109 protein-coding genes and 5 pseudogenes (1 of these 114 cut by a window edge) are annotated in these 114,238 nt (G+C 60.8%); 40 read left to right on the forward strand and 74 right to left on the reverse strand.

Annotation, left to right across the window (positions count from 1 at the left end):
* Positions 1 to 1,864: Ti-type conjugative transfer relaxase TraA (gene traA, locus HL671_RS22260; RefSeq protein ID WP_172238572.1), on the reverse strand; the 1,864-nt coding region annotated here is incomplete at its 3' end.
* A gap of 171 nt (positions 1,865 to 2,035) precedes the next feature.
* Between traA and HL671_RS22265 the strand changes: the two genes are divergently transcribed.
* Complete coding sequence (locus tag HL671_RS22265) at positions 2,036 to 2,362, forward strand: conjugal transfer protein TraD (protein WP_172238575.1); 327 nt, start codon at positions 2,036 to 2,038, stop codon at positions 2,360 to 2,362.
* A gap of 1 nt (position 2,363) precedes the next feature.
* A pseudogene (locus HL671_RS22270) lies at positions 2,364 to 2,631 on the forward strand (conjugal transfer protein TraD).
* 417 nt (positions 2,632 to 3,048) lie between these two features.
* Here HL671_RS22270 and tnpC (HL671_RS22275) read toward each other — a convergent pair.
* Both tnpC (HL671_RS22275) and tnpB (HL671_RS22280) read right to left on the reverse strand, forming a co-directional pair.
* Positions 3,049 to 4,693 (reverse strand): annotated as a pseudogene (gene tnpC / locus HL671_RS22275) (IS66 family transposase).
* A 67-nt stretch (positions 4,694 to 4,760) separates the two neighbouring features.
* Positions 4,761 to 4,976 (reverse strand): IS66 family insertion sequence element accessory protein TnpB, encoded by a 216-nt coding sequence (tnpB, locus tag HL671_RS22280; protein ID WP_374050116.1) that lies wholly within the window; start codon positions 4,974 to 4,976, stop codon positions 4,761 to 4,763.
* Positions 4,977 to 5,045: 69 nt separating this feature from the next.
* Here tnpB (HL671_RS22280) and tnpB (HL671_RS22285) point away from each other — a divergent pair, with 69 nt between their 5' ends.
* Entirely contained in the window at positions 5,046 to 5,369 is a 324-nt protein-coding gene (gene tnpB, locus HL671_RS22285; RefSeq protein WP_172238578.1) for an IS66 family insertion sequence element accessory protein TnpB, read from the forward strand.
* Positions 5,370 to 5,439: 70 nt separating this feature from the next.
* Positions 5,440 to 7,044: an IS66 family transposase gene (gene tnpC / locus HL671_RS22290; RefSeq protein ID WP_172238581.1), complete on the forward strand. Its 1,605-nt coding sequence runs from the start codon at positions 5,440 to 5,442 to the stop codon at positions 7,042 to 7,044.
* Between the two features lie 99 nt (positions 7,045 to 7,143).
* Here tnpC (HL671_RS22290) and HL671_RS39160 read toward each other — a convergent pair.
* From HL671_RS39160 to HL671_RS22315, 5 genes and pseudogenes are all read right to left on the reverse strand, one after another.
* Positions 7,144 to 7,359, reverse strand: a pseudogene (locus HL671_RS39160) (transposase); the annotation flags it as partial.
* A 742-nt stretch (positions 7,360 to 8,101) separates the two neighbouring features.
* On the reverse strand, positions 8,102 to 8,536 hold the full coding sequence (gene tnpA / locus HL671_RS22300) for an IS66-like element accessory protein TnpA (RefSeq protein ID WP_172238584.1): 435 nt from the start codon (positions 8,534 to 8,536) through the stop codon (positions 8,102 to 8,104).
* Between the two features lie 77 nt (positions 8,537 to 8,613).
* Positions 8,614 to 8,904, reverse strand: a complete 291-nt coding sequence (locus HL671_RS22305; RefSeq protein WP_172238587.1) for a Rossmann-fold NAD(P)-binding domain-containing protein — start codon at positions 8,902 to 8,904, stop codon at positions 8,614 to 8,616.
* Between the two features lie 141 nt (positions 8,905 to 9,045).
* Positions 9,046 to 10,233, reverse strand: a complete 1,188-nt coding sequence (locus tag HL671_RS22310; RefSeq protein ID WP_172238590.1) for an MFS transporter — start codon at positions 10,231 to 10,233, stop codon at positions 9,046 to 9,048.
* A gap of 130 nt (positions 10,234 to 10,363) precedes the next feature.
* Positions 10,364 to 11,245 carry a PhzF family phenazine biosynthesis protein gene (locus HL671_RS22315; RefSeq protein ID WP_172238593.1) on the reverse strand — a complete coding sequence of 294 codons (882 nt, stop codon included), beginning with the start codon at positions 11,243 to 11,245 and terminating at the stop codon, positions 10,364 to 10,366.
* Between the two features lie 352 nt (positions 11,246 to 11,597).
* Here HL671_RS22315 and HL671_RS22320 point away from each other — a divergent pair, with 352 nt between their 5' ends.
* From HL671_RS22320 to HL671_RS39170, 5 genes are read left to right on the forward strand one after another with little or no spacing between them, the layout of a single operon-like run.
* On the forward strand, positions 11,598 to 12,761 hold the full coding sequence (locus HL671_RS22320) for a DUF6421 family protein (RefSeq protein WP_172238596.1): 1,164 nt from the start codon (positions 11,598 to 11,600) through the stop codon (positions 12,759 to 12,761).
* Positions 12,762 to 12,776: 15 nt separating this feature from the next.
* A complete protein-coding gene (locus tag HL671_RS22325; protein WP_172238599.1) occupies positions 12,777 to 13,472 on the forward strand; it encodes a hypothetical protein in 696 nt (231 codons plus the stop codon).
* Positions 13,472 to 14,065: a gamma-glutamylcyclotransferase gene (locus tag HL671_RS39165; protein WP_374050115.1), complete on the forward strand. Its 594-nt coding sequence runs from the start codon at positions 13,472 to 13,474 to the stop codon at positions 14,063 to 14,065. The genes HL671_RS22325 and HL671_RS39165 overlap by 1 nt, the downstream gene beginning before the upstream one ends.
* Entirely contained in the window at positions 14,047 to 14,613 is a 567-nt protein-coding gene (locus tag HL671_RS22335; RefSeq protein ID WP_172238605.1) for a DinB family protein, read from the forward strand. The genes HL671_RS39165 and HL671_RS22335 overlap by 19 nt, the downstream gene beginning before the upstream one ends.
* An 18-nt stretch (positions 14,614 to 14,631) precedes the next feature.
* Positions 14,632 to 15,228 carry a GNAT family N-acetyltransferase gene (locus HL671_RS39170; protein WP_410050868.1) on the forward strand — a complete coding sequence of 199 codons (597 nt, stop codon included), beginning with the start codon at positions 14,632 to 14,634 and terminating at the stop codon, positions 15,226 to 15,228.
* 322 nt (positions 15,229 to 15,550) lie between these two features.
* Here HL671_RS39170 and HL671_RS22345 read toward each other — a convergent pair whose 3' ends face one another.
* The 10 genes from HL671_RS22345 to HL671_RS22390 form a co-directional block, all read right to left on the reverse strand.
* Positions 15,551 to 17,077, reverse strand: a complete 1,527-nt coding sequence (locus tag HL671_RS22345; protein WP_172238611.1) for an integrase catalytic domain-containing protein — start codon at positions 17,075 to 17,077, stop codon at positions 15,551 to 15,553.
* 781 nt (positions 17,078 to 17,858) lie between these two features.
* Entirely contained in the window at positions 17,859 to 19,166 is a 1,308-nt protein-coding gene (locus HL671_RS22350; protein WP_172238614.1) for an NAD(P)/FAD-dependent oxidoreductase, read from the reverse strand.
* Between the two features lie 22 nt (positions 19,167 to 19,188).
* Entirely contained in the window at positions 19,189 to 19,980 is a 792-nt protein-coding gene (locus tag HL671_RS22355) for an amino acid ABC transporter ATP-binding protein (protein WP_041751270.1), read from the reverse strand.
* A 36-nt stretch (positions 19,981 to 20,016) separates the two neighbouring features.
* Entirely contained in the window at positions 20,017 to 20,676 is a 660-nt protein-coding gene (locus tag HL671_RS22360) for an amino acid ABC transporter permease (RefSeq protein WP_012041539.1), read from the reverse strand.
* A 5-nt stretch (positions 20,677 to 20,681) separates the two neighbouring features.
* Positions 20,682 to 21,398 carry an aspartate/glutamate racemase family protein gene (locus tag HL671_RS22365; RefSeq protein WP_307769026.1) on the reverse strand — a complete coding sequence of 239 codons (717 nt, stop codon included), beginning with the start codon at positions 21,396 to 21,398 and terminating at the stop codon, positions 20,682 to 20,684.
* 97 nt (positions 21,399 to 21,495) lie between these two features.
* On the reverse strand, positions 21,496 to 22,347 hold the full coding sequence (locus HL671_RS22370; protein WP_041750371.1) for a transporter substrate-binding domain-containing protein: 852 nt from the start codon (positions 22,345 to 22,347) through the stop codon (positions 21,496 to 21,498).
* A gap of 67 nt (positions 22,348 to 22,414) precedes the next feature.
* Positions 22,415 to 23,545 carry a saccharopine dehydrogenase family protein gene (locus tag HL671_RS22375; RefSeq protein ID WP_172238620.1) on the reverse strand — a complete coding sequence of 377 codons (1,131 nt, stop codon included), beginning with the start codon at positions 23,543 to 23,545 and terminating at the stop codon, positions 22,415 to 22,417.
* Positions 23,546 to 23,557: 12 nt separating this feature from the next.
* A complete protein-coding gene (locus HL671_RS22380; protein ID WP_172238623.1) occupies positions 23,558 to 25,339 on the reverse strand; it encodes a thiamine pyrophosphate-binding protein in 1,782 nt (593 codons plus the stop codon).
* 190 nt (positions 25,340 to 25,529) lie between these two features.
* Positions 25,530 to 25,970, reverse strand: coding sequence for an Lrp/AsnC family transcriptional regulator (locus HL671_RS22385; RefSeq protein ID WP_012041534.1), 441 nt, complete (start codon positions 25,968 to 25,970; stop codon positions 25,530 to 25,532).
* 101 nt (positions 25,971 to 26,071) lie between these two features.
* A complete protein-coding gene (locus HL671_RS22390) occupies positions 26,072 to 26,974 on the reverse strand; it encodes a LysR family transcriptional regulator (RefSeq protein WP_172238626.1) in 903 nt (300 codons plus the stop codon).
* A 154-nt stretch (positions 26,975 to 27,128) separates the two neighbouring features.
* On the opposite strand from HL671_RS22390, the gene hglS reads away from it, so the two are divergent.
* From hglS to HL671_RS22410, 4 genes are all read left to right on the forward strand, one after another.
* Positions 27,129 to 28,532: a 2-oxoadipate dioxygenase/decarboxylase HglS gene (gene hglS / locus HL671_RS22395; protein ID WP_172238629.1), complete on the forward strand. Its 1,404-nt coding sequence runs from the start codon at positions 27,129 to 27,131 to the stop codon at positions 28,530 to 28,532.
* Between the two features lie 53 nt (positions 28,533 to 28,585).
* The gene (gene amaB / locus HL671_RS22400) at positions 28,586 to 30,139 is read left to right on the forward strand and encodes an L-piperidine-6-carboxylate dehydrogenase (RefSeq protein WP_172238632.1); all 1,554 of its coding nucleotides are present in this window, start codon (positions 28,586 to 28,588) and stop codon (positions 30,137 to 30,139) included.
* A 12-nt stretch (positions 30,140 to 30,151) separates the two neighbouring features.
* A complete protein-coding gene (locus tag HL671_RS22405) occupies positions 30,152 to 31,381 on the forward strand; it encodes a pyridoxal phosphate-dependent aminotransferase (protein ID WP_172238635.1) in 1,230 nt (409 codons plus the stop codon).
* A gap of 536 nt (positions 31,382 to 31,917) precedes the next feature.
* Positions 31,918 to 33,165 carry a tyrosine-type recombinase/integrase gene (locus tag HL671_RS22410; RefSeq protein WP_172238638.1) on the forward strand — a complete coding sequence of 416 codons (1,248 nt, stop codon included), beginning with the start codon at positions 31,918 to 31,920 and terminating at the stop codon, positions 33,163 to 33,165.
* A gap of 598 nt (positions 33,166 to 33,763) precedes the next feature.
* Here the strand turns inward: HL671_RS22410 and HL671_RS22415 are convergent.
* The gene (locus HL671_RS22415; protein ID WP_172238641.1) at positions 33,764 to 35,053 is read right to left on the reverse strand and encodes a tetratricopeptide repeat protein; all 1,290 of its coding nucleotides are present in this window, start codon (positions 35,051 to 35,053) and stop codon (positions 33,764 to 33,766) included.
* 667 nt (positions 35,054 to 35,720) lie between these two features.
* Between HL671_RS22415 and HL671_RS22420 the strand changes: the two genes are divergently transcribed.
* Positions 35,721 to 37,856: a carbohydrate porin gene (locus tag HL671_RS22420; protein ID WP_172238644.1), complete on the forward strand. Its 2,136-nt coding sequence runs from the start codon at positions 35,721 to 35,723 to the stop codon at positions 37,854 to 37,856.
* Between the two features lie 865 nt (positions 37,857 to 38,721).
* Here the strand turns inward: HL671_RS22420 and HL671_RS22425 are convergent.
* From HL671_RS22425 to HL671_RS22500, 16 genes are all read right to left on the reverse strand, one after another.
* Entirely contained in the window at positions 38,722 to 39,753 is a 1,032-nt protein-coding gene (locus HL671_RS22425; RefSeq protein WP_172238647.1) for a cation diffusion facilitator family transporter, read from the reverse strand.
* Positions 39,746 to 40,645 (reverse strand): cation diffusion facilitator family transporter, encoded by a 900-nt coding sequence (locus HL671_RS22430; RefSeq protein WP_172238650.1) that lies wholly within the window; start codon positions 40,643 to 40,645, stop codon positions 39,746 to 39,748. The genes HL671_RS22425 and HL671_RS22430 overlap by 8 nt, the downstream gene beginning before the upstream one ends.
* A gap of 108 nt (positions 40,646 to 40,753) precedes the next feature.
* Positions 40,754 to 41,227, reverse strand: coding sequence for a hypothetical protein (locus HL671_RS22435; protein ID WP_172238653.1), 474 nt, complete (start codon positions 41,225 to 41,227; stop codon positions 40,754 to 40,756).
* Positions 41,228 to 41,261: 34 nt separating this feature from the next.
* Entirely contained in the window at positions 41,262 to 41,537 is a 276-nt protein-coding gene (locus HL671_RS22440) for a PilZ domain-containing protein (protein WP_210264035.1), read from the reverse strand.
* A 2-nt stretch (positions 41,538 to 41,539) separates the two neighbouring features.
* Positions 41,540 to 41,854: a ferritin family protein gene (locus HL671_RS22445; RefSeq protein ID WP_172238656.1), complete on the reverse strand. Its 315-nt coding sequence runs from the start codon at positions 41,852 to 41,854 to the stop codon at positions 41,540 to 41,542.
* Positions 41,855 to 41,934: 80 nt separating this feature from the next.
* The gene (locus tag HL671_RS22450) at positions 41,935 to 42,516 is read right to left on the reverse strand and encodes an MgtC/SapB family protein (protein WP_246579417.1); all 582 of its coding nucleotides are present in this window, start codon (positions 42,514 to 42,516) and stop codon (positions 41,935 to 41,937) included.
* 5 nt (positions 42,517 to 42,521) lie between these two features.
* Positions 42,522 to 44,723, reverse strand: coding sequence for a heavy metal translocating P-type ATPase (locus HL671_RS22455; protein ID WP_172238659.1), 2,202 nt, complete (start codon positions 44,721 to 44,723; stop codon positions 42,522 to 42,524).
* A gap of 26 nt (positions 44,724 to 44,749) precedes the next feature.
* Complete coding sequence (locus HL671_RS22460; protein ID WP_172238662.1) at positions 44,750 to 45,892, reverse strand: OpgC family protein; 1,143 nt, start codon at positions 45,890 to 45,892, stop codon at positions 44,750 to 44,752.
* 133 nt (positions 45,893 to 46,025) lie between these two features.
* Positions 46,026 to 46,514 (reverse strand): hypothetical protein, encoded by a 489-nt coding sequence (locus HL671_RS22465; RefSeq protein ID WP_374050114.1) that lies wholly within the window; start codon positions 46,512 to 46,514, stop codon positions 46,026 to 46,028.
* Entirely contained in the window at positions 46,514 to 46,885 is a 372-nt protein-coding gene (locus HL671_RS22470) for a hypothetical protein (protein WP_172238665.1), read from the reverse strand. The genes HL671_RS22465 and HL671_RS22470 overlap by 1 nt, the downstream gene beginning before the upstream one ends.
* Positions 46,882 to 50,091 (reverse strand): efflux RND transporter permease subunit, encoded by a 3,210-nt coding sequence (locus HL671_RS22475; RefSeq protein ID WP_172238668.1) that lies wholly within the window; start codon positions 50,089 to 50,091, stop codon positions 46,882 to 46,884. The genes HL671_RS22470 and HL671_RS22475 overlap by 4 nt, the downstream gene beginning before the upstream one ends.
* Positions 50,084 to 50,449: a P-II family nitrogen regulator gene (locus HL671_RS22480; protein WP_172238671.1), complete on the reverse strand. Its 366-nt coding sequence runs from the start codon at positions 50,447 to 50,449 to the stop codon at positions 50,084 to 50,086. Before HL671_RS22480 ends, HL671_RS22475 begins: the two co-directional genes overlap by 8 nt.
* On the reverse strand, positions 50,439 to 51,386 hold the full coding sequence (gene ihpB / locus HL671_RS22485; protein WP_172238674.1) for a divalent metal ion exporter adaptor subunit IhpB: 948 nt from the start codon (positions 51,384 to 51,386) through the stop codon (positions 50,439 to 50,441). Before ihpB ends, HL671_RS22480 begins: the two co-directional genes overlap by 11 nt.
* On the reverse strand, positions 51,386 to 52,660 hold the full coding sequence (ihpA, locus tag HL671_RS22490; RefSeq protein WP_172238677.1) for a divalent metal ion exporter subunit IhpA: 1,275 nt from the start codon (positions 52,658 to 52,660) through the stop codon (positions 51,386 to 51,388). The genes ihpB and ihpA overlap by 1 nt, the downstream gene beginning before the upstream one ends.
* A 55-nt stretch (positions 52,661 to 52,715) precedes the next feature.
* Positions 52,716 to 53,186 (reverse strand): hypothetical protein, encoded by a 471-nt coding sequence (locus HL671_RS22495; RefSeq protein ID WP_246705914.1) that lies wholly within the window; start codon positions 53,184 to 53,186, stop codon positions 52,716 to 52,718.
* Positions 53,187 to 53,290: 104 nt separating this feature from the next.
* Positions 53,291 to 53,977 carry a ZIP family metal transporter gene (locus tag HL671_RS22500; RefSeq protein WP_172238680.1) on the reverse strand — a complete coding sequence of 229 codons (687 nt, stop codon included), beginning with the start codon at positions 53,975 to 53,977 and terminating at the stop codon, positions 53,291 to 53,293.
* Positions 53,978 to 54,099: 122 nt separating this feature from the next.
* Between HL671_RS22500 and HL671_RS22505 the strand changes: the two genes are divergently transcribed.
* The 5 genes and pseudogenes from HL671_RS22505 to HL671_RS22530 all read left to right on the forward strand — a co-directional run bounded on the left by HL671_RS22505 (position 54,100) and on the right by HL671_RS22530 (position 58,200).
* Complete coding sequence (locus tag HL671_RS22505) at positions 54,100 to 54,342, forward strand: DUF2171 domain-containing protein (protein ID WP_172238683.1); 243 nt, start codon at positions 54,100 to 54,102, stop codon at positions 54,340 to 54,342.
* 336 nt (positions 54,343 to 54,678) lie between these two features.
* Positions 54,679 to 55,745 (forward strand): annotated as a pseudogene (locus tag HL671_RS22510) (DMT family transporter).
* A 404-nt stretch (positions 55,746 to 56,149) separates the two neighbouring features.
* Positions 56,150 to 56,476 (forward strand): ArsR/SmtB family transcription factor, encoded by a 327-nt coding sequence (locus tag HL671_RS22520; protein ID WP_172238689.1) that lies wholly within the window; start codon positions 56,150 to 56,152, stop codon positions 56,474 to 56,476.
* A gap of 81 nt (positions 56,477 to 56,557) precedes the next feature.
* A complete protein-coding gene (locus HL671_RS22525) occupies positions 56,558 to 57,754 on the forward strand; it encodes an MFS transporter (RefSeq protein WP_210264036.1) in 1,197 nt (398 codons plus the stop codon).
* Complete coding sequence (locus tag HL671_RS22530; RefSeq protein WP_172238695.1) at positions 57,751 to 58,200, forward strand: DUF2306 domain-containing protein; 450 nt, start codon at positions 57,751 to 57,753, stop codon at positions 58,198 to 58,200. The genes HL671_RS22525 and HL671_RS22530 overlap by 4 nt, the downstream gene beginning before the upstream one ends.
* A gap of 159 nt (positions 58,201 to 58,359) precedes the next feature.
* Here HL671_RS22530 and HL671_RS22535 read toward each other — a convergent pair whose 3' ends face one another.
* The gene (locus tag HL671_RS22535) at positions 58,360 to 58,791 is read right to left on the reverse strand and encodes a MerR family transcriptional regulator (protein ID WP_172238698.1); all 432 of its coding nucleotides are present in this window, start codon (positions 58,789 to 58,791) and stop codon (positions 58,360 to 58,362) included.
* 49 nt (positions 58,792 to 58,840) lie between these two features.
* On the opposite strand from HL671_RS22535, the gene HL671_RS22540 reads away from it, so the two are divergent.
* The 4 genes from HL671_RS22540 to HL671_RS22550 all read left to right on the forward strand — a co-directional run bounded on the left by HL671_RS22540 (position 58,841) and on the right by HL671_RS22550 (position 60,425).
* Entirely contained in the window at positions 58,841 to 59,224 is a 384-nt protein-coding gene (locus HL671_RS22540; protein ID WP_172238701.1) for a mercuric transporter MerT family protein, read from the forward strand.
* A gap of 14 nt (positions 59,225 to 59,238) precedes the next feature.
* On the forward strand, positions 59,239 to 59,523 hold the full coding sequence (merP, locus tag HL671_RS22545) for a mercury resistance system periplasmic binding protein MerP (RefSeq protein WP_172238704.1): 285 nt from the start codon (positions 59,239 to 59,241) through the stop codon (positions 59,521 to 59,523).
* A 4-nt stretch (positions 59,524 to 59,527) separates the two neighbouring features.
* A complete protein-coding gene (locus HL671_RS38430) occupies positions 59,528 to 59,752 on the forward strand; it encodes a GDCCVxC domain-containing (seleno)protein (protein ID WP_126716879.1) in 225 nt (74 codons plus the stop codon).
* Between the two features lie 286 nt (positions 59,753 to 60,038).
* A complete protein-coding gene (locus tag HL671_RS22550) occupies positions 60,039 to 60,425 on the forward strand; it encodes a copper-binding protein (protein WP_172238707.1) in 387 nt (128 codons plus the stop codon).
* Positions 60,426 to 60,723: 298 nt separating this feature from the next.
* On the opposite strand, the gene HL671_RS22555 is transcribed toward HL671_RS22550, so the two are convergent.
* Positions 60,724 to 60,960: a hypothetical protein gene (locus HL671_RS22555; protein ID WP_172238710.1), complete on the reverse strand. Its 237-nt coding sequence runs from the start codon at positions 60,958 to 60,960 to the stop codon at positions 60,724 to 60,726.
* Positions 60,961 to 61,217: 257 nt separating this feature from the next.
* On the opposite strand from HL671_RS22555, the gene HL671_RS22560 reads away from it, so the two are divergent.
* Entirely contained in the window at positions 61,218 to 61,742 is a 525-nt protein-coding gene (locus HL671_RS22560; protein WP_172238713.1) for a hypothetical protein, read from the forward strand.
* A 587-nt stretch (positions 61,743 to 62,329) separates the two neighbouring features.
* Here the strand turns inward: HL671_RS22560 and HL671_RS22565 are convergent.
* The 12 genes from HL671_RS22565 to HL671_RS22620 form a co-directional block, all read right to left on the reverse strand.
* Positions 62,330 to 62,971 carry an NrsF family protein gene (locus tag HL671_RS22565; protein ID WP_172238715.1) on the reverse strand — a complete coding sequence of 214 codons (642 nt, stop codon included), beginning with the start codon at positions 62,969 to 62,971 and terminating at the stop codon, positions 62,330 to 62,332.
* The gene (locus tag HL671_RS22570; protein WP_172238718.1) at positions 62,968 to 63,525 is read right to left on the reverse strand and encodes a sigma-70 family RNA polymerase sigma factor; all 558 of its coding nucleotides are present in this window, start codon (positions 63,523 to 63,525) and stop codon (positions 62,968 to 62,970) included. The genes HL671_RS22565 and HL671_RS22570 overlap by 4 nt, the downstream gene beginning before the upstream one ends.
* 74 nt (positions 63,526 to 63,599) lie before the next feature.
* Positions 63,600 to 64,061 (reverse strand): cupredoxin domain-containing protein, encoded by a 462-nt coding sequence (locus HL671_RS22575; RefSeq protein WP_172238721.1) that lies wholly within the window; start codon positions 64,059 to 64,061, stop codon positions 63,600 to 63,602.
* 78 nt (positions 64,062 to 64,139) lie between these two features.
* Complete coding sequence (locus HL671_RS22580; protein WP_172238724.1) at positions 64,140 to 67,337, reverse strand: efflux RND transporter permease subunit; 3,198 nt, start codon at positions 67,335 to 67,337, stop codon at positions 64,140 to 64,142.
* Entirely contained in the window at positions 67,334 to 68,767 is a 1,434-nt protein-coding gene (locus tag HL671_RS22585; protein ID WP_172238727.1) for an efflux RND transporter periplasmic adaptor subunit, read from the reverse strand. Before HL671_RS22585 ends, HL671_RS22580 begins: the two co-directional genes overlap by 4 nt.
* Positions 68,768 to 68,905: 138 nt before the next feature.
* Positions 68,906 to 70,096, reverse strand: a complete 1,191-nt coding sequence (locus tag HL671_RS22590; RefSeq protein WP_172238730.1) for a TolC family protein — start codon at positions 70,094 to 70,096, stop codon at positions 68,906 to 68,908.
* 50 nt (positions 70,097 to 70,146) lie between these two features.
* Positions 70,147 to 70,551 (reverse strand): FixH family protein, encoded by a 405-nt coding sequence (locus tag HL671_RS22595; protein ID WP_172238733.1) that lies wholly within the window; start codon positions 70,549 to 70,551, stop codon positions 70,147 to 70,149.
* Positions 70,552 to 70,644: 93 nt separating this feature from the next.
* Complete coding sequence (locus tag HL671_RS22600; protein WP_172238736.1) at positions 70,645 to 71,001, reverse strand: hypothetical protein; 357 nt, start codon at positions 70,999 to 71,001, stop codon at positions 70,645 to 70,647.
* A gap of 112 nt (positions 71,002 to 71,113) precedes the next feature.
* Complete coding sequence (locus HL671_RS22605; RefSeq protein ID WP_172238739.1) at positions 71,114 to 71,608, reverse strand: DUF411 domain-containing protein; 495 nt, start codon at positions 71,606 to 71,608, stop codon at positions 71,114 to 71,116.
* Positions 71,609 to 72,580: 972 nt separating this feature from the next.
* Complete coding sequence (locus HL671_RS38435; protein ID WP_246579420.1) at positions 72,581 to 72,835, reverse strand: hypothetical protein; 255 nt, start codon at positions 72,833 to 72,835, stop codon at positions 72,581 to 72,583.
* A gap of 27 nt (positions 72,836 to 72,862) precedes the next feature.
* A complete protein-coding gene (locus HL671_RS22615) occupies positions 72,863 to 73,525 on the reverse strand; it encodes a methyltransferase family protein (RefSeq protein WP_172238742.1) in 663 nt (220 codons plus the stop codon).
* The gene (locus HL671_RS22620; RefSeq protein WP_172238745.1) at positions 73,522 to 73,788 is read right to left on the reverse strand and encodes a DUF2933 domain-containing protein; all 267 of its coding nucleotides are present in this window, start codon (positions 73,786 to 73,788) and stop codon (positions 73,522 to 73,524) included. The genes HL671_RS22615 and HL671_RS22620 overlap by 4 nt, the downstream gene beginning before the upstream one ends.
* 261 nt (positions 73,789 to 74,049) lie before the next feature.
* Here HL671_RS22620 and HL671_RS22625 point away from each other — a divergent pair, with 261 nt between their 5' ends.
* The 5 genes from HL671_RS22625 to flgF all read left to right on the forward strand — a co-directional run bounded on the left by HL671_RS22625 (position 74,050) and on the right by flgF (position 77,885).
* Positions 74,050 to 74,298: a hypothetical protein gene (locus HL671_RS22625; RefSeq protein WP_172238748.1), complete on the forward strand. Its 249-nt coding sequence runs from the start codon at positions 74,050 to 74,052 to the stop codon at positions 74,296 to 74,298.
* 678 nt (positions 74,299 to 74,976) lie between these two features.
* Positions 74,977 to 75,174, forward strand: a complete 198-nt coding sequence (locus HL671_RS22630) for a hypothetical protein (RefSeq protein ID WP_172238751.1) — start codon at positions 74,977 to 74,979, stop codon at positions 75,172 to 75,174.
* A gap of 91 nt (positions 75,175 to 75,265) precedes the next feature.
* Entirely contained in the window at positions 75,266 to 75,625 is a 360-nt protein-coding gene (locus HL671_RS22635; protein WP_172238754.1) for a hypothetical protein, read from the forward strand.
* A gap of 460 nt (positions 75,626 to 76,085) precedes the next feature.
* Positions 76,086 to 76,478 carry a copper-binding protein gene (locus tag HL671_RS22640; protein WP_172238757.1) on the forward strand — a complete coding sequence of 131 codons (393 nt, stop codon included), beginning with the start codon at positions 76,086 to 76,088 and terminating at the stop codon, positions 76,476 to 76,478.
* A 672-nt stretch (positions 76,479 to 77,150) separates the two neighbouring features.
* Positions 77,151 to 77,885 carry a flagellar basal-body rod protein FlgF gene (gene flgF, locus HL671_RS22645; protein WP_172238760.1) on the forward strand — a complete coding sequence of 245 codons (735 nt, stop codon included), beginning with the start codon at positions 77,151 to 77,153 and terminating at the stop codon, positions 77,883 to 77,885.
* Positions 77,886 to 78,064: 179 nt separating this feature from the next.
* Here the strand turns inward: flgF and HL671_RS22650 are convergent, their stop codons facing one another.
* The 17 genes and pseudogenes from HL671_RS22650 to HL671_RS22725 all read right to left on the reverse strand — a co-directional run bounded on the left by HL671_RS22650 (position 78,065) and on the right by HL671_RS22725 (position 91,295).
* A complete protein-coding gene (locus HL671_RS22650; protein ID WP_172238763.1) occupies positions 78,065 to 79,372 on the reverse strand; it encodes a type II restriction endonuclease in 1,308 nt (435 codons plus the stop codon).
* A 193-nt stretch (positions 79,373 to 79,565) separates the two neighbouring features.
* Positions 79,566 to 79,746 (reverse strand): annotated as a pseudogene (locus HL671_RS38440) (PilZ domain-containing protein).
* A 46-nt stretch (positions 79,747 to 79,792) separates the two neighbouring features.
* Positions 79,793 to 80,413 (reverse strand): c-type cytochrome, encoded by a 621-nt coding sequence (locus HL671_RS22655; protein ID WP_172238766.1) that lies wholly within the window; start codon positions 80,411 to 80,413, stop codon positions 79,793 to 79,795.
* Complete coding sequence (locus tag HL671_RS22660) at positions 80,410 to 81,639, reverse strand: OpgC domain-containing protein (RefSeq protein ID WP_172238769.1); 1,230 nt, start codon at positions 81,637 to 81,639, stop codon at positions 80,410 to 80,412. Before HL671_RS22660 ends, HL671_RS22655 begins: the two co-directional genes overlap by 4 nt.
* A complete protein-coding gene (locus HL671_RS22665; protein ID WP_172238772.1) occupies positions 81,636 to 81,902 on the reverse strand; it encodes a hypothetical protein in 267 nt (88 codons plus the stop codon). Before HL671_RS22665 ends, HL671_RS22660 begins: the two co-directional genes overlap by 4 nt.
* Positions 81,903 to 81,975: 73 nt before the next feature.
* Positions 81,976 to 82,308 carry a four-helix bundle copper-binding protein gene (locus HL671_RS22670; protein ID WP_172238775.1) on the reverse strand — a complete coding sequence of 111 codons (333 nt, stop codon included), beginning with the start codon at positions 82,306 to 82,308 and terminating at the stop codon, positions 81,976 to 81,978.
* A gap of 25 nt (positions 82,309 to 82,333) precedes the next feature.
* The gene (locus HL671_RS22675) at positions 82,334 to 84,205 is read right to left on the reverse strand and encodes a multicopper oxidase domain-containing protein (protein ID WP_172238778.1); all 1,872 of its coding nucleotides are present in this window, start codon (positions 84,203 to 84,205) and stop codon (positions 82,334 to 82,336) included.
* Between the two features lie 27 nt (positions 84,206 to 84,232).
* A complete protein-coding gene (locus HL671_RS22680) occupies positions 84,233 to 84,562 on the reverse strand; it encodes a DUF305 domain-containing protein (protein ID WP_172238781.1) in 330 nt (109 codons plus the stop codon).
* Positions 84,563 to 84,880: 318 nt separating this feature from the next.
* Complete coding sequence (locus tag HL671_RS22685) at positions 84,881 to 85,867, reverse strand: FkbM family methyltransferase (RefSeq protein ID WP_172238784.1); 987 nt, start codon at positions 85,865 to 85,867, stop codon at positions 84,881 to 84,883.
* A 73-nt stretch (positions 85,868 to 85,940) separates the two neighbouring features.
* Positions 85,941 to 86,246, reverse strand: coding sequence for a copper-binding protein (locus HL671_RS22690; RefSeq protein ID WP_172238787.1), 306 nt, complete (start codon positions 86,244 to 86,246; stop codon positions 85,941 to 85,943).
* Positions 86,247 to 86,338: 92 nt separating this feature from the next.
* Positions 86,339 to 86,629, reverse strand: a complete 291-nt coding sequence (locus HL671_RS22695; RefSeq protein ID WP_172238790.1) for a copper-binding protein — start codon at positions 86,627 to 86,629, stop codon at positions 86,339 to 86,341.
* Between the two features lie 41 nt (positions 86,630 to 86,670).
* Complete coding sequence (locus HL671_RS22700) at positions 86,671 to 87,156, reverse strand: cupredoxin domain-containing protein (protein ID WP_172238793.1); 486 nt, start codon at positions 87,154 to 87,156, stop codon at positions 86,671 to 86,673.
* Positions 87,157 to 87,204: 48 nt separating this feature from the next.
* Positions 87,205 to 88,578 (reverse strand): multicopper oxidase family protein, encoded by a 1,374-nt coding sequence (locus HL671_RS22705; protein WP_172238796.1) that lies wholly within the window; start codon positions 88,576 to 88,578, stop codon positions 87,205 to 87,207.
* A gap of 11 nt (positions 88,579 to 88,589) precedes the next feature.
* The gene (locus HL671_RS22710) at positions 88,590 to 90,050 is read right to left on the reverse strand and encodes a TolC family protein (RefSeq protein ID WP_374050117.1); all 1,461 of its coding nucleotides are present in this window, start codon (positions 90,048 to 90,050) and stop codon (positions 88,590 to 88,592) included.
* A gap of 18 nt (positions 90,051 to 90,068) precedes the next feature.
* Positions 90,069 to 90,362: a hypothetical protein gene (locus HL671_RS22715; RefSeq protein ID WP_172238802.1), complete on the reverse strand. Its 294-nt coding sequence runs from the start codon at positions 90,360 to 90,362 to the stop codon at positions 90,069 to 90,071.
* Between the two features lie 77 nt (positions 90,363 to 90,439).
* Entirely contained in the window at positions 90,440 to 90,880 is a 441-nt protein-coding gene (locus tag HL671_RS22720) for a hypothetical protein (RefSeq protein WP_246579421.1), read from the reverse strand.
* A gap of 139 nt (positions 90,881 to 91,019) precedes the next feature.
* The gene (locus tag HL671_RS22725; RefSeq protein ID WP_172238808.1) at positions 91,020 to 91,295 is read right to left on the reverse strand and encodes a metal-sensitive transcriptional regulator; all 276 of its coding nucleotides are present in this window, start codon (positions 91,293 to 91,295) and stop codon (positions 91,020 to 91,022) included.
* 53 nt (positions 91,296 to 91,348) lie between these two features.
* On the opposite strand from HL671_RS22725, the gene HL671_RS22730 reads away from it, so the two are divergent.
* The 3 genes from HL671_RS22730 (at position 91,349) to HL671_RS22740 (ending at position 95,635) form a co-directional block, all read left to right on the forward strand.
* Entirely contained in the window at positions 91,349 to 93,814 is a 2,466-nt protein-coding gene (locus tag HL671_RS22730; protein WP_172238811.1) for a heavy metal translocating P-type ATPase, read from the forward strand.
* A 196-nt stretch (positions 93,815 to 94,010) separates the two neighbouring features.
* Positions 94,011 to 95,228: an OpgC domain-containing protein gene (locus HL671_RS22735; RefSeq protein WP_172238814.1), complete on the forward strand. Its 1,218-nt coding sequence runs from the start codon at positions 94,011 to 94,013 to the stop codon at positions 95,226 to 95,228.
* Complete coding sequence (locus HL671_RS22740) at positions 95,222 to 95,635, forward strand: DUF1622 domain-containing protein (RefSeq protein ID WP_172238817.1); 414 nt, start codon at positions 95,222 to 95,224, stop codon at positions 95,633 to 95,635. Before HL671_RS22735 ends, HL671_RS22740 begins: the two co-directional genes overlap by 7 nt.
* Before the next feature lie 49 nt (positions 95,636 to 95,684).
* Here the strand turns inward: HL671_RS22740 and HL671_RS22745 are convergent, their stop codons facing one another.
* The gene (locus HL671_RS22745; RefSeq protein WP_172238820.1) at positions 95,685 to 97,472 is read right to left on the reverse strand and encodes a DUF3141 domain-containing protein; all 1,788 of its coding nucleotides are present in this window, start codon (positions 97,470 to 97,472) and stop codon (positions 95,685 to 95,687) included.
* 258 nt (positions 97,473 to 97,730) lie between these two features.
* On the opposite strand from HL671_RS22745, the gene HL671_RS22750 reads away from it, so the two are divergent.
* The 6 genes from HL671_RS22750 to HL671_RS38445 all read left to right on the forward strand — a co-directional run bounded on the left by HL671_RS22750 (position 97,731) and on the right by HL671_RS38445 (position 103,931).
* Positions 97,731 to 98,390 carry a Spy/CpxP family protein refolding chaperone gene (locus HL671_RS22750; protein ID WP_172238823.1) on the forward strand — a complete coding sequence of 220 codons (660 nt, stop codon included), beginning with the start codon at positions 97,731 to 97,733 and terminating at the stop codon, positions 98,388 to 98,390.
* Between the two features lie 432 nt (positions 98,391 to 98,822).
* Positions 98,823 to 100,538, forward strand: coding sequence for a 2Fe-2S iron-sulfur cluster-binding protein (locus tag HL671_RS22755; protein WP_246579422.1), 1,716 nt, complete (start codon positions 98,823 to 98,825; stop codon positions 100,536 to 100,538).
* 1 nt (position 100,539) lies between these two features.
* A complete protein-coding gene (locus tag HL671_RS22760; RefSeq protein ID WP_172238829.1) occupies positions 100,540 to 101,244 on the forward strand; it encodes an iron reductase in 705 nt (234 codons plus the stop codon).
* The gene (locus tag HL671_RS22765; protein ID WP_172238832.1) at positions 101,241 to 102,017 is read left to right on the forward strand and encodes a cytochrome c3 family protein; all 777 of its coding nucleotides are present in this window, start codon (positions 101,241 to 101,243) and stop codon (positions 102,015 to 102,017) included. The genes HL671_RS22760 and HL671_RS22765 overlap by 4 nt, the downstream gene beginning before the upstream one ends.
* Positions 102,018 to 102,210: 193 nt before the next feature.
* The gene (locus tag HL671_RS22770; protein ID WP_172238835.1) at positions 102,211 to 102,801 is read left to right on the forward strand and encodes a peroxidase-related enzyme; all 591 of its coding nucleotides are present in this window, start codon (positions 102,211 to 102,213) and stop codon (positions 102,799 to 102,801) included.
* A gap of 431 nt (positions 102,802 to 103,232) precedes the next feature.
* Positions 103,233 to 103,931, forward strand: a complete 699-nt coding sequence (locus tag HL671_RS38445; RefSeq protein ID WP_246579423.1) for a Spy/CpxP family protein refolding chaperone — start codon at positions 103,233 to 103,235, stop codon at positions 103,929 to 103,931.
* Between the two features lie 60 nt (positions 103,932 to 103,991).
* On the opposite strand, the gene HL671_RS22780 is transcribed toward HL671_RS38445, so the two are convergent.
* From HL671_RS22780 to HL671_RS22790, 3 genes are read right to left on the reverse strand one after another with little or no spacing between them, the layout of a single operon-like run.
* A complete protein-coding gene (locus tag HL671_RS22780) occupies positions 103,992 to 104,894 on the reverse strand; it encodes a ribose-phosphate pyrophosphokinase (RefSeq protein ID WP_172238838.1) in 903 nt (300 codons plus the stop codon).
* Positions 104,891 to 106,423 (reverse strand): thymidine phosphorylase family protein, encoded by a 1,533-nt coding sequence (locus tag HL671_RS22785; protein WP_172238841.1) that lies wholly within the window; start codon positions 106,421 to 106,423, stop codon positions 104,891 to 104,893. The genes HL671_RS22780 and HL671_RS22785 overlap by 4 nt, the downstream gene beginning before the upstream one ends.
* The gene (locus tag HL671_RS22790; protein WP_172238844.1) at positions 106,420 to 107,784 is read right to left on the reverse strand and encodes an MBL fold metallo-hydrolase; all 1,365 of its coding nucleotides are present in this window, start codon (positions 107,782 to 107,784) and stop codon (positions 106,420 to 106,422) included. The genes HL671_RS22785 and HL671_RS22790 overlap by 4 nt, the downstream gene beginning before the upstream one ends.
* Positions 107,785 to 108,076: 292 nt before the next feature.
* Here HL671_RS22790 and HL671_RS22795 point away from each other — a divergent pair, with 292 nt between their 5' ends.
* The gene (locus tag HL671_RS22795; protein WP_172238847.1) at positions 108,077 to 108,610 is read left to right on the forward strand and encodes a VTT domain-containing protein; all 534 of its coding nucleotides are present in this window, start codon (positions 108,077 to 108,079) and stop codon (positions 108,608 to 108,610) included.
* Between the two features lie 293 nt (positions 108,611 to 108,903).
* Here the strand turns inward: HL671_RS22795 and HL671_RS22800 are convergent, their stop codons facing one another.
* A complete protein-coding gene (locus HL671_RS22800; RefSeq protein ID WP_172238850.1) occupies positions 108,904 to 109,686 on the reverse strand; it encodes a copper resistance protein B in 783 nt (260 codons plus the stop codon).
* A gap of 9 nt (positions 109,687 to 109,695) precedes the next feature.
* Positions 109,696 to 111,753 (reverse strand): multicopper oxidase domain-containing protein, encoded by a 2,058-nt coding sequence (locus tag HL671_RS22805; RefSeq protein ID WP_172238853.1) that lies wholly within the window; start codon positions 111,751 to 111,753, stop codon positions 109,696 to 109,698.
* A gap of 230 nt (positions 111,754 to 111,983) precedes the next feature.
* Here HL671_RS22805 and HL671_RS22810 point away from each other — a divergent pair, with 230 nt between their 5' ends.
* Positions 111,984 to 112,688, forward strand: a complete 705-nt coding sequence (locus HL671_RS22810; protein WP_172238856.1) for a helix-turn-helix domain-containing protein — start codon at positions 111,984 to 111,986, stop codon at positions 112,686 to 112,688.
* A gap of 74 nt (positions 112,689 to 112,762) precedes the next feature.
* Here HL671_RS22810 and HL671_RS38450 read toward each other — a convergent pair whose 3' ends face one another.
* Positions 112,763 to 112,942: a universal stress protein gene (locus HL671_RS38450; protein ID WP_172239034.1), complete on the reverse strand. Its 180-nt coding sequence runs from the start codon at positions 112,940 to 112,942 to the stop codon at positions 112,763 to 112,765.
* Positions 112,926 to 114,238, reverse strand: the 3' portion of a protein-coding gene (locus tag HL671_RS22820; RefSeq protein ID WP_172238859.1) for a PHA/PHB synthase family protein. The gene runs 499 nt beyond the window's last position; only the last 1,313 of its 1,812 coding nucleotides appear in the window; its start codon lies off the right edge, out of view; it ends in the stop codon at positions 112,926 to 112,928. Before HL671_RS22820 ends, HL671_RS38450 begins: the two co-directional genes overlap by 17 nt.

Genomic DNA, 114,238 nt, shown 5'->3' on the forward strand with positions numbered 1-114,238 from the left:
CAAGCCCACGCTCGTTCTGCAGGAACATGATGCGGTCTCCGTCGGCGAAGTTTCTCGCGCCGCGCTCGACCGTGACACCCACCTCATTGCCCAGGGCGCCGGCGGCCCGCATCCGTCCGCGCGCCGCCTCGTTCAGCGCGCGCACCTCGTCATTGGTATGGGTCAGGATGATCCGGCTCCTGTCCGGCGAGACCTGCCGGTCGCGGTCCCAGCGCGCGATCAGATCGCCCCGCGCCTGCTCGCGGGTCATCGCCTCATGCACCATGCCATTGGCCCGATAGGCTTCCAGCGCATGGCCGACTTTGCCGGTCGCCAGATTGCGCGTGGCGTCGCGCTGCCAGTCTTCGCGCTGACGGCGTATTTCTCCGATCTCCGCCCCACCATGACGCTCATGGATCGAGCGGAAAGCTGCGCCCGCCTCGATGGCCTGCAGCTGCTGCGGATCGCCGACCAGCACGACCTTGGCGCCCGTCTCGGCAGCACGGGACATCACGCGCTCGAGCTGGCGTGTGCCGACCATGCCCGCCTCGTCGATGACGAGCACCTCGTTCGATTTGAGCAGATCACGGCCCTGTTCCCAGCCATGCTCCAGGCTGGCAATCGTGCGCGACGCAATGCCCGATCCGCCTTCGAGGTTTTCCGCGGCAATGCCGGACAGTGCCACGCCCCGGACCTCGTAGCCGGCTGCCTCCCACGCCTCCCGCGCCACCGCCAGCATCGCGCTCTTTCCCGTCCCGGCATGGCCGACCACGACGCTGAGACCGCGTCCATCCGTGACGCGCGCCAAGGCGCCAACCTGCTCGGATGACAGCACCAGGCCGCGTGCTTCCGCACGCGCCAAAGCGCCATGGCGAGCCGCGTCGCTGACGTTATGGCGCTCACGGTCCGCTAGTAGCTCAGCAGCGCGATGCAGGCGCTGTTCTGCCTCGACCATTCCGCGGGTTGTGAACCGATCCTCGCCGCGGGCATCCTTGCCCAGCTCGACCAGATCGGGCGCGCCCTGAATCGCGCTCACCACCTGGTTGAACTGGTCGAGCCCGTCACTGTGCCGATGCGCGAACTTTGCAAGGTCACGGCGTGTAAAGGTCGATTGCTGCCGGGTGATCGCGTCCAGTCCAAGGGAGGGATCGGCGATGATCCTCCTGCCGTTGTTGCGCGCGATCTCGCGGTGCATCTCGGCCCGGTCAGCCTCAGCGCCCTTGCCTCCGACGCCCCGCCCCTCAATGCGCTTGGCCGGTGCGCCGATCTGGCTTTGCGGCTCGAGCGCAATGCCCTGGGCTTCCAGGCTGCGGTGATCAATCCGCGCGTCGATGTCGAGCTCGGCCAGCCGCTCGTTGGCGAGCTCGGCCCAACGTTTGCGCCAGCGCTCGACCAGTTCCGTGCGATTCCACTCTCGCACCTTCTGGCCAAATCCCTTCTCGTCGACCGCGCGCATCGTCAGCATGACATGGGCGTGAGGCTTGGGCATCCCGTCCTCACCCTTGTCCCAATGTACGTTGAGGTCGGCGATCATGCCGAGACCCACGAACTCACCCCGAACAAAATCCCGAGCCAGCTCGATGCCCTGCGCCTCAGTCAGTTCTCGCGGAAGGGCGAATTCGACCTCCCGGGCCAGCTGCGCATCCTTACGGATTTCGAACGCCTCGACATCGTTCCAGAGCCGCTCGCGGTCGCTCCATGCCTTCAGCGCAGTCTCCGGTAGCAGTACTTCGGAATGAACGACCCCGCGCTTGGCAGAAAAATCCTGCTCACGGCCGAGCCGCTCGTCGCGCAGGCGGGAGGCCGAGCGGTACGCCGCCGATGCCACCGCGCTGCTCCCGGCCTTGCGGCCAATGACCTTGACATGAAGATGATAGATCGCCATGGCGATCAGATCACTGGCACAGCGAAGCGTACGTCGGAACGACGTATAAGCGCGCCCTCCCTCGAAAAATTCTCGGGAGGGATTACACCGTCTCAAGCCGTCCTGACGACCTTACAGCATTCTGTCGGGTGCCCAGCTATCATTTCTCCATAGACACTCATGGAGATAACGATGCGTAAACCAAGGGACTTTGATGCGGACCTAAAGGTACTGGACGACAAGGCCCGCGAGCTGAAAACTCGCAAGGTGCGCCAGCTCGGCGAACTGGTCGTCGCGACTGTAGCTGACACTCTCACCGCTGAAGAGCTGGCCGGCGCGCTGCTTGTCTTGGCCGAGAAGAGAGAGGCCGGAAAGAGGGAGGCATGGGCCAAGCGCGGGGCCGCGCTCTTTCAAAGCCGGGCGCGGCGAAATGCGCCAGCAACTGACCGCAACCCGGACAGCGCTCCTTCGCAACCGGGCCGCGCGCAACCGTCAACAGGCAGCAAGGGCGCGGCATGACATGCGCACATGGCAGGTCGAGCGTCGCAAGCGCACACGGCATCTAATCGAATTGAGCGCCTTGCCGTCAAAGCCGGGATCGTGGACCTGACCGGCGATGATCGCGCCATCATCCTCGGAGCGCTGCTCTGGATGGCAGACAGGCTCAAAAGCAATCAAGGCGAACGGGCGCGAGCACTCTGGGCCGCAAAGGGAAAGGAGGTTTCGCTGTGGAACGAGCGATAGATGCGCCCACGATCTCGCAGGAGACGCCGCAGGGTCGGGCATGACCGATGTCGGACAGTGCGGAGATTCCAAATGTAGCAGCGGTGCCGCGCTATCGCGCGGCTTGGCGCCTGAGACTCGGCGCGGGGTCCGACGCGGATCGGCACGTTAAGCTATTGATCCATTTTTGAGGCGGAGGGGTCACTCTCGGGCGCCAATTCACGAAACCGGATTTTCTACGCTCCGCTTACTCCCGCGAAGTCCACTCCGATCCGGAGGACGCACACAATCGTCTCAAGAAAATGACATCCGCGCCCGTCTCGGCATTGATGACATACGAGGAGGGCGGCCGCCGGAGAAGGGAGGCACACGAGCGTAGTGTGGCCGAGCTGCTCCGCTGCGATGCGCGGCGACACGACAGTAGGCATCCGGTGAAGACCACGGGCATAGCGGCTTGCCTGATTGATAGCTGATCGTAGCGATCAGGCAGCGGCAGAGATGGCGGCTTGCTTCCAGTTCCAGGGCGGCAGGTCGGCGATGCTGCTGGCCGGATGATCTGGCAGCCGGGCGAGCACGTCGGCAAGCCAAGCCTGCGGATCGATGCCATTGAGCCTGGCAGTCTGGATCAACGTGTAAATGGCGGCGGCGCGGCGGCCGCCTTCGTCGGAGCCGGCAAAGGTCCAGTTCTTGCGGCCGAGTGCAACAGCGCGCAACTCGCGCTCGGCAGCGTTGTCGGTCATGCACAGCCGGCCATCGTCGATGAAGCGCGTGAACACCTCCCAGCGCTTGAGGCTGTAGTCGATCGCCTTCGNCCCAGCGCTTGAGGCTGTAGTCGATCGCCTTCGCGGTCTCGCTCTTGCCGGAGAGCTTGGCGCGTCGCTCGCGCAGGAAGGTGTGAAGCTCATCGACGAGGGGGCGGCTACGCGCATTACGCGCGGCTTTGCGCTCGTGCGGCGGCAGGCCGTTGATGTCGCGCTCGATCGCAAACAGCGCATCGATCTGTTTGACGGCCTCGATCGCGATCGGTGCTTTCTTCAGTCGCGCGATCTCGAACAGCTTGCGCCGTGCATGCGCCCAGCAGCCGACCTAGGTGATCGGACCCGGCTTGCGCGACGGCTCATAGAGCCGGTTGAAGCCGGCATAGGCATCGGCCTGCATCGGTTCGGCACAGGCCGCAAGATGAGCCTCAGGATGCGTGCCGGAGCGGTCGGGCGAGTAGAAGAACATGACAGCCGGCGGCGCGTGGCCGGCTAAGGGACGATCGTCGCGGACATAGGTCCATACACGCCCTGTGCGCGTCTTGCCCTTGGCCAGAACCGGCACGGTGGTGTCGTCGTCGGCATGGATGCGCTCGCCTGCAAGCACGTGCGCTTTGATCGCATCGACCTGCGGCATCAACGTCGCAGCCGCCGCGCCGACCCAGTCGGCCAGAGTGGAGACGTCGAGAGTCACGCCCTCATGCGCGTAGGTCGAGCTCTGCCGGTCGAGCGGCAGATGCGGCCCGTATTTGGCGAACAGGATATGCGCCAGCAGGCGCGGTCCCGCACGTCCACGCGAGATCGGATGGAACGGCGCCGGCGGCTGGCTGATCGCCTCACAGGCGCAGCAGGAGAACTTCTCGCGCACGTGCTGGATCACCTTCCACTGCCGTGGCACGAGCTCCAGCGTCTCCGTTACGTCCTCGCCGATCTTGCGCAGCTTGTCGCCGCCGCAGCACGGGCAGTTGGTCGGTGCTGGATGCACGAGGCGCTCGCGCGGCTGATGCTCGGGCAGCGGCCGACGGGCCGGACGTTTGCGCTCGAACGGGCGCACGTTGATCTTGGCGGCGTTCGCCCGCTCCGCGGCCAGCTGCGCCGCAGCCTCGGCCTCGGCGCTATCCTCCCCGAGGTCGGCGAGTTCGAGCTCGAGCTGCTCGAGCACCGAGGCGCGCTCGGAGGATTGGCCGTGCTGCTCGTGCTTGAGCTTGGCGATCGTGAACTTCATCTGCTCGATCAGCAACGTGCGGGCGCGGACTTCGGCTTCGAGATTGCGCGCCTTGGCTTCCGCTGCAATCTGCGCTGCATGGCCGGCCAGCACCAGCGCCTTCAGCGTCGCGACATCATCGGGGAGCGAATCGGCTGTGATCATCGACAGAATGGAATCACAGCTCTCGCGTGCGCGCATCAGCTATCGCACGCGTGCACGGCCGCGCTGCTCAGCCCACGGCTTCCGGCCGCCACGTTCGCTGTGGATGACGCCAGTCGATGCCTTCGAGCAGATAGCCGAGCTGCGCCGGCGTGATCGCCACCGTTCCGTCCACCGGCGATGGCCAGATGAAGCGGCCGCGCTCCAGCCGCTTGGCGAACAGGCACATGCCCTGGCCGTCGTGCCACAGCACCTTGATCAGACCGCCGCTTTTGCCACGAAACACGAAAAGATTGTCCCATGCGGATCACGCTTCAGCGTCTACTGCACCAGCAGCGCCAAACCATCGAAGCCCTTGCGCTTATGCGGAGCTCCGCATAACCGCAAGGGGGCCGACGGCCTCGCCGCGCTGGTGCGTGAGCAACTCCGGCATGATCCGTTCTCGGGAACGATTTTCGTCTTCCGTTCGAAGCGCGCAGACCGCTTGAAGATCCTGGTCTGGGATGGCACCGGACTGGTGCTGCTGTGGAAACGTCTCGAGCAGAACGCGTTCCGCTGGCCGCCGATCAGCGATGGTGTGATGCGGCTGTCCGCCTCGCAGCTCGCAGCGCTGATGGACGGCCTGGACTGGTCGCGTCTGCATGCCCACGACGTTGCGCAGCCGTCAGCGGCATCATGAGCGCTTCGACCGATTGAATCGTGCGCGCTTCGTATGCCACAACATCGCGCGAATCAGATCGAGTGGTGATGTGGACGACGTCACGGATCAGCTTCCTTCCGATATCGACGCGCTGCAGGCGCTGGTGACGGCGGCGCGCGCGGAGCGCGATGCTGCGATCGCAATGTGCGACGCTGCGATCACGGCGCGCGACCACGCGCTGTCGCAGATGGACCGGCTGCGCCACCTCCTGCGGCAGCTGCAGCGCGCGCAGTTCGGGCGCCGCTCGGAGAAGCTCGATCCGGAACAACTGCAGCTGGCGATCGAGGATATCGAGCAGGCCGTGGCCGCCAACGAGGCGGCCGAGGACAAGAAGGATCCCGCGGGCGCTCGCCAGCGCGCCGAGCAGCGCCGCGCCCATCGGGGTTCGCTTCCGCCCCATCTGCCGCACATCGACGTGACGATTGCACCGGAAGACACCAACTGCCCGTGCTGCCATGCGGCAATGCACGTGATCGGCGAGGAGACGTCGAAGCGGCTCGACGTCGTTCCGGCGCAGTTCCGCATGATCGTCACGCATCGTCCCAAATATGCCTGCCGGGCCTGCACGGGTGGCGTGGTTCAGGCGCCGGCACCGGAGCGGCTGATCAAGGGCGGGCTGCCCACCGAGGCGATGGTCGCCCACGTGCTGGTTGCCAAATATGCCTGGCATCTGCCGCTCCATCGGCAGGCCCAGATGCTGCTGGCGCAGGGCATCGACATCAAGCGCGCCGTGCTGGCGTTCTGGGTGGGCTATGCCGCCGCGGAGCTTCATCCGCTGTGGCGGCGGCTGCGCGAGATCATTCTGACCGCGAGCAAGATCGCAGTCGACGAGACCATGGCGCCGGTGCTTGAGCCCGGCCGCGGCCGCACCAAGAAGGGCTTCTTCTGGGCGATCGCGCGCGACGATCGCCCCTGGGGCGGGGCCGATCCGCCGGCGGTGGCCTACACCTACGCCCCCGGTCGTGGCGCCATCCACGCGCTCGAACTGCTCGACGGCTATCGCGGCATCGTGCAATGCGACGGCTATGCCGCCTACAAGACCCTTGCCAACGGTCCCGCTGGCGAGGCGATCACGCTTGCCTTCTGCTGGTCGCATCTGCGCCGCCGCTTCTACGACGTCGCCGAGAACGGTCCAGCACCGATCGCGAGCGAAGCGCTGGCGCGGATCGCCGCCCTCTATGGCATCGAGAAGACGATCAGCGGCCGCAGCGCCGAGGAGCGGCGCGCGATACGCCAGGAGCGCAGCAAGCCCATCGTGCTGGCGCTCGAGACCTGGTTCGAGCTGCAGCTCACCCGCGTCTCCGGCAAGGCCAAGATCGCCGAGCACATCCGCTACGCCCTGAACCACTGGGACGGGCTCACGCGGTTCCTCGACGACGGCCGCATCGAGCTCGACACCAACATCGTCGAGCGAAGCATCCGCCCCCTCGTTCTGAACCGCAAGAATGCGCTGTTCGCCGGACATGATCAGGGCGCGGAGAACTGGGCCTGCATCGCTTCGCTGATCGAGACCTGCAAGCTGTGCGGCGTCGAACCGCAGGCCTATCTTACCGACGTCCTCACCAGGCTGGTCAATCTCTGGCCGGCCTCGCGCCTCGACGAGCTCATGCCCTGGGCCTGGGCCAAGCAGCACGCCAGCCAGCTCGCCGTCTGACGCCGGGATCGCGACCGTACCGGCGCCGCTCCTTGCCGCCGGCCCGGTGCCCCGGTCGCGCGCGGCCTTGCGCCAGGCCGACAGCTGCGATGGCGACAGACCATGACGACGCGCGACCTCCGAAACGACAGCCCCGGGCGCCTGCGATTCCGCAACGATCCGTGCCTTGCTCTCCGCGCTCCACCGCCGGCGCCTGAGCCCAGCAGGTGACACCTCGACTGATCCAAACCCGGCCGGCACAGACCTGATGCAGCGAGGAAGCGCAAGTAGCCTCGGAGCGCGCTGGTCATGGTCCCGATGTGGCTGGGAGAGCATCGCTGCGCCTCCGCGAGCACCGCCGCGCGAATGGTGGTGGCGCTGTAGGCCTGCGGATCAGTGCCGAGGGCGACCAAGAGGCGCTTGACCATGCGGCCCTGTCTAGAGACCGATCGTTCCGACAGGCCACGATGTACAGATAGCCATCGCTGGTAATCCACGATTTGCGGATGGACGATCTCAGCTGGGCCAGGCGCCACCGTTGCGGCAACACCGCGCTCGGCGAGAAACGCGACGAACCGACCCGCACGCTTCACGTACTTCGCCGAGACTCTGTCCCACTGGCGGCCGCCAACGCACCGGCATTGATGGCGAGCAAAGCGCTCCACCGCTCCCTCGCCTATGCCGTCCAATTGGAGGCCAGCGTCGTGGACCCAGGCAGCAAAGTGCCGAGCGGAATCCGTATACCCCCTGATCGTCAGGTCGCTGTGCGCCAGAGTCCTGAGGCTGCAAGCGAACTCTGAAATCCATGGCGTCAAAAACCCGGCGTCCATCAGAACCGCCCGCGGAGCCGTCCCCTTCGTGCTCACCATATCGTTCCTCCTTGAGATGCGTTGCGCACCACAGGGAGGGCCTAATTATGCTGACTGAAAAGCCTGATCGAGCGGTCACAACCTATTGACATATTGATATTATGCCCGCGGGAAGCGACCTCGACTCCGCATAATCCTGCGCTTCACATAATTGCGCATATCGGTATGGTCGGTGGCAAGCTAGACCCGTGTGCCGGAGGGGACCGGGATCATCGCTTGCCCGCCCGCAGCGCCGCTATCACCGCCGTCACGGTCGCAGCATCCGCAGCCCCGCTGATGCGGATCCGGGTCTCAGCGCCGAGCTCGACCTCGATCAGTCCCTGTGTCCGGCTTGCCGCGACCGGCGGCTCGGCCGCAATCGTCACGGCGGCAAAGCCCGGCGCGGAAGTTGGCTTGCCACACTGCTGCTGACGCCAGCGAAACACCTGGCTGGCATGAACCCCGAACGTCCGCGCCACACCCAGGATCGTCGCTCCCGGCTCCAGCGCCGCCGCCACGACGCGCTCCTTGTCCGCCTGCGACCAATGCCGTCGCCGCCGCAGGTCATTCTCGCTTTCAGCGCCTCCAACGCGCTGAATTACCGATCCTCTCGCGCAGCGCTTCGTCTGGACTCCGAGCGGGCACGATTGCGTGACGCATTTCATGTGCGATGAGTTAGATCGCTTCACCTGTCGAGTTCGCAAACCCCGAGTGGAGTCACGACGGCATCTTCGGACCGAGTTCAATCCACAAGGGAGAGAGTCCGGGTCCAAGGTCGGACAAGCTCGATGCGCTGCCACGCCGCCGGGCTGCTCTCCGAGAACCGCTCGAAAAGGTATCCGCCAGCCAGATGAATCGATGCGTCCAACTTCCCGAAATGCCGGGGGACACTGTCAATGGCCTTCCTGGCTTCATGCAAATCGCTCAAATTGACGCCTCCCAGCGCGATGAAGTCCGTCGCTAGGGAACTGTCGGATTCGCCAAGATCGATGCTGGCGACGGATGCGCCCCGCGAGCGGGCCAGCTCGACCACACTCCTTCCAAGGGCACCAAGGCCGCCCGCGACAGTAAGTACCCTTCCCTTCATGGTCGAAGACCTCACGCATAGGATAACTGAAACGGCCCGGTATCCGGTACCGGATCGGGATTCTGATCGTCAATTGGCGATCCGATCTCACCTCATCGGGTCGTCCGCAACTTCGCCCAGCGCCGACTTCGTCCGATGGATCGCGGAAACTGCCGCCAGGCCCAGCAGGACGAGCGCTCCAGCTGCAATTGTCCCAAGGGTCGGATCGCTTCGATACGCAAATACGGCAACCCCGCTACCGGTCGCCACCGCGGTTTGAAACGTAACACTCAGCAACCCGTTGATCGCTCCACGCTGCGAGGGGCCTACCAGGGTCATCAACGAAGAGACGGTCACGGCGAGGAAAGTGCTACGCGCGGCAAAGAACAACATGAAGAGAGCGGCTTGCAGGATGAGGGCGGCACCGAACCACTTCATCGCTATGATCGAGAATGCCATGACCGCGGCCATCCATGCTCCAAGCACGACGATGCTCGCGTCCTTGGCTGCTCCTCTGTTCAAGGCAGCGGCAGACAGTACGGACCCAAGGCCGCCAAACACGAATACTATTGCGGCCTGCGTCGAAGACGTGCCTTGATCGTGGAGCCAGGAGGGATACATCGCCATGAACAGACTGGTTGCCATTGCGCAGAAACAATACGAGACCAGCGTACGGCCGACGGGTTGGTGAATTGCCGTGTCCCTGAGGTGTCTAAACTGCTTAACCAGGCCGTCACCTCGGCCAGTCGCGGGCTCCCGGATCGCCGTCAGGTACGAACGCGCGGCCAACGCGACCGCAACGGCAAAGACTGCCATGATGAGAACGAACAGGCGCCAATGGCCGATGCCGCCAAACAACGTGCATAGCGGCTGCCACAGGAGTGGCGCCGCGGACGATCCCCCCAAAATGAGTGCCGTGACGCGGGCTCTCTGATCTACCGCAAAGCGATCGCCCACCGAAGGAAAGATCGCCGAAGCGACCATGGCCATACCGATGGCACACACCGCTCGTGCGAGGATGATCCCGATCGCGGAGTCCACCGTAGCCATGGCCACGAATGACAGGGAACAAACGCTTGAACCGACGGTGAGGAACATTCCTCGTTCATATCTGTCGGAAAGGACCCCGGCAACGAGGTTCGCGGGTATCGCCACGAGAGAAAAGCACGCCAGGATCAAGGCAGCGTCCGCGTCGGACATCGTCACGTCCTGACGCACATAGGGCAGCAACATGGGCATGATCGTGACGTTGCCGATGACGAGCATATATCCCGCGACGAGCAGACCTTCGACCATCACAACGTCCCACCCACCGTTCGCCAATGCGCGCCATCCATGTACCAAGAGGCCAACATCATTCTTCCCGCTCTATGCTCGACTGGCAGGCCCATCGCGACGATCTTCATGGCTTGCTCGCGCCCCTCCCTCAAACGCTGACGGTCCTCGTCCCTATCTGCTTCCCTTTGCCGCCGACGCGAATCCCACTTATCGCTCCATCACTCACGTCAAGGACGGCAACGATCTCACTTGGAGTCGAAGGCTCCATGTGTCGTCCCTGTTCAATGCGAATTGACGGATAAGAATGGATCCTCTTGGCATGCAGATAGCAGGCCAGCGAGCCGGCAGCCATCCCAGTGGCGGCTTCCTCGGGAATTCCATAGGCTGGGGCAAACATCCTGGACACGACATTGGTGTCGTCGCGACTTGATAGGGCGAACGGATAGAAGCCGACGATATCAAGCCGCTCGCTGAGCTCTGTCATCGCCTCCACATTCGGCCAACATTCGCTCAACGCGGTCTCGTCAACGCATGGCACGAGCAAGAACCGAAGGCCCGTGCTCGCAATCACAGGAGTCACCTCTCCCGAAGGGCGCACGGAGGCGATCCTTAAGGCTTCTTGGACCTCGTTTAGGGATACTCCATAGGCAGCATCGAGCCGGTCCTCAAAGACCGGAGCTTGCTGCTGCATATAGACGGCGTTGTCCTGCCAGCTGATGCGAAGCGGGGTGCCTGGCGTCTCCAGCACAACCTCGGAAGCCTGAATCTGTGCGGTATTCCAGAGGTGCCAGAAGGCGGCGATCGTCGCGTGCCCACAATACGCAATTTGGCGGACCGGAGTATAGAACCAGCAACGATATCGCGAGGGCGCGACCTCACTTATGAAGGCTGTTTCGCTCAGATTCATAGTCGTGGCTATGCTCTGCATCTGCCGATCAGAGAGCGGCGCAGATTGCGCGACCACCGCTGCAGGATTTCCTCCGAGTCCATCTTTCAAGAACGCAGCAACCACAGTCACGTCACATTTCACGACAGAACCTCGCTCGCAGCAACTCCACCCACCGCGGCGAGACGCCATGTGACCCGCGAATGCAGCTGATCGAAGGCCGAATAGCCACCACGCTCGGCACCGAGGTCAACGCGCTGTCGCGACGAACGATCGGATGCGGCTGCGCGCCGGGTCCCACGACATGATGCACATCCGATGAGCACCCGGCTTTTCGCGACAGACTGTATGGTGCTGGCGCGCCCTTCCACTTCGATGCCAACTCATCAGGAAACTTTTTGCGCACGCGCTCTCGACTCCCACGGTCATAATGATTACACACCTGCATACTACCTAACAGAGTCATCGTGTCAAATAACATCCTGAGGTGTTAGCTATGGATTTTGGGGCAACGTTGCGTTTTGTTTCCGCGATCAACGAACTGCGTCGTGACTTCAACCCCTACATTGCAGGCCGCGGAAAGGTACCACAACCTCTGACTGAAGCAATATCTCGTACAGCTCGTGCCTTTCGCGACGATGCTGTAACGCGCGCTTTCGCAGATGAAGTTTCGGCAACTTCCGATGGCGTTTGGGATTTTTCGCGAACGCGGGCCGCCATTGACGCGACGAGTAGCACCTTGATCATCGGCGCTCTTCAGAACCCGTACAACGAGCTTCAGGGACTTGATTGCCTCATCCTTGAGCAATTATCGCCCGACCCTGAATTTCTCGAGACGTATCCCGGCAGCTTTGCGCGCGTCATCGCGCTAAAAGCGTCAAGCGACGGGTTCTCTCCTAACAGTTGTGTGGCACTTTTTGGCGAACACTTCGTGACGCCACAGGGCGGCGTCGAGCAACACAACAAGGCCTGCTACTTCGTCGACAGATTTGTCGCCCGCTATAACAAGATCACAAAGATGTTGATTACCAATTATCTTCATTCAGGTTCGATGCCGCTGGCACGTAAGGCCGACGACAAGGTTATCCTGCGAGCGATGTGCGTCTGGCTGCACATGCATGAGTATAGCCATCGGACCGGGAATATGCCCCTGCCCGAGTTTCTCGACTTCAAGACACCTCGGGACGCGGCTTCACTCGAAGAACTCCGGGTCGACGTGCTGACCGTGCTCGCCTGTTACGAAATGGCGATGCGTGGTCATCCGCAGGCTGCAGCCTATGCCGAGATCGTCTTTACCGAGCGGTGCTTCAGATACGCTGTGCAGTACGACATCAACCAGAACTACGACGCCCGCGGCTGTGCGATCCTGTTCAATTGGCTGGTCTCCCTTGGCTCGATCAAGGACAGCCCGAACGGACTTGTCGTGGCTGCCCTGCCGGAGCTCGTGTCGGCGCTCCGACGGATCATCGCGACGATAGATGCGCTCGAAGAGACCCTCATAAGGGCAGATCGAGCCACCAACGCGGCAGAAAAGACGCGACTGGTCCGGACTCATCTCGACTGGCAAGGCCCAGCCACTAAGTACGTTCAGCATCCGCTGATGCTTCGCATCACGAACGACATGGCGGACCAGGATCTGCGCTTCGCTTACGCAAGCTGAGGGTTGATGGGATCAATGTCTATCGGTTATCGAGCGGAGCAGTTTCAACGGGGTAGCGATGTATCGCTGCCCTATCGCGCGACCTTGTTGAACGAGATCAACTCGGTCATTTCGGAGAACTGGATCGTGCATGCGCCCCACTGGTCGGAGGCGCATTCTCCCTTTCATGACGACTTTGGGATCATGCTGGTCTGGCACGGTCCCGCGCTGTGCGCCTACACGATCTACCAGCGCTTTCTGATCGATGCGCACCCCGTGATCTACAGAAGCAGTACGGCCATTCGCCCCGAGCACCAAAGGCGTGGCTTGTACGGCAGGCTCACGGATTTTGTGCTGTCCGACGCGACGCTCGCCTCGGCTCCTCCGGACGGTCGGTTCATGGCATGGCGAACGCGAAGCCCGGTCGTGTGGCGTTCGTTGTCACGCCTCTGCAACCGGGTCGCGCCATCGCTGGCCGACAGCGAAGAGCATGTGCATGATCTGGTCTCCATCGCGGATCAGCTCAGCGCCAAGCTCTATCCAAAGCAGATCCTTGAGCAACCAAGCCTGATCATGCGCGATGTTTATGGACATATCACGTACCGGACCGAGCCAAGATGCGATTCCGATATCGCGTTGAACGAATGGTTTGGCTCCAACTTGGGGGCGTCATGCGATTCGGTGTTTTCGGTGGGCGCCCTTGATGCGCGTTGCAGCTATCGGCCGACGTGATGGCCCCATCAACATCCTGGAATACGGTACCTGGCCCATTGTGGGTCTTTGCCTATGGGTCGCTGATGTGGGATCCATGCTTCGAATACGATGATCGACAGCATGCCAGGCTCTGCGGCTATCATCGCAGCCTGTGCATCTGGTCGACGGAAGTCCGAGGCACGCGGTTGCAACCCGGGCTAGTCCTCGGACTCCGCGAGGGACGCTCCTGTGACGGTCTTGCGTTCCGCATCGCCACCGCCAACGTTGCCACGGCTCTATCTAGGTTGGCAGACCGAGAACTCGATTCCTCCGCTTATCTGCCGTGTTTTGCACCCGTGCAACTGGGTGAAGGATCGCAGGTCGTCCCCTGCCTCGTCTTCGTCGCGAACACGGAGAGCGAGCACTTCGCCTACGAGCTGGCGTCGGAGCAGACTGCCGCGATCGTATCACGCGCAGTCGGAGCGGCCGGGAAGAATGTGGACTACGTCCATCGGTGTTGGGAGGCCTGCCTTGGCTTATCGATCCACGACACGGACTTGCAATACGTGATCTCAGCGCTCGCCGCCGGCCTCGAATATCAAGAGATACGCCCATGCCGCATCTGCTCTTGATAGATGGTCTCCGGACCCTGGCCATCCACAATCAACGCATCAACGATAGGCTCCTGAATTTATCGATCGAGTTGTCCGAGGTGGATCTCCTGGCAGATCGCGGAGCTTTCTTTGGTTCCATATTCAACCATTGGAATCATCTGATGTTTGGCGATCTTATGCTGCTCCGTCGCATACGAGATGGGTCTCCTGGCAGCGACGTTCTTGACGAACTCGCGACATTCCCAACTCCAAAGACGCCACGGGATGTTTACTATCACGATATGGTGACCCTGGCACACAACAGACGTCGCCTTGATAGTTTGCTGGTCAAATGGGCAATGAGTGTCCCTGGTCCCACACTTGGGCAGAAACTACGTTACACTTCCACGGAAGGTGATCCTATCGTCATTGCACGCGGCAAGTTGGCTCTGCATCTATTCATGCATCAATTGCATCATAGGGGTCAGCTGACGACGCTGCTCAGCCAATTGGGCATTGACTATGGGAGTACTGACATGCCTTTGATTGTGCCCGAGGCGCTGGATAGCCTCTGCTGGAGTCGGTGAATGCTCAAAGGTGAGACGATGGCGCGATGCAGTGCATCGGACGCCTTGGCAACCGGGCTTCGGGGACTCCCCTTGAAGCTGGATCGGCTGACCTTACGACCGCCGACTTTTGATGACGTCAAGCCAATGTTCAACCGCTGGGCAACCGATCCTGAGGTTGCTCGCTATCTAATTTGGGCTCCTCACAAGTCGGACGTGGAAACGCACCAATTTCTGAGCTGGGCTATCGATCAGTGGTCCACAGGTCCCGAATACTGCTGGATGATCTGCCCTCATTGCTCAAGTGATCCAGTGGGCACAATCTCATTGCGAGACGAGGGCTACAAGGCGTCGGTCGGGTTTGCGCTATCACGGGCGTTCTGGAATCGTGGATTTGTGTCGGAGGCCGCGTTCGCTCTCATAGCGCTGGCCTTTTCGTCAGGTCGGATTCACCGCGTTTCGGGGGTCTGCGATGTCGATAACCATGCGTCTGCTGCAGTCATGCAGAAGGTCGGCATGACGCTGGAGGGACGATTGCGCTCGTGGCTCGTGCATCCTGTTCTTGGCAGTACTCCGAGAGATTGCTTATCCTTTAGCATTACGAAGGATGACTGGAAACTACACGCTCGAAACTAAGCTAGTATGGTGTCAGAGTAGCAACTGCGCGGCGACAATCAAGATGAGAGTTCGTATTGCCTCATCCAGGTTTGTTCCCGACCCGATTTTCGGGTTTTTCTGTCGAGTGACGCGATGCCGCGCATCGCGCAACTGTTCTTTCCGGCATGGCAGGCCGATGGCGGCGCGCGCAGGCGCCGTCAAGGTTGGCCGTCGCACCGACGTCGAGGCTGGCGCCGACGTTGGCAGGCCACACCTTGACGGTGACGAGCACGACGCCATGCTCGGTCCATCCGGATGGACTTCAGGTTTGTAGATTTACAGCGATCTTTGCTCCGGGATGCTATGCGTCCGCAGCAGCCTCGGAGACACTTTGATCTCGGCCGAACACGAGTTCATGTGCCACGGCGCTCCGCCAGATCTTCAAGCGCCGTTGTACGGTGCGCACGAGCCGGTCCGGATATTCTCCGGGGTGCTCAGCCTGCAATCGGTCGAGCAACTGCCGACCAGACAGGGATGGATCGGCGTGGAACCAGGACTGCAGATCATCCGTCACTGCGACGAGAGGGTCGGGGCGGCGCCGGCTGCGCTTTGCTTTCGGCTTTGGCTGAGATGTCGGGCGAATCTCCCCACCTTGCCAGGCGGTTCGCAGGCCGGCGACGAAGCTGTCGAGCGGCACCGTCGGCTTCGACCTCGAGGTCTCGACCGACGCGTGGTCAACCACGTCCGCGAGCGCGACAAGCCCTTGTTGTGCGCCGCGGATCTCAGCTAATAGCCGAACCGGATCGAGATCGGCGCGAAGCTCCGCGATGCGCTTGCGCGACGAGGCGTCCACACGAGGATCAGTGAGCAGGCGGTCGCACGGCGTCAGTGGCTTGTGATAGCGCTTTTTCACCTGCGCTCCGTTGCGCGTTTTCTCGGCGAGTTTGAAGCACGGCTGGAAGGCGTTCACGAACAGTCGAGCCAGCGCGTAGAGCTTTGCAAGTTGCTCAGCCGCGGCGATCCCTTCGTATCGGCGGTATCCGACTATGCGCCGAACGATGTCGCCGTTCTTCTGCTCGACGTGAGCCTGATCGTTCTTGCGATAGGGTCGGCATCGTGTGAACTCGATCTTCTCGGCAGCGCAGTAGTTACGCACCGTCTCGTTGATGAACACTGTATCGTTGTCCGTGTCGAAGCCGAGCAACGGGAATGGAAGTCGACGGCGGACCTCGCGAAGCACATCCACTAGCACGGTCTGCTCACGAACCAGCAGCGGCGCCAACTCAGTCCAGCCTGATGCGATATCCGTGATCACCAGCGTCTGCACGAACGATCCTCGCGCCACAGGACCGGAATGCGCGACAAGATCCGCTTCCACAAATCCAGGAGGAGGATCGTGCCAGTCCGAAAATGTGCGTACGGGGATCGAGCGACGGATCGTCGAGATGGCGCCGGATCGCCGACGCCGTGGGCTGCACTGCTCGCGCTGTGGCCGCAGCGCTCGATCAATCGTGGCCGCGCTCATCCGCAAAAGCGACATACGCAACTCGGTGGTGAGCGCCAGGTGGCCGTGGCGCTCCATCGCCTCGATCAGTGTCGGAATGATCGCCTTCAGGCGCTTGCCACATACCCGGTCCGACGCTTCCCAAAGCACGATCAGCGCCTCGCGCTCGGCTTCTCCGTAGATGCGCCGTGATGGCCGCGGAGCCGCCCGCTTACTGCGCGATAGGCCGGCCCGCAATACGCGCATCGCGTGCTTCCGATGATAGCCTGCGGCAGCCGCAAACTCGTCGATGATCCTCTTCTTATCAGCCCGGCTGCTTCCTCTGTAGCGCTCGCTCACCGCTGCCAACAACTCGTCCCTTGTCGCCATGCTGATCCGCCTCATTCCGCCCTCCGCCCGGCTCCCGGGGCGGGAGCAGCTCAAGGGAGGCAACAGTCATGATTCGGGAGCATTTCTGGTGAGGCAATGCGGAGTTCTCATCCTGATCGTCGCGCTACACAGGACGAGCCGAAGCAGTATGACCTGCCCCTAAGGGGCAGGGCACAATCGGTTCTCGGCACTCTTGAAAGCCTGTTCACCGGGGAGGCTGGGCCCGGCCGTCAAGCGTAGCCATTACGTAGGTCGCGATAGGTGCAGAGACGGGCTTATACCGCTGGCGCCTCAGTGCCCTGATTAAGAATGTCGAGGTAACGCACGTAAGCATACACGCGAGCAACGCAAACACCGCGGCCAGCGGCGCGCTGGCGTGCTCGGCGTCAATGGCCAAATCTTCCGCAAATAACCGGCATTGCTAGCGGCGACCGTCACGGCAGTGGCGGTCGCTCGAGCATTTCCCCCACTTCGCGCAAGCGTTACCTTCGGCCAAGACCCGAAAGGGCTTGGGTACGGCGTCTTTGCCGGATTAGCGCCCGGTCGCCCTGCGACGCACCCTAGGAGAGTGGAGGGCACACCCGAAGAGATTCAAACTCCTGCGCCGTCACGCGGCCCATGATCCAACTCATCCGTCCCGGCGGTTAAACCGGGACGGTGAGTGAGTTATGACAGAAGTGGTTGCGGGGAGGCGCAACCAACGATACCGACATTCACTTGCGCCAGCGGTCTGACGGCAGTTGACCGCGTTCATCCCCCGGAATCGAAAGCACAGTTGCACGCCCATGGCGCAGCTTCATGTGGCTCCCGATGCCATCCGCCACCTCGAGCGGCTAAATCGCGATACGGCGAACGGCCTGATATCGACCGGCGCGTCCTTGCCCGCAACGAGATCGGCAATGATGCGTCCCGTGATCGGGCCCGATGCCAGGCCGACATGTCCATGGCCGAAGGCGTGGAAGATATCGGGAGATGCAGAGGACGCTCCGATAACCGGACGGCCATCCGGCGTCGAGGGCCGATGCCCCATCCAGCGCTCGACTTTCAGGCGCTCGCGTGGCCCCAGCGCCGGATAGGTCTTCAGCGCGTGTTGGACGAGGATCTCGACGCGACTCCAATCCGGCTCGGCATCGACATGCGTGAGCTCGACCTGGCCTGCGAGCCGCAGGCCGGCAGCGGTCGGCGTGTTGGCCATTCGTCCATCGCTCGGCATGATCGGAAATCGCGGGCCGGCCTGCGGTGACGCAATCACGCCGTGGTAGCCGCGCTCGCTCACGAGCATGACGCGATCGCCGGCGGCACGCGCGAGCGCCTTGGAGCGGATGCCGCCGCAGATCACCGCACGGTCGCAGTCGACCTGGCCTCGATCGGTCGTCACCGCCTTGAGACGGCCGTTCGCCAGCACGAAGCCGTCGGCGTGCGCGCGGACGAGAACCCCGCCTCGCGCACACACGGCCTGCACGATCGCAGCTACATAGGCGCCGGGGTCGGCGCAATACGCGCCGTCCTCGACCAGGACGCCGAAGCGATAGCCGGGACTGAGATCCGGCTCGCGGCGCCGCAGTTCCTCAGATTCGAGCTCGCGCCATTGCAGCCCGTTGTCCTTTCGAAGTCGCCAGGCGAGACCTTCCTCCTCGAACGCCTCGCGATCGCGATAAGCATAGAGCAGGCCGGTGCGACGGATCAGATCGGGCCGTCCGATCTCCTCCGCCAACAGGGCATGGCGCTGCGGACCATCGCCCAGGATCGATGCGAGCACGCCCGCCGTATGCTCGACCTTCTGACCGGTCCAACCGGCTGCAAGGAAGCGCAACAGCCACGGCGCCAGCGAAGGCAACGCGGTCCAACGCAGCACCAGCGGTCCGCTCGGATCGAGCAGATAGCCCGGCACCTTGCGCCAGAGACCGGGCATCGACATCGGGATGATCGACGCGGGGCTGATCCAGGCACCGTTTCCATAGCTCGCCGCCTGGGGTCCGCCGGGCTCATCCGGCTCGATCAGCGTGACGGCATGTCCGACTTTGATCAGTTCCCAGGCCGTGGCGGCGCCGACGATGCCGGCGCCGATCACTGCGATGCGCAGCGGCTTCTGACTCTGTTGCATTCGAAGCTGAGTCCTTGCGTGATCACGCGTTGGCCGCGGCTGCCGGCAACCGGCCGCTATGGAAATGACTGAGGAAGGCGCGTGTCGCGGCCTCCCGCGGCGTATCGATCACCTGTCGTGCCGGCCCGTCCTCCACCACCACGCCATCGCGCATGAAGACCACAGTGTCGGCCACCTCGCGCGCGAACGCCATTTCGTGCGTCACGAGCACCATCGTCATGCCCTCAGCCGCGAGCTGGCGAACGACCGCCAGCACTTCGCCGACGAGCTCAGGATCGAGCGCCGACGTCGCTTCGTCGAACAACATCACCTCCGGCTTCATCGCCAGCGCACGGGCGATCGCGACGCGCTGCTTCTGGCCTCCGGACAGCTTGTCCGGGGCAACGTCGGCCTTGTCTCGCAATCCGACCTTGTCCAACAACGCCAGCGCCGTCTGGCGCGCCTCGTCCGGCCGAACTTTCAGGACGGTGACGGGCCCCTCCATCACGTTCCGGATGACCGACATATGCGGAAACAGGTTGAAGTTCTGGAACACCATGCCGGTTCGCGCACGAAACGCTGCGAGGTCCTTGTCGCGCGGCAGTTGATGCCCGTTCGTGAAGTCCATGGTGCTTCGACCGACGCGAATGACTCCGCTTTCCGGGAGGGTCAGCAGATTGAGGCACCTGAGCAGCGTGGACTTGCCCGAGCCGCTCGGCCCGATCAGCGCAACGACGCCGCCGCGGGGCACGCGCAGGGAAATATCCTTGAGCACGCTCACCGCTCCGAAGGACTTTTTCACGTGGATGAGCTCGATCATCGCGGCATCGGACATGGGAGCATTCGCCTCGCTCGTTGACATCGGCCGACCTCAATGCGCGAGGCGCGCTTCGAGCACGCGCGCGACACGGGTCATCGGGAACAGGATGATGAAGTAGATCACAGCGATCATCGTGTAGGTCTCGAGCGGCCGGTAGGTCGCCGACGTGATCAGCTGCCCCTGATACAGCAGGTCCGGCACCGCCAGCACCGAGAGAAGCGAGGTGTTCTTCAGCTGCAGCACGGCCTGGTTGACCAGCGGCGGAATCATCCGCTTCAACGCCTGTGGCATCACGATGCGCCGCATCAGGTCGAAACGGCGCATGCCGAGGGCGCGCCCGGCGTCCCACTGGCCGGGATCGATCGACACGATGCCGCCGCGAATGATCTCCGAATAGAACGCGCCGCCATAGAGGCTCAGCGAGATGAAGGCCGCCACCGCGGGCGACAGCTCGACGCCGATCAGAACCGGGAGCGCGTAGTAGATCCACACCAGCTGAACCAGCACCGGCGTACAGCGGAAGATCTCGACCAGCATCACCAGCGGTGACGAGATCAGCCGTATGTTGGACAGGCTTGCGATCGCCACGATGCAGCCGACGATGAATCCGGCGACGGCGGTGAGAATGGTGAAGCCGATCGTATAGGCCGTGCCGACGCCGATCAGCTTGCTGTATTGCAGAAGGAAGCCGAAGCTCCACTCGTAATGCATCTCGCCTATCCCATACCAAATGATTGCGAATAGGCGGTCTGGGTCAGTCCCGAATAGAACCAGCGCCCGAGTGTAATGACATCGTAGACCGGCAATCCGAATTCACGCGACACCTCGGCGGAAAACGGCGGCAGATTGGTACATTCGAACACGATGGCACCGATGTTCGGATGACCGGAGAGAAGTGCCTGGACGGCCGCGAAGACGTCGCGCCGCAGCCATTCGCGATCATAAGGGCGATCGCCTTCGATATGCGCGCGCAACGCCCCGTCTGGAGGAAGTCCGACCCGCGGCGTGCCCGGATCGGCGCCGACGGCAACGAAGTGTCTCTCCGTCAGAGCCTTCGCATCGTAGGTGACGACGCCCGCTCGGCGGCCGGCCGAAAGGCAGCGCTCGACGATAGGTAATTGCAGAAGGCTGGAGGTTGCGAGCGGCAGCTTCATCCGCGCGGAAAGCTCGCGCTGTCGCGCAGCCAGAAAGCCGCACGAGGTTGCGAGTCCGATGGCCCCCTCCGCATGCAGCTCGTCGCCGGCTCTGACGAACGCATCCATGAGGTCGGCGTCATCGCCACCGACGATCTTACGGGCGGATGCGCCTGGAACGATCTTGAAGATCACGTCGAACGGCCAGCTTGCGGAATGGCCGACGTCCCCCGGCGGACGGTGGATCGCTGCATCGAGCATGATGATGCCGAGCGGAGGATGTCGTTCATTCTGCGTCAAGCCGTATTCCTTCAACATCGCTGCGGGCCAGCTCAGCGTGGCCCTGACACAAAACTGCCCGCGTCAGACGTGGACGCGGGCAGATCGATGGACAGCATCAGAACTGGAGACCAGGAGGAATATCCTGCTCCTGGATGTTCACCAACGAAAGACTCCCCAGGATCCATTCGCGCAACGCGCCGAGGGCACGGCTATATTCCAGCCAGTTGTCGACATAGGTGCGGAAACGGGTATCGGAATCGACACGCACTCCGCAGCAGGTCGGCTGCGCGGCCACCGGCGTCGGGATGATGACCTTGCCGACCTTCGCGTTCTTCTTGACGGTCACCAGCGACAGCATCGCGACCTGGATCAGGCAGTCGGCGCGGCCGGATTGCACCGCCAGCACGGCCTCATCCGGCGACTTGAGAGCAACCAGCGTCGCCTTCGGCAGGGTTCGCCGCGCGTAGAGATCGTGCGTAGAGCCGATGTCCACAGCCACTTTCACCTCCGGCTTGTTGAGGTCATCCCACGATTTCGGCTCGAAGCCGGACTTCGCGATGATGGTAAACGTGTTGTTCATGATCGGGCGGGTGAATTCCACGATCAGGGCCCGTGACGGCGTCGGGCTCAGTCCGAACATGATGTCGATCTTATTGGCCTGGAGATCCAGCACCGAGTTGCCCCAGGTCGACTCGATGATCTCGACCTCGGCCTCCATCGCCTTGGCGAGTTCGGTCGCCATGCTCACGCAGAAGCCCGACCATTGCCCGGTCGCGATGTCCTTGTGGTAGTAGGGCTCGGTACCGACGATACCGGCAATCCGAAGCTTCTTGGTCCGGCGAATTTGCGCGAACGTGCTCTCCGGTTGCGACTGCGCGAGGGCCGGCGATGCGACCGAGCCAGCTGCGAGTGCGGCCGCGGCTGCGCCAAGTCCCACGAGCGATCCGATGTCGCGACGATTAACCATTCTCAAACTCCCCCTGTAGGTGTTGAACTCAGGACGTCGCGCGTCGATACCGCGGGACAAGACACATTCATGCAGCTCTCTTGCTAGCAAAGCGAGCGGCAAAGTCACCCGTTTCGGAGCTGCGGGCCTCCCTGGCCAGCCGGCTGCCTTCACGGGTGGACAGGAAGTCCGACAGGCTCGCATCCTCCTGGCGCACAAAGCCCTTCGCCGGAAGCTTGCCCGCGAGAAACAGCTCGACCATCGCGACACAGCCCGCGGCCGTCGTCAGTTGGATGGCCCCGAGCTCGGGCCGGCCATCGTAGCGCAGGACGATGCTGTCCTCCTCCATGCGGCCGTTACGCTCGCCGATGCCGGTGACGAAGATCACGACGACGTCCTTGTGCGTGAACGGGGCGGCGCGGTTGAGAATGCGGCGCATCGTTTCCCGGTCGTCCGCCAGCCCCAGACCCTGCAGCAGCAGCTTCATGATCTCGGCATGCCCGGGGTAGCGCAAGGTCTTGTAGCTCATGTCGCGAACCTTGCCCGCCAGGGTCTCCGTCAAGGTGCCGAGGCCGCCCGAGGTGTTGAAGGCCTCGTAGGCGACGCCGTCGATCATCACGCCCTCGACCCCCTCCAGCGCGGGTACCGCAATCGGCTTGCCGTCGAAAACGATCTCGCACGGATTGCAGTACTCGTTGATCAGGCCATCGATGGACCAGGTCACGTTGTAACGCAAGGCATTGGTCGGATAGAGCGGCAGCGCGCCGACGCGCATCTTGATGGTCTTCACGCTATCGAACCGCGATGCCATCTCGGCCCCGAGCACGCAGATGAAGCCCGGCGCCAGGCCGCATTGCGGCGCAAACATCACGTCGGCGCCCGCTGCAAGGTCCTTGATGTAGGCGGTCGTGGCGACGTCCTCGGTCAGGTCGAAATAGTGTGTCCCGGTCTCCGCGGCGATCTGCGCAATGCCACGGTTGAGAAAATACGGACATGCGCTGACGACGATCTCCTGCTCCTTCAGAAAGGCGCGGAGGGCAGCTAGGTCTCCGGCATCCACCACTTTGGTAGCGAAGATGCGTCCGACACTCAAGCCGAGCTGCGCGTCCGATGCGTCCGCCAGCGTCACCTTGTGCCCCTGCTCCGCGAGCATGCCGGCGATCACGGCACCGATCTGCCCGGCACCGAGAACAGCGATGTTTTTCGACGATTGAGCCATTTCGAACCCCTCCTAGAGAGCAGCCTGAACGCCGACGGCCGCCGGATCGGCCCCGACCTTCTTGAGCCATGAGAATACCGGCGGCAGGCGATCGGCGATGGATTCCACCGCAACGTCGATGAAGACCGGCTCGTTCAGCTCGAACGCCTCGCGCAACGCGGCCTCCAGTTGCGCCGGCGTTTCGACCCGGAAGCTGCGGATGCCATAGACGGACGCGAGCCGGCTCATGTCGTATTTGCCGAAGTCGACGCTGAACGTCGGGTCGTTGACCGGTACGGCAGGGCTATGCTCGGACGCCTTGCGCGCACGATCACGGTCGACGACCCGCTGCAGGGCCTTGATCCAGCCGAAGCAGGCATTGTTGAAATGGATCAGGACTGCCGGAACTTGCAGGCGCGAAAGCGTCTCCAACTCGCCGGCCGACATGCCGAGCGAGCCGTCGCCGAACAGGCCAACAGGCCTCAGATGGGGAGCCGCGAAGTAGGCACCGATCACCGCCGGAATGGCGTATCCAAGTCCGCCGTAGAAGCGCGGGATCACGAGCTTGGACTGCGGATCGCGCAGGCGAAGAAAACGCGTGGCATAGGGTGTCGGCGTACCGGCATCAGACACCACGTTGCAGGGCATCGGCAGGCAACGGTTGAGCGTTTCAATCACCCGCTCGGGCCGCAGCGGCACCTCGTCGCTTTGCAGATGCGGCGCCATCACATCCCAGAATTCGGCGCGACGGCTGTTGATCTCGTCGACCCATGCAGCGGTCACCGACGCATGATCGGCGGGCGCCTTGGCGATCAAGGCCTCCACGACCGCACGCGCATCACCCACCAGCGGAAAATCGATGGCGTAGGTATTGCCGATGACTTCCGGCTCGAGATCGACTTGAACGATCCTGGTCTCTCCGTTCGGGACCGGCCACTGCCAATTCATGGTGGCGACCGACCCCATGCGGCAGCCGACATAGATCACGAGATCGGCACGGCCGAGCGCCCATACCGCGTGCGGATGAAAGCCGTTGTCGCCGATGATTCCGATCCCGAGCTTGTGGTCGTCGCGAATGACGCCCTGCCCGGTGATCGTGGTGACGACGGGAATGCCGAGACGCTCGGCAAAGGCGGTGATCGCCTCCGCCGCTGCAGACCGATTGGCTCCGCCGCCCGCAACGATCAGCGGACGCTCGGCGGCGAGAATCGCGTTCAGTGCGCTGTCGAGATCGGCGTCGGCGGGCCTGCTCCTATAGGACGGCGCCTGCCGGCATTGCGGCTCGACATGCAGCGACACGCCCTCGCTGGGCAGGTCCTGGTAGAGAATGTCCTCCGGCAGCGCGAGGACGACGGCGCCGGGCCGGCCGCCGGTGGCCTCGCGAAAGGCGCGGCGCACGACCTCTGGAAGCTTTCGCACATGAGCAAGCGTCTCGGCCCGCTTGCTGATCGGCTTGAACAGATCCTGGACTGGCAGCTCGGTCAAGGTGCCGCGCCCGACGCCGGGTTGCGGAATGTCGTTGACCATCAGAATGAGGGGCACCGACGATTTGTTGGCTTCAGCGACGCCGGGCAGACCGTAGAGCGCACCGGCCCCGCTCGGCACCTCCGCAACCCCAGGCTTTCCGGACAGGCGCGCATAGCAGTCCGCCATGAACACCGCCGAACGTTCGTCACGGCACAGAATGTGGCGAGGCGCGCCCTTCGTCGTTCTGAGAGCCTCATAGAGCGCGACATTGGTATCGCCCGGGACGCCGAAGATGACGTCGACGCCATATCCGGACAGCATGCTCACGAGCGCGGTTGCACCGTTCATTTTCAAATGCTCCTTGTTCTCAGTTGTTATTCAGGAGCATAGGCGCGGCATAAATATCCAAACCGCCGGCTATAGGAAGAATATAATTGCAAACCGCTGGACTAAGACTCGTTTCGACGGGAAACGAGACATGTTGCTAACAATCGAAGCAAGAAGAACGACAACGAGGCGGGATTTGCCCAGGCATTGTTCACCTTTCGAATTTCCTGGCGAGAAGAATCGACGACGTGGTGCGTCGAACACCATCCATCTCGGCGATCCAGTCGATGATTTCGTCGAGATGCGCCGACGTCGCGCAGTTGATCTTGACAAACAGATCGAACGGGCCGCTCAGCGTGTAGCAGTCCACGACTTCAGATTTCTTCCGCAGCGCGGCAATGACGTTGCCCTGCTGCCTGACCTCCAGCTCGATCAGGATGATCGCCGAGATCGAGGTCACATGCGCCTGCTTGCCCAGGATCGCAGTGTAGCCGGCGATCGTTCCGTCCTTTTCCAATCTTGCCAATCGCCCCTGCGCGGTCGCCCGGGACACGCCGAGCGCCTTCGCAAGATCGGAAATCGAGGTCCGCGCGTTGGACATCAGGATGTTGATGAGGTCCTGATCCTTCCTGGCGTCCGCGGGGCGGGCCATATCTTACCTCTTCGAATTGATCGTTTCTGAGCAAAACGAAGGGAAATTATTACGTTCTGGCCAAAACGGTCCAGCACTTCTTCCAGTCAACCCCTGCCTGTCTATCGATCAGGCGCGGTCACCGCGATGAGCCACTCCCGGAACGCGCGAAGCGGCGGATAGGCTGCACGCTCCGATGGCCAGACCAGGTAGTAGCGCTCCGGGCTTTCCATCGGCAGATTGATGGCGCGGACCAGCTTGCGGCTCGCAAGCTCCTCCTCGATCAGGAATGTCGGCAACAAGGCGACGCCCAGGCCTGCCATCGCCGCCTGCGCCGCGGTCGCAAACTGATCGAACACCATTCCCTGGGCTGCCCTGGCTGCGACGTCGTGCATCGCAAACCAGCGCGTCCAGGCCTGGGCCCGGGTCGAGATGCTAAGCAGCGGCGCCCGCCTGAGATCGTCGGCGGCACGAAAGCGATACTCCCGTTTCAGGCTGGGACTACACGCCGGGATGACCTGCTCGGAGCGCAGCAGGGCCATTTCTGCGCCCGGCCATTCCGCCTGGCCGAAATGGATGGCAGCATCCAGGGCTTCCGCGCCGAAATCGAAATAGGACAGCCGCGTCGCAAGGTTGATCGTGATCCCGGGATTGGCCGCGAGGAATTGCGGCAGCCGCGGCGCCAGCCAGCGCGTCCCGAATGTCGGGAGAATGCCGAGATTGAGCGTTCCCCCACCCGGATTAGCCCGCAAGTTCAACGAGGCGGAGCTGATCTTGTGGAGCGCGTCGCGGATCTCGCGCGCATAGGACGCTCCGGCGGAGGTGAGCCGCACCGTCTGGCGTTCGCGAATGAATAGCTCGGCCTCGAGCTGCTGCTCTAGGATCTTGATCTGCCGGCTGACCGCGCTCTGTGTCAGCTGGAGCTCCTGCGCCGCCATCGTCATGCTGCCGGTGCGGGCCGTCGCCTCGAAGGCGGCGAGGACTGCGGTAGAGGGCAGGAAGCGGCGCGGTGTCTGGATGCTCATCGGGTCATTCCAATTCAGAATGATCTTCTGAGCAATCATTGTTTGAACCGGCCCCAGCGACAAGTCTAATCTGCAGATGTCATGATTAAATTGCATGACTGAGCGATCAGGGCCTCGCACGATCAGGCTGGTCCGGCCCCACTGGAGATCTCCGATGCGAGCACTGCACGCGGACGCCGACAACATCCGCACCTTGTTTTCGCGCGCCATGTCGGACATGTACCGCGCCGAGGTGCCGCAATACGGAACGCTGATGGAGTTGGTCAGCGAGGTCAATCGGGCGACCTTGCAACAGAGCGAGCAGTTGCGCGAGAGCCTCGATCGGAGCGACGAACTCGAGCGATTGAGCCTCGAGCGTCACGGCGCCATCCGCCTGGGACGCCCGGAGGAGTTGTTCAACGTGCGCCGCGTGTTTGCCGTGATGGGCATGCACCCGGTCGGCTACTACGACCTGTCGGCCGCGGGCGTGCCGGTGCATGCGACGGCGTTTCGCCCGATCGACGATGCGGCTCTGCGCCGCAATCCGTTTCGGGTCTTCACCTCGCTGCTGCGCCTGGAGCTGATCGAGGACGACGCGCTCCGCGCGGCAGCCCAGCGAATCCTCGGCGAGCGCAGCATCTTCACGCCGCGCACCCTCGAGCTCGTGGAGGTGTTCGAGACGCAGGGTTACCTGACCGTCGCGCAGGCCGAGAAGTTCGTCGGCGAAGCGCTGGAGACCTTCCGCTGGCACAGCGAGGCCACGGTCAGCCTCGACGTCTACCAGCAGCTGCATGATGCACATCGGCTGATTGCCGACGTGGTGAGCTTCAGGGGTCCCCACATCAATCATCTGACACCGCGCACGCTCGACATCGACGCTGTCCAGGCCGGAATGCCCGGTCGCGGCATCGCGCCGAAGGCCGTCATCGAGGGCCCACCGCGCCGCGGCTGCCCAATCCTGCTGCGCCAGACCAGCTTCAAGGCGCTGGAGGAACCGATCATCTTCAAGCGGGACGACGGCACATCGGCGCCCGGAACACATACTGCGCGCTTCGGCGAGATCGAACAACGCGGCGTGGCCCTGACGCCGAAAGGGCGCGCGCTCTACGACGCGCTGCTTGCGTCGGCGCGCGAAACCGACGGTATCGAAGCAAGCACGCGCAGCTACTCCGAGAGACTGGCCGAACGCTTTGCGGCGTTTCCCGATGATTGGGCAACGCTACGACAGGAAGGCCTGGCCTTCTTCCGCTATTCGGTGACCGAGGCCGGGGCCGGATCGGGCCAGGCTCGGGCGTCCTCCGTCGATGATCTGATTGCCGAGGGGCTGCTGCGCTTCGATCCGATCATCTACGAGGATTTTCTCCCGGTGAGCGCTGCCGGCATCTTCCAGTCGAATCTCGGCTCCGAGGATCAGAGAACCTACGCGTCCAACGCCAACCGGTCCGCATTCGAGGCCGCCCTTGGCGCCAAGGTTTGCGATAACATGGAGCTGTACGCGAGGGCGGAGCAGGAATCGCTGCAGCAGGCTCTGCTACAGCTGAAATCACCGCATTTCGGACGCACGGCGATCGCCCGTTAGCCGCGGGCTGATCGCGACAACTCTTCGCATCCACCGTTTAAAGGCCGTTTGCCATGACCGATACGCCGTCCCGTTCCATCACATCGCTCGCCGACGAAGTGGACGCATTGCTTGCCAGGCTCGGCGTCGAGCCCGGCCGGCATAAGGGCGGCACGCTGGTCGCGCGGACCCCGATCACCGGCGAGATCACCGGACGCGTGCACGAGGTCAGCGCCGCGCAGGCGGCCGTCGAGATCGACAAGGCGCACGCCGCCTTTCTGGAATGGCGGCAGGTCCCTGCGCCGAAGCGCGGTGAGCTCGTGCGGCTGCTCGGCGAGGAGCTGCGCGCCAACAAGGAGGCGCTCGGCCGGCTGGTCTCGATCGAGGTCGGCAAGATCGCCTCGGAGGGCCTGGGCGAGGTCCAGGAGATGATCGACATCTGCGACTTCGCCGTCGGCCTGGCGCGCCAGCTCTATGGCCTGACCATCGCCACCGAGCGCAGCGAGCACCGCATGATGGAGATATGGCATCCGCTCGGTGTGACCGGCATCATCTCCGCGTTCAATTTCCCGGTGGCCGTGTGGTGCTGGAATGCGGCGCTGGCCTTGGTGTGCGGCAACAGCATCGTCTGGAAGCCGTCGGAGAAGACGCCGCTGACTGCGCTCGCCACCGAGGCGCTGTTCGCGCGCGCGCTCGAGCGCTTCAAGCAGGCGGGCGGACCGGCTCCGGATGCGCTGTCCGTGGTGCTCTTCGGCGGACGTGACATCGGAGAGATTCTGGTCGATCACACCAAGGTCCCGCTGGTCTCGGCCACCGGCTCGACAGCGATGGGCCGCGCGGTCGGCCCGCGGCTCGCCAATCGATTTGCGCGGGCGATCCTGGAGCTCGGCGGCAACAACGCTGCGATCGTAACACCGACGGCAGACCTCGACCTGACGCTGCGCGGTGTTGCGTTCGCTGCGATGGGCACCGCCGGCCAGCGCTGTACGACGCTCCGGCGTCTCTTCGTGCACGAGACCGTCTACGACACCTTCGTGCCGCGCCTGAAGCGCGCCTATCAGAGCGTGACGATCGGCGATCCGCTCCAGGCGGGCGCTCTCGTGGGGCCGCTGATCGACCATGGCGCTTATTCGAGCATGCAGAAGGCGCTCGATGCGGCGCGTGCCGTTGGCGGCCACGTGCTCGGCGGCGAGCGCGTTGCGCTGGCGGGAGCCGACGAGGCCTATTATGTGCGCCCGGCGCTGGTCGAGATGTCCACGCAGACCGGTCCCGTCAGGCACGAAACCTTCGCGCCCATCCTCTACGTGATGACCTATCGCGATCTCGACGCGGTGCTCGAGCTGCACAATGACGTCCCACAGGGGCTGTCGTCCTCGATCTTCACCAACGATCTGCGCGAGGCGGAAACCTTCCTGTCGGCGCGCGGATCCGACTGCGGAATCGCGAACGTGAACATCGGCCCCTCCGGCGCCGAGATCGGCGGCGCGTTCGGTGGCGAGAAGGAGACTGGTGGCGGACGCGAATCTGGGTCGGACGCCTGGAAGGCCTATATGCGGCGCGCGACCAACACCATCAACTTCGGACGCACGCTGCCGCTCGCCCAGGGCGTCAAGTTCGACCTCGCCTGAGAGGAGCGGCCCGTGAACGTGCTCGCCAAACAACCGTCTCCGTTCAAGCCGGCGCAGCGGCTGTCCGCGATCGGCGTGTCGGAGATACTGAAAGTCACCGGGCTCGCCGCGCAGATGAAGAGAGAGGGCCAAAATGTCATCATCCTCGGCGCGGGCGAGCCGGACTTCGACACGCCCGAGCCGATCAAGGACGCCGCTGCGCGGGCGATGCGCGATGGCGCCACCAAGTACACCGCTCTCGACGGCTCGCCCGAGCTGAAGGCCGCCATTCGCGCCAAGTTCAAGCGCGACAACGGCCTCGACTTCGCGCAGGACGAGATCACCGTTTCGGCCGGCGCCAAGCAGGTGCTGTTCAACGCCATGATGGCAACGCTCGATCCCGGCGATGAAGTCATCATCCCCACGCCATTCTGGGTGACCTATGCCGACATCGTGGCGATCGCGGGCGGGACGCCGGTTCTCGTGCCGTGCTCGGAAGCCAATGGCTTTCGGCTGTCGCCCGAGGATCTCGCGCGCGCCATCACGCCTCGCACCCGCTGGCTCATGCTGAACTCGCCGTCGAATCCGTCGGGAGCCGCATACTCGGAACATCAATACCGGCCGATCCTCGACGTTCTGCTGAAGCATCCCTCCGTTTGGCTCATGGTCGACGACATCTACGAGCACATCATCTACGACGGCTTTCGCTTCGTCACGCCAGTCGCCATCGAGCCGGCGCTGCGCAACCGCACCCTGACGGTGAATGGCGTCTCCAAAGCCTATGCGATGACCGGCTGGCGCATCGGCTATGGCGCGGGCCCCAGCGCGCTGATCAAGGCCATGGCCGTCGTGCAGAGCCAATCGACCTCCTGCCCCTCGTCCATCAGTCAGGCCGCCGCAATCGAGGCGCTGACAGGACCGCAGGATGTCATCGCCGACCGCTGCCGGTCGTTTCAGCAGCGGCGCGACCTCGTCGTCGACGCGTTGAACAGCATCGAAGGCATCAGCTGCCGCGTCCCAGAAGGCGCCTTCTATACGTTCGCGAGTTGTGCAGGCCTCATCGGCAAGACCACGCCGGATGGCCGCGTTGTGGAAGATGATACAGTGTTCGCAGACTATCTTCTGCGCGCCGCCGGCGTTGCCGTCGTCCCGGGTTCGGCCTTCGGCCTCGCGCCCTATTTCCGGATCTCCTACGCCACCTCAGCGGCCGAGCTTCGCGACGCCTGCCAGCGCATCGCTGCCGCGGCGGCTCGACTATTGTAGATTGCGCCGAACGTTTGTGAGCCGCTCGCATTTCACCCATTTTCTTGCGCAGATACTGACGCAAGGAGATATCGCGTTGCATGAGCGACAAACTGGTTACACAGTTCGCCCCAGCTTGTGATCTTTTGCCGCGATCGCCTCTAATTCGTGCCGGCCTTTTCTAGGCCACAGCTTGCGGGCCTCCTCACCTTTGTCGCTGCGGAGCTTATCGGCTAGGGGAGCAAAAACCAAAACTCCCGCAGCCGAGGCGGCTGCGGGAGTGTCGGTCTCAGTGGTTGCGGGGATAGGATTTGAACCTATGACCTTCAGGTTATGAGTTTGTTGAAAGCCGTTTTCGCCACTCTGCGACGGCACCTTATTCCCCGCGCCACGCTACGACAACTCATTGAGCTGGCTTGATTTATTTTCGTCGTTGCTTCTACCTTGTTTGCGAAGCGCTACGCCACGACTTTCGTCGCGCCGCTTCCACGACGCTTCCACGAAACATAGCCCGGCCAAAAAACTGAAGGTCGGAACATTACGCGAACGGGTGTGCTATGGCGAAGATCAAGATCACCAAAAGATCCGTAGAGGCCCTCAAGGTGACGCCGAAGGACTACATCGCCTTCGATACGGATCTTCCTGGATTCGGAGTGCGCGTCATGCCGAGTGGGAAGCGATTCTTCCTGCTGCAATATCGACGTCATGGCCGGACGCGCCGGGTGATGATCGGACAATACGGTGTCGTGACGGCGGAATTGGCGCGGCGCGAAGCAACGATCAAGCTTGGCGGTGTACGAGGCGCCAATGGTGATCCAGCGGCGTTGCGCGATGCTGAACGGCAGTCGACAACCATGAAGGAGCTCGGAGAGCGCTTTCTAACGCAATACGTCCCCACTCGCTGCAAGCCGTCGACGGAGGCCGAATATCGGCGCTCGGTCGAGCTATTCCTCGACCCATTTTTCGCCAAGCAGCACGTACGCTCGGTGACAACCGCTGATGTGGCAGAAATGCACGGCTCCTTGTCTCATATCCCGTATCAGGCGAACCGCACACTGGGCGTCCTGTCGAAAATGATGAACCTTGCCGAAACTTGGGGTATACGGGACAAGCACACCAACCCCTGCGAAGATGTCGAGCGCTTTCCAGAGCTTAAGCGCGAGAGGTTCTTGTCTCCGAACGAGCTGCAGCGGCTTGGACAGGCGTTAACAGCCGCGGAGGTGCACCAAACGGAAACTAAATATGCCGTTGCTGCCTTCCGTATCCTGCTCCTCACGGGGTGCCGGTTGTCTGAAATCCAACGCCTTGAATGGCGCCACGTCGATCTACAGCAAAAAGAATTGCGGTTGCCCGATAGCAAAACCGGGGCGAAGACTGTCCATCTTGGCGACACGGTAGTTGCATTGTTAGAGACGCTGCCTCGCGTGGCGGGCAACCCATACGTGATCGTGGGAAAGAATAAGAAGACCCACCTCACCGATCTTCAACATCCGTGGCGTCGCATCCGCGAAACTGCTGGGCTGACCGACGTGCGCATTCACGATCTGCGTCACACATTTGCGTCCGGCGGATTACTTGTCGGCGAAGGGTTGGCGATGATCGGCAAATTGCTGGGACACACGCAGGTTCAGACCACGGCGAGGTACGCCCATCTCGCGTCTGATCCAGTCAAGCAAGCAGCCACTAAGATTTCAGATCGACTAGCTTTGGCTCTATTCAGCAGTGTCGACACCGCGGGCGTCAAGCAACCGCAGAACTCTGGGCCGCTAACTGAAGATGCGGATGATACGTCAGAAGCAGCTTGATCAAGGCAACTCGCCCGCGGTTCGCGACCTTGATGCAATCGAGCCCTCGGGCGCCGTGAGTTCGTTGGTGCCCAGGGAGGGAATCATACGCAACCAACGACACGAGGAACCATTGTTTGTCCCTAGCATGGTGGCTTGAGCGTTGGTCTTGTCGCCGAGGTGGCTGCACCACTGTCCCAGGAGCCGTTGTTCTATTTGAGCCAGCCGTGGCTGGCCATGAGGGATGACCGCCGCCCTCCGAAGGTCGAGGCCACACTTTCGAATCGTGTCGGGTGCGCCATCGCTTTCGATGGCAAGTAGGCCAAGTCTTCCCTCAGTGAGATTTGCGCAGCGCTTGGCGACCTGACTTCGCCTTCATCGGCCGCGCTCACGTCACGAAGCGTGAAAATCGGGAATTCGAGTCACGGGTCCGCTACATCGCGAAACCCACTCTAACAGGAGCCCCGTTCTTTTATCGGAGAGCACAAACTCGGTAGTTGGCATCTTGAAAGCCCGCCAAAAAGCCGTTCGTGCGCGATCCATCGCCGCCTAATGGTCTCGGGGTAGTTAAAATCGCTGCGTAGCTATTGGAGGCCGAAGCTGACCTATGTAAGATGCTTTATTGCCGGGGCAGCAGCTTGGCTTCCGCGACCGCCGCGCTGTAGACGGTCTCCGCCGGTCCGCAGCTCAACGTCACCTCCCGCAAGGCGTCCCGCGCCTGCTGGGTCTGGCCGTTATGCAGAGCCAACTCTCCTAGAAAAAAACTCGCTTCGCATTCGCGTTTAGACTTATCGCGGTCAGTGCCACGTTGGGCAGCCGCTTTGACTTCATCCGCAGCGAGAAGCCCAAGATACATATCGAGCATTGCGCCCGGCCACGTTTCACGATTCGCAGCCTTCACATTCGCTTCAAATTCATCCCGATCGGATTCTCCCTTGTGCACCCGGGCAATGTGCAACCAAATGATAGGATAGGGATTCGACGGCCGTAGCCGCACGGCGGTCTTGAAGTCCTCGATGCTGTCGTCGACTGCGCCTGAAAACAGGTGTGCCCGCCCTCTCCCCAAGTATGTGGCCGCATTGCCCGGATCCACCGTCAACGCTCGATCGAAATCGCTCAAAGCTTCAGCATATTTTTCGATCGCCAGGTTCACACTCGCGCGATTTGACAAGGCCGCAACGTCTCGCGGATTTAGCCTGATTGCGGTATCGAGGTCTGCGAGAGCACTCTTGATGTCTCGACGGGAGACATGCAGGACCGCCCTGTTTACGTAGGCGTCTTCGTAGGTCGGCTGCAGCGCGATCGCTTTGTCGTAGTCTGCGATGGCGCGCTCTTCATCCTGTTTCAAAACGTAAGTGCGAGCACGATTGTAATAGGCTGGAGCGTAGTCGGAACGCAAGCGGATCGCCAATCCGTAGTTTTCGATGGCGCGATCCAACTCTCCCAATTTTTCGTAGACATTCCCAAGGTTGTTGAAAACGAGAGGATCGCCGGGATTTAGTTTGCTGGCTGTTAGAAAGTCCTGCAGCGCGCGCTGGTATTCGCGCTCGTCACCCCAGATGATCCCTCGATAGAGATAGGCGTTGGGAAATTCTGGAAGCAGCGCGATGGCCGCATCGAAGTCCGACAACGCGCGGTCGCGACGACCGAGCGCTTCGTTAGAAACGCCCCGGGTGTAAAGGAGAAGGCCGCGTTGTTTGTCCGAGAACAAGCCACGCTGAAGCGCCTCATCAAACAAGCGTATCGCCAGCGTGAAATCGCCCCGATCCTTCGCAACGAAGCCGGCCTGTGCGAGATCGAGAGGGTCGCGTTGAGCGAAGCTGGGGGAGATGAGGCATGTCGCCAAAGCCACAACCGCGGTCAGGCCCAAAGCGACCGTTCTGACGAACTTCCTCGAAAAGCTACTCATCGGCCATACCTCAATGAGGAGGCGCCACCGGCGCAAACCGCTGGTTTGGACAGGATCATTGATACTGGCCGATGCCTTACCTGATATCGGCCGGACCGCGGCAGCCGGCTGTTCGATGATCGCGGATACGACCCCTACCGCAGCCACCAACGAGATCGCGTGCGGACCCATCGGGCAATCTGACTGATGGTGGAGGCGCAACACCAGCCATCACCACCTTCGGAAATGCCGGTTTGGTCTGAAAGGACCCGATCGCTTGGCAAGTTGACCAAGTTGCGGCCGTGAACGCCATTGCCAACATTAGGAAGCGGATGCGACACATTGGAGCCTCCGCAGGCAACCAACAAACGGACTCATACTCCAAAATTGGCCACTACGAAATTTAAATCGGGCCACGAGGATAATACGGCAAGCGAACGACAGCGGTTGATCGCAAGGAAATCAGGACAATCCCAGCAGCAATCACCGGAAAAGCGGTCGTGAAAGACCACACCCCGTTCCCATGTAGGAAATACCCTTCTGCCCGCCCAATAGGCCCTGCGGAAACATCGACGACTGGCCGAGACGGGGCGTGCGCGTCTGTGTGCAGCGCAACAATTTCTTGATCAGTTGTTGTTTTATCCGCCTGGTCTATTGCGAATAACTCGCAAGAAGGTCTAGGGAATGAATGTCATATTCCTTTGGTCTAAGTTTCGTTCGGGTTGCAGGGCGCGGCATGAAGAGGATTTGCAAGATCGGCGGTGGGATCGGGATTGCGCTTGCGACGCACTCCTGCGCCATCGCGGCTGATCTGCCCGCAAATCCTCCGGTTAAGGCGCCCGCGCCGTATCTTGCGTCTTACGACTGGAATGGCTGGTACGCCGGCGTCCATGTAGGAGCGATCAGAGGCATTTCAAACTGGTCCGCAATTCCGCCAGGTGCCGGCGCTCCGAGTCTGAGCGGATCGTTCGACCTTCCCTTTCACTTCGATTTCATGGGCGGGACGGGTAGCTACTTGGCCGGGTTTCAGGGTGGGTACAACTACGTCTTTCCGTCTCGCGTCCTGCTGGGCTTCGAATCCGATATATCGTTTCCGAATTCGGACGTGCAGGTACCCTATTCCGTGCGCGGCAGTCAGACGGTCACTTCGCCCTTAACTGGCCAGGTTACCTACGGCGAGGCGGTCATTCACTACGGGAGCGCGCGCGCCCGTATCGGCTATGCGTTCGATCATTTCCTTCTCTACGGAACGGGTGGGTTAGCCTGGAGCTACGATCAGGTAACACGTACACAGGTTGACGGCGTTTCCTTTGGCGGCTTTGCAACGCCTGGAACGGTGGACACCAGGCTGTTGTGGCGACTGGGATGGGCCGCGGGAGCCGGGATCGAAATTCCACTCGCGGCAAACTGGACAGCAAAAGCCGAGTATCTGTCGACCGGATTTGGCTACAAGGGCATGAGGTTCACGGGTGCGGCGGAAGCGTTCAATTCCGACCTCGCCATGCAAAGCATCCGGCTCGGCCTCAACTACAGGATCGGCGACGACAGCCGCATCCCGGATTTCCTCACCAAGGGGCCATCTGCACTGGAGACGGACCGCTTCGCGTTCCATGCCCAGGCCACCTATGTCGGTCAATACGCTCCGCCGTTTCGGGCTCCCTATGGTGGCCGCAACAGTCTCGACCCCAATACCGGACGCGAGACTTTCGACACCACCTTGTATGCGGGGGTCCGGCTCTGGAAGGGCGCCGAAGCCTGGATCAATCCGGAAATCGATCAGGGCTTTGGATTGAGCTCGTCGGTAGGCGCCGCGGGATTTCCAAGCGGCGAGGCCTACAAGGTCGGCGCGAGCTATCCCTACACGCGTCTGCACCGGGCATTCCTGCGTCAGACCATTGACCTCGGCGGCGAAGTTCAGAAAGTCGATGCCGGACTCAACCAGTTTTCCGGAACCCAAACCTCCGATCGGCTGGTGTTTACCGTCGGAAAATTCAGCGTCGGCGATATTTTCGACACCAACAAGTACGCGCATGATCCCCGCTCCGATTTCATGAACTGGACCATCATCGACACCGGAACTTTTGACTACGCAGCCGACGCCTGGGCCTACACAGTAGGCGCGGCTGCAGAATGGTACCAAGGTCCCTGGACCTTCCGCGGCGGTCTGTTCGACCTATCCGTCGCACCGAATGCTACCCGCCTCGATTCACGGTTCAGCCAATTCCAGTGGGTCGGCGAGATCGAGCGGCGATATGCCATTTGGGATCAACCCGGGAAAATCGCGATCAGCGGATTTCTGACGCGAGGCCGGATGGGAAGCTTCCAGGACGCCATCCAGCTCGCCGCGCAAAACGGAGGCCCTGCCGATATCGCTGCTGTGCGACGCTACCAAAGCCGTGGCGGCATCAGCATGAATCTGGAGCAGCAACTGATCCCTAATGTTGGCTTCTTCGCCCGCGCCGGCATCGCGGATGGCAAAAAAGAACCCTATGAATTCACCGACGTCGACCGGACCGTTGCAGCCGGCCTTTCGATATCGGGAAAGCAATGGGGGCGCGACGGCGATACCTTCGGAATTGCCGGCGTCGTCAACGGTATCACAAACGTCCATCAGGCGTTTCTCAATGCCGACGGACTGGGAATTCTGGTTGGCGACGGGATGCTGCCGCATCCCGGCAATGAGAAGATTTTCGAGACGTACTATAGCTTCCCGGTGTTTGCCGCCAAGGTCACGCTGGACTATCAGCTCATCGTGAATCCTGCGTATAACCGCGACCGCGGGCCTGTCTCGGTGCTCGGTTTCCGCGTGCATTCGCAATACTAGATGTCATTCAGACTACGTTATCCGGCGCCAGCGCGTAAGCATTGTTCCCATCGATCTCGATCTGCAGCGTCGCGTGACCGATCTTTTAGCGCTCCCTGAGCACTCGGGCCGCCTTCATGAGGAAATCGTCACCCGGGTGCCCGGCGGGCATGACGAGATGACAGGTCATGGCTATCTTCGTCGTGCTGATGGACTATACGGAGAGGCCCTGCATCACGATCGAGCCGAACGGCGACGTTGCGCTCAGGGACCTGCCGACCGAGATTCGCAACAGACTCTATGTTCGCGACAGGACATATGCGCCGATGGCCAAGCTCGTGGGCCCGAATCCAACTTTAGCGGCGGTCGAGCAAACCGAACCCGCCGTGAGCCACCCCTGCGCCTGTAAGAAAGGTATCCTCCCGTTTCGAGGCGAACTTTCCGGGGCCGGAGGGTTTCGTCGAACAATTGATTGGCACACAGATATTGCCCCCGCTGAAGCCGCTGCGAATGCGCACAGGTCGAGACGCCCAAGGCCGCGCAAACTGCGGCGTGCTCAAACATCGCAAAGCCGCGCGGCGCCTCGCAATATTGCGCGTCACTTTTGTTGTGGTCATCCCCAGCGTCACATAGGCGCCTTGCGAGGAGACATCCGCATTCTACCCACTCAGTTTGCCGACCGGCGGGAAAAGAATCCGGTCGCGCGTAGCCCGCAATCACCGCACCCGAACGACCAACCACCCGGCTCCCTGTACCAATCGCCGTCGCTCGCACATCCTGGACACGCAATTGTCCCCTTGACGGCAGGTTCGGCGGCAAGTTTGGCTTCCATCGCCGCCTTAAGCCGGTTGGCGCGCTCGCCTCCTTCCTCTTCGCGTTCGTCCATCTAAACCACGCTATCTGGAGCGAGTGAGCAGGCGTTACCCTCGCTGATCTCGATCTGAAGGGTCGCGTGGCCGATCTTGTAGAATTCTTGCAGCATGTGAGCACATTCCATCAGGAATGCGTCGCCCGGATGCCCGGACGGGATCACCAAATGACAGGTCATTGCGGTTTCAGTGGTGCTGATCGGCCATACGTGCAGATCATGAATTTCCGTCACGTTCGGCCTATCGAGCAGGAACTGCCTGACCGCGTCGAGGTCGATTTCTGCGGGTGCTGCGCTCAATGACATGCCTACCGAACTCCGCAGCAGACCCCATGTGCTCCAGAGAATGACCGCGCAGATGATCAGGCTCATGGCGGGATCCAACCACAACCATCCGGTCCACAGGATCAGCGCCGCCGAGATCACGACGCCGGCCGACACCGCCGCATCGCCCGCCATGTGCAGGAACGCGCCCTGAATGTTGATGTCGCCTTTTCGTCCTCTTGCGAACAGCAGTGCCGTGGCACCGTTGACGAAGATGCCGATCGTCGCCACCACCATCACGGTGACGCCGGCGACCGGTTCTGGATCCCGGAAACGCTGCACCGATTCCCAGCTGATCGCGCCGGTGGCCACCAACAGAAAGACTGCGTTTGCGAGCGCCGCGAGGATCGATGAGCCGCGAAGCCCGTAGGTAAACCGTCCGCTTGGTGCGCGCTTGGATGCGATCGAGGCCGCCCAAGCCACCAATAGTCCGAAAACGTCGCTCAGGTTGTGCCCGGCGTCGGCCATCAGCGCCGTGGAGTTCCCGAGATAGCCGTAGACGGCTTCGGCGACGACGAGCGCGGTGTTCAAGGAGATGCCGATGGCGAAAGCTTTGCCAAAACTAGCCGGCGCATGAACGTGTCCAGCGCCGCCATGATCGTGGTGGTGTTCATCGCCGGCGCCATCCCTGTGGTCGCCGCCATGGACATGACCTCCACCGTCGCCATGGCCGACGTGCCGATGACCATGATCGGCGCCCTCGCTCCTGCTGTTTACGTTAGACATGCAGCACGGCCTCCTCGGCTCTAATCGCTTCGTCCTCGATCTGGACGGTGACGTGGTCGATGCCGAAATCGACCTGCATCATGCGGCGTGCTTCCCGCAGCGCCTCGCGTCCCCGCGACATGTCGGCGACGACGAGATGGCCGCTCATCGCGTCGAATCCGGACGTAACGGTCCATACATGAAGATCGTGGACGGCGGTCACGCCGGATATCTCCATGAGCTTCCGTTCAAGCGTCCCAAGATCGACATTCGGGGGCGTGCCCTCCATCAGGATATGCGTGACCTGCTTCAGCAGCGTCCAAGTCCTTGGGACAATGAACAGCCCAATGCCGGCGCCGATGATCGGGTCGGCGAGAACCCAGCCCTTCCACATGATGAGGAAGGACGCGACGATGACCCCGATCGAGCCGAGCATGTCGCTCAGGACCTCGAAATACGCACCCTTGACGTTCAGGCTTTCTGCCGACCCTCCCGCAAGCAGCCGCATGCTGATGAGATTCACAACGAGCCCGATCGCCGCGACGACCAGCATCGGTCCGCTCCGGATCTCGGGTGGGGCCTGGAACCGTTGGTATGCTTCGTAGAGGATGTAGACCGTGAGCAGTAGCAGCACGACCGCGTTGGTGAGCGCGGACAGCACTTCCATGCGCAGGTAGCCGTACGTCCGCTGCGGTGTTGCCTCGCGCTCCGCGAAACGGATCGCGAGCAGAGCTAGTGCCAGCCCGCCGACGTCGGTCATCATGTGCGCGGCATCGGCGAGCAGCGCAAGGCTGCCTGTGACCAGACCGCCGACAACCTCGGCCACCATGTACGTCGCAGTCAAGGCGAGCGCCCATCTCAGCCGTCCCGCGTGTTGCGCGGCCGCGGTTCCCGCCGCACCTCCACCATGCATTACTTCAATTCCTACTGTTTGAGACGTGATGGAAGACTTCGCGGTCGAAGCGCAGGAGACTAACTGTTGATGACGTCATTTCTCTACGATCCACTTTCAATTCGGGCTTCAACGGAACCGGGTTCCGTTCCAGATCAATCGTTTGCAGCAGCTATGGTCGAATGCGCCGCAATGCACTTCTAGGGCAGGGACGCCGGAAACGGTTAACATGTCGATTTCGAAAACGTTTCCACGCCAGACCTCCCGCTGCAAACCGACTCGGGAGACAAAAACGCGATGGAGACATCCACCTGACGTACAGACTTCTGCTCTGTTCCCGCAGCCGATCTGGTCGAAGTGCACCGCCGTGAATTCTTCACCCGTGCCTCCCTGCAGATACCGCAGGAAGCCATTGCGCACGGTAATGTATTCATCCCCGCACGCGCGCTTCGCCAGATCGAGTGCGGAGCGGATGGCGGGAGAGAGCTGGTCGTACTCGCGGGAGGATAGCGGCACCAACCGGCCTGAGGCCTGCCCCGAAGCACGCGCCAGCGCGCCGGACGCCGTAAGGCAAATCAACGCTGCTATGAGGAAACGCGACATGGAGTTCTCCCTGAGGCCGACATCGACGGCACGATCAAGATTCTCGATCCGGCTTGAAGGAGACGCCGATACGCTGTTCCTTGATCCAGACGATCCGGCATTCGTGGCGAATATCGTCGGAAGAAATCACCAACGCGAATTCCCTTGGGACGCCGAGCGGGCTCGCGACGTCCAGCATGGCACCGGACTTCGTGAGGTTGCGCACGGTGCAAGAGATCGCCGATCCCCCGAACGAAATCATTGCCGCCTTCAAAACGCGTGTTCGTCGCAGTTTGCGCTTGTCTTCTATAAGGGCCTCCCATCGGGACATGCCTAGTCGACCTTCTTTTCGGCCTTCTCCGCGAGCTTGACGATGTCGCCTTTCGTGAACAGGATGCCGTGAAGCTCGGTCCGCCAGTCCTTGTTGCGGCGGAGCAGGAATTCGAGGTTCATTCCAAAATGCTTGAACTCCTCCTTCTGCGCATTGGCCATGATCGCTTTGGCCTCCTTGTCCTTTTCAAGCGACATTCTCTGTTCATACCAGCCGATGGCCTCGGCTTCCTCGATCAGCGACGTGATCATTCGTGCAAAGGTGCGCGTTTCCTGCGAAAGTTCATCCGCCGGTTCGTGATATTGATCGAAGCCCATTTTCGTCTCCTGCTGGTTATGTCGTGGACGGAAATTCTTATCGAATTGAATGAAGCAGACGCCTAGCGACGAAGCGTCGGTCAGAATTCATCTTTACTCCCTTCCGGCTTGATTTTTTTCGGCCGCCAGCGGCGGGCATCGAGCCGGCCGATTAATGGCAGGAATTCAAATTCGAGGATGAGGATCACAATTGCAGTCACAAGTGCAGCGATCAGAAGTTCGCCAACCCCCGCAAGCATGCCAACCGCAGCCGTCGACCAGATTGCCGCGGCGGTAGTTAATCCTCGGACGGCGCCCCCGTCCCTCAGGATCATGCCGCCCCCGAGAAAGCCGACGCCGGTCACGACGCCCGCCATCACTTTTTCGGCGGTCGCCGGAAAATTCTCGACGCCGACTGCCGTGAAGGCGGCCGCACCCAGGCTGACCAGCATGAATGTTCGATCGCCGGCCTCGGAACCACGAAACTCGCGTTCCCACCCGATCGGGAAAGCGAGCGCCACCGCGACGCCGATTCGGACCAGCAGCGCAGCATCGAACTTCGTGATTCCGCCGGCATCGCCCGTTGTGGCGGACGCGATGGCCGCGTCGGTTGCCAGCCCCACGACAAGCGAGAGTACGGCGACGTAGGCTATCGTTTTACGCGCCATCTGGATGTTGGACATTCGCTTCAATTCCCGTCCTTCCCTGTGCTTGCAGGCTTGTTAGGTAAACGGAGCAGCCGCAGGGCGTTCATCGTTACCAGCACGGTCGCGCCAGTGTCGGCCAGGATGGCCGGCCATAGCCCAGTGATCCCGACGATGGTGGTGACGAGGAATATCGCTTTTAGCCCGAGCGCGACCGTGATGTTCTGGCGAATGTTGGTCATTGTCCGCTTCGAAAGATCGACCATGGCCGCGACATCGGACACCCGCCCGTGCAGCACGGCGGCGTCGGCGGTCTCCAGCGCGACGTCGGTGCCGCCGCCCATGGCGATGCCGACATCGGCGGCGGCGAGCGCGGGTGCATCGTTGATGCCGTCGCCGACCTTGGCGACGGACCAGCCGGCTTTCTGAAACTGGCTGACGATACGCTGCTTGTCCTCGGGTAGAAGCTCGGCTTCGACGTCGATCCCCAATTGCCGGCCGATGGCGGTGGCGGTACGGCGGTTGTCGCCGGTCAGCATCACCGTCCTGATCCCTGCGTCTGACAACAGCTTCAAGCCCGTCCTGGCATCCGGACGGGGTTCGTCCCGCATGGCGATCGCGCCGGCGATCCTGTCGTCCATGACGAGCAAAGAAACCGTCTTGCCCTCGTCGTTGAGGGTCAAGATCCGGGTGTTTTGTTCGGTGGTGACGGGGGCGAATTCAGCGACTGCTTTTGGCGAGCCGAGGAATATCCTTATGCCCTCCACCATCGCCCCGACCCCCTTGCCGCCGACCGCCGTGGCATTAGAAGCCGGCGGCAACCGGATTTGCTGCTCCGCCGCCTTGGCAAGGATCGCATTAGCAAGCGGATGACTTGATCCGGACTCGAGCGTAGCAGCGAAACGCAGGACCTCGCCCTCGCTGCGCTCGAAGCCGATGATATCTGTGACCTCGGGTTTACCCGCAGTGAGCGTGCCCGTCTTGTCGAAGCAGGCGACGGTAATTTTGCCGATCTGCTCTAGAACGGCTCCCCCCTTTAGCAGAAGGCCCCGGCGGGCACCTGCGGATAGGCTGGCAGTGATTGCTGCAGGCACAGAGATAACCAGGGCGCAAGGACAGCCAATCAGAAGAATGGCCAGGGCCTTGTAGATCCAATTGCTCCACGTGCCGTCGAAGAGCAACGGCGGGACGCTGGCCACCAGGGCCGCGACCGCGACCACGCCGGGAGTGTAGTATCGCGAGAAGCGGTCGATGAAGCGTTCGGTCGGCGCTTTGGACTCCTGCGCCTCTTCGACAAGCTTCACCACGCGGGCGATCGTATTGTCTGCCGCAGCGGCGCTCACGCGCACCCTCAGCAACCCGTCTCCGTTGACGGTACCGGCGAACAGGTTGTCGTCGCGGCCCTTGCGGATCGGCGTGCTTTCGCCGGTGACCGGCGCTTCGTCGATCGAACTCTCTCCGGACACGATGACGCCGTCGGCCGGGATCCGGTCGCCGGGACGCACCTGAATCAAGGCGCCGACCGAAAGTGAATCCGCCTGGACCTCGCGGACCTGACCGTCTTCCTCAAGCCGGGCAGTCTTCGGAACGAGTTTGGTAAGGCTTTGGATGCTGGCGCGGGCGCGGCTGGCGGCGACGCCCTCAAGCATTTCGCCGATCAGGAACAGGAAAACGACCGTTGCCGCCTCTTCTGTCGCCCCGATGAAGACCGCGCCGACCGCGGCAATTGTCATCAGCATCTCGATCGAGAACGGCGTTCCCGCCATTGCAGCGGAAAATGCGCGCCTCGCGATCGGGATCAGGCCGACCATCATCGCCAGCAAAAACGCCCATTGCTCGATGGCTGGAAAGGCTTTTCCCATTGCGAAAGCGACCGCAAGAGCTGTTCCAGACGCGATGGTTAAGTCGGCCTTGCTGGATTTCCACCAAGGCTGATCCGAAGGAGCATCAAGATGAGAATGGCTGCCGGGGGATGCGGACATGCCCTCGTCGTCGCCAAAAGCATTGCTCCTATCGGGGTCAGAGCGAGCTACCCGGTAGCCGAGATTCGAGATCTGATCGCGGATATTGTCGGCGTCTACCCCGCCGGCGTCGCGGCGGACCGTCACCGTGCCGCCCGTCACCGAGACGGCGACCTCAGTGACCCCGCGCATTCGCCGGAGAGCGTTTTCGATCTTCGTGGCACAGGATGCACAGTCCATTCCGTCGACGCGAAAGCGCGTGGTAATCGAAGCCGCTGGCGCCATCGTTTTCGCTCCATGACGCTCTGACATCATACGACCCTCAAACGGTCGGGCGTCGATGCCGGTCGGAGGTTCTTAATCCACGTTCGGTAGTAGGCGACGGCTGTCATCAAGGCGATGCCGGATAGGCTGACGAGCAACTGAAAGGCGATTGAGTCGGAAACCAATTCGATGAGGAAGCACCCGACGAACGACAGGAATATTCCGACGCAAAATACTTCGAGGGAGCGCTCGCCGCAGATTATCGCGGGACGCAGGACGGGAAGCTTCAACGCCCTCGCGCTACGCGGGACCAATCTCGCGACGACCAGCGCGAGCGCAAGGAAATGCAAGATCCGATACGGTGCCAGATTCGTCTTGTCGTTCGGGAGGAACAGATCGGCGATCGGTGCCGGAATTGCCGACGAAAAACCGAAACGCGCAGCGAGTGTGACGGCGAAGCCGAACAACAGGAAGAGCGCGGCCGACCACAAGACCAAGCGGGATGCCATCAACCGCCTCAACAGGCCGGCTCCATCAAGCGAGATCCAGGCGCCGATCACGAACAGAAACTGCCAGGCAAAGGGATTGAAATACCACTCGCCATCGGGATAGCTCGCGAGATTCCAATCAAAGGTCCGGGCCGCAACATAGATTGCGAACGAAGCCGCGAGCGCCAGGCCGGGCGTCCGCACCAATAGCCAGAGCAACGGCGGGAACGTGGCCATCAGCGCGATGTAAAGAGGCAGGACGTCCAGATTGAGCGGCTTGAATTCCAGCAGCAGCCCGTGCTTCAGGAATTCGATCGGATCGGCGATCAAACGCCGGATGTTAAATTCGTCGAGCAGATAGGCGTGGCCGTAGTTCTGGGCCACGTAGCCGATCGCGACGACATAAACAACGAACAGCAGTATATGCGCGACGTATAGCTTCCAAGCCCGAGCAAGAATGCCGACCGCGGCCACGACAAAGCCATCGGCGCCCATCGTCCGCGAATAGACGAGCGCGACCGTGTAGCCGGAGATGAAGACGAACAGGTCGGCTGCGTCGCTGAACCCGTAGTTCTTCATCGTGATCCACGCGACTACGTTATTGGGAATGTGGTCGAGAAAGATCGCCCAGTTCGCCAGCCCGCGGAAAAGGTCCAACCTGAGATCTCGACCCGCTTCGTTCTTTGCAATCGCTGTGTTCATTTCATCCATAGCGTCGCGATTGCAACGTTCCCATTCGAAGATTTGATGCGGAAACGCATCTTTTCAGCCTGTGAGTTGTCGCTCACGATCGATTCCCTGCCCGCAGCGGACGGCTTTGGGGGCACTTTCAAATTCAAGTCTTCCCCTCCTCGCGCAGCCGCTTGTAAAGCGCAGCTACGGCGTCCGAGAAATCCAGCGAGACGTTCCGCGCGCAGTAATCTTCCAGAAATTGAAGTTGTTTGATCAGATCAAAGGACACCGGAGCGAGGTCGAGACCCTCATCAACGCCGGGCGGCCGGCTCGATATGATTCCGCTCATGAAACCCTGCGCCCACGCCAGGTAATCTCTTCGAACGGCAGGACTGGTTCTCACGTCGTCTTCGAACCGTCGACATGTCGTGGCACCCAGACCGACGATGGTCGCCTTCAGTCCTTCCGACCGGGCGGGGCCGCCTACGTCGGCAGAGAGGACGGCGGCCCAGGACAGCGCCACGACGCAGAGTTGACGGCCGGCGCGCGGACCAGCCGCGTTCATGCGGGCTTGCGGCTTAGTTCCGAAGCCGGCATCGCCGTTCGCTCGACGCCCGCTCGACGTCCTGCTCTCGTGGTGCGCAGAGATCATCACTTCTTGAACTTCACCTGACCGGATTTTCCTTCGGCAGTCTTGATGGTGAGCGTGATCGTCGTTCCCGACGCTATGGCGGTTTTCGCGTCGCCCTTCAGCGAATTCTCTCCTTGTGGAGCGAGCGCAACGGTTTCCCGCGCTGATCCTCCAGCGACGAGCACGGCGGCACTGTAGCCCTTGGTTGCGATCGGCGTGTGGTTCTTCGCATCGAAGACATTGATCGTGATTGAATTGCCGGAAGTCAGCAGTTCCGCGTCGACGCCGGCCACGTCGAGCATCAGGCCGCCGTTGGGACCTTTTTCGTATTCCTCGGCAGAGGCCGGAGCAGCGAACAGTAGGGTGGCGATTAACAATAGTGCGTATTTCATGGCGTGGCTCCTTCGGTCGCGGGTGATTTCGATCCGCCGTTCTCCAGATCCTCTCGTCTGAACAGCACGTAGAGGGCAGGCAGTACCAACAGGGTAAGGATGGTGGACGAGATGATTCCGCCGATCACGACGGTCGCCAAAGGCCGCTGCACTTCCGCGCCGGCGCCGGTTGCGATTGCCATCGGGACAAAGCCGAGCGAAGCCACGAGCGCGGTCATCAGCACGGGACGCAGACGGGTGAGGGAACCTTCGCTGACCGCTTCGACGAGAGGACGTCCCTCCTTTCGAAGTCTTTCGATAAAGGTAATGATGACGAGGCCGTTGAGAACCGCCACCCCTGACAGGGCGATGAAGCCGATGCCGGCACTGATCGACAGCGGAATTCCCCGTAGCAGCAGCGCCACGATGCCGCCGGTCAAGGCCAGGGGAACGCCGCTGAAGACCAGCAGCGCATCCGGCATGGAGCCCAGGCTCATGAACAAAAGCAGGAAGATCAGCAGCAGGGCGATCGGCACCACGATGGTCAGCCGCTGCGTCGCGGACACCAGTTGCTCGAATTGGCCGCCCCAGCCGATCCAGTAACCGGGCGGTAGCTTGACCTTGGCTTCGATCTGTTGCTGCGCGTCGGCTACGAACGACCCCAGATCGCGACCGCGCACGTTGGCGGTGACGACGACTCTCCGTTTGCCCTGCTCCCGGCTGATCTGGTTGGGTCCGGGCGCCAGATCAATCTGAGCCAGTTCGGAAAGCGGCACGTAGCGAATTTGGGATAGCGGTGAGTTGCCCCAGACGGCGGGGACCGCCTTCGGCTGGTTCTCCAACGGCGGCAGCGGGACAGGTAACGCCTTGAGCGCCGAGATATCGGAACGCAAATGCTCCGGAAGGCGGACGACGATATTGAACCGCCGGTCGCCCTCGAAAACCATTCCGGAATTTTTGCCGCCGACCGCGATCTCGACCAGGTTCTGGACGTCGCCGACGCTGATGCCGTAACGGGACAACGCTTGACGGTTTAGCTTTACCGTCAGTACCGGCAGCCCAGACGCTTGTTCGGTCTTGACGTCGGCCGCGCCCTGAACGTTTTGCAGGATCGCCTGGACCTGTGCTGCAGATTGAACCAGCGTATCCAGGTCGTCGCCGAATACCTTGACCCCGACGTCGCTGCGAACGCCCGATATCAGTTCATTGAACCTCTGCTGAATCGGCTGCGATATCTCATAGACGTTGCCCGGGATCTCTTCGGCCGCCTCCTGGATTTCCGAGACTACGCTCGCCTTCGGCTTCTCCGGATCCGGCCATTCCTTTCGCGGTTTCAGCATAACGTATCCGTCCGACGTGGACGGCGGCATCAGATCGGTAGCGACCTCCGCCGTACCGGTCCGCGCGAAAACTTCCTTGACCTCCGGAATTTTCATCAGCCGCTTTTCGACCATAGCCTCCATTTCCAGCGACTGAGTCAAGCTCGTTCCCGGAATTCGCACCGCTTGCAGCGCGACGTCGCCCTCGTCCAGGCTGGGAATGAATTCGCCGCCCATGCGGGAGGCGGCAATGCCGCAAACGACGACCAATAGGCCCGCAATGACCGCCACGCCCCATCTGTTCCGGATCGAGGCTGCGAGCAGCGGCGTGTAAACGTGACGGGCGCCGCGCATGAACCAGTTCTCATGCTCGGACACTTTGCCTGTCACCAATAAGGCCACCGCTGCCGGCACAAACGTTAGCGACAGGATGCTGGCGCCGGTGAGCGCCATCAGCACCGTCAATGCCATAGGCGTAAACATCTTCCCTTCGACGCCGGTAAGCGTCAGGATCGGAAGGTATACGACGCCGATGATAAGCGTTCCGAACAGGCTGGGACCGATCACTTCCCGCGATGCCGCCAGTATCGTCTCGAAACGCTCCTGGCGGTTGAGTATTCGGCCGAGCCGGCGCTGCTCCGCCGCCAGCAGGCGCAGACAATTCTCCACAATGATAACGGCGCCGTCGATGATGATGCCGAAGTCGATGGCGCCAAGGCTCATCAAATTAGCGCTGACCTTGTTCTCCACCATGCCCGTAATGGTGAACAGCATCGCCAGCGGGATGACGAACGCGGTCGCGATCGCGGCTCTGAAATTGCCGAGGATCAAGAAGAGGATGACGATGACGAGCAGTGCTCCTTCAACGAGGTTCTTTTCGACCGTCGCGACCGTCGCCTCGACGAGATGCGTCCGATCATAGACGGCCCTCGCAATCACGCCGTCCGGCAACGATCGTCCGATCTCCTTAAGTTTGGCGGCAACGCGTTGGGCCACCGTCCGGCTATTTTCGCCGATCAGGAGCATGGCGGTGCCGAGCACGACTTCCTTCCCATTAACGGTTGCTGCGCCCGTCCGCAGGTCCTTGCCTTCTCTGACGTCGGCGACATCCGCAATCCGTACAGGCACGCCGTTACGCGTACCGATAACGATTTCCTTGATTTCCTCGACATTAGCGACTTGCCCGGGCGTACGGACGAGGTACTGCTCGCCGTTGCGTTCGATGTAGCCGGCACCGACGTTTGCATTGTTGGCTGCCAGCGCCGTCATCACTTCGCGGAAACTGAGCTTGTAGGCCATCAGCTGCGCGGGATCCGGCAGCACGTGGAACTGCCGTTCGAACCCGCCGATGGTGTTGACCTCGATGACGCCGGGTACGTTTCGTAGCTGCGGCTTGATGATCCAGTCTTGGATCGTCCGCAGATCGCTCGGCGTGTATTCGCCACCGCCGGCCTTGCGTGCTTCCGGTTTTGCTTCAACGGTAAATAGGTAGATTTCCCCGAGCCCCGTGGAGATCGGACCCATGGCAGTTTCGATACTGGCGGGTAGCTGGTCCTTGACCTGCTGGATTCGCTCGTTGACCAACTGCCGAGCGAAATAGATGTCGGTACCGTCCTTGAAGATGACCGTGACCTGGCTCAAGCCGTAGCGAGACTGCGACCGGGTGCTGTCCAAATGCGGGAGTCCCCCCATCGCGGTCTCGACGGGGAACGTGATCCGCTGCTCGACTTCCAGCGGCGAATAGCCGGGCGCCCGGCTGTTGATCTGGATCTGGACGTTGGTGATGTCCGGCACCGCGTCGATCGGAAGGCGCGTGAAATTCCACGCGCCGAAGGCCGCCATCAGCAGGACGCCGATCATAACGAGCCAACGCTGGCGGATGGCGAATGAAAGGATCGCATCAATCATGGGGTTGCTCCGGACGTTTGCCGGTTTCTCGGATACGTGCAAACGACTGAACAGGCGTCGTGTAGACGACGCCGTCGCCCTTGCGTCCCGTCCACGCGGCTGATGCGATGCGCCCACAGATGTCATCGGCGAGTTCGGACCGGCAGACCAATCTCAGCTCCAGGTATTGATGGTAGGAAAGATCCGTCTCCGTCGACATGTAACCGCCGCCCTGTCCGCGCCCTCTCCCCTGTCCCCGCACTTCGTCAAAGGTGAAGCCGGGGAAGTCAGGAAGGTCGTGCAGCGCGCGGACGACGTGACCTTCCATGTGGGGCCTGATCAGAGCGGTGATCAAAGTCTTGCTGCCATCAGTGCTCATCGCTGCCCGCTCCTTTTGCCATCTCGGCCTTCACGATGAAGCTGTTCTGCGCAGCGTAGACGTCGCCTTCGAGAACGCCGAAAATGATTTCGACCAGATGAGGGTCTCGCTCGCCGATCTCCACGTCGCGGGCGTCGAATTTTTCGCCGTTTCGGACGAACACGACCGTCCGGTTTTCGACCGTCTGCAGCGCCGAGGACTTGACGGCCACCCCGACCTTCTTTGCCGACAGGGTCAGCCGGCCCGTGATGAACAACCCGGGACGAAGCCGTTGTTCGGAGTTCGTCACAATGGCTCTGGCAATCGCGCTCTGGGTGTCACTGCTGCCGACCGGCGACAGATACGAAACCTTGGCCTCGATGGCCGTTCCGCCATCGGCCGGATCGATGAAGACCTGGTCACCGATGCTGACGCGCTTCAAGTCGCGGCGGTACACCGAGAAGTCCACCCACACCGTCGACAAGTCGGCGATCACGAAGGCGGGCTTCTGCTCGGAGACGTATTCCCCCAAAGTCGTCTGACGATCAATGACGGTGCCAGCGAGCGCCGCCTTCAATTCATACTGCGTCAGGCTCTGGTTGCTTTCGATAAGCGCCAGGACATCGCCCTTCTGAACAACGTCTCCGATGCGCTTGCGCACGTCCCGCACGATCCCGGGAAAGCGCGGCGTCACCTGGACTAGCGATTCCTGATTGGGCTGGACGATGCCATTCAACAAGAGGCTGTCCCGCAGCACGCCGGGCGAAGCTTTTGCCAGCTCGATCCCGGCCGCCTGGATCTTGGCATCGCTCAACGCGACGCTGTCCGCATGTTCTTCCTTCTCGGCCTTCTCGGTAGGTGTCGTCTTCGATGTCGCTGGAAGCAACATCCGGTATCCGCCGTAGGCAAGGGCGGCCGCGACCAGAATGAATACGGAATATCGGACAATTGCCTTCATTATCTTGAACTCTCGCGGGTTAGCGTAAACGGGTTGCCGGCGAGCCCTTCGATCGTCGCAATGGCGATATGAAAGTTCTGCAGCGCCTCCTGCTCGCGCAGGAGCGCCTGCACTAGCGAGCCCCGGATATCGAGCAGTTCAAGCAGGGTAAAACGACCCTGCGAATAACCGCTGAAGATCGTTTCCGACGCGCTGCGGGCATTGGGAATGACCGATGAACGCAGCAGGTTCATCTCGGCCAGGGCCCCGGTGAGAGTGTCGTAGGCGCGGCCCACGATGCTGATCAGGACAAGCTTGTTGATGGCGCGCTCTGCATCGGTTTTTGCCAGCGTCTCCTGGGCTGCGATGATGTTGCCCGTGTTCTGGTCAAACACCGGGATTGGAATCGAGACGCCGAGCCGGACCGCGTTGTCGTTGGTATCTTGGAAATGCCGCCAGCCTGCAGAAATGCGCGGATCGGGAATCGCCTTCAGCCGCGCGATCAGGAGCTCGGCATTGCGTTGGGCCGTGACCGCAGTCCACCGCAGCAACTGCGGATTAGCTTCAATGGCCTGGATGATGGTCTGGAATGGCGGTGGCTGGCCGATAGTCGCGAGCCGTCCGACTGCTTTGCCGAACCGCGGGCTGCTGTCGCCCAAGAGTATCGCCAGATCGCGACGGGCCAGGGCTAACTGCGTTTTGGTGCGCTCGCGTTCGACGCGGAACAGATCGGCGGCAACCTGGGCCCGCAAGGTCTCCGCCGGAGACGACGCGCCTTCCTGGACGCGCTTCTGAAGGAGCGGAATGAGCGGATCGAAGCTTGCGATCTGCTCATCGAATATTTCGATGCGGCGTTGTAGGCTGATGATCGTGATGAACGCGATCGCGGTCTCGGAGAGCACTTCAAGCCGAGTTGCCCGGCGCTGCCAAACGGCAGTGCCGATGCCCGCCTCGCCCGCCGCGATCCGCGCTTCGCGCTTGCCCCCCAATTCGACGAGCTGGCTGAGTTGCAGGTTGGTTTCTGCCGACCGCAAGCCTTTATAGGGCCCCGATCCCAACGCGTTGTCGAGTTCGAACGAAACGTCCGGATTAGGGAGCGCGCCGGCCTGGATCCGCAGCCCGCCGGCGATGCCGATATCCCGCTCGGCCGCCGTCAGGCGCGGGTTCGCAGCCAATGCCCGCTGCAGTGCCTGCGGCAAGGAAATAGCTGGCAAAGAACGTTCGGCAGCTCGAGCTGGAAATGTAAGTAAAACCAATGCGCACGTCAGGCGCAGGGCATCTCGGACCAAAACCATACAAAAGACCTGAAAAGCACGAAGACGACGCGGCTAGACCGCGCGGCGGCGATGTTCAGGCCAGATGTTTGGGGGGCGGCGTATCAAGCCGAGGGTGGTCTTCGAACTGGAGCTTAGGCGGAGCGAAGTACAGCGTCACAGGGCGCGTGGAGGGCCCGGCATCCGTGACGAGCGCCGGCATCATGACCGGAGCACAAACGTAGCAATGCCCCGCAAGCACGGGCGATTTTTTGCCGCCCTCATCCGGGCCGTCGTCGGGCATATTGCCAGAATCAGATGAAATGGCGGCTGCGACAGCTTCGTCCGTGCAGGAAATCGTGTGTACCAGACCGACGAAAAGGTAGGAAAAGGCAAGGAATATCAGCAACGTCCGGCGAAGCCCCGGTGCTTGCATTCTCGGCAGTTTCTGACCGAACCGACGTCCCATGTCGTCGGGATAACAAATTTCGTTTGCGAACACTATTACAATGTTGGCAGTCCGTTTGGGAACTTCAACCTTGCTGGTCAAAAATGATGCCTGACCCATTTGCCAGCGTCACCGCGAACGCGGCCTCCCATCCGACCTTGGACAGCCATGCTCGAAAAGGGTGTGTTTGCACGTCTTGTCCCGCGACGAAGAAGCCTCGGTATTCAACCGGCGAGTTCGTCCAACAGAAGAATCAGCAGAAAACCCACGAAGAAAAGACTGGTGACCCACGGCTTTTCCGGCGCCGAATGAGCTTCCACCAGAAGCTCTTCGGTGACGAGATATAGCAGCGCTATCAGACCGAACGAAAAGAATGCCGCGACCCAGAAATTAGGCAGATGGCTGACGGGAATGCCGACAGCCGCCCCGATCGGCAATAGCACCGCGAGACCAGAGACCACGGCAAGAACCTTCATAGGTTGCCGGATGGCTTCCGACAATTCGCCGGTGAGCGACAGCCCCAGAAAAAGCACTTCGATCGTGAGCGCAACCGTAAGGAGGAAACCCTGCTTGGCGCCGGCGGCGAATCCGATGCCGAGGACCAATCCGTCAATGAAGATGTCCACCGCGACCATGATCACCAGGCCAAGGGTGCCTTTGGCCTTTTCGCCCAGACGTTTGATCAGGAGCATGAGAAGGATGCCCGCGGCTCCTCCAAGGACGACCGCCCAAACCGATTGGCGATGTTTTATGTCCGGGAGGAGTTCCCCGGCCGCGGCGGCGAACACGACGCCCGCCGCAAAATGCTGAATGGCCGCGGCGATCACCGGCGTCGGTCGCCGCCAGAGTGCGACGGCAGCTCCCAGCACGACGGCGACACTCGGGATCAAAGTGTAGAGCCAGCCGGCCATCATTACCCTCGGCCGGCTAGGGCCTGCGGCGCGGATTCGCGCGCGAGCGGGCCGACTGACTGGCAAAGCAACCTTAGCGACCGTGGCGCGTTTCTCATTTCCAAACCCACAGGAGATTGCCGATGCCGGACACTTCGCAAATCAAAGAGCACATGGACGTGATTTCATCCGACAAAAAGACCGTCGGCAAGGTCGATCATCTAGACGGAACCGACAAGATCAAGCTGACCAAGCAAAGCTCGCCGGATGGTGACCATCACCACTTCATACCGGTCGCCTGGATCGACCACGTCGACCAGCACGTTCACCTGACAAAATCCGGCGCGGATATCACGGCGCACTGGGAACACGAAGGCCGAAAGTAACGTCAACGGCGAGTCTACACCCCGGCTGGCGCCCGCCGGTCGGGCACACCCTTCCACACTATCAGCGACTTGGCGTCTGTGGCGTCGGGCCGCCACGACCGCTGCGGTCCTCTTCTTTCCGGCGGAAGCGCGATTCCGGAGAAGATGTTTTACCAGCGCCACCGACGCCACAGATCAGAACGAAGAGAATCAGCGCGCGGAACGAACCATGCCCAACGTCATGGCAATCTCCATACCATTCACCATGGGGTCACCGTGCTATGCTGAAGCAGCAAGAGGTTACGACTACCGACACGAGGCATCACACAGGTGACCCGCCCGTGGTAGGGTAAAAGCATGTTGCAGAGCCCCAAGTCTCATCTCTGGCCCGGCGTTCCAATGGCGCTGGCGTCCGCGGTACTTTTCGGGGCCTCGGCGCCGCTTGCCAAACTCTTCTTGGGTTCAGTTCCGCCGCAGATGCTGGCGGGATTGCTGTATCTTGGTGCCGGCGCAGGACTGGCCGTTGTCCATTCTGGTCGGAACGCTATTGGCATTCCTGCAGCAGAGGCAGCGTTGCGCTACAAGGACCTGCCTTGGCTGACCGCTGTCGTGATTTTCGGCGGATGCCTGGCCCCGTTGCTGCTCATGTTGGGCCTGCAGCAGACCTCCGCTTCGTCTGGCTCCTTGCTTCTCAACCTCGAAGGTCTGGCCACCATGGGCATCGCATGGTTGATCTTCAAAGAAAATGTGGACGGCCGCTTATTGCTCGGAGCATTTGCGATCGTCATTGGCGCGATGGTCCTGTCGTGGGATGGAAATAGCATCAAGTTCGATGCCGGCGGCGGAATGATCGCGGGCGCCTGCTTGGCGTGGGGCCTCGACAACAATCTCACACGAAAACTTTCCTCCGCAGACCCGGTTGTAACGACCTTGATAAAGGGGTTGGTGGCAGGAACAGTAAACGTTGGTTTGGCTCTCGCGGTGGGCTCCTCACTTCCGTCTATTTCCGTTATTGGCGCTGCGGCTTTGGTTGGGTTTCTGGGCGTCGGCGTGAGCCTGATTTTATTCGTGCTTGCGCTACGGCATTTGGGCACTGCGCGGACTGGGGCTTATTTTTCGTTGGCCCCCTTTATCGGAGCGGTTGTCGCGATCCTGCTGCTCGGTGAACCGCTTACGGGCCAATTGGCGCTCGCCGGATTGTTAATGGGCTGCGGTCTTTGGCTGCATCTCACCGAGCGACATGAGCATGACCACCAGCACGAATTTCTCGAGCATGACCACAGCCACGTGCACGACGAACATCACCAGCATTCACATGCTGAAGCGGCGGGAGCGGAGCCGCATTCACACCAGCATCGCCATGAGCCAATTCGCCATAAGCATCCGCACTACCCGATTTGCATCATCGACATCCGCATAGTTGAGTAATAGGTTTCACGCATTTCGCCTTGTGTAACAGCGACCGACGCGGTTTATCAAACTTTCCGGCTTGGCGAACAGATATGGATGGTCTTCCACCGCGCGAGCGAGACCAATGACTGAAATTCGATAGTGTGAGGCCCGCTGCGCAAGCCGGCCGTACACCATGAAGACGAGCTGGAAGCCGGTTCGTTCTTTCAGCTCTTCGGCCGTGGCGTGCCTGCGGCGCAATGCTGCCGAATCCGGAGGACGGCGAAATCGTCGAAATCCCTCCATCAAAGCTTGAAAGCCGGAACGTATCACTTGCAAGCTCCAGACTAGGTCGGACGTGAATGTTCGATTGCGGCTCATAAAACTATAAAACTAGGATTATAGTTGTAATCTTTTTGAGATTGCGGTATGTGGGACCATGAACCGCAAGCTCGCTGCGCGCTGCCTCGCCGAATTGGGCAATTTGACTCGCCTGGACATTTATCGGCTACTCGTTCGGGCCGGACCGTCGGGCCTCAATATCACCGACATCCAAACCCGCCTCGATGTGCCGGCCTCGACGCTCGCCTTTCATCTACGCGGGCTGGTTGGCGCGGGCCTCGTTGCGCAGGAGAAAACCGGACGCGCGGTGACCTGCCGAGCGCAATACCATCAGATAGATGCAGTCATCGAGTTCTTGCGCGAGCACTGCTGCGAAGGCTTTGAGAGCGATTTGCCGGCGGCGGTGACGCGCCGAGCGAGTTGACACTTGCGAACGGTGGACCCGCGATCTTCGGCTCTCCACTATGGCTGGATCATACTGGGTGCGGGCACCTTTGGCTCCTTCATGACATTGCCCGGCCAGACGGCGGGCGTTTCGGTTTTCTTTGATCCCATCACTGCCGATCTTGGCATTTCGCGTACCTCCGCCTCGATCGCTTATGCCGTTGGAACGCTCGCGGGGATATTGCCGGCTCCAGTGATCGGCCGCTGGATCGACCGGCGTGGGCCGCGCCTCACGGCAACCATCATCGCCGGTGGCCTTGCCTTGGCCTGTGTATTCATGGCGACGGTTCAATCTGCAACGACGCTGTTGATCGGCTTCGGGCTGTTGCGTGGCGCTGCGATCGGCGGCCTTAGCCTCGTCAGCCAGCAGGTCGTCAATCTGTGGTTTGTGCGTCGACGCGGGATCGCCGCTGCGGCGGCCAGTCTGGGACTGGCGGCCGGTTCCCTGACCTTCCCGAAACTGATCGATACTCTCATCGCGCTCTGCGGCTGGCGAGGCGCCTATCTCGCTCTTGCCGGGCTCGTCGCACTCACCATTCTGCCGGTCGCCGCCGCGCTATTTCGTGATCGGCCAGAAAAGTTCGGACTCAGCACGGACGCTGGGCTGCCGCCTGCCACAGAAGAACCACGGGAGGAGCCATCGTTTACGCGGGGGCAGGCGCTCCGTACCGGCGTGTTCTGGCTGCTGTGCGCGGCCGGCTTTCTGACCAACGCCATCGGCACCGCGTTCCTGCTCAATCACTTCTCGATCATGCGGACCGCCGGAATCGCCCACAACGACGCGTTGCTACTGCTGTCGCTTCTTGCCGGCTTTCAAGCTGTTGCGACGCTCGGCACCGGATTTCTGGTGGATCGCCATGAACCGCGGCAACTAGTCCCCCTTGCGATGTTCTTACTTGCGCTGGCGTCAGCTCTCCCGGCGTTTGGCAGCGGAATCGCCGTCAGCGTACTGTACACGTTGAGTCTGGGCGGCGCTTACGGCTCACAGCAAGCTATCAGCGCCGCCGGCTACGCGCAGTATTTCGGCCGCGACCATCTTGGCGCAATCAGGGGGTCGTCGTTCGTCTTCGGCATTGCTGGCGCGGCGTTCGGCCCACTGCCTTTCGCGGCAAGCATCGATTGGACGGGAAGTTATGCGGCCGTCCTGATCGGGTGCAGTGCACTTTGCATTTTATGCGGCGCCGGAGCATTTGCCGTCAAACGACCATCCTCGTCGGTTGAGTCGGCAATGAATTGCAAGGCGCGAGTAACGCCATGACAGGCGGAGAAACGACCATCGTTGCGGGCATTGAAATCCCTTCGACCGACCCTGTCTTTCTAGCGGTGATTTTCGGAGTGCATATTCCTTTGGGATTGGCCTGCCTCGCCATTGGGGCAATCGCGATCTTGAGCGCGAAGCGGCGCGGACGTCATTCGAAGTTCGGAACGATTTATTTCTGGTGTCTGCTGGCGCTCTTCATCTCCGCCAGCTGCCTGTCGTTTATGCGCTGGGCCGAAAACTACCACTTGTTCATTCTCGGAGCGATGTCGTTCGCTTGCGCCTGGATTGGGCGCACGTGGCTCCGACGGCGCTGGTCGTACTGGGTAAGGGTCCACATCGCAGGGATGGGGCTATCGTACGTTCTGATGCTGGTCGCCTTTTATGTGGACAATGGAAAGCAGCTTCCACTCTGGAAGGACTTGCTCATTTCACGTACTGGCTGATCCCAATAGCTGTGGGGGTGCCGCTCATCTTTCGTTCGCTTCTATGGCCGCTGTTGGCGCAAGCGCGCGGCAGAGTTTCCAGTTGATGCGGCAAGAGCGACGGCGCAACAGTTGATGCGCTGCATATCCTACTGGCGCGCCAGACACCGTACATCTGCTCTAGCTTTGCCGACCGGCATCCAGAACATCGAGCACCGGGCAGTCAGGAGTGGCACCGTTAGAGCATTGCGCGACTGTTTCCGCCAGGATGGTTTCAAGCTTGGCGAGGTCGGAGAGTTTCTTGCGAACGTTCGCCAGATGCGCGGTCGCGATTTTGTGCACGTCCGCACACGGAGCGCGCTCCGGCCCTCCCAAGGCGAGCAGGGCGCGAATCTCCTCAAGAGTGAACCCGAGGTCGCGGGAACGCCGGATGAAAGCCAATATGCGTTTTTCGGCCGGTCCATAGACCCGTCGACCGCTCGCCGTTCGGGGCGGCGTCGGCAGCATTTTAATCCGCTCATAATAGCGGATGGTTTCGATGTTCACACCGCTGAGCTTGGATAGCTCACCGATCGAGATGTTCTCGGCTCCCGAAGACGTGATGGTCCGCATGAAATAGTCCTTGATCCTGTAGTCGCTACAGGATGCAGGGTTTTAATCCATGACCGTCGATCAGTCTGATCACATTGCCGGCAACCGGCGGAAGCAAAGTTTGATGGCGGCAGGCGGCCTGCTAGGGGCGCTCGCGGCATCGTCCTGTTGCATCTTGCCCCTCGTTCTGTTCGGACTCGGGGTCAGCGGAGCATGGATCGGTAATTTTACACGGCTTGCTCCCTACCAGCCGTACTTCATTGCCGCCACGCTCGGGTTCCTCGGGTACGGCTATTGGCTGGTTTATCGATCCTCAACGCGCGCCTGTGCCGATGGCGAGGCGTGCGCACGCACCCTGCCGAACCGCATCGTCAAGACAAGCCTCATCCTCGCAACGATCCTCACCGTCGCCGCGCTTGGCCTAGATTTCGTCGCACCTTTCTTCCTCAACTGACTGGAGAACTCGCCATGAAGAAGCTTCTTGCCTGCGCCGCTTTTGCCATCGGCATCATCGCTTCGCCAGCAGCGATGGCCGCGGACAAAACGATCACCTTGGCCGTGAGCAACATGGACTGCGCAGCGTGCCCTTCCATCGTTAAGGGAAGCCTGGAAGCCGTTCCCGGCGTTACCAAGGTTGCGGTGTCCTACAAGAACAAGACGGCAACGGTGAACTATGACGATGCCAAAGCAGACGTGAACCAACTGACATCGGCCACCACGAAGGCCGGCTATCCCTCCGCTCCCAGGAGCTGATCCGATGCTTCTTCAATCGACCATCACCTGTCCGCACTGCGCCACCTCGAAACCGGAGACCATGCCGACCGATGCCTGTCAGTTCTTCTATGAATGCACCGGCTGCGGCACAAAGCTAAAGCCTAAGGCGGGCGATTGCTGCGTGTTCTGTTCCTACGGCTCGGTGCCGTGTCCACCGATTCAGGCCCAGCGCGCAGGCGAGCCTGGCGCTGCCTCGTGCTGTGCCTAGTCGGCGATGAGCACCCCGACGACGAACGCCTCGCGCGACTGGCTCGGCAGCAAACGTACGAATTTGCTTGCGTGGTGGATTCCGCTTGCCGCAATCTTTGCCGGTCTGTTCGTTCCGGTATCGCTGCGAACTGCCGCCTGGGTCAGGGCCGTCGGTCGAGAGCCGTAGATGCATTTTCGGCGCTGACGCCGCTCTTCACGAAACCGTGAGCTTGTAACCAGACTCGTCTGCCTTGCGAACTAGACAGTTATTGGCGACGGATGTCTGAACAACGGGAGAATTATGTATGGATGACGCCCACTATCCGCCCCTGCGTGCCGTGCTTGCTTCGGCATTGATCAGCGCAACATTAACCCTGCCGGTAAGCGGCGCGCAGGCCCAGATGTCCGACATGAAGAAGATGCCGGGGATGAACGACTCCAAGATGAACGACACGAAGAAGACAAAAACTGCGGATGCAACCGGCACGATCACGGCCCTGAATGCAGCGAACCACAAGATCACATTCGATCATGGTCCGATCCCCGCCATCGACTGGCCGGCAATGAAGATGGAATTCGCGGTCGCTCCTTCAGTTGATCTTGCGAAGCTGAAGACGGGTGACAAGGTCAAATTCACCCTGAGCGGATCCGGCAACACCTACACCGTACAATCGATCAGTCCAGCGCCCTAGTCCAGGGCGCGGACTCATTAGCACGCAGCCAAATGCGAATTGACGCGGGCTTGATGAAGGCAAGATAGTTGGCCGCGACCTTGTCCTATCGGGTCGCAGCGCCCCAACATTGCTTGATCTGTTGAGGACGTTCGATCAAGTCGCACGCGGCTCGTTCGGTAGGAGGAGTCTAATTGGCAGCCCACTCAACGTCCGTGAGTTCACACCGCGTGATTCAAGGCTCCGGTTACCCGCTAACCGGACATGCTGCGGACATACCAAATCGACGCGAATGACCCCGAAGCGGACGTCCTCTTAACTACCATGTGCGCGGAACGACAGTCTTCGTGTCACCTCGATAAGCGTGGGATTTGTTGGCTTTGACTCGTGGCGCGTAGACATCGACACCCTGCGCGTAGATATCGCCTCCGCTGCTGATTTGGCGCGTCGTGGGGGCAATACCGGATTTAGGGCCGCCCACATACTGCTGAGCCATGCTGGACATGGTCAGGAATGGCGTGATGAGTGCAACAGCAATGATGTATCTGACGGTCATGATTTTCCTCCGGCATTCATTCAAAAGTGCCACTGGCAGGTTACGCTCTTGTTGCATTGGTCTTCATCAAAGAGGCGTAAGACTGCCTCGTTTTTAGGCTTCAGCGAAATTTCTTTCCCGCTACGCAAGCGCGAGCCGCGTCGCCCCTTCCAAGAAAACTGATTTGAAATCAGCTCTTTAGCTGACCGTCTCGGCTGGTGGCACGCGATTTGCGACGCGTGGCGCAGGATTGATCCGACACTGCCGAGGAAAAGCACATGCGAGCGTGCCTGATTGCTGCCGTAATATCGATGGCGCTAACCGCGACATCGGCTTCCGCGACCGTAATTATCAGCGACGACGTCGGCGGTAAGATGAAGGACTACACGACGCACTTCCAACAGGTGCGCAACTCCGGTGAACCCGTCGTCATTTCCGGCACATGCGTTTCGGCCTGCACGATGGTGCTCGGACTCGTCCCGAGCGACCGAATCTGCGCCACCCCTAATGCGGTGTTTGGTTTCCATGCCGCGTGGACGTTCGATAGCTCCGGCAAACGCGTCGTCAGCGCGTCCGGGACGCAAGATCTAATGAATACCTACCCGGCTCCTGTGCGCGCGTGGATCGCACGGCAGGGCGGGTTGACCCCAAAAATGATGTACCTGCGAGGCCGTGATCTCGCCGCCATTGTTGCGCCCTGCAATACCTCACGCGCGGCATCTGTTTCACGCTCGAAGCGCTTCGGTGGCGTTCGTCAAGTTGACGATCCAAATGCGCCGCGCGCCAGTTTTGACACGCGCTGAGTACACTGTCCCCTCCGGCTGCGGATGTAATCCTGATCCGCAGCCGGGGTTCAATTCTGGGCCGGGTCAATAGATGGCGCCCGACGACCCGCGTGCGTTTTTTGGCCGGCGCACATTCTAGTATTACCTGCCCCCAGTGTGCGTCATCAGCGACCTTTCGGGCCGCCCTGATAATGCGGTGCCGATCCAGCGGCGTTCGGATTCGCCGCGGGCCGCAGACGTGGTCCTGTCGGGTCGTACGCGTAAATATCGCTTGGCGACCCAACGGTTCTGGATTGCGTGCTCTGCCTGGCCTCATTCGGCCAATAGCTCTTGCTCGTGATCGTCTCGCCCGCGGAGGCCGTCGCAGATATCGCCACCAACGGCAGCAAGAGAGAAATCGTGCGAAGATATTTGATTGACATGGTCCGGCTCCATTATTGTTCGAAACGCCTTGTGCGCTTCTAATGAGGAGTTCGGGGTGGATCGTCCGCCGGTTACAAGCTCACGCTGACGTGAAAGCAAGCCATCGTCGTCGTAACAAGCCGTCGCCTCAATATCGCAGATGCGAAGGTGCAAGGCACAATCGTGCCCACCTGATCCACCGTTCACCAGCGCAGCAGCCGCGGTCCCAATGCTGCACCCGCCAGAGTACACAGCACGATCGTTCCGCCGTACCAGACGGAAATAAACGGCAGCGAATCGTCAGTGCAGTGGAGCGCATAACCAATCGCGCTCACGCCTCCCGCGATCAGGCCAGCGAAGGCACCTGCCCGCACCAAGTTGGTAGGTGCACCCTTCCTGACGGCCCAAATTGAAACCGCGAAGGGAACGATCGCAATGATGGGAATGGAGAGAAGGCATTCCAGCCACTCATCCCCCACGATCATCCTGCCCCAATGCGAGCGGGGCGCGGAACCGAGGCTGATGGCCGCAAGACCCAAGACGACGAGAAACGGCACCGCAACGAGCAAGGGCGATGCCTTTCGCTCTCCGCCGGGACGGGCCAGCCTCGTCAGATAAATCAGCGCGAGAGCGACGATCCCGAAGGCGAAAGCGAGTTTGACGGCGAGAAAAATCAGCGCGCGGGTTGTTGCCAAGTCGGGGCGAACCCCCAGGCCGAGCAACGCGATGCCCAGCGCCACGACTATCCCCGCCGCAAGCGCCACGAAAAGCGTGCGAGCGACCGAGTGGCGATCGACCGGCTCTGGATTTGTACTCAGGAGGGCAACCAGATCGTCTGTTTTCATGTCCGTGTTTCCCTCGCAATCAACGCAGCCAGCGCTTTGAGCCCGCGATGAATGTTCACCTTCACGCCGGATTCAGAAATACCGCACCGATCCGCGGCTTCGGCTATGCTCAGTCCATCCAGTTTGACGGCCTCGATCGAACATCGCATTTTCTCCGGTAGCCGCTGCATTAGCCGTTTCAGGTCGTGCGAACTCTCGGCGTCGACATTGTCGTCATGCGCCATGATCATATCTGCTTCATCGATAGGCACATCGGCCGACGAGGCGCGGGTTCGACGCAAGAAATCGATCAGCTTATAGCGCGCGATGGCGTGTACCCACGGGGTGAGCGGCTCGACGGGATCGTAGGTATGTCGCTTGAGGTGAATCGCCAAGACCGCCTCCTGAACCAGATCTTCAGTCTCTACCGCACCCCTCCCCATCCTGGCGAGCTTGCCCTTATAATAGGCACGCAGACGACGGCTCAAGCCGTCGAGCAGTGAGCGGTACGAAGCCGCGTCGCCGTCCAGACTGGCGAGCATCAGGGCCTTAAGTTCGACCTCCTGGGTCGTCATGCTCGCCTATCTTGATGAGTTCGCAGGTTGGGCCGGTTTGGTTACAGGCGATGGTGGTCTTTTAGGATGTCGGATCACTTGACGGTGACCTGTCCAATCATTCCGTATTCGCGATGATCGGGGATCAGGCAGGAATATTCGAACGTGCCCGCCTTGATGAATTTCCAGATGATCTCAGCGGACTTTTTCGGGGCGAGGCGCACGCCGTTCGGGTCGTCGTGCTCCATGCGCGGGTTCTTCTTCATCGCTTCTGCGTGCTTCAGGTTTTCTTCCTTGGTCGCGAGCAGAAATTCATGGTCCTCGAAGCCAACATTGCGGATGACAAACCTGATCTGTTCGCCGCGCTTAACCTCTATGCGTGACGGCGTGAACGCCATCTCGCTCATCTCGACCTCGATCATCCGCGAGGGTCTTTTCGGATTGCCGGGTTCGCCGGCAGCGTAGGATTCGTGGGCGTGCTGTTCGTGACCGAGTGCTGGCGCCGAGGCGGTTGCCAGGGTGACGAGCGTGATGCCGATCATGGTGATTTTCGTCATTGGAATTTCCTTTGGGTTTCTTTTTGGGGCCTCAGGGCTGCTCTACATCGGTGGCAAGGATCAAAAAAATGGCCCCCCTCATTCTGCCGCCTGGCTACGATTGAAGACGCTTGTCTTCTCCCGATCCTTGCTGCTCCCTTCTGCTGAAACGGCGGTGTTCGGTTCGCGCGGCAACCCAAAGCCCTTGATCAGCGCATAGACGGCCGGAATCACGACGAGTGTCAGAATGGTCGACGAAATCATGCCGCCGATCATCGGCACAGCGATGCGTTGCATGACTTCGGAACCGGTGCCCGTGCTCCACATGATCGGGATGAGGCCGGCCATGATGGCGACGACGGTCATCATCTTGGGCCTTACCCGCTCGACCGCACCCAGCATGATGGCTTCGTTAAGGTCTGCTCGCGTGAACGGCTTGCCTTCCGCCGCCCTTTCGGCATGAAGTTCCTTCATCGCCTGGTCGAGATAGATCAGCATGATGACGCCGGTCTCCGCCGCGACACCGGCCAAGGCGATGAAGCCCACGGCCACTGCGACGGACATGTTGAAACCAAGCCACCACATCAGCCAGAGACCGCCGACGAGCGCGAACGGCAGCGAGAGCATCACGATCAGCGTCTCGGTCAACCTGCGGAAATTGAGATAGAGCAGCAGGAAGATGATCAGCAACGTGACGGGCACCACGATCTTCAGCCGAGCGGTGGCGCGCTCCAGATATTCGAACTGGCCGCTCCAGACCACGTAATTTCCTGGCGGAAACTGCACGCTTGCGGCGACGGCCGCCTTGGCGTCGGCCACGTAGCCGCCGAGATCGCGATCGCGGATATCGACGAAAATGTAAACCGCCAGTTGACCGTTCTCGGTCCGGATCGTGGTCGGGCCCCGTGTCAGCTTGATCGCGGCGACCTCACCGAGCGGCACCGTTCCGCCGCCGGGCATTGCCACCAGAACATCCCGTGCGATCGATTGGGGATCGCTGCGCAGGTCGCGGGGATAACGCAGATTGACGCCATAGCGCTCGCGACCTTCGACAGTCGTGGTAATCGTCTCGCCGCCGAGGGCGGACGAAACGGTGTCCTGGACATCGCTGACCATCAGGCCGTAGCGTGCGAGCGCCTCTCGGTCGGGAACGACGTCCAGATAGTAGCCGCCAATCACCCGTTCGGCATAAGCACTCGATGTGCCTGGAACGGCCTTGACGACGGTTTCGATTTGCCGGGCCAGCTTCTCCATTTCAGTCAGGTCCTTGCCTATGACCTTGATGCCGACCGGGGTCCGAATGCCGGTTGCGAGCATGTCGGTGCGGGCCTTGATCGGCATGGTCCAGGCGTTGGAGACGCCGGGAAACTGCAAAGCCTTGTCGAGTTCGACAATCAGGCCGTCGACGGTCAGGCCCGGACGCCACTCCGCTTTGGGCTTGAGATTGATAACCGTCTCAAACATCTCGGTCGGCGCGGGATCGGTCGCGGTCTCGGCGCGTCCGGCCTTGCCGTACACCGAGGCGACCTCGGGAACTGTTTTGATGAGCTTGTCCTGCGTCTGCAAAATCTCGGCCGCCTTGGTCACCGACAGGCCCGGCAACGTCGTCGGCATGTACATCAGCGTGCCTTCGTTCAGGCTCGGCATGAACTCGGTGCCGAGCTGGCGCGCCGGCCAGAGGCTTACCGCCAAGGCGACGATTGCGAGAAAGATCGTCAGCGTCTTGGCCTTCAACACGCCCTGGATCAGCGGCCGGTACACCCAGATCAGAAACCGATTGATCGGGTTCTTGTGCTCCGGAACGATCTTGCCGCGAATGAATAGCACCATAAGCGCCGGAACCAGCGTAACCGACAGAATCGCCGCCGCAGCCATCGAGAACGTCTTGGTATAAGCCAGGGGGCTGAATAGTCGGCCCTCCTGCGATTCCATGGTGAAGATCGGCAGGAACGATACCGTGATAATCAGCAAGCTGAAGAAGAGCGCCGGTCCGACCTCGCTTGCCGCTTCGATGAGAACTTCCAGACGCGGCTTGTCGGGCGGCGCACGTTCGAGATGCTTGTGAGCGTTCTCGATCATAACGATAGCGCCGTCAATCATGGCGCCGATCGCAATCGCGATGCCGCCGAGGCTCATGATGTTCGAGCCGATGCCGAGCACCTTCATGGCCGCGAAAGCCATCAGGATACCGACCGGCAGCATGATGATGGCGACCAGCGCACTGCGTACGTGCAACAGGAACACGATGCAGACCAGCGCCACGACGATGCTTTCTTCCGTCAGCGTCCGCTTCAATGTCTCGATCGCGTTGTGAATCAGAGTAGAGCGGTCATAGACCGGAACAATCTCGACGCCCTTAGGCAGCGCGGATGCCATGTCGGCCAGACGCGCCTTCACATTGTCGATCACATCCAGCGCGTTCTGGCCGAAACGTTGCAGCGCGATCCCGCTGGCGACTTCGCCTTCGCCGTTAAGTTCGGTGATGCCTCGCCGCTCGTCGGGGCCGAGCTCGATCCGCGCGACATCCTTCAGCAAGACCGGCGTGCCTTTCTCGGTCTTCAGCACAACATTCGAGAGATCGGAGATGCTTTTGATGTATCCCCTGCCTCGCACGACAAATTCGAATTCCGAGAGTTCAACGGTTCGGCCGCCCACATCCATGTTGCTGCCGCGAACCGCATCGCGGACTTTCGCAACCGGAATATTCAACGACCGCAGGCGGTTCGGATCGACGATGATGTTGTATTGCCTGACGAAGCCACCAACGCTTGCCACTTCGGCGACGCCCTCGGCCTTGGCGATGCCGTAGCGGATGGTCCAATCCTGCAGGGACCGGAGGTCGGCCAGGTTCTTGTCCTTGGACTGCAGCGCATATTGATAGACCCAGCCAACGCCGGTCGCGTCAGGTCCCAGGGTGGGCGTCACGCCATTGGGCAATTTGCGCGCAGCCGCGCTAAGATATTCGAGAACGCGTGAGCGCGCCCAATAGATATCCGTGCCGTCCTCGAAGATGATGTAAACGAACGAGACGCCAAAAAAGGAAAAGCCACGGACAACCTTTGATTTTGGGACCGTCAGCATCGCCGTTGTCAGCGGATAAGTGACCTGATCCTCGATGACTTGCGGGGCCTGTCCCTTGTAGTCGGTGTAGACGATCACCTGGGTGTCGGAAAGGTCGGGAATCGCGTCCAGTGCTGAGTGTTGCAGCGCATAAATTCCGGAGGCCACGGCGAAGACCGCGCCGATTAGAACCAGCATCAGATTGCGGGCCGACCAATCTATGAGTCGCGCAATCATTGCGACTTCTCTCCCTTGTCCAGGCCACTGAGCGCGGCCTTGAGATTGCTTTCGGCATCGATCAGGAAATTCGCGGAGACGACCACCTTGTCGTTTTCGGCGAGACCTTCCTTGATTTCGACGCGGCCACCGCCTCGCCGTCCGAGCTTGACTTCGCGCGGCTCGAACCGGCCGTCGCCCTTGTCGACAAGCACAATTTGCCGCTCGCCACTATCGATGACTGCGCTGCTGGACACAGTCAGCACGGGCGTCTCGGCTCCTGTTGCGATCTCCACATCCGCATACATGTCCGGACGCAGCACCTGGTCCGGATTGGGCAATTCTATTCTGATCCGCGCGGTCCGCGTCTCCGCCATCAAGTGCGGATAGATCAGCGTGACGTTCCCGGTGAAAAGCCGGTTTGGATAGGCGCGTAGGCGGACGCTGGCCTTTTGCCCGACCTCGATCAGGGAAAGATCCCGCTCCGCGACATCGATCAATACCCAGACGACGTCGTGATCTGCGATCCGGAACAGAACATCGCCCGGAGCCGCGCGCATGCCGTTGACTGCTATGCGCTCCACGATTTCGCCGTCCTGCGGCGCAGGCCAGCTGACATAGACCGGGATCTCGCGCGTACGCTCTATCTCAGCAATGAATGCCTCAGGTGCATCGAGGTTTTCCAAGCGTCGGCGTGCGCCCTTTAACGCTTGATTGCCAATGCCTGTATCCGGACGGGCATTGAGCGCCGACAGATATTCGGCAGCGGCGCTCGACAGGCTCGGGCCGTAGATGCGCATCAGCCGCTGGCCCTTATGGACGTGCGTTCCGGTGGTGACATTTTCGACGGATTGGATGAAGCCCTCAAAACGAAGCGATACGACCGCTTTTCGGCGCTCGTCTTCCTGAACGATGCCCGGCGCGCGAACCATTGTGTTCAGGGTACGGCGCTCGGCGACTTCGATCTGAACACCCGCCTTTTGCAGCTTTCCGGCGCTGACCTTGACCGATGAATCGTCGTCCTGTTCACCTTCATAAACTGGCAGATAGTCCATCCCCATCGAATCCTTCTTCGGAGTCGGCGACGTGTCGGGAAGGCCCATGGGGTTTCGGTAGTAGCGGATTTTGCCTCGATCCCCGCTCTTCGCGGTCTTAGTTTCCGGCGGGCTCTCCTCGAAGCTCACGTCTTCACTTGCGCGGACCGCGAGATAGTCCTTGCCCGCTGAAGTTTTTTTCGGAGTAGGCGAATAGCTCGGCAACCCGTCCGGATCGCGATAGTAGATCACGGGTCCGCTCGCTTCAGACTGAGCCGGATTCTGTTTGGCGACGACGGGCAGAACAGCGTCGAGCCATCCGGGAAGCGGACTGTTCGAACGTCCCAGCGCCAATCCGACTACTCCGGCAGCCAGGATCGCGGAAACAATCACGAAGGCGCCTACAGGCCGTCTCATAGCGAACATCTCAGCGAGTTTGAATCGGGCGGGCACTTGCGCACAAATAAAATCATTTGAGCTTCCTCAGTGAGTTCGGCCCAAATCGCTGGTCGGTTACGAGCTCACGCTGACGTGAAGCCGCCCAATACGCTCCTCTCATAGCGAACCTCCCGCCAGACGCTCCATCTCGGCATATTTCGCCTGCAGTTCCACCTTCAGCTTCAGCAAGTCGAGTTGAACCGTGCGAAGCCTTCGTTCCGCCTCGAAAACTGCAGAAAGATCGGACGTGCCGGCCTGGAAACCGTTTCGCGCATTGTCGACCGACGAGCGGGACGGCGGCAGTTGGCGCGACGCGTAGATCTGCACGACCTTCCGCAGCGCATCGACGCTGAACCAGGCGTCGGCGATCTGTCCGTCGATCCGCAACCGCAGCGCCTCGTTGCGGGCTTGCGCGGCGCCAAGTCGCGCGCCTGCCGCACGTTGCTCTGCATCCTTGACTTCGTAGTGCAACGGCAGCTTGACGCCCAGCATGAACTCGCCGGTGTCCTCTGTACCGGGGCGCTGCACGTATTTGGCACCGAGCGTTACGTCGGGATAGTAGTTGAGGTCGGTGAGAGACTTGGTTTGAGCTGCGGAATTGCTCTGCGCACCGGCCAGCGCCAGCATCGGGTTTGCCGATCGTGCGAGCGCCTGAACCTGCGCGAGGCTGATTGCCTTGACAGTCCGAAACCCGGTTGGCGCAGCCAACGGAGCCAAGGATGGGCGACCGATCAGAGCATTCAGCCTGGCTGCGGCGGCTTTCTGTTCGCCCTGCCGGCGAATGACGTCGCCCTCCGCGGTAGCGGCTTCGATTTCAGCCTTGATGACGTCCTGCTGATCGACCGACGTTGTGCCATATCGCGACCGCAAAAGACCGAGGATCTCGTCATAGCGTCGTTTGATTTCGGTCGAGATTCCTACGGCCTCATACGCGGCGTTGTATTCGCCATGCGCGGCTACGACCTGCGCGATCAAATCAATGACGGTTGCACGGCCCTGGAATTTTGCGGCGTCAGCGTCAGCCTGCGCAATACTACGCTCGAGACCATATTTGCCCCAAAGCTTGAAATCCTGTTCAAGGCCGATGCGACGTTGGCCGACGCCTTGCCGGTTAACGTCCCACGCTTCGAGAATGAGGGTCGGATCGGCCAACACACCGGCCGTTCCGATCTTGTGCACCGCCGCGTCGAAATCGAGCGAGGCCGCCGCTACGGTCGGGTTGAGGCGCTTGGCGATTGCGACGACGCTTTCCACCGTCGCCCCGGGCACCGGTTGATCGCCTGCTGCAGCCGGAGACAACCACAGCATTGCTGTGGTCGCTCCAACGGCCGCGAGCCGCGTGATTCCGAGAGAGCGGATCACGGCGTCGCCTTAAGGACGAGCTTGTTTTCGACTGTCCCGGTCTCGCCCTGCACTTTGGCGCCAAGGGAAAGCTGCCAACCCCCTTCCATACTCAGGGTCGCCTTGAACTCGTATACGCCCGGCTCTGTGCTAGGCATCGGCGTGACCTTGGTAGCCATCTCCTGCATACCGTCAGGAGCCATATCCAAGCGTGTAGCAAAAATGACCGCGTCGGGCACAGGCTTTCCGTCGGGCTTGTGGACAAGCCGGACCGCGATAATCGCGTCGCCCTTCTTGACGGTCCGATCGACCAGTTGGAACTCGTAGTCTTTAATGTCGGCACGCGCGAGCGTGGCCGAACCGGCAATGGCAATGCCGATGAGCGCGGCCTGGAAGGCGCGTGCGTAGAGGTAGCTCTTCATGTTGTAACCTCGAAATCCTGATGTGCCGCGAACGGCATGCGTTCTGCGCGTGGCCCAGAGGCCGCGCAGCAGCAGAGGGCGTTGTGACGCCAATCAGGCCAGGATTCGAGGAGGATGGTCCGGAGGGGCGCCAATGAGGCCATCGGCGATCAAATCGACGAGCGCGTAGGAAAGCCTGCGAGTTTGGAAAGAAACCTGGATAACGTTTGCCGCGGAGGGCTCAACCTGGGCGACCGTCAACATGCACATCGCGATAAGCGGGCAATCCGGGCAGTTTTTGTTTTTCTGACCGTCCGGACAGCATGGCATGTCGCCAGACATAGCGGACATGTCGCTCATCTCGCCAACAGGCAGCTGTCTTGCTGCCGCCGGCGCTACCAGCGGCGCACCAACCAGCCCAACGATCACAAGGACCGCAAGCAGATGACTGATGAGTCGGCGAAGATTCATAACCTAACATCACACGAGACGCGGAACTTTGGAAGGCCCGCGTCAAATCACAAGTGCGCCAGTCCAGAGATTTACGGACCATTAATTGATAGTTAATTCAGCAGCTTAAGGCTCAGCCAACCGCCTCTCCACCGACAAAGCGCATAAACGTTTGTCGACCTTTGGCGCCGAAAAGGACAACCTCGTACCTCTCGGCCGGAGCCCTCTCCCTTTCCATCCCTGGCGATCCCACGGGCATCCCGGGCACCGCCAAGCCGATGGCTTCAGGTCGTGTCTCCAGCAACCGACGGACGGCCACTGCGGGAACATGCCCCTCAAGAACGTAGCCGCTCGCTTCAGCCGTATGGCATGCCGCCAGATCGTCCGGCACGCCGAGGCGGCGGCGGACGAGATGGAGCACCGTGCTTTCCCGCACCGTGACGGCAAAACCAGCGCTTTGAAGATGACGAACCCAGCCCGTACAACAACTGCAGTTCGGATCCTTGTGAACCAGAATTTCCGACGGTTCGGCAGCGGCAACATGACGCGGCAACGCCAAGAGCGCGGCTACAAGACCGAACGCGCTTCGTCTCGTTAATCGGCCCGGGTATTTTACCGATTCATCCATGTTCTTCGACCTACACGTAGCTCGTCTGCCGCGACACTAATCCAAGCCTACTCAACATAGAATCAACTTTTCTTGTGAGTGTGAGGTCCGTTCGCCAAAGGACGATCTGCATCATTCTGAATCGTTTAAGATTGCATGACAGGCTCGGCGCAGCACTTAGGCATCCAAGCGGCGCTCCTCTTCGGCCTCCTCTGGGTCACCCCCCGAAGCCCTGGTCAGGAAGGGGGCCAGGGCGGCTTTTCGTGAATCGCGGTCCAGTGCATATATGCGCGCCCACACTGAAACGCCGGCTCTGCCTCACTCGAGTGAGCAAGCAAATCCGGCGGAAAATCGTTGCCGAACGCAAACAGCGCGGCAACTAACGATGTGTCGCTTGGACGTTCGCACATCTAAGAACAGCGATCGTTTCAGACAATATTGTGCCTCCGAGAACTTGAGCTTCTTCCTTTCGACCAACGTTTGCGCCGTCGCATCCTACCGCGTCAGGTGAAATCTCGAGTTCGCACCACCGGCGCGAACGACGAGCGGCATCCCGATGGCAATCGGAATCAGCCAGTACGTGAAATGAGGCAGGTCTTTCCAAAGCGGGAGCTGCTTTCCATTGTCGACGTAGGAAGCAACCAGCATCAGAATATATGACATTTCCATCCCGGCGATATGCAACCTGGCCCAGTAGCGCCACCGCTGCCGGAGCGCTACGCGACCGGTCCAGGCGCAAGATGGCTCGCTTTATGGGTGCGCTATCTTGGCGCATCTGCCGTTGCGCTAGGTCAACCCGGCGAATTCCGGAAGCGGTACTGCATCGCCCCGAAAACACCGCGATGCTGGCTGCCCAGGTCAGCGCGAACCCGAACAGGACCCATTTGAAGTCCGAGTTGATCATGAAATTGACGGCGGCCATCCAGCCGATCGATGTCACGCCTGCAATAACGGCACCGAGAACGGCCCATCGGTTCCGCTCACTAAACGCCGTCACGGCCAACGTAAGCGCAAGACGCCGGTGGCCGCTACATAGCCGCCCATTACCCGAAACACATGCATCAGCCATGATCCTAATCTCGGGCCGATCGACTGCAACTCGGCTGGCGTAAACTGCATGTAGCGGATGTCCTCCGGCAGCAAGGCGGGGCGCAGGAACAGAAAATAGCAGCCGACGCCGATCAGCAGGATGCCGAACAGCGCAAGAAGGATTGCGGAAGCAGGCCAGCGTGTTTCCTTGCTCCGCATTGGGTTCTCCGACCGTCAGCTGTGACACTAACTATCCGAAGATTGCGTTCGGAGCAGCCGGCCTATCTTCGGGATGAATGCCGGCACCTCGGCGGCATACTTGTCATAACCCTCGCCGAACTCCGCCCTCACCGCCCGCTCCTCGTCGCGAGCCAGCTTCACATACATGATCGTCAGGATCGGGAACATGGCAAGCGTGAGAATGGTCGGCCATTGCACCAGGAAGCCGAGCATCACCAGGATGAATCCCAGATATTGCGGATGTCTGACATATCCATAGGGGCCAGCGGTCGCGAGGCGGCGCGTCCGCTGCGCATCATAGAGCACCGTCCAGGCTGTGGAGATCAACACGAACCCGGCGCCGATCAGGACGAAGCTCAGGATATGAAACGGTCCTGCATGCGGGTTGGTCTTCCAGCCGAACATCATCTCCAGGAGATGGCCGGCGTCATGCGAGAACCAGTCCACGTCCGGGAAGCGCGACTGCAACCATCCTGACAGGAAATAGATGGTGAGCGGGAAGCCGTACATCTCGACGAACAGTGCGACCAGAAACGCGCTGAACGCACCGAAAGAGCGCCAGTCCCTCGGTGTCTGCGGCTTGAAGAAGGTGTAGGCAAACAGGATAAAGATCGCGGAGTTGACGATGACCAGGCTCCACAAGCCGTAGGCGGGTGCCGCGTCGTTCATGATGGCCTCGGTTCCGCGTCGTGGCCGAGGCGGTCGCGACCTCCATGGTGATGATGGTGTCCTCCATGCATGAAGATGTGCATTAGCGGACAAGCGAGAAGCGGCAGCCAAATCAGAAGCCCGAGCACATGTGCGCGGTGTTCGGTGAATAGCAGCGCGCCTGCGACAACCAGGAACGCGACCAGCACCAAACCGACACGGGACTTCAGCGATATACCCTCCCGCGGTTGTCCCTGATGACCAGAATGGTCCTGAACCGACATTGGCATGCTTCTCCTGATAGCTGTCAGCAATGATAGGACGGGCGCGGCCGCGGGTTTTTGACCCATATCAACAATCCGGGCAGTAGCGCTTTGCGGATTGCACAGAAAAGAGTTCGACGATCTAACGGCACTGCCAAACATTTCAGCAGTTCCGAAGAAGCGATAATTGATGCTTCTTGACCTACATCAACGTGCTGAGCGACGCCTGGGCCTAATGAGTTCACATCGCAATTCACCTAGATTCAAAACGGAGAGGAACTCATGATCAGTCGTAAATTGCTCATTGCGACCGTCGCTATCTGCTTCACCGCGCTTCCCGCGGCTGCACAAACAACGACGTCGGATGACAAGAATGGCCACCATTACTCGGGCGGACCGAAAACCGAGGTGCCGCATCACATGGGCAAGAAGGAAACCGCCGGCACCAAAAAGTCAGACGGAGGCACCCATCACTATAGCGGTGGTCCGAAAACCGAGGTCCCGCACCACATCGGACCGAAGAAGGACTGAATCGAGACCGGCGCGTTCGGCTCTCTCGTTAGACCGTGAAGGCGGCCTCGTTCCTGGAATCATCTCGTTTTTGTGGGCGGCTACGTTTTCTTGAGCCGCTCAACGCTCTCAAACGGTCAACGGAACAGTCGCGGCGCTCGGATTGTCCGCGAGCGTCGTCGCTACCTTGGCGCGGAAGGGAGCAGAAAGAATGGTTCGGCGCCGCAAACAAGTATAGAGCGGCATCGCGAGCGAAACAGCTCCTCACAAGTGGCGACAAGTGAATTCCCGCCCTCAGCAACGCCGAGACAAACCAGGTTTATTGGAAAGCTCCTCTTGCTGTGACACGCCAAACGTCGGGACCGCGGAAGCTCGATGGCATGCACAGCCCCGCACTCACGCATTGCGGCCGTGACTGCGGGGTGCTCGACCCGTGCGAGGCCAATGGCATCATCGAGTGTTGCGGGCACAAATTGATCGGCTGGCCGCGCTGACGTCAGCCTGCTGGGCTGGCTTCTAATTACTCGCTGATCGGCGTCGCCAACGCGACTAAGAAGCAACGTGGCCGTGATGCTCGGCCGCAACGCTTCTCTCGAACTATTCCGGTTGATATAAATCAAGGGAGTGGGCGACGAAGCGCTGTGTGCTCGGCTGGCGATAAGCGAGAGCTAAGAGTCTTAGGAAGCCAAGCAGGACCTCATGGTCGCTTCTGAACCCTCTACTCCTCACGCGAAACTGCCATGGTTCATTGCAGAGCCTGGGCGAACCGACGTGCTGCTGGTCGCCATGGGCGTGTTTGTGGTGCTGTTCGTTTTCTTGGTAGGGGTCTTCATGTTGCGACCGCATCATCTGCCGGAGCACATCGCCCAGAAGGAAAAGAAGGTTCAGTATCATTAAAGCTCCCCTGTTGCGTCTTCTCGACGTAAATCAAAGGGGCGGCATAGACTGCCTCGTAGTCGATAGGGAATCCACCAGCCGAGGCTCTCCCATGGACCACATTAGATCGCCAGCTCATTACGCCCATGCGCCTTGGTTCGTTGTGGGCCCCGACGAAACGGACATCTTGCTAATCCTGATGGCAGCGTTTCTGGTGCTAATCGTCTTCATGTTCGGCGTCCTGATGCTACGTCTGCACCATCTGCCCGAGCACATCGCGCATAAGGGACAGAAGGTTCAATATCAGCTTGTAGCAACTCTCGGGCTTCTCGCGATGTTCACTCACGAAAATCTCTTTTGGATCGTCGGCCTATTGCTGGCGATGATCGACATTCCCGACTTTTCGGGCCTGCTTGGTCGCATCTCTAACTCGGTCGAGCGAATTTCGTCGAGGAGAGCATCGACTTCATGACGCATCCGGCTCTCAGTTTATGATGCTGCGAGTATCACGTCGGGTAGGTCCCGGCGTTGTCGTCTCGACTATGCCCTATGAGATCTCCTACCGCCGCTCCTTTTTTCCACCCCATCGCAATTCTGGCTAGAAACCGTTCAGCGGCTCGTCACCAGCATAATTTTCCGTTCAAGCGAGGCGCCGCTGACGGAAAGATTGCGGACCGTCAGGGGCAACGCCAGCAAGCTGTGTCGCGCCGGCACTCCTCCTAACCGCTCGCCAAGGATCATGATCGCGATAGCCGAAGAGTCTCGAGTCAGGGCGTTGGGTTGGCGCCGTAAACTTCTGCACAAACCTGCGACCCATCCGTGTTGCTTGATGCAAATCAAAAACCGCCGGGACTTGCTGTGCAATAGTACATCGATAGAGCCTGCCGTATCGAGCACTCCGTGGCGCGGTCCGCAAACAGGAGGAGATAATCTTGCGCCAAGCAGTCGTTTTTGCAGCGATAGCGTTCGGCTTCACAACTGGTTTCATGTCTGCAGCGGCTCAAACGCTGACAACAACGCCCAGCGAGTGGATGGAAAAGCTGGATCGGGAACACAGATACCTTATTTCTCCTTTGGGGCATGTGCATGCGAAAGGTCAGATCCGAGCTATCGACACGGGTTCGGGAGCTGCTCCTTCAGTCACGATCCTTACGGAAGATATGCAAAGCGCCGACGGCAGCATCAGGATGCGGGCCATGGAAATGCCATTCCATGTAACGAACCGTCGCATGCTGAAAGATTTGCGGCCGGGAGATTTCGTGCAGTTTGAAGTAGCTAAGCTCAGAAACGCTGTGATGATCACCGATATTCGGAAATCCCGCTGATCCAGAACCGTTGCTCGGCTTTCCTTCCCGGTCGCGGCTACTCGAGCGCATAGTGCAGACGAACCGGTGCCGGCTGGTACGATCGGCAGCACTGGCCACACAAATCCGCAAATTGCTACACCTCGGCGCTAAGCGCTTTGCCGCCTTTGCCACCGAAATCCGCCCGAAGCCAATAGTAGAGTGCGAAGACAGGTGCCGTATGCGCGAGAATCCAATTCTCGCAAAGAATTCGGTCCAGCTTCCGTCAATGTGAGCCGCGACTGCTGTAGGCCCCGCTACGCAGAGTTGAGCGTATGCGCCGAGCTAACTCGGCGTATACGCGACAAGGCTCGTTAGCTGGCTCGCTGCCGAGAAGGCGGCTAATTGTTAATCAATCGTTAACCAATCGAGACGCAAAAGATTGTAGTTCGGCAGGGAGATTCTTCATGAACGGTCTGGAAGTGATCAACGCTTAACCAGATCCTTGCGACATTCGTCACTTTTTTGATCGCGTTGCCGTTTATGGCGGAGAGTTCGTATAACCAGTTTTTGCGGATGGTTGCTCTAATCAGCGCGCCTACTTGATCCTCCAGCCTGGCGCAAACCCGGTACCGCCCGAACAGTCGGGTAGGCGCGGAATTCGGAAATCTGCTAAGTTTTGGCCAACTAAGCTGACTGATTCGGCGGTCGCATATGGGCGAAACCACGATTATCCATCTTTCGCGACTGATCGCGCTGGAACGCCGGCTGGACAACGTTGCCAACAACGTCGCGAATGCGGATACTACCGGCTTCCGCGCCCGCCAACTTTCCTTTCAGGAATATCTCTCGCCGGCGAAGGAGAACGACGGCGATGGCAAAAAGGGGCGTCCCGTCTCGCTGGTGAATGCCGGATTTCAGTATCCAGATGCCTCCGGAGGCGCCATTCAACTCACCGGCAACCCTCTCGACGTGGCCATCGTCGGAGATGGATATTTTGCTGTTCAGACGCCCCAAGGGGAGCGCTATACGCGGGCTGGCGCATTCACCGTAGATTCAACGGGACGTCTGGTTACGATGGAGGGCCAGCCGATACTTTCTCGCAGCGGTCCGATCACTATCGCGGCCGAAGAGCGCTCGGTGACGATAGCCGCCGACGGCACAATCAGTTCCCGGCAACGTGTAGTTGGCAGTCTCCGCCTCGTTCGGTTCGACGGACCGCTGCAGGCAGTGGGGTCCAACCTCTTTCAGGGTCAGACACCCGCTTTGGATATTCCGACCGGTTCCGTAAGACTCTCGGTCGGAGCGCTGGAGAAATCCAACGTCCAAAACGTCCAGGAGATGAGCCGATTGAGCGAGTTGACCCGGTCATACGAACAGGTGGGCGGGCTGCTCAAGAATTCGCAAAGCGTCGACGATCTCAACAAGCTCGGTACCGTCCCGGACTAATCGTCCGCGAATAGATCGGATGCGCCCGGATTTTTCGGCCCGCGAATTTGAGGCGAGGCGCTTCTCCCGTTGCAACCTCGCCTCCACTCGACTTAGTCGGATCCAGTGACGTCTTTACGAGCGGCAGGCCGGTCCTTAAGGTCGGATCGAATCGCGCCCGTTCGAATCCGTTGGCAGCTTCAAGCGTTGCTGGTGGCGACTTGCGTCGTCGATGCGATCGGCTTGATCGGCCGTGCAATCGCCAGGATTCCCTTGATGCCGTTGCCGAAGCGAGCGATGGCGTCACGGTGGTCCCGTAGCTCGCTATACGGCAAATAGCGCAAATTTAGTTCGCTAACACGCGAAAATGCCGGCCTAGCGAATTGCGCACGCACTTCGTCTTCACGATCATCAGGAGCGACGAGGAAGAAGTTTCGCGCCGCGGCACCGTCGATGCCCAGCGCGAGATCAAGCATCCGGACGATACCAGAGTAGATGCTTGTCGTGTGCTCCACCTCGAACGCGGCTGCTACATCGCCGTCTTGTTCGATCCAGATCACGTCGATGAGACGGATGGCATCGACAGCGCCGGCCTCGGCCAAGGCTGTTGGCAAGCGGTCGAGGCAGCCGTCTGCCAGCCGGCCATCTTTGTAGGACCGCGCGCCGTCGTTTGATGCGACCCAAACCTGAAAACCAAGCGCGACGCCAAGATCGCGCAGCCAGCCTTGGATTTCGGTATGCGTGTGATCCGCTTCGCGCGCCGCTGCTGCTGCTTTCGAAGACGCCGCTGATTCCGCGCGGACATGGTCAAGATCTGATTTCCACCGCTCTACGGAGCCTCCGTCCTCGCGTTCCGGAAGAGGGTAACGCCCGGTGCCGACCTCAAACAGGAACGCCGCTGCGGCTCCGAGATCATTGGACAACAGATTTCGATACTGTGAGTTGAGCGAAAGAATTCCCCGACGCATGGCAAGATACTGCTCCCACCGGCCCAATTTCACATCAGCTCCCGTCAAGGCGTTGTATCCCCTCACGATGGCGGTGTTGAACGGCGGCGCGATCGTCGGATGCAGAAAATAAAGCAGATTTGCCGCTGCGGGACCGAGCCCCTTGATGGTCGCGCGGTCGAGCGTCTGGATCGCCTCGATCACATGTTCCTCGGTGTTGCAGCAAAGACAGGTATCGAGAAAATTTCCGAAGACCACCTGATTGGATCGATTTTCGTAGATGTCCGGGATTCTCAACTTTGGCTTCCACATGAACGCATGGTCCGCGCCCTTGAAGACCTGCCGCTGCTCCGCAATAGAATCCAGGACGGTCTCGAGAGAAGATCCCCGGTAGGCATTTCCGAACGTATCGGCTCTAATTTCCGCGATTACCTCCTGAAGTCCGCGCCTGATCGACCGGAAGTTCTTGATGCGCGCGTCCCACAGAAACCACGTCCGGTATGTCCCCGCCTCATCATCCCGCCAATGTCGTATGAGGTCTTCGACCCAAGTCTGGTCCATTCGCTCAACCACCCCATTCAAATCCCGCCGGGAGATCATTCGGCCTTGCCCCGGCGCCAAGCACAGGTTCAAATTAACCCATATACCGGACTTGCCCCTTTCTGCACAGCTAAGACGATGCATCGGGCTTGTCGTTTCGGTCTACAAACCGGACGCCGATCCGCTTCTCTTTGCGCCAGATCACCCGGCATCGTCACCCGCCTTCTGCGAGCTCGAGGACGATTGAGTCGGGAATTCCGCGGCGACGCCACCTCCAGCGAGGCGCCGGTAACGGAAAGGTTGCGAACCGTGCAGCTAATCGCCCCTCCTCCGAAGGAAATGGTGGCGGCCTTCAGGACCCTGTGACGCGGCGCTGACCGTTTGTCTTCTACCATTCGACATCCTCCGCCTGCCTACGCGCGAACATCGTCCGTTTTGGGCTCAGTGCTTGTGGTCACCCTTTTGTTCGGTCTGCATCGGCATCCTAGTCCCGGTATTCTCGCCCTTTTTTTCCGGCTTCTTACCGTCCTTCTTGTCCATGGTCCCCATCTCCTCGTCCGGAGGCGCTCTCGCCACCATGTCCTTGTAATGCTCGGCGGACAGGCCGGGCAGCTTGGTGACGAATGCTACGATGCTCCAGATGGTCGCATCGTCGTGCCCGAGACCCCATGCCGGCATGCCGCTCATCTTCAATCCGTGCTTGGTCACCCAGAACACGGTTTTTGGATCGAAACGCTGCTCGGAAAGATTGGGCGGCTTGGGGTAGAGGCCTGGTCGGATTTCCGAGTCCTGCTGCTGGGGGGCAAGGTGGCAGTTGGCGCACATCGCCGCATACTGCCCCGCTCCTTTGAGGACGAGTTGTTCGTCACGGAGATCTGGCACTTCGACGTTCCTCGTACGTGCCGCGATCGAGCGGTCGCGAACGACTTCGATTAATTTCCGGGTGATGTCCCAATGGGGAGTGTCGACACCGATATGGTACATCCCGAATAAAATGAACCAGCTTGCTGCGGCCACTCCGATCGAAACCACTACGGCCATTGCCGCAATTGCTCTCTTCATGGCGAGGACTCCATCTTGTTTGAACGGCCTTCTCGAGCCGACGCTGATTTCGGTATCGGCTGGCGGTCCAGAGTTCGGGACCATGATCGATAAGCGGCAACTAGAGTGAGGATCGCGATGCCGCCGACGCTGACCGCGACCTGGCCGATCAAACCCTCGTAATAGATCTCAAGGACGAAATGTCCGACGAACGACAGGAAGATGCCGACGCAAAAGACCTCCAACGAGCGTTCGCCACAGATGATCGCGGGTCGCAGCGCGCGGGAACGCAGCAGTGCTCCGTCAGCCGGCACGAACCGCACTACCAAGATCGACAGTGCGAGGAAATGGAGTATCCGGTATGGAGCAAGGTTGGTCTTGTCGTTGGGTTCGAAGAGGGCCAGAAGCTCGGGCGGCACGATCGATCCAAGCGACTCGAACCGGCCCGCGAGCGTCACGATCAGGGCGAAAACGAGAAACGCAGCGCTGGCGACCAGAAGCGCGGGCGTCCGCCTGACGCTCGCGGTTGTCTCTGCCCCGCCCAAGGCCGCCCACGCCCCAATGGCGAACAGGAATTGCCAGGCGAACGGATTGAAGTACCAACCGCCCGAGGGATAAGCAGGCAGATTCCACCCGTTGTGGCGCGCCAAAAGATACATCCCCAGCGAAGCCGCAAGCGCAGACATGGGAAAGCGCATCATCGACCAGAGCATCGGGGGAAACGCGGCCATCAGAACGATGTAAAGCGGCAGAACGTCCAGATTGAGCGGCTTGAAGGCGAGGGTCAGCCCCTGCGACAGTGTGGCCACGGGCTTTTCGATGAGCCCCGATACGTTGAATTCGTCGAGGAGATGCGAATGGCCGTAACGTTGCGCGACATAACCGATGGATGCGGCATAGAAGACGAAGAGGAGCACATGGGCCACGTAGAGTTGCCATACGCGGCGAAAGAGCAGGGCCGTGCCGGCAACGAAACCCTGCCGCGTCATTCTGCGCCCGTACACGAATGCCGCGGTGTATCCGGAGATGAAGACAAAGATATCCGCCGCATCGCTGAAGCCGTAATTGCGAGTCGTGAGCCACGCAACGGCGTTGTTGGGAATGTGGTCCAGGAAGATCGCCCAATTAGCGAGCCCCCGGAACAGATCGAGACGCAGATCCCGGCCACGCGGCGTGTTGGACGCCGCGCGCGCTATGGTTTTGGTGTCGCCGTCGCCGGCAGCAAGTCCGCGCACCTTTTCGTTCATTTCGCCGGCTTGTACGGAAGGTCCGGCGCCCGTGCCGCGACGGCGCTGCCAATGACAATTCCGACGTTCGCCTGCCGGTTTGCGTACCTCAACCAAATGTAACCGATCATGATCGCTGCCGTCGTAGCGTCCCTCACCAACGCCATCCACACCCAGGCCTGGCTGAAGAACACGTGGTCGCGCCCATAACCGTTCAGGTATATGAGACCGAACATCACGACCGTCGAGGTCGCAATCATGATTGCGAAATAGGCATATTTCATCCGAGCACTCTCCCTTCCCGTTCGCGCCCGTGGACAGCCGGCGCCAAGCTACGTCGGCCGTCCTTCGAGTCCGTCAGGCCGCCATGGCGCGACAGCTTTCGGCGCACAGATTGCAGGCCCGGACGCAGTCGTTCATGCCGCCGAGGCGCTCGCAATCCTTGGCGCATTCCGCGCAAATTTCCGCGCACTCCCGGCAGACATGCCGATGATGCGGCGAGTTCAGCAGCATGAAATGCGCCGCCGTCCGGCACATTTCAGCGCACGCCATCATGAGCCTGAAATGTGCTGGTTCGACATGTTTGCCGCCCGTCTCGAGACAGTGGGTCATCGCCGTCCCCAGACAGGACTGATAACACTCCAGACATTCGTCGATACACTTCTGCATCTTGTCGCTAACGTCGCTCATCGCTCGCTCCTTGGGTTGCTCCGCCTCATTGCACGTTTAGGACCAGCATCAGTCCGCCGCCTCCGTGCTGCTCCACATTGTTGTTGGCCGTGTGATGCGGTATGTGGCAGTGCACCAGCCACTTTCCGGGCTTTCGCGCGGTCCAGATCACGTCGTAGCGCTGACCCGGTCCGACGTTGACCGTGTCGGCCTGATACCGCGCGCTGTCCTTCAGGTTGACGCCGTCGACGGCGACCACTTCAAACGGTCCGCCGTGGACGTGCATCGGATGCACGAAGTTGTTGTTGGTGCCGATGAAACGGATTTTGATGGTCTGCCCGACCTTCATCGCCACGGTGTCGGTCGACGGATAGGCTTTGCCGTTGATCGTGAAGTAGTTCGGCAGCGCCCCTTCCATCAGCATGGCCGGATAGGTCAACCACTCGCGCTTCAGCCATTCCTGGAGCTGAATCGTATAGTCGAGGTCCGCCCTTACCTCGGCCGCCGAGTCCTTCGGCGCGATCAATAGCGCGCCGTACAGGCCGAGCGCCTGCTGCCGGTCCGGATGATCATGGCTGTGATAGAAGTACGTGCCGCTCTGACCCACGTCGAATTCGTACGTGTAGGAGCCGCCGGGCGGCACCGGATCCTGGGTAACCTTTGCCGGCCCATCCATTTCGTTCGGCAAGATCAGTCCGTGCCAATGGATCGTCGAGCTTTCGGGAAGCGCATTGCGGAAGTTTATCCGCACGTGGTCCCCTTCCGTCACTTGTAGCCGCGGTCCCGGGACTTGGCGGTTGTACGCGTAGGCCTCGACCGCCACGTCGGGCAGGATGTTCCAGCGGATGATCTCGGCCTTGATGTCGAAGACTTTGACTCCGTTCTCGATGCGCGGCTCGAGGACCTTGTCGCCCCTCGCATTGGGCGCCGCCACGTACGCGACCTGACGCGGCTTCACCGCGGCCATGTCCTTCATCGCCTCGCCCGGCAGGTCGAAGGTGTTGATCATCCCCGGCGGCATGATGGAGCCGTCAACGTCGCGGGCGCTGAGACCAAGGTTGACGGAAAAGCCCGGGATCACCATTCCGGAAATCAGGAGAAGCGACGTGACGCCGGCGAGCGCGGCCAGTTGCGGCGTCGTCGCGTCGGAGCCCATCTGGTGTCCGCTGCCGTGCTTCATTTCGCCCACGTCATGCTTGGGCGGTTCGCCGCCGCCATGGCCTTCGTGACCTTCCTGCCGCTGCTCGCTGCCGCCGCGCTCGGTCATCAAGCCGTGCTTGATCTTCTTTTTCACCATCCAGACGTTGAAGGGATACGCGGTCGCGAATCCCACCATGACGCCCAGCGACATCACTCCCCAGAACACCAGTTCGAGCGGGTCCATCGCCCGCATGTCCCGCCCCATCATCAGCAGGCTCATGGTCGGTGCCATTCCTGCCATCATCGCGTTCATGCTGATAAATTCCGGCATGAAGCTCTTGCGGACGTTCTCCCAATAGGTGCCGCCCATCGTCTTCTTCATAAAGAGGGACTGGAAGATGAACAGCCCGAACGAGAAGCCCGCAACGTACTCGACGATCAGGTCGATCCACATCGGAAGCCCCAGCAGCGCGGTCACGGTGGCCGCCAGGATGATGCCGGTGGCATCCCCCGCAACGCAGTGGATCGTGCTGCCGACACCCTGCTTCCAGAGCGGCGAAGTGAAGTGTTCGTGCTCGCCCGGTCGGGGTTCCTTGTCCGCAAGCACATAGAGCAGCAATCCGAACGGACCCATGTACAGAGTGACCAGGATGAAGCCCCACTTCATCACGGTCGGCTCGGGATTGCCGTTGAACTGGTCGAAAGCGACGTACGCGGTGCAGCCCGCCGCGAGGACGAACCAGGCGATCAGAAAATAGTCGTACGGAAGTGCGATCATGGTGTCCTCGCGGTTGGTCCGGGCCGGTTAACCTCCGTGCTTGCCGATCCATTCCTTCAGCGTCGTCTGCTCTTGCGTCTGATCCTTGACTGCCTTCTCCGCCATCTCGCGGATCATGGGATCCTTCGTCTCCTTCAGTACCGTCTGCGACATTTCGATCGCACCCTGATGGTGAGCAACCATCATCTTCGCCCACGCCTTCGTCGCGTCCGGATCCATTCCTTTTTTCATGTCGGCGTTCATTTTTTCCATCGACTTCATGTAGGCCTGACCGGCCTCCTCGGCGAACGACGGCATCGTCAGCGCTAGTAGGATCGCGAGGGTGGCAACGGGCATCTTCAACATATTTCGTGTCATCACATTCTCCGTTGATTGAAAGCACGCTGACAAACGACCGCTGAAAACGGTTGTTCCGCAACTTCGAAAACAACGGAACGAGCGACTCGTCTGGTGTTCAGGCAAGCACCAGCGCGCGCTGTCAACGGGACTTCACGAGATTTTCGACGGTGTATGTATGTTCAAAACGTGGGCGCTACGGATGGCCTCCTGCGTTTATCATTGAATGGAAATCACCGCAGCGTCGCGGTAATGAACGGCAATCCGGGCTGTCGCAGACGGAACGATCGTCGCGCCGCTCTCTTGTGGCCAGGCAGCGCATGGGCGGCGGCGAAGCGATCATCGATGCCTCCATGTTGCCGCGAGCAACCGCTCCTCCCATAGCGCGCTGGAGGTCGCGAAGACGTTGTAGCCGACCCAAGCGTGTTTCTTGATACGGTCCAGGCGCTCAATTCGGTCGAGCCGCATGAAACGACGTTCGGCCTCGTCGTACGCGAACACCCTGAGGGCCAGCGCGTCGATCAGATGTCGTGTGATGCCGTGCGTCCGGTCGAGCCCATGCTCTTCGCAAATGACGACGCAATCGCGCCGAAGCAGCCCTTGCGCGCCGGTCAAGGCTTCGATCTCGACCCCCTCGACGTCGAGCTTGATCACGACGGGTAGCACCGGATCGATCAGGCTGTCAGCGGCGAGGCCGTCCAGCGAAACGACGGGCACGGCTTCAGACTCGGGCTCGGCCAAGACGAGCGTTCCGAATGCTTCGTGTCTGGCGCCGGTGATGCGCGCGAATCCACCGGATTTTTCGCCTACGGCGGCGTTGAGCCACCGGAAACGGTCGCCGTTCAGGAGCGCGTTGGTCGCAAGCCGCTTCGCGTTATCGCGAGATGCTTCGATGGCAAGCGTCTGCTGACCGCCGAACGGCCGGCTCGATGCGAGCACGGACCAGTAGCCGAAGTTGGCCCCGCAATCGACGAAAGAGTATCTCACGTCTTTGGCGCTCCTTAAGAAGGCTTCGATTTCCTCCTCATAATGGTATCTTCGGTTGAGCAATCTGCTCCAGTATCCGTCGCAGAAGGGTATCGCGAATTCGGCGTCCTCGTTCAGTCGCACGACGATGTCGCGCCGTGACACGAAGTTGGCGACTGCCTTGCACCCGAGCCTGTAGCCGCGATGTCCGTATGGTTGCGTCAACAGGGATCCCGCCTGCAACGCCAGCAGCGCGATGCGATCGAGCGCGCCCGCGCCGGTGAGCATTCCGTTCCCGCGATCGAGAGAGAGCGATCGTCCTGCCGCGGCTTCGTCGGTTCGGCGCAACAATGCCTCCATCCGTTTCTCCAATCTCGACCGGAACTCCGGCGCCATGCGAAGGGCTTCGTCATGACGCCGGATGCTTCCGCCCTTACTTTCCCTTCTGCATCTTCGTGATCGTGATGCCGGCGGTGGCCCGCTCGGCTTCGAACTGAACTTTGTCGCCCACCTTCACCTGCTTGAGCATCGAAGGATCCTGGACGCGGAACACCATCGTCATTCCGTCCTCGTTCATATCGAGGTTCTTAATCGGACCATGCTTGAGGGTGATTTTCCCGGCGGCTTCGTCGATCTTTTTGACTTCGCCGTTAGCCATCGCGGCCTGCGCCAATGCGCCAGCGGACGGCCACGCGAGTGACAGCGCGAGCGCGATAATTGCGAACTTATTTGCCTTCATCTTGAACTCCCATGTACGGTTTGATCTGCATATAACCCCATTGATACCCGCCTATCTTATTTACTCGTTAGCGAGATTCGAGCGACCTCCGGTCACTTGGACTTTTGCATCTTCGTGATGGTCACTCCCTCCGAGGCGCGCTCGGCTTCGAATTTGACCTTGTCGCCTACCTTCAAGTTCTTGAGCATGCCTGGATCGTTGACGCGCAGGACCATCGTCATTGCGTCCATCTCAAGGTTCCTGATCGGTCCGTGCTTGAGCGTAATTTTTCCGGCCACTGCATCGATCTTTTTCACCTCGCCCTGGACCATGGCGTTCTGCGCGAATGCCGCGGCGGAGGTGAGGATCGAACCAAGGACGACGGCAATCTTGAGTTGTCCCATACAAATTTTCCTTTTTGTATTCAGGTTGATTCGTGCTGGTATTACTTCACCGTGAGCGTGCCAGTCATGCCGGACTCTCGGTGCCCGGGAATCAGACAGGCAAACTCGAACTCGCCGGGCTTGCTGAATTTCCAGACCATCTCTGCCGTCTTCTTTGGCGCAAGCCTCTTGGCGTTCGGGTCGTCGTGCTCCATGTCCGGATTTTTCTTCATCGCTTCCGCGTGCTTCAGATTCTCCGCGGTCGTTGCAAGCACAAATTCGTGCTCGAGCTCTCCATTGTTGCGCAGAACGAACTTGATCTGTTCGCCCTTCTTCACATCGATTTTCATCGGCATGAACATCATCTTTTGGTCCATCTCGCCCATCGTGACCTGAACGATGCGCGCCGGCTTCTTGGGATCGCCGGGTTCGCCGGCTGAAAAAGAATCGTCGTGGCTGTGGCCCTTAGGGCCCTCGCCTGCCCACGCGATGGCGGAGATCGACGTCACCGCGGCGAGCGCGATCAGCGAGATCGTGGCGTGTTTCATTGTCTTGTTCCTCTGTTGTTGCTTGAAGCGGCCGTTGTTTCCTGACGACTACATGCCTTTCATTCCCTTCATGCCTTTCATAGCCTTCATATCGCCGTCCTTCGGCGTACTCGCCGGTTTATCCTTGCGCATGGGCTGCTCCGAAGGTGCGTCGACTGGAAAGGAGACGGTCCCTGCAGGATATTTGTAGGGGCCCGGATCCTTGTAGTCGTCCCGCGCCAACCCCTCTCTAATCTTCATGACTGTGAACATGCCGCCCATCTCGATGGGACCGAATTGGCCTGAGCCGGTCATCATGGGCAATGTGTTGTCGGGTGCGGGCATTTCCATCTCCCCCATCGCCATGCCCGTCGATCCCATGACCATCGCGTCGGGCGCGAGTTTGCCGACGGCTTTTGCTAGGTCCTTCTTCGACACGCCGATGAAATTGCGCACGTCGTGTCCCATCGCATTCATGGTGTGGTGCGACTTGTGGCAGTGGAACGCCCAGTCGCCAGGATTGTCAGCGACAACATCGAACGCGCGGATGGCGCCAACCGGTACATCGATCGTCGTTTCCGGCCATTGCGCGCTTTCTGGTACCCAGCCTCCGTCGGTACAGCTCACGGAGAAGCTATGCCCGTGAAGGTGGATGGGATGGTTCGTCATGGTGAGGTTGCCAATGCGCACTCGCACTTTGTCGTTTAGCCGCACCGCGAGTGGATCGATGCCCGGAAACACGCGGCTATTCCAGGTCCACATGTTGAAGTCTGTCATTTCAGTCACTTTTGGGAGGTAAGTGCCCGGGTCGATCAGATAGCTGCTCATGATGAAGACGAAGTCTCGATCGACCGGACGGAAGCTGGGATCGCGCGGATGCACGACGATCATTCCCATCATGCCCATTGCCATCTGAACCATTTCGTCCGAATGCGGATGGTACATAAACGTCCCGCTGTGCTTCATCTGGAACTCGTAGACGAAGGTCTGGCCCACGGGAATGTGGGGCTGGTTGAGTCCACCGACGCCATCCATGCCGTTGGGCAAAAGCACACCGTGCCAATGGACCGTCGTCTGTTCAGGCAGTTTGTTCGTGACGAAAATGCGCAGCTTATCGCCTTCGACTGCCTCGATCGTTGGGCCTGGTGATTGACCGTTATACCCCCATAGATGCACCTTCATTCCTGGGGAAAATTCACGTACGACCGGCTCTGCGACGAGATGGAATTCCTTCCAGTCGCCATTCATCCGCCACGGCAGCGACCATCCGTTCAACGTGACGACCGGCCGGTAGTCCGGACCCGACGTTGGATGGAGCGGCGGCTGCATCACCGTCTTCTCCATGATCGGCGCCTCGGGAATAGCGGCGGCCTGCACCCGTCCACTCACGGCGCTTGCGCTCACCAGTGTCGCCGTCCCGAGAAATCCTCTTCGCGATAGCATCTTCGTCTCCTCTAATGCGCCCCGCCGGCTTGGGCCGTGGTCGTGGATCGTGAACCTGAAGGCTGCTCGTCGCCGGAGCGTCGGCCACCGCCGTTCACGGCGGTCTGCAATTCGGACTGCGCCAGCCAAAATTCGCGTTTCGCCTCGATGGCGGCACGCAGAACCGCAAGCCGCTGTCGCGCTTCGGTCAGCAGCGCAAACACGTCGACCTGCATGCTGGAGAAGCGAAGCTGCATCTCCTCGGTGATGATCTGTCGAAGCGGCAGAACCTCTCGTTGGTAGTGGCCCGCAATGTCGTAGGTCGAGCGGTAGACGCGGTAGGCGTCCCTTGCTTCCGAGCGGACGTTGACGGCCTTCTCGGTCAGAACATTGAACGCCTGGTTGTAGGTCTCGGTGGCTTGACGGACACGGACCTCGCCGCCGTCGAAGATCGGGATCTGGAACTGGACGTCGAAGCCGCGCTCCTTGAATGGCAGGCCCTCCGGATCGCGCGTTTTTCTGTCGATCCCCGCCACGTCGATCAGCGTCACGAAGCGGCTCGCCTGCGTCAGATTCAGCGACTTCGCGAGCGCCGCCAACTCGATGCGGGCCATCTGCAGATCGAGCCGATGCGCCACCGCATCGACCTCGATTCCCGGGAGCGAGCGCGGACGACCGGGCAAAGCCGGCAGCCGCTGCGGCAGCCGGATGGCGATGTCGCCATCCCAAAGCCCCAGAAGCCTGACCAGACGCTCGCGCGAACTCGTCGCCTCCTGCCGCAGCGCGGCCAGATCGGCGGTGGTTTCGGCGTAGAAAGCCTGTTCGCGGGCCTGGTCGAGCTTGTTCAACGAGCCGGTCCGGCCAAGCTTTTCCGCAAGCTGAGCCGTGGATTGCGCAGTCGACTTTGCATCGGTAAATAGTACCATCAGGTCATTGGCCGCGACGGCGCGGTAATAAGCCCGCCGGACTTCGGCCGCCAGCCGCAGCGTCTCTTCGGCGGCGCGAAGCTGAGCCTTTCGGAAGCGTTCGCGCGCGATGTCCGAACGGAACGGAAGGGTCGCCAGCGCAAGGATGTCGCCGACGACGCGTCGTTCGACTTCCAAGGCCCCATTTCCGGCGATGCGCGAAATCGAGAACGTCGGGTTGGGTGGCAGACTGTCGGCTATCAAGTCGGTTTCGGCCAGCGCGAGCTCGTTATAGGCCGCCTGAAGCCCTCGGTTGTTGAGAAGCGCGACCTGAACCGCACTGTCGACCGTCAGGCTCCGACGCAGCAATCCTCGCACGACGTCCTGTGCGTGTGCGGCATCGCTCTCGGTCCGGATCGATATTACGCCCTTTTTGATGGTCTGATCCGCAACATCGGCAACGACGCCCATCCCCCGATCGGGCGAAAAGGACGCACATCCGGACAGAAGGGTTGCCGCGAAAAACGCTGCCAGACGCTGAGCCCGGGACCGGGAATGAATCGATTGCGGCACGAGGGGCCAAAAAATTCGGTTCATCGCCGCCCCCTAATTGCTCGGCTTCGGCGTCGGAGCGACGCTTTGATTCTGTTCCCTCCAGCCGGCCGGTGCGACGGGGCGGAGCCGGGTGTATGGAGCGACGGTGGACCGGTATCCGACGCCAGCGACTTTTACGTTGGGGTCCGCCGGATCGGCGCCCGCGAGCGGCACCGTCACGGGCATGCAGCCGCCCAGCGCAAAGGCCGCCGCGGAGGCCAGCGCAAGAACACCCGATTTGAAATTGAATTGTTTCCCCGCCACCGATCGAACGGCGGCGAATTTCGCCCCAAACTGCGTACGCATGTCTTTCCCCTGAACTGACGATGGACCACAGGCGCGCGAACCCTCCACGGGCGCGGCACCGCGTCTAGACGGTCAGATCAGGCGATGGGGGGACGATAGCGTTGCGGCGGCGCGTTGTCGGCTACCGCCCGATAGTCGGCCGAAAGGCAGATGGACCGCGGAGCAATCGGCCGAACGAACTCGGTCAAGGTGGCCGGCAATGCGCTCACGCACACCATGCCGCAGCACTGTCCGCCGGAAGACTTGTGGTGGTCCAGCGGCAATGTATCTGGATCAGCTGCCGCAGCGGCAAAGTTATCGAGCGCCGAAGCGACGGCAATCGAGGAATGGTCGTGCGAACGGCCGTCTGCGTGGACGTGCTGCGCGACGACACCGTGTTCGTGCACGTGCACGATGCCGGCGCCGTGTTCGTTCTCGGTCAGGCACGGCGCGGCGCGGGCGCCGTCCGCGAAGGCGAACGACATCGCCGGCGCCAGAACGCAGAAAAGATAGGCCAGCGCGAGCAACCGCCCTGCCATCAGTCTCCTGCTCCTGGTTAGTCGGCTCAGCATCAATCGCTCGGCTCCCTGCCGCCCGATGGGCGAAGATTCGCAAAACCTAGACGCAAACCGGGCCCAAGCCAAGGTGGAACCTTCGGCGAATGGGAAAGTTTCAACCTCATCTTTCGGCCCGTCCAACGACGGCCATCAGTTCAGCAATCTTCCTTCGCTGGTCCGCCTTGTCGCCGCTGGAGATGGCGTGTTCCACGCAATGGGACACGTGATCCTTGAGAACCTCCTCCTCGACCCGGCGCAGCGCAGCGCGCACCGCCGAGATCTGCGTGACGATGTCGATGCAGTAGCGGTCGTCCTCGACCATCTTCGAGAGACCGCGCACCTGGCCCTCGATCCGGCCGAGGCGTTTTTTACATGAGTCCTTGATGGCCTTTTGCATAGGTTCTATATACCCCCTGCGGGTACGGGGTGCAAGCGGTCATGGAGAGCAACATGGGCAAAGATGGCGATGCGATTTCCGGCGGCGGCTGCGGCTGTTCATCGAAGGCTCCCGGCCCAGGGGTCGCTGCGAGCGGTCCGACCCCCAAGGCAGCGGGCGGGTGCTGCGGCGGCGGACATGATCATAGCGGCCACGGCGGCCATGTTCATCATGAGCATCGAGCCGCAACGACCGTTCGCGACCCGGTCTGCGGGATGGACGTCGATTCGGCGACCTCCAAGCACAGTTTGAAGTACCGCGAGAAAGCCTATCATTTCTGTTCGGCCGGATGCCGCTCCAAGTTCGAGGCCGCTCCGGAGCAGTACCTCGGCAACACGAACGAGAAAGCGCCTGCCGAAGTACCGGCCGGGACGATCTACACTTGCCCGATGCATCCGCAGATCCGCCAGGTCGGTCCCGGCAACTGTCCGATCTGCGGCATGGCGCTGGAGCCCGAGGTCGCGAGCCTGGATGCGCCGCCCAATCCCGAACTTGCTGACATGACGCGGCGTTTCTGGGTCGGTCTGGCGCTTTCGATCCCGCCCGTCGTGCTGGAGATGGGCGGCCATCTGGTGGGCTCTCACGGCTGGGTCGACCAGACGCTGTCTAACTGGATCCAGCTTGTGTTCTCCACCCCGGTCGTACTGTGGTCCGGCTGGCCCTTCTTCGTGCGCGGCTGGCAATCGCTGGTGACGCGCAACCTGAACATGTTCACGCTGATCGCGATGGGCACCGGCGTCGCCTACGTCTACAGCCTGATAGGCACCGTCGCGCCGGGCATCTTCCCGGCGACCTTCCGCGGCCACGGCGGCGCGGTCGCCGTGTACTTCGAGGCGGCTGCCGTGATTACCGTCCTCGTCCTTCTCGGCCAGGTGCTCGAGCTCCGGGCCCGGGAAGCCACCTCCGGAGCGATCAAGGCCCTCCTCGAGCTGGCGCCGAAAACCGCCCGCCGTATCGGCGACGACGGTTCCGACCATGAAGTCCAGATCGAGAGCCTCGCCGTCGGTGACCGGCTGCGGGTACGACCCGGCGAAAAGGTGCCGGTCGACGGCGTCATCCTCGAAGGCCGTTCGTCGCTCGACGAATCGCTGGTGACCGGCGAATCCATGCCCGTCACCAAGGAAGTGGGAGGCAAGGTGATCGCCGGCACCCTCAACCAGTCGGGCGGCTTCGTCATGCGCGCCGACAAGGTCGGCCGCGACACCCTGCTCTCCCAGATCGTCAAGATGGTCGCCGAAGCGCAGCGATCGCGCGCGCCGATCCAGCGACTCGCCGACCAGGTCGCCGGCTGGTTCGTTCCGGCCGTCATCGCCGTGGCGCTCATCGCATTTGGCACGTGGGCCTACTTCGGACCCGAGCCGCGGATGGCCTTCGGGCTCGTCGCCGCCGTCAGCGTCTTGATCATCGCTTGCCCCTGCGCACTCGGGCTCGCCACCCCGATGTCGATCATGGTCGGCGTCGGCCGCGGCGCCCAGGCCGGCGTGCTCATCAAGAACGCCGAAGCGTTGGAACGCATGGAAAAGATCGACACGCTGGTGGTGGACAAGACAGGCACGCTCACCGAAGGCAGGCCGAAGGTGGTCTCGATCGTTCCCGCCCCGGGTCACGACGAGAACGAACTTCTGCGCCTTGCCGCCACCGTCGAACGGGCCAGCGAGCACCCCCTCGCCGACGCCATCGTCCGTTCCGCCAACGACCGCAAGTTGGTCCTGAGCAAGGTCGAGGAGTTCGATTCTCCGACCGGCAAGGGCGCCGTCGGCAAGGTCGAAGGAAAATCCATCCTGTTAGGCAACGCGAACTTCCTGGCATCACTGGGCGTCGCGACACAGTCGCTGGAGGCGGAGGGCGAGCGCATGCGGGGTGAAGGCGCCACCGTGATCAACATGGCGGTCGACGGCAAACTGGCCGGGCTGTTCGCGATCGCGGACCCGGTCAAGGCGTCGACGCCGGCGGCGCTGAAGGATCTGAAGGCGGAAGGCGTCAAGGTCATCATGCTGACCGGCGACAACCGCACCACCGCCAAAGCTGTCGCACGACAGCTCGGGATCGAGGACGTCGAAGCCGAAGTTCTTCCGGACCAGAAAAGCGCCGTCGTCGCCAGGTTGCAGAAAGCGGGCCGGATCGTGGCGATGGCCGGCGACGGCGTTAACGACGCGCCGGCCCTCGCCGCCGCCGAGGTCGGTATCGCGATGGGCACCGGGACCGACGTCGCGATGGAAAGCGCTGGCGTCACCCTGCTGAAAGGCGACCTGGGTGGCATCGTCCGGGCTCGCAAGCTGTCGGAGGCCACCATGAGCAACATCCGACAAAATCTGTTTTTCGCGTTTATCTACAACGCGGCCGGCGTCCCGATCGCGGCCGGCGTTCTCTATCCGACATTCGGGATACTGCTCTCGCCCATCATCGCCGCCGCAGCGATGGCGCTCTCGTCGGTGAGCGTCGTCGGCAACGCGCTGCGCCTTCGGGTGACGAAGCTCTAACGCTTCAGCGCCCGTCCACGCGCGCAAAAAAGCCTGCAGACAAACGCCTGCAGGCTTTTTCCCATCGGAAGCGGGGCTGGGTACTTCCTGGAGGCAGGTTAGGACGAATGCAGGATGACTTTTTGATGTGGATCAAATCCGAGCGCGTTTTCGGTGAAATAGATCGGCATCACCAGCACGCCCGGAATTGCAATAGATGACGCTGTTTGTCCCGTCGCTCGAGCGAGATTTGCGGCTCGATCTCTTTCGCGGATTGGCGAACTGGGCCATCTTCTTCGGCCACATCCCGGGCACCGCGCTCGCATGGCTGACCTCGCGCAACTACGGCTTCAGCGACGGGGCCGATCTGTTCGTCTTCATCTCGGGCTACACCGCCACCCTGGTTTTCGGCAGGATGATGGTGCAACGCGGTTTCGTGATCGGCGCTACGCGACTGCTTAGACGCGTTTGGCAACTCTACGTCGCCCATGTACTTCTGTTCATATTCTATCTCACGTCGGTCCATTACCTGGCGCACCGTTTCGACATTCCCCACCTGATGGACCAGTTCAACGTCGCGCGCTTGATGGAATTCCCGGTGGAGACACTGACCGAGGGGCTCCTCTTGAAGTTCAAGCCGCTCAATCTCGACGTGCTTCCTCTGTACATCGTCTTGATGGGGGCCTATCCCCCGGTCCTGTGGCTCATGCTACGGCATAGAAACTGGGCGCTCGCCGGATCGCTGCTGCTTTATTTTGCCGCCAGATTTCTTCATTGGAATCTGCCCTCTTATCCGTCCGGTGACTGGTTTTTCAATCCGTTCACATGGCAACTGCTGTTCGTGTTGGGTGCATGGCTTGCGGCTGGGGGAGCCCGGACCGTCCGTCCCATCGTGACTGCCCGGATTCCTTTGGTCCTTAGCGCCGCTTTCCTGCTGTTTGCGCTGGTGGCAACGCTCGCGACGCTCATTCCCGAGTTGGACGCTCCAATTGTGAGCGATTTGACGCAGGCCTTCCGGCCCAACGACAAGACCAATCTTGCTCCCTATCGGATCCTGCACCTTCTCGCATTGGCCCTTCTTGTCGTCCGATTTATCCCGTTCGACTGGTCGGGTCTTGGCTGGCCGGTATTCCGTCCAGTCATCAAGTGTGGCCAACAATCGCTGGAGGTCTTCTGCGTCGGGGTTTTTCTTTCCTTCGTTGCCCACTTCGTATTGGAGACCACGTCGAACTCTTTCCATGTCCAGATGCTGGTAGGAGCCGCTGGCCTGTCGATCATGACCGGTGTTGCCTACTATCGCTCCTGGTCGAAGAAAATCGATAGGCTCGCGTTGGCGACGCCGCAAAGCACTATGCCACCCGCGGGGGCTGCAGCACCGTCTCCGCTCGGCCATGGCTGCGGAAAGCACGCAACTGACAAGGAGCCGAAATGCTGACTTCCGAGTTCGTCCTCAGTATGGAGGCCAGGGCCATCGTGCTGCATACGCTCCATTGGATTGCTTCAATCGTGGAGGTCCTCGGGGTTGCAGTCATCATAGGCGGCGTGATCGCGGCGAGCGTGTGGTCCATGCGGCAGATGTATCGGGGTGAATGGCACGGCGCTTTCCGATCCTATCGGGCGAATCTCGGGCGCGGGATCCTGCTCGGCCTCGAATTTTTGATCGCAGCAGACATCATCGGCATGGTTGCCATCGTGCCGACCTTCGAGCGGCTTGCGGTTCTCGGCTTGATCATCGTGATACGTACGTTCCTGAGCTTTTCGCTTCAGATCGAAATCGACGGCCGACTGCCTTGGCGGCGCGAGCGCGCCGACGCGACCGAAACAAAAGACGGCGGCCTGTGACCGACACACTCGCTGCGGGACCACAAGTGGCTCGTTGTGTAGCGAGCGCTCAAGCCTGCCTCTTCTGCTTAGCACTTTCGGTGTCCCCTCCGTAGAGCAGTCGGAACGCGGCTTCAAGCGAGGAGTCGCGCCGCATCCGAACAGCCTCCAGCATTGCGGTGGTGCCCTCGATCAACGCCCGTTCGTTAGCGAGCATTGGATGATCGTAAGGGAGCGGCTGGCGCGTCCTGCGCAGGCTTTCCGCAACTCCGGCTATGGCACGGAGTCCTGGAGAAAAGCTGGACGAGAACAGATAGCGGCTAAGCCGCATTGGGTGCAGCCACTTCGCCGCTTCGGCGGTCCAAGGATTGGAGAGCATCCGCACCCAGGGGCTGAAAAAGCTGTTGTAGAGAAGTTCAGTCGCCTCGGATACTTCGTTCACTCGCTTAAAGGCAGCATTATCTTCGGAAAAATGGAGGTCCTCGACACGCCGAGACTCGAAGCGCACCGAGTAGTGCGGTTTGCGGCAATCCGGGTCCCCCGTCGGATTTTCGATCTTCATCTCATAGAAGCCCGGGCTCAGCGCCTCGATTTCCGCCATGCTCTCCAGGATGGCCCGGTGCTCGAAGCGAGCCACCGCGGCCGAAACAAAGATGCCGAGGTGTCCTACGTGAGGGTTTGTGAGGAAGACGATTCGCTGGCCCGCGGCGCGGAGATCGTCGGTCGTCTTGTAGACGACCGGTATCCAACCGATCGCCTGATGTGGCGGTGTGATGTTGTCCCCGTACGACGCAAAAATAACCAACGGATTCCGGATCCGGCGTAAATCGACGAAGCAGCCGTGACATATCTTGAGAAGACCGCGCTCGAGCTTGTTTCCGACGAATAGGTTCTCGACGATGGCCAGAATCTCCTCGCGGCTGAGGAAGTAGTAGCCGTTCCACCACCGCTCGAACGACAAAAAGCGTTCACGTTCGTGGTCGATGTCTGCAAACAGGCCGGCGTATTTCTCCCAAACCGATTCGGGTTTGAGGTTCTCGAAATTCTGCACAAGCCACGCGCCGTCGAACCGCCCGTCGCCTTGGTCGGCGATGAGATGGGTCAGCCAGGCCCCGCCGGTGAACCCGGCGGAGAGTCGCATTGGATTCACTCCTGCTTCGCCCGACCAATAGGAAAGAGGCGATCCATTGAGCACTGCAGGTCCGACCAGACCGTTGCAATCCGCGGAGAGCAACGTCACTGCCCAGCCGGCCTGACAGTTGCCGTAGAGCACCGGGGGCTGGCCTGGATGACGCGTTGCGACTTCCTCAACGAAGCGGCGCAATGCTTGCAGCACGTCGCCGAGGGTTTGCCCTTGGCACGGCTCCGGGAGGAAGGAAACGAAGTAAACGGGATGCCCTTCGTTGAGCGCTACTCCGACCTCGGAGTCTTGTTTGAAGCCCCCGATGCCGGGACCATGTCCCGCACGCGGATCGATTATGATGACCGGCGGCTTGGCAGGATGGTGGCAGGGCTCGGCTTCAACCGGCGATGAGGAAATGCTCAGCAGCACGTAGTTGACGGGCCGTTGAAAAGTCCGTGCGTCGAGGAGCGTCTCGGTGCGAAAGTCGAGCAGAGGAGGCAGGCCGAGCCGTTCGTGCTCAAGCATATTGTCGCCCCGCTCACGCAATGTATCCCAGAAGAGGATAGCTCGTTCCCAGCAGTCTCGTTGATAGACGAGGAGATCCCAAATGCTTGGGAACGAATTGGAGTAATTTGCACGATCACCGTGCGGGGAAGCGCTCTCAACGAGACCGGGTGCACGCTCCCGGGCGGTCGCGCGTACATCTAGGGCCGCTTCCGATGAGCGTTTGGGCATGAGATCCAGCCTGTCTTTAGCCTGTGAGTGCAAAATTGCCGTTCAAGCTAAGCGGTTTACCGGCCCGTGCCTTGATTCATATCACCCGCAAGCGAATACAAGGGCGTCACCCATCCACGGGCGTCGATGCTTAAGCAATCATTAGCGACAGACCCGTTTCGGTTTTTGACCCAAATCAAATCTCTAGGCGTCCCTCGGGTTAGGATTTGCGGATCGCCGCTACGGCTCTTCGATCCGACGCATGCATGGAGAAATAGTATGAGCACCTTCCGCACTCTATTGGGCCTCGCATCTGCGCTGGCGATCCTTGCTGCACCACATGCCGGCAATTCGGCAAACGGCCAAACCCCGTCCCGGCTCCTTCTTGCGATGGACGACATGAAGCCGATGCAGCCAGATCCGATGGGGAAGCCAGGCAGCATGAATCCGCCGGCAGGTCAGCCTCAAAAGGCGGGACAGGACCGTATGATGATGGACGATCGCATGAAGCCACCTGCGCAAATGCAGGAGAACGGCATGATGACGATGATGGAGAAGATGATGCGGAGCCATATGGGCTCGATGCCGGGGATGGGTGCCACCTCCGGCACAACGGACGTCACGGAGCGTATCGAGGGAAGGATCGCCTTTCTGAAGGCAGAGATGCAGATCACCGATAAGCAGATGGCCGATTGGAATGCTTTGGCGGACTCCCTACGGTCGGGACGGCAGCATCTGGTCGATGCCCGCAAGCTCCTCGTCATGGACGACAAGACGAATTCCGCAGACCGGATCGAGCATTATGAGCGCCACCTGGCCGAACGCCTTGAGGCGGTGAGGTCGGCCCGAACGGCATTTACCAGGCTTTATCCCACGCTGAATGAAGCTCAAAAACAGACCGCCGATACGATCCTGCTGCCGCTGATCGCCACGTTCTGATAAAACCGGCGGGTGCAGTCCATGCCAGACCAAGTGGCGCGCATCCTATTGGCAGCGGGCATCCTAATCGCATGGGTCCATCCGGCCCTCAGTCATCTCAAGCAAACTGGCAACAGCGCTCCGGATATTACTTCGGCGGCGTCGAGCCTCCCATCGCGCTGGATCGGAACAGGCGGACCCCTTAACGATGATCCACACAGAGCGGTCATAGCGCAGGCCCCTGATGGGCATTCTGAGCACCACCCCAAGGGCGGGGCGAGCACTCCCGACACACCTACGATATCGCCGCCAGCCACCCCGCCGACTCCGCAGAGCAATTCACCTGTAGGCAGCCCGAGCCCGGCTCAGTCGATGCCCGGAATGGGCTCGAGTGCCCCCGGCGCGGGTGGCGCCATGGGCGGAATGATGGGCGGGTGCATGGGTGCGGGATGCATGGGCGCCTCGCGCAAGGAATTCTACGCGTCGCTGATGGCGATGCCGAACCTCTCTCCGGAACAGCGCCAACGCATCGAAGCACAGGCGCGCGCCTGGATCAACGCGGGGACCGAGGAGATAGCCAGTGCTGAAAACGCACTTCGCCATGCGAACGCCGCAGGAGACAGCGTAGGTGCCGAACAGGCCACCTCGCGCATGCGCGACGCGTTGGCTCAGGTGAAGAGCGGCAACACGATCCTTCGATCGCTCTCCGAGGGAAAGCCGCCGCGGCAAATCGCGCTGGATTGGTTCAAGGGAGAGATGAACCTGGCGCCGGATACGGTGATACAGGATCCCGTCGGCCCCCTCGGTCTATCTTGGTTTCACCTGGTCACGATGGCGCTGGTGACGGCGTTCGCGGCGGCCATGCTGGCGATTTATCTTTCCCGAATGCGCCGTGCGAACGCATTGATCGATCGGCTGACAGGCGCTCGACCCGCTCCGGGTACATCGGCTCCTGCCGTACCAGCAGTTCCAACGGCTGGCTCCCCCGCAGCCGGCGCGTCCGGCGTTGCCGCCGCCGATCCGGCATCGTCAAAGGCGACGGTTGCGCCCGCCAGTTCACCTCGCACCGGGCTGTGGAAGGGGCAACTGAGGGTCGCAGCCATATTCCGCGAAACTCCGCAGGTGAAGACGTTTCGGCTGAGGGACCCCCAGGGAGGACCGATTCCGTTCTCCTTCGCCCCGGGTCAGTTCTTGACGTATTCGGCCGATATCGACGGCAAGCGCGTCAGGCGGTCCTACACTATCGCCTCTTCTGCCGCCCAAACCGCTTACGTGGAGACCACGATCAAACGTGAAGAGAAGGGCGTCTTCTCCGAATTCATGCACGACCAGATTTCCGAAGGAGACCTCATCGATGTGATAGCGCCTTCCGGCGTTTTCACTTTCACCGGCGTGGAATCTGACAGCGTCGTACTGATCGGCGGCGGTGTGGGCATCACGCCGCTGATGGCCGCAATCCGTTACCTCGCAGACACTTGTTGGAACGGCGAGATCTATCTTGTCTATGGGGCCCGGTCGACCGAGGAGTTCATCTTCCGCGACGAGCTCGAGCATCGCCAGCGGAAAATGCACAATCTGCACGTGGCGGCGACGATGGCGCGCAGCGCCGGCACCTCCTGGATGGGGGCCGAAGGCCCGATCAACAGAGAATTCCTGATCCAGTCGGTACCCGACATCGCTAAGCGCCGTGTCCATCTGTGCGGTCCGCCAGGCATGATGCAAGCAATGAGGAAACTTCTGGCTGATCTCGCGATACCTTCGGCGCAGGTTAAGACGGAAGCCTTCGGTCCCGCTTTGGGCGCGGTGCCCCCTCCGGGCTTCACGGAGGTCGCCGGAATCCGCGAGGTCTCCGGTGCCGCCGGGACGGTGAGCGCACCACCCATTGGAGTGTCGGCGATCGGCCCGGCTACCGCCTCGCTCCGGTTTGCGAAATCGGACAAGGTCGTCCCGCTGCCGCCGGACAAGAGCGTGCTAGAGATCGCCGAATCCATTGGCGTTCCCATCGATTATTCCTGCCGCGTCGGGGTCTGCGGCGTTTGCAAGACCAAGCTTCTCGAAGGCAATGTGACCATGGAGGTCGAGGAGGCCTTGACGCCGGAGGACAAGGCGAACGGCATCATCCTGGCCTGCCAGGCAAAATCGATCGGCAATCTGGTCGTCGAGGCTTGATATGAGCGAGAACGAACGCGTGACCGTTGGCGCGGTCCTCACCGCCCTGCTCTTTCTGGTGCCGGCGTTCGTTCTCCATAGCTCGCCGCGCTTTGCCGGCAGCCTGTCGGGCTTCGTGCTTGGCGCCGCTGCGGCCGCCCTGATGCTGTCCTTGTTGGTCTATCCGGTCGCCAAGTACAGCATGTCCTTCAGATCGCTGATTGCGCGGCTTGCATCGATGCGGGCGCTACTCGCCTTTCACGTCTACGCCGGCGTCTTCGGCGCCTTTCTGGCCATTCTTCACACCGGGCATAATTATCAGAGCCCGCTCGGCATCGCGCTCGTTGTCAGCATGCTCCTGGTGGTCGTCACCGGATTGGTCGGCCGATACTATCTGCCCCAGACGTCGATCGAGCTGCGTGAGCAGCAATCTCGGCTGGCAACCTTGCGAACTGCATATGATCGGACGGCAGTTGCTCTTTCAGATAAACAATCCTCCGATGCCGAAGGGCCGCCCTTCCGCGATTCGGTTCCGCAGGGTGTGCCCATCCTAAGACTTGTGGAAGGCATAGCCGATCTCGAATACGCCATCGGATCGCGCGAGATGGTAAAGCGAATGTTCATGCCGTGGATCGTCGCCCATGTGACCACTGCAATCCTGATGTATCTACTGTTAGCGCTTCACGTCGCCGGCGAGATCTACTACGGGCTGCGGTGGATATCGTGACGAAGGCTGGCCTTTGGTACGCGGTGCTGATCACGATCGCCTTCGTTGGCGGCGCGGCAACCATAGTTTCCCTCTATCAATCCGGATCTGCGTCGATTCCGCGTTGGCAGGCCTTCTTCCTGCCCGGCCCCCTCTCCGAAAAGCACCGCTTCCTGGCAGGAAACTGCGAATCATGTCACGCGCCGACGCGAGGCGTAGAGGCAGCCGCTTGCATTGGCTGCCATTCGACGGCCGCTGCCGACCTCGCCAAGCAACCGACCGCATTTCATGCCGACGTTCAGGACTGCCGCGGATGTCATGTGGAGCACGCCGGTGCCATCCGTCCGATCAAGATGGACCACGCCGCGCTACTTGGAATTGGTTCACATCTGAAATCGGGCGAGCAGAGCCATCCGAGCGTGCCCCGCCAGATGGTCGACGACTTGAAGGGTTTTCTCGGATTGCCTGTATCACGGCTGGCAGAAAAGACCGGGCTGGACTGCGCAAGCTGTCACAGCAACCGCGAGCCGCATCGGGATCTGTTCGGCCGGGAATGCGCCAACTGTCATGAGACCGGTAGTTGGCGAATTGCAGGGTTCCTGCACCCGTCCCCGGCTTCCAAGGACTGCGCGCAATGCCATCAGGCGCCGCCAAGCCACTACATGATGCACTTCCAGATGATGGACAAAGGTGTCACCGGCCAGGAGCATGCACAGGTCAACCAGTGCTTCCTGTGCCATCGGACGGATTCGTGGAATGACATCAAGGGCGTCGGCTGGTTCAAGCATCACTGAGTAGATCAGCTCAAATTCAAGAACGCGGCTTGAGGCAGGTCAAAGCACAGCGACGTCGTAAGTGGTAAGTAACATTGCGGTCAAGAGAGTTGCAATCAAGCTGAAGAACTCTCGACGCTTCCGGTGCCCACTTCTTCCAGGCGGCCGACTTGTTGCAGGCATTGTGAAGCATCCGAAAACAAAGGATCCCGCCATGCAAGACCACCCGGTCAGCCGGTTTCCCGTGCCAAGCGTTGACGAATTACCCGACGACATACGGTTGCGGATTGTCAACGTACAGGAAAAACTCGGCTTTATTCCGAACGTGTTTCTGACCTTGGCACACCGCCCAGACGAATTCCGCGCCTTCTTTGCTTATTTCGATGCGCTGATGATGCCGAAAGCCAGTGGGCTGACCAAGACAGAGCGGGAAATGATCGTTGTGGCCACCACCGCGATAAACCACTGCGTTTATTGCGTAGCGCATCATGGCGCTATCTTGAGACTTCGTGCCAAAAACGCACAAATCGCGGACCCAGTGGCTCTCAATTACCGCAGGGCAGATCTGTCACCGCGGGAGCTTGCGATGCTAGACTTCGCCGTGAAAGTGGCGACCACCTCTCACGCACTGTGTAATGAGGACTTTGAAGCGCTGCTTGAGCACGGTTTCAGTGATGAAGACACTTGGGACATTGGCGCAATAACGGCGTTTTTTGCTCATGGCAGCCGGATGGCCAACTTAACCATGCGCCCCAATGCCGAGTTTTACGCGCTAGGCCGCAGCAAGCCCGAACAACATCATTAACTGCAATAGGGACATGACGGGGCGCGGACGAATCTGCACAGAATCAGTATGGGTACGGCCTAACCTGACTGTTTCAAGTGGCAACGAGCTCTAAGGGTGCGGCTCGCGCATCACCGAACATCTCGGTGCGATGAAGCCAAGCCCCTGCGGCCCCCTCGGAGTTTCAATACGGGAAAGGCTGTTGACCAGTCCATCCCACGTGGCGGCCTTCTGCGCCGACGACATCTTGGTTCCGATCAGTCGCGTGGCCCGACTCCTCCTCAGAGCCCTCGGCCTCTTCGAAAGGCCAGCCTGCCGCCGCGGTGGCGCCGGCTGCCCGCCCCGGCTCGGCTCTATCCTCGTCGGATCCTCCTTTTGTTTCATTTTTTGACTTGCGTCAAAGCAGGTGACGCTGCCTTCACCATGATGCCCTGACTCAAGGAGACCACGCCATGCAACGGATCGCCGAGACGACGCTGACCTATCGCCTATTCACCATCCCGACCGCGTTTCTCGTTCTGGTATTGGGCGGGTTTGTCAATACCGTGCAAGCCGCACCCTCCGCTGCGGGAGCACGGGAAACGGGCGTGTTGCTGGCGATGATGGATGACATGGACAAGATGGGCGGCGCCGCCGCCACTCAACCAGCCGCCCCCATGAGCGGTACAGGTGCCATGAGTGGCGGGAATGGCGGTATGTGCTGCATGGGCTCGATGGGGAAGGCACCGGGGCCGGACGGCGCCATGGCCATGCCATCCGCTCTGCCCGGTTTTCCCGGCGCCTCACACCTCTACCACGTCGGGGCCAGCGGCTTCTTCGTTGACTATGCCGTCAAAATTGGATTGACGGTCGAACAATCGACGTTGTTGAACGGGATCAAGCAGCGCTCGCTCATCGATCAGTCGGCCGCCAAGCGGAAGGCCGAGGAAGCCGAACAGGCGCTGTGGATGCTTACTGCCGCCGACCAACCGGACACGGCCGCCATCGAAGCAAAGGTGCGGGAAATCGAAAAGATCAAATCGGACGCAAGACTCGTATTCATACGCGCAGTCGGCGAAGCTGCCAACGTACTCACCGCCGAACAGCGAAAGATGGTCCTCGGCATGATGCCGATGCCGGGCAGCGCCTCCATGAAGAAGATGGAAAGATAATTTGGACGCGTTGAGCCATCGTGTGTTCGCGATCCGTCCGGGCGCGGGTGGCGTCCCGCACTACAGGCGAGGCTGAACGCTCTCGATTGCCTTAATCGCATCCCCCAGTAGGGGCCCAATATCGATTTCGCTCCTCCCGGTACCGACGCTGTTCGTCGTCACGACCCGAGCGCCAGCGCCGACGAGCAGTTCATCGGAGTGGTCCGCGAACAATCCGTGGACGGCGATGCAGACCGGCGGTGGCCAGCCCTGCCCTGCAAGCAACCGAACGGCCTCGATCATCGTGCGTCCGCTCGAAATGATGTCGTCGACGAGCACGGCCGTGCGTCCCTGCCAAGCCTCGAGATTTCGAAGCGTAATCCGGACGTCCCGGTCCCCATGACGAACCTTCTCCAAAACACAATAGGGTGCTGCGGCGTCGCTTGCCACTGCCGCAACCCACTGTTCGCTCTCGCTGTCCGGACCGATGATGAGGGGCTTCTCGATGTTCGCCTTGACCCACTTCGAAATCAGCGGTGCCGCGTGAACGACGCGCGTAGGTATCGAGTAAATCTCGCTCAGATCGCCGTACCGGTGAAGATGCGGGTCGATGGTCACCATCCAGTCGAATGCCTCGGAGATAAGGCGCGCCACCTGCCGGGACGTCACCGCCTCACCGGCATTGAAGCGGCGGTCCTGTCGCATATAGGCCAGGTAAGGAGCGACCAACCCCACCTTCGACGCGCCAAGCTCGCGCGCGGTCGCGGCGGCAAAGATGAGGGGAAGAATTTTTTCGTCCGGATGCGCCAGCGTGCAGACGATCGCGACGGATCGCTTGTTGAGATCGGTGGCAAAGCGAAGATAGGTTTCTCCGTCCGGAAATTGCCGCGTGTTCAATTTCCCCGTTTCGCAATCAAGCTGGTCGGCAAGTTCCGTCGTCAACCGCTCGTTGCCCGGCATCGAAAATAGCAGAGTTGGGGTCATCGCTCCTGGACCGTGATGATGTCGGGGTTCGCAGCGGCATAGTCCATGGCGTAGGCAAGCTCGCCTCGCGCTTCGGCGTGGACCGTGCACAGAGGCTGTCCGGTCGAGACGATGTCGCCCGGCCTCACGTGAAGTTCGATGCCAGCCGCCTTCGCTTCGGGCGCACCGGCCAATTTTGCCAACTTCGCGATCTTGCGGTTGTCCATCAAGTCCACGCGTCCGGTTCGTTCCGCAGCGAGTGGCTGGCGATGGCTAGAGCTCGGCGGCGTGCGCATGCCGCCCTGCGCCTCGCAGATCCTTTGAAATTTCTCCCACGCGCGGCCATCGTCGAGCGTTTGAGCGGCCATTGCTGCTCCTCGCCCGTCCTCGGCCAAACCGCCCAGCTCGATCAGCGCACCGGCGAGGGCGACGGCCCGGTTCCGAAGATCGCGCGGTGCTGCTGGCAGACGTTGGAGAACAGCCAAAACATCGTTGGCTTCCAGCGCCGGCCCTATGCCGCGGCCGATGGGTTCGGTGCCGTCCCCGGCAATCACCCTTGCTTTGATCCCGAACGCGCCGGCAACGGTGACCAGCCCGGCTGACAAGGCGTCGGCCGCTTCCCGGCTCCTGACCTTGGCAGTCGGCCCCACCGGCATATCGAGAATGAGGTGCGTCGAGCCGGCGGCGATCTTTTTGGACAGGACCGATGCTATCATTTGGCCCTCGGAGTCCAGGTCGAGGGCGCGTTCGATTCGGATCAGGATGTCGTCAGCGGGGCTGAGCCTTATCGCGCCGCCCCAGACGATGCATCCTCCTTCTCGTTCGACCACCCGATGAATGTCCGGAATGGCCAAGTCCACCGGCGCCATGGTTTCCATGGTGTCGGCCGTGCCTGCCGGCGACGTAATGGCGCGAGACGACGTTTTCGGCATCGTCAGCCCGAGGGCCGCGATGATGGGCACGATGATCGGAGTGGTCCGGTTTCCGGGGAGCCCGCCCACGGAATGCTTGTCGAGCACGATCTCCGCATTCCAGGACAGCCGATCGCCCACGTCCACCATCGCCTTGGTCAGTCCGAGAACCTCGCCGTGGTCGAGAGGACGCGCAGCGCATGCAGTGATGAACGACGAGAGGTGAATGTCGGAATACTTTCCGTTGACGATGTCCGCAGTGACGGAAAGCAGCGCCTCGGCGCTCAGACCGTTTCCGTAGATCCGGCTTCTGATGTGGCTCAGCGATGCCAGCGGATCCGGATGGCTGATCGCGATGGTGTCTCCGTCGGTCAGCTCGAGCCGGCCCCAAGCCGAGTCGGACAATGCGGCCTCGTCATGAGCGATCAGATCGTTAGTGACCTGATACAGTGTGGCGATGACATGGCGTTCTCCGGCTCGCAGCAGAAGCCGATTGTGCGCGACAAATCCCTCCGACCGGCAGACCGCGCACTCCTTGTGCATGAAGATAACGGGTTCGAACTGCGTATCGACGCCCAGGCGACGGACGCGGAGTCGGTGCCCGTCGGACGCCCGCACGACCGGCCGAACTTCGCTCATGCCAGGTCTACCTGTTGGCCTTGATCGGGTATGATGCAGGCCCAACCCAATTCCTCTGCAATTCTCTTGCGTAAGGCGTCCGAGGCGCTGAACTCCCCATGGGTGATGAATGTCCTGCGTGGAGGGGTCTTGAAGCCCTTCAGCCATCTCAGGATTTCGTAGGCATCTGCGTGCGCGGAGAGCATCTCCAGGTTCGTTACCTCCGCACGAACCGGCACATATTGTCCATGGATTTTGATGCCGTCGACGCCGGCGACCATGGAAGCCCCCCTCGTTCCTCCGGCCTGGAAGCCAGCGAATAGAATCGTATTCCTACTATCCGGTGCGTAGCTTTTCAGATGATGCAGGACCCGGCCGCCGGTCGCCATACCGCTGGCCGAGATAATCACCTTTGGCATGGAGTTGGCCATGAGGGCTTTCGATTCTTCGACGCTTTGCACGTAGTGCGCGACGGCGCAGGAATCGCGGCATTCGCGCTCCGTAAGTCTATGATCAGCGACATGCCTGCAGAAGATCTTGCTTGCATCGACGGCCATCGGGCTGTCGAGAAATATCGGGATGTCCGGCAAGCGTCGGGAAGCCTTCAGACGGTGCAGGTGGAACAGGAGGCTTTGTGCTCGCCCCACCGCGAATGCTGGGATGATCACCGTTCCACCCCTTCCGGCCGTGCGACCGATGACTTCAGCAAGAGCATCCTCGGGATCCCTCGCTTCGTGCCGGCGATTTCCGTAGGTCGACTCCACGACAACGTAGTCGGCATTCGCAACCGCAACCGGATCGACCATGGTGGCGTCGCCGTAGCGGCCGAGATCGCCGGAGAAGAGAATGGTGTTGCCGTTCCAGTCAAGCTGGATGGAAGCCGCACCCAGGATATGACCCGATCGTCGAAGCAAGGCGGCCCCGCCTCCCGGGAGGTCCAGTGACTGCTCGAATTCGACCACCCTCAACTGCTTAAGAGAGCCCAAGGCGTCTTTCAAAGTGTAAAGCGGTAGCGCAGGCTTATGCTTGGAGAAGCCATGGCGATTTGCAAATTCCGCGTCCTTTTCCTGAAGGTAGCCGGAATCCGGCAACAGGATCGCGCATAGGTCCGCGGTTGCTGTGGAGCAGAAGACCGGCCCGCCAAAACCTTGCTTGACCAACAGCGGCAGATAGCCGGTGTGATCCAGATGAGCATGCGTGAGCAGAACCGCATTGATCTGACGGGGGTCTACCGGAAAGCGCGCCCAATTCCGCAGCCGCAACTCCTTGAAGCCTTGGAAAAGGCCGCAATCGATTAACAACCGATGATCGGCATTTTCGAGGAGGTATTTGGACCCCGTAACAGTGCCGGCTCCACCCAGGAACGACAATCGCAAAGTCACACTTGGCCTCCGGATACGCGAGTTAGTCAGCGTGACCTGCCGCAAAGAGAGACGCGAAGCCCCGTTGTCGTACAAGCCCTACGCCGACTATTCGTTGTTTCCTTGATGTGCATCAAAAATCCGTGGGGCGCTTTCGGCCATCTTGCGCGAGATACAAACCACAGGATGGCTTCTTTCTGGCTGATTTTCCCGGGAGCAGACCCATCATGGACGTCCTCGGGCTTCGCCTAGTTTCTGCGGTACTGCCAATCGCTCGCTCGCGAGGATCGTTCAAGGGACCGTAGGATCTCGAATGATCATGCACGCGATGACCAGGCGAGCGTTAGCTTACATTGTGTGGCAGGGAGAACGGCCTGAGTTTGCGCCTCTTCTGGGTGCTCTTTCGTTCCTGGCTACGATTACTCTCGCGGTGCCCGTAGAGTGGCTTGTCGTCGTTGGCACGCTAACTAACAGGCGACGTTGGCTCAGCGTTGCCGCATGCGCCGCGACGGGGAGTTCGCTCGCGGCGATCGGATTCTATTTTGCCTTCCATCACCTGGGCTGGAGCATGCTGGCGGAACGATACCCGGAATTGGCGGGTACGCGCGCCTGGCTACAGGCCTCCGACTGGATCTCGCGATACGGCCCGCTTGCACTGTTCGGGCTAATGGCGCTCCCGCTTCCGATTCCCAAGCTACCTATGCTCGCGGTGGCAGGCCTACATCGATTGCCGATCCAGGAGGTCGTCATCGCGATCTGGTCCGGGAAAATCATCAAGTATACTTTGTACGCGTACGTGGTGACCCGCTTTCCGAGAACCATCCATCGCATAGTTCACGCGACATGAGGCCGACTCGATTCTCATGGTCCGCAGGCACAGCGGCGGCTGTGTACGGCTTGCATCGAGCGTTCGCTCACCGGCGACGAGGCTTGTTGCGTCTATCTCCCCAATATGGAGGCTGAGGGGCGGACGCCGGCGGAATTGGCTGGCTATATGCGCCGGGGCCCACTTCGCTTGGCCAATACCTCTTGTCGGAAATTGTAGCGCCGGCTTCAGCGTTCGTGGATACAGCGAGGAGCGGCAATAGGAGCAAAATCGCGAACAGTCTCTTCATGCTGGTTTCCACTATCATGCCTCAATCACCACAGTAGCCGGACTCCGGCCACGAAATTTGCGCTCGACGGCTGCTTCTGATTGCGTAGTGCGATGGATGCGGTTTCACCCACCTTGCGATCCCAGCTCACGCCGATGTACGGAGCAACGTTGCGGGTGAACTCGTAGCGAAGCCGGGCACCCAGTTCGAAGTCCGTAAGGCCGCGCCCCAATTCCAGCTCTGGGACGGATTGCAGCTGCAGCCGCAAATCGACGCGCGGCTGCAGAATGAGGCGGTTGGTGATCAGAAGATCGTACCACCCCGTGAAGGATCCGGAGATTTCCCCCTTCTGGCTGATATACGCGTCGGCATCGATTTCAAAGAAGCCTGGCGCTAGACCTTCAATCCCGATGACAGCATAGGTACGCGAGGGTCTGGGCGAAACGTCGTGACGCACGCCGACCTGGAAGTCGAAGAAATAGCTGATCATCCTCGAATAGAGCGCCTGGAACCGGGCCTCGTCGAATCTTTGCGTGGGGCCGTCGAAGGCGCCCTCGGACTTGAAGAAGAACTTGTCGTAGTCGTTGCCGACAAATGCCTCCATATCCCAGCGGGCCCTGTCGTTCCCGCCTAAACCATTCCATTCGAGCTTGTCGAAGCGCATGCCGCCGAATAGCGCCTGGTCGGGGAAGCTTGTCGTGGGCGCGCTGCGTAATCCCGAATACGGTATTTCCCGAGAATAGGCTGGCCAGGTTTGAGCCATGGCGGCGTCACACAGTATGGCGGAGCCGAGAAGGCAGCCAGTCAACAAGGCGAGCAAGAATTTCATGCCGCCCTCCTATTTCAACGATGCGGTTTGGCGGACGACGTTGACCTGACGCATCATGCCGGTCTCCATGTGGTAGAGCAGATGGCAGTGAAACGCCCATGGCCCCTCGGCATCCGCGGGGATATCGACGTCCAGCGTCAAACCGGGCTTGATATTGACCGTATGTTTCTTTGGATTGCGCGCGCCGTTTCCGACCTCCGGCAACATCCACGTCCCGTGGATATGCATCGGATGGTTCATCATGGTTTCGTTGATGAAACGGAAGCGCGCACGCTCGCCGAAGCGCAGGACGATCGGCTCGGCTTCGCTGAACTTGCGTCCGTTGATCGACCAGAAGTACCGCTGCATGTTTCCGGTGAGCCGGATCTCGATGATGCGGTCGTACTGCTTGTACGGATAGGGATTTAGCGGCCGCAGATCACGATACGACAAGACCCTCGTCCCTGGGGGAGCGCCGGTGTCGTTGGCGATCGGATCGGGCATTGTCTGCTGCATCGAGGGCCCCACGTTCGGCATGTCTTCGCCGCCGTGAAGTACGTGCACCTGCGGGCCTTGCTGCACGCCGTCTGTGAGTGTCAGCGCGGTCCGGCTCTGGCGGCCTGACGAAGGTTTCGGAGCCATGCCGGGCATCGCGCCATGATCCATCGCCTGTTTTTCTTTCGGCATGGGCATCTGGTTTTGGCTGTTCATCCCGGGCATGCCGCCGTGATCCATTCCCGGCATCGGAGAAGCTTGAGGAGGCTTTCCGGTCTTGGCCTTCTCCCCTTGGCCCTTTCGGTCGGGGCTCGTCTTCGGCATGCTCATTGGCCGCTCCGACATCCCGCCGCCGTGCTGTGCCCCTCGTCGGGGACCGGCTCCGGACATGCCGCTCATGTCACCCATTCCCCCGATTGCCATCGCCACCGGATCTTCCGGTGCCACATGACCCGGCATGTCCTGCTCGGGACGAAGAGTTCCGCGGTTTCCGCCCTTCGGTCCGGGATTCATCGCCATGTCGGACATCTGCATGAGGGGACGCAGCCTATGCGGGGGCAATTCTCCGACCATGCCGGGTCGCGGCGCCAAGGTCGCACGCGCAAAGCCGGTGCGATCCATGGGCTCTCCGACAATGGCGTAGGCCCGATCTTCGGTGGGCTGCACGATAACGTCGTAGGTTTCCGCGACGGCGATCCGAAATTCATCCACTCGCACGGGCGCAACGTTGTTTCCGTCGGCCTGCACGACGGTCATCTTGAGGCCCGGGATCCGGACATCGAAATATGTCGTCGTGGAAGCGTTGATGAAACGCAGGCGGACACGTTCGCCAGGCTGGGCCAGCGCGGTGAAATTCCGCTCTGGCGATTGACCATTCACCAGGAACGTATAGCCGGCCACATCCGCAACGTCCGTCGGGTCCATGCGCATGAGGCCCCAGGCAACCCGACTATTGACGATCGCCTTTCGTGCCTCGTCATTAGGAGCGTTGCTAAGCTCCCGGATCAGGCCGACCAACGTTTGCCTGTTGTAATTGTACCAGCTGCTGTCGTTCTTGAGATTTCTGATGATGCGCGTCGGGTCTTCATCCGTCCAGTCCGAGAACATGATCACGTAGTCGCGGTCGTATTTGAAGGGGTCGCGCTGCCTCGGCTCCACGATGAGGGGGGCGTACATCCCGAGTTGTTCCTGCTCGCCGGACGAATGAGTATGGAACCAATATGTACCCGCTTGCCGGACCTTGAAGCGATAGGTGAACGTTTCGCCGGGCTTGATGCCGTCGCCGTAGCCCGGCGAAATGCCAGGTACGCCATCCATTTCGGGCGGTACGATCAGTCCGTGCCAATGGATCGAGATATTCTCATCAAGTCTGTTGCTGACATTGATGACCGCATCTTCGCCTTCACGGAGTCGCAGCACGGGCCCCGGTAGTTGTCCGTTGATGAGCATGCCGACACGTTCGCGTCCGGTGACATTCACGACATGGCGCTCGATGGTGATGTTGTGAGTACCGGCTACCGCCGAGACCGTTCCAGCGGTCAGGATCAGCAAGGAAACGAAGGTTTTGCCAGCCGTCCGCCATCGGTCATACATCGGAAGTGTGCCTTGTCGTTGCCTAGGGAATGGTGGTCAGCACTTTCGCGACCACCTTATGGGCAGGATGGAGCGAAAAATTTGATCTGCATCAATAATGGGCACGGCTTTCGATGATCTATGGCGACACGTGAACGTGGGCCGGAATGTTCTGGCATCGGGACTGCCGCGCGGCCTACGACATCGCGGCCCAGACGCGCACCTGGCCGAGAGCATTTGAGGATAGTTTCATGTTAGCCAAGGCTAAGGCCTCCCCCGAGCGATGTTCGGTCAACTGCTTCGACGACTGTTCATTGCCTCAGGCACAGACAGTCGCACGGAAATCACGTGAGATCGACGAGCCCATCGCTCGAATGGGAAGGCTGGTGCATTACCGACGAGGTGCGGAGATCTTCGGGGAAGGTCAGCCAGCCGAATACATCTATCGAGTTGTAAGCGGGGCGGTTCGAACATCGAGAATTCTGAACAACAGCCGCCGTCAGATTTGCCAATTCTATCTGCCGGGTGACTATTTCGGCTTGGAAGCTCAAAACGAGCAGCCTACCTCCGCGTTCGCGGTCAACGACACCCAAATTCTGGTGACCAATCGCCACATGATCGCAAAGCTGACCTATCGCCGCCGCGATCTAACGCAGCAGCTCATGGAAATCGCGAACAAGGAAACCAAGCACCTCCAGGATCAGATACTCCTGCTGACGAAGACTGCCGAGGAGCGCATCGCCTGGTTTTTACTCCAGATGAGCCAGCGCACGGATTCCGCTAACCTCGTCAACCTTCCGATGCCTCGTCAGGACATCGCAGATCATCTTGGTTTGACAATCGAAACCGTTTCCCGGACCTTGAAGCAGCTTGCAAGAACCGGCTGGATAAAGCAGTTAAGCTCGCGCCGCATCCAACTCGTCAAGCTAGATGCGCTCACGCGCCTGGTTTCCTGACGAGCCAGACCCCTCGGTGGTTCGTACCTGACTGAGAGAATCGGCATGGCGGCGACCCGAAGGGGGACGGCGCCTCAATGCGACATCATCACCCAGCAAGGTGGGTGCCCAAGGACGGCGTATGTCGCGCCACCCATTATGAACTCCTGGAGGCGGGAATGGCGATAGGCACCCATCACCAGAAGATCGGTTTGGTGGGACTTGACGTACGCTTTCATGGCGTTCCCGTTGTCCATCTCAACGTTGCAGCACATATTGACCAGGTGCTTCCGCAAGCATGCTCTGCTTCGGTCCGCCCATCGGCGGTGGCGCAACGGGCGCGCCGGAGTGCTGGCTCAGAAAGCTCACCCATTCCGGCCACCACGAACCCTCGTGTTTTGTCGCATGGCGCAGCCATTCGTCGGGGCCGAGATATGGCCCATCAGCCATTTTGCCGAGGACCTGATGGGTATGCCCCACCTCGTCTGGCGGTGCGACGATGCCAGCGTTGTGGCCGCCGCTCGCCAGCACGTAGGTAACGTCGGCGTCGGCCGCGAGGTAGTTGATCTTGTAGGTCGATCGCCACGGCGCGACGTGATCGCGCTGCGTGCCGACAACGAACATCGGGGCATGCAGGTCGGACAGCGAGACCAGGTCGCAGCCGGCGCAGTAGCGGCCCTCTGCCAGCTCGTTGTTCAGGAACAGCCGGCGCAGATATTCGGAATGCATCCGGTAAGGCATCCGCGTGGCATCCGCATTCCACGACATCAGGTCGTTCGGCGCAGAGCGCTCGCCCATTAGATAGGCGCGGATCGCACGCGACCAGATCAGGTCGTTGGAGCGCAGGATCTGGAACGCGCCCGCCATCTGCTCGGTGCCAAGCACGCCGCGCTCCCACATCATGTCTTCGAGGAAAGCGACCTGACTCTCGTTGATGAACAGCGTCAGCTCGCCGGCTTCCGTGAAATCGGTTTGCGCCGCCAGAAGGGTCAGCGAGCGTAGGCAATCCGGCTGCGCCGTGGCGAGATGTGCGGCGGCGATCGAGAGCAGCGTGCCGCCGAGACAGTAGCCTGCGGCATGGATCGGCTGCCTTGGCATGATCGCGCTGATCGCGGCAATCGCTGCGTCGACGCCGAGCTTGCGGTAGTCCTCCAGGCCAAGGTCACGATCCTCCTCCGTCGGATTGCGCCAGGAGATCATGAAGACGGTAAATCCCTGCCCGACCAAGTAGCGCACCAGCGAATTGTGCGGCGAAAGGTCGAGAATGTAGTACTTCATGATCCACGCCGGCACGATCAGCACCGGCTCGGGCCGGACTTCCGCCGTCTGCGGCGCGTACTGGATCAGCTCGATCAGCCGGTTGCGATAAACCACCTTGCCGGGCGTGGTCGCCACATCCTTGCCGACAGCGAATGGTTTGCGGTCGCCGCGCGCGTCCGACCCGAGCAGGGCGTGGGCGTCCTCGAGCCAGTTGTGCAGGCCCGCGGCTAGATTGCCGCCGCCACTTTCCATGGTTTTCCGCCACACCTCCGGATTGCTGCAGGCGAAATTGGACGGCGCCACCATGTCCA

Source organism: Bradyrhizobium denitrificans, from assembly GCF_013179005.1.
Classification (GTDB): domain Bacteria; phylum Pseudomonadota; class Alphaproteobacteria; order Rhizobiales; family Xanthobacteraceae; genus Bradyrhizobium; species Bradyrhizobium denitrificans.

Bases quoted from the DNA above. Each gene is read 5' to 3' on its own strand.
- HL671_RS22740 (WP_172238817.1), top strand. From the start codon at position 95,222: ATGCTGACTTCCGAGTTCGTCCTCAGTATGGAGGCCAGGGCCATCGTG.
- HL671_RS22780 (WP_172238838.1), bottom strand. From the start codon at position 104,894: ATGACCCCAACTCTGCTATTTTCGATGCCGGGCAACGAGCGGTTGACG.
- HL671_RS22805 (WP_172238853.1), bottom strand. From the start codon at position 111,753: ATGTATGACCGATGGCGGACGGCTGGCAAAACCTTCGTTTCCTTGCTG.
- ihpB (WP_172238674.1), bottom strand. From the start codon at position 51,386: ATGAAGGCAATTGTCCGATATTCCGTATTCATTCTGGTCGCGGCCGCC.
- HL671_RS22600 (WP_172238736.1), bottom strand. From the start codon at position 71,001: ATGAATCTTCGCCGACTCATCAGTCATCTGCTTGCGGTCCTTGTGATC.
- HL671_RS22495 (WP_246705914.1), bottom strand. From the start codon at position 53,186: ATGGGTCAGGCATCATTTTTGACCAGCAAGGTTGAAGTTCCCAAACGG.
- HL671_RS22580 (WP_172238724.1), bottom strand. From the start codon at position 67,337: ATGATTGCGCGACTCATAGATTGGTCGGCCCGCAATCTGATGCTGGTT.
- HL671_RS22660 (WP_172238769.1), bottom strand. From the start codon at position 81,639: ATGAACGAAAAGGTGCGCGGACTTGCTGCCGGCGACGGCGACACCAAA.
- HL671_RS22590 (WP_172238730.1), bottom strand. From the start codon at position 70,096: ATGCTGTGGTTGTCTCCGGCTGCAGCAGGCGATCAACCGGTGCCCGGG.
- HL671_RS22435 (WP_172238653.1), bottom strand. From the start codon at position 41,227: ATGTCGCGTTTCCTCATAGCAGCGTTGATTTGCCTTACGGCGTCCGGC.
- HL671_RS22520 (WP_172238689.1), top strand. From the start codon at position 56,150: ATGAACCGCAAGCTCGCTGCGCGCTGCCTCGCCGAATTGGGCAATTTG.
- HL671_RS22625 (WP_172238748.1), top strand. From the start codon at position 74,050: ATGATCAGTCGTAAATTGCTCATTGCGACCGTCGCTATCTGCTTCACC.
- HL671_RS22635 (WP_172238754.1), top strand. From the start codon at position 75,266: ATGGACCACATTAGATCGCCAGCTCATTACGCCCATGCGCCTTGGTTC.
- HL671_RS22500 (WP_172238680.1), bottom strand. From the start codon at position 53,977: ATGGCCGGCTGGCTCTACACTTTGATCCCGAGTGTCGCCGTCGTGCTG.
- HL671_RS22335 (WP_172238605.1), top strand. From the start codon at position 14,047: ATGCCGCATCTGCTCTTGATAGATGGTCTCCGGACCCTGGCCATCCAC.
- HL671_RS22325 (WP_172238599.1), top strand. From the start codon at position 12,777: ATGTCTATCGGTTATCGAGCGGAGCAGTTTCAACGGGGTAGCGATGTA.
- HL671_RS22615 (WP_172238742.1), bottom strand. From the start codon at position 73,525: ATGAACGACGCGGCACCCGCCTACGGCTTGTGGAGCCTGGTCATCGTC.
- HL671_RS22440 (WP_210264035.1), bottom strand. From the start codon at position 41,537: ATGTCCCGATGGGAGGCCCTTATAGAAGACAAGCGCAAACTGCGACGA.
- HL671_RS22505 (WP_172238683.1), top strand. From the start codon at position 54,100: ATGCCGGACACTTCGCAAATCAAAGAGCACATGGACGTGATTTCATCC.
- HL671_RS22810 (WP_172238856.1), top strand. From the start codon at position 111,984: ATGTTAGCCAAGGCTAAGGCCTCCCCCGAGCGATGTTCGGTCAACTGC.
- HL671_RS38435 (WP_246579420.1), bottom strand. From the start codon at position 72,835: ATGCGGAGCAAGGAAACACGCTGGCCTGCTTCCGCAATCCTTCTTGCG.
- HL671_RS22620 (WP_172238745.1), bottom strand. From the start codon at position 73,788: ATGTCGGTTCAGGACCATTCTGGTCATCAGGGACAACCGCGGGAGGGT.
- HL671_RS22595 (WP_172238733.1), bottom strand. From the start codon at position 70,551: ATGAAGAGCTACCTCTACGCACGCGCCTTCCAGGCCGCGCTCATCGGC.
- HL671_RS22415 (WP_172238641.1), bottom strand. From the start codon at position 35,053: ATGAGTAGCTTTTCGAGGAAGTTCGTCAGAACGGTCGCTTTGGGCCTG.
- HL671_RS22265 (WP_172238575.1), top strand. From the start codon at position 2,036: ATGCGTAAACCAAGGGACTTTGATGCGGACCTAAAGGTACTGGACGAC.
- HL671_RS22430 (WP_172238650.1), bottom strand. From the start codon at position 40,645: ATGCATGGTGGAGGTGCGGCGGGAACCGCGGCCGCGCAACACGCGGGA.
- HL671_RS22745 (WP_172238820.1), bottom strand. From the start codon at position 97,472: ATGCCCAAACGCTCATCGGAAGCGGCCCTAGATGTACGCGCGACCGCC.
- HL671_RS39165 (WP_374050115.1), top strand. From the start codon at position 13,472: ATGGCCCCATCAACATCCTGGAATACGGTACCTGGCCCATTGTGGGTC.
- amaB (WP_172238632.1), top strand. From the start codon at position 28,586: ATGACCGATACGCCGTCCCGTTCCATCACATCGCTCGCCGACGAAGTG.
- HL671_RS22770 (WP_172238835.1), top strand. From the start codon at position 102,211: ATGCAAGACCACCCGGTCAGCCGGTTTCCCGTGCCAAGCGTTGACGAA.
- HL671_RS22380 (WP_172238623.1), bottom strand. From the start codon at position 25,339: ATGAACGGTGCAACCGCGCTCGTGAGCATGCTGTCCGGATATGGCGTC.
- HL671_RS22390 (WP_172238626.1), bottom strand. From the start codon at position 26,974: ATGAGCATCCAGACACCGCGCCGCTTCCTGCCCTCTACCGCAGTCCTC.
- HL671_RS22685 (WP_172238784.1), bottom strand. From the start codon at position 85,867: ATGGAGGCATTGTTGCGCCGAACCGACGAAGCCGCGGCAGGACGATCG.
- HL671_RS22760 (WP_172238829.1), top strand. From the start codon at position 100,540: ATGAGCGAGAACGAACGCGTGACCGTTGGCGCGGTCCTCACCGCCCTG.
- flgF (WP_172238760.1), top strand. From the start codon at position 77,151: ATGGGCGAAACCACGATTATCCATCTTTCGCGACTGATCGCGCTGGAA.
- HL671_RS22420 (WP_172238644.1), top strand. From the start codon at position 35,721: ATGTCATATTCCTTTGGTCTAAGTTTCGTTCGGGTTGCAGGGCGCGGC.
- HL671_RS22425 (WP_172238647.1), bottom strand. From the start codon at position 39,753: ATGTCTAACGTAAACAGCAGGAGCGAGGGCGCCGATCATGGTCATCGG.
- HL671_RS22670 (WP_172238775.1), bottom strand. From the start codon at position 82,308: ATGAGCGACGTTAGCGACAAGATGCAGAAGTGTATCGACGAATGTCTG.
- HL671_RS22575 (WP_172238721.1), bottom strand. From the start codon at position 64,061: ATGACGAAAATCACCATGATCGGCATCACGCTCGTCACCCTGGCAACC.
- HL671_RS22725 (WP_172238808.1), bottom strand. From the start codon at position 91,295: ATGCAAAAGGCCATCAAGGACTCATGTAAAAAACGCCTCGGCCGGATC.
- HL671_RS22385 (WP_012041534.1), bottom strand. From the start codon at position 25,970: ATGGCCCGCCCCGCGGACGCCAGGAAGGATCAGGACCTCATCAACATC.
- HL671_RS22695 (WP_172238790.1), bottom strand. From the start codon at position 86,629: ATGGGACAACTCAAGATTGCCGTCGTCCTTGGTTCGATCCTCACCTCC.
- HL671_RS22585 (WP_172238727.1), bottom strand. From the start codon at position 68,767: ATGAGACGGCCTGTAGGCGCCTTCGTGATTGTTTCCGCGATCCTGGCT.
- ihpA (WP_172238677.1), bottom strand. From the start codon at position 52,660: ATGGTTTTGGTCCGAGATGCCCTGCGCCTGACGTGCGCATTGGTTTTA.
- HL671_RS22565 (WP_172238715.1), bottom strand. From the start codon at position 62,971: ATGAAAACAGACGATCTGGTTGCCCTCCTGAGTACAAATCCAGAGCCG.
- HL671_RS22310 (WP_172238590.1), bottom strand. From the start codon at position 10,233: ATGGTCGAAGGTCTGCTCGTCGCGGGATATATGCTCGTCATCGGCAAC.
- HL671_RS22535 (WP_172238698.1), bottom strand. From the start codon at position 58,791: ATGCGGACCATCACGTCTTCGGGAGCCGAGAACATCTCGATCGGTGAG.
- HL671_RS38430 (WP_126716879.1), top strand. From the start codon at position 59,528: ATGCTTCTTCAATCGACCATCACCTGTCCGCACTGCGCCACCTCGAAA.
- HL671_RS22750 (WP_172238823.1), top strand. From the start codon at position 97,731: ATGAGCACCTTCCGCACTCTATTGGGCCTCGCATCTGCGCTGGCGATC.
- HL671_RS22375 (WP_172238620.1), bottom strand. From the start codon at position 23,545: ATGGCTCAATCGTCGAAAAACATCGCTGTTCTCGGTGCCGGGCAGATC.
- HL671_RS22450 (WP_246579417.1), bottom strand. From the start codon at position 42,516: ATGTCCAACATCCAGATGGCGCGTAAAACGATAGCCTACGTCGCCGTA.
- HL671_RS22665 (WP_172238772.1), bottom strand. From the start codon at position 81,902: ATGAAATATGCCTATTTCGCAATCATGATTGCGACCTCGACGGTCGTG.
- HL671_RS22630 (WP_172238751.1), top strand. From the start codon at position 74,977: ATGGTCGCTTCTGAACCCTCTACTCCTCACGCGAAACTGCCATGGTTC.
- HL671_RS22730 (WP_172238811.1), top strand. From the start codon at position 91,349: ATGGGCAAAGATGGCGATGCGATTTCCGGCGGCGGCTGCGGCTGTTCA.
- HL671_RS22445 (WP_172238656.1), bottom strand. From the start codon at position 41,854: ATGGGCTTCGATCAATATCACGAACCGGCGGATGAACTTTCGCAGGAA.
- HL671_RS22700 (WP_172238793.1), bottom strand. From the start codon at position 87,156: ATGAAACACGCCACGATCTCGCTGATCGCGCTCGCCGCGGTGACGTCG.
- HL671_RS22465 (WP_374050114.1), bottom strand. From the start codon at position 46,514: ATGATCTCTGCGCACCACGAGAGCAGGACGTCGAGCGGGCGTCGAGCG.
- HL671_RS22785 (WP_172238841.1), bottom strand. From the start codon at position 106,423: ATGAGCGAAGTTCGGCCGGTCGTGCGGGCGTCCGACGGGCACCGACTC.
- HL671_RS22800 (WP_172238850.1), bottom strand. From the start codon at position 109,686: ATGAAATTCTTGCTCGCCTTGTTGACTGGCTGCCTTCTCGGCTCCGCC.
- HL671_RS22735 (WP_172238814.1), top strand. From the start codon at position 94,011: ATGACGCTGTTTGTCCCGTCGCTCGAGCGAGATTTGCGGCTCGATCTC.
- merP (WP_172238704.1), top strand. From the start codon at position 59,239: ATGAAGAAGCTTCTTGCCTGCGCCGCTTTTGCCATCGGCATCATCGCT.
- HL671_RS38450 (WP_172239034.1), bottom strand. From the start codon at position 112,942: ATGTGCTGCAACGTTGAGATGGACAACGGGAACGCCATGAAAGCGTAC.
- HL671_RS22570 (WP_172238718.1), bottom strand. From the start codon at position 63,525: ATGACGACCCAGGAGGTCGAACTTAAGGCCCTGATGCTCGCCAGTCTG.
- hglS (WP_172238629.1), top strand. From the start codon at position 27,129: ATGCGAGCACTGCACGCGGACGCCGACAACATCCGCACCTTGTTTTCG.
- HL671_RS22540 (WP_172238701.1), top strand. From the start codon at position 58,841: ATGACCGTCGATCAGTCTGATCACATTGCCGGCAACCGGCGGAAGCAA.
- HL671_RS22555 (WP_172238710.1), bottom strand. From the start codon at position 60,960: ATGACCGTCAGATACATCATTGCTGTTGCACTCATCACGCCATTCCTG.
- HL671_RS22705 (WP_172238796.1), bottom strand. From the start codon at position 88,578: ATGCTATCGCGAAGAGGATTTCTCGGGACGGCGACACTGGTGAGCGCA.
- HL671_RS22475 (WP_172238668.1), bottom strand. From the start codon at position 50,091: ATGATTGATGCGATCCTTTCATTCGCCATCCGCCAGCGTTGGCTCGTT.
- HL671_RS22530 (WP_172238695.1), top strand. From the start codon at position 57,751: ATGACAGGCGGAGAAACGACCATCGTTGCGGGCATTGAAATCCCTTCG.
- HL671_RS22350 (WP_172238614.1), bottom strand. From the start codon at position 19,166: ATGCAACAGAGTCAGAAGCCGCTGCGCATCGCAGTGATCGGCGCCGGC.
- HL671_RS22680 (WP_172238781.1), bottom strand. From the start codon at position 84,562: ATGACACGAAATATGTTGAAGATGCCCGTTGCCACCCTCGCGATCCTA.
- HL671_RS22795 (WP_172238847.1), top strand. From the start codon at position 108,077: ATGATCATGCACGCGATGACCAGGCGAGCGTTAGCTTACATTGTGTGG.
- HL671_RS22480 (WP_172238671.1), bottom strand. From the start codon at position 50,449: ATGAGCACTGATGGCAGCAAGACTTTGATCACCGCTCTGATCAGGCCC.
- HL671_RS22605 (WP_172238739.1), bottom strand. From the start codon at position 71,608: ATGGATGAATCGGTAAAATACCCGGGCCGATTAACGAGACGAAGCGCG.
- HL671_RS22470 (WP_172238665.1), bottom strand. From the start codon at position 46,885: ATGAAATACGCACTATTGTTAATCGCCACCCTACTGTTCGCTGCTCCG.
- HL671_RS22455 (WP_172238659.1), bottom strand. From the start codon at position 44,723: ATGGCGCCAGCGGCTTCGATTACCACGCGCTTTCGCGTCGACGGAATG.
- HL671_RS22460 (WP_172238662.1), bottom strand. From the start codon at position 45,892: ATGAACACAGCGATTGCAAAGAACGAAGCGGGTCGAGATCTCAGGTTG.
- HL671_RS22410 (WP_172238638.1), top strand. From the start codon at position 31,918: ATGGCGAAGATCAAGATCACCAAAAGATCCGTAGAGGCCCTCAAGGTG.
- HL671_RS22560 (WP_172238713.1), top strand. From the start codon at position 61,218: ATGCGAGCGTGCCTGATTGCTGCCGTAATATCGATGGCGCTAACCGCG.
- HL671_RS22655 (WP_172238766.1), bottom strand. From the start codon at position 80,413: ATGAAGAGAGCAATTGCGGCAATGGCCGTAGTGGTTTCGATCGGAGTG.
- HL671_RS22360 (WP_012041539.1), bottom strand. From the start codon at position 20,676: ATGCATTACGAGTGGAGCTTCGGCTTCCTTCTGCAATACAGCAAGCTG.
- tnpA (WP_172238584.1), bottom strand. From the start codon at position 8,536: ATGAAATGCGTCACGCAATCGTGCCCGCTCGGAGTCCAGACGAAGCGC.
- HL671_RS22525 (WP_210264036.1), top strand. From the start codon at position 56,558: ATGACATTGCCCGGCCAGACGGCGGGCGTTTCGGTTTTCTTTGATCCC.
- HL671_RS22370 (WP_041750371.1), bottom strand. From the start codon at position 22,347: ATGGTTAATCGTCGCGACATCGGATCGCTCGTGGGACTTGGCGCAGCC.
- HL671_RS22690 (WP_172238787.1), bottom strand. From the start codon at position 86,246: ATGAAGGCAAATAAGTTCGCAATTATCGCGCTCGCGCTGTCACTCGCG.
- HL671_RS22550 (WP_172238707.1), top strand. From the start codon at position 60,039: ATGGATGACGCCCACTATCCGCCCCTGCGTGCCGTGCTTGCTTCGGCA.
- HL671_RS22675 (WP_172238778.1), bottom strand. From the start codon at position 84,205: ATGATCGCACTTCCGTACGACTATTTTCTGATCGCCTGGTTCGTCCTC.
- HL671_RS22715 (WP_172238802.1), bottom strand. From the start codon at position 90,362: ATGCGTACGCAGTTTGGGGCGAAATTCGCCGCCGTTCGATCGGTGGCG.
- HL671_RS22345 (WP_172238611.1), bottom strand. From the start codon at position 17,077: ATGAGGCGGATCAGCATGGCGACAAGGGACGAGTTGTTGGCAGCGGTG.
- HL671_RS22720 (WP_246579421.1), bottom strand. From the start codon at position 90,880: ATGGCAGGGCGGTTGCTCGCGCTGGCCTATCTTTTCTGCGTTCTGGCG.
- HL671_RS39170 (WP_410050868.1), top strand. From the start codon at position 14,632: ATGGCGCGATGCAGTGCATCGGACGCCTTGGCAACCGGGCTTCGGGGA.
- HL671_RS22355 (WP_041751270.1), bottom strand. From the start codon at position 19,980: ATGTCCGATGCCGCGATGATCGAGCTCATCCACGTGAAAAAGTCCTTC.
- HL671_RS22650 (WP_172238763.1), bottom strand. From the start codon at position 79,372: ATGGACCAGACTTGGGTCGAAGACCTCATACGACATTGGCGGGATGAT.
- HL671_RS22320 (WP_172238596.1), top strand. From the start codon at position 11,598: ATGGATTTTGGGGCAACGTTGCGTTTTGTTTCCGCGATCAACGAACTG.
- HL671_RS22755 (WP_246579422.1), top strand. From the start codon at position 98,823: ATGGGCGCCTCGCGCAAGGAATTCTACGCGTCGCTGATGGCGATGCCG.
- HL671_RS38445 (WP_246579423.1), top strand. From the start codon at position 103,233: ATGCAACGGATCGCCGAGACGACGCTGACCTATCGCCTATTCACCATC.